Origin of the sequence: Listeria rocourtiae FSL F6-920 (assembly GCF_000525975.1) — a bacterium.
In the GTDB taxonomy this organism is placed as follows: Bacteria; Bacillota; Bacilli; order Lactobacillales; family Listeriaceae; genus Listeria_A; species Listeria_A rocourtiae.
This window is the reverse complement of record NZ_AODK01000033.1, coordinates 1-100,559: the sequence shown is the minus strand read 5'-3', so window position 1 is coordinate 100,559 and position 100,559 is coordinate 1. Positions and strand designations below refer to the sequence as shown.

Here is a 100,559-nt window from a genome sequence, read left to right as displayed (position 1 = left end):
TTTTAGTTTATATATATAATGTTTTGATTTTTTGAAATTCAAATAATTAAGGGAGTTGACAGAATGTTTGAAAAAGGGACGAAAAAATCATCATTTATTATCTCTTTATTTGGTTTTATACTTTGTGTAGCAATGCTAGAGATGATTGGTTTTTGGAGAACGGGTAATATTTCAACATCGTTTAGTATCTATGGTTGGGGTATGGTTATTTATCTAATTATTAAAATGACGTTATCTATGTTCTATAAGCCGAAAGAAAATGACCCACCGAATTTGAAAGTAACAGTTGTTATCCCAGCTTATAATGAATCTAGTGAAGCGATTATTCGTTTAATGGAGACAATTCAGAAACAGACTTATCCAATACATGAAATCTTTTTTGTGGACGATGGTAGTAAGTCGAAAGAGGCTGTAATTGCTTTAAGAAAATATATAGCAGAAGCCAAATTGCCAAATACAACGAATATCATTATTCACGAGATGGAGAAGAACCAAGGGAAGCGACATGCGCAGGCATACGCCTTTGAGCACTCCACGGGGGACATATTTTTTACGATGGATTCAGATGGGGAGATTTTCCCGAACACATTATATGAGTTAATGCGACCGTTTGCTGATGAAAAAGTGATGGCTGCAACAGGCCATATTAATGCTCGGAATCGTGATACCAATTTGTTAACACGCCTTTTAGATATGCGTTATGATAATGCTTTTCGTGTGGAGCGTGCCTCGCAGTCAGTCACTGGACATATTCTTGTTTGTTCGGGACCGATTAGTTGCTATCGACGTGAGGTTGTTATGGATAATCTACAGCGATATCTAAACCAACAAGTACTTGGAGTGCCGGCATCTGTTGGGGATGACCGTTGCTTAACAAACTATGCGATTGAGAAAGGTACTACGATTTATCAGTCAACAGCGGAATGTATTACGGATGTTCCAGATTCGATGCGTGTATTTTTAAAGCAACAAACACGATGGAGTAAATCCTTTTTTAGAGAGACGTTTATATCGATGCGCATGATTTTTACGCATCCAATTGTATTTTTATGGTCGTTCGTTGAGATTGTGTTATGGATTATTTTCCTAGCAGCTGTTGGATATAATATTATTTGGCATTTTTGGGATTTGACATGGATCGATTGGGTATTTTACTTGATTTTGGCTTGTCTATCTGCCTATGCGAGGAATGTACACTATATATTTAAGTATCCACTCTGCTATTTAATGGCACCAATTTATGGTCTCATTCATTTTTTCACTATTCATATTGTGCGTTTAACAGCGTTGGCAACATTACGTGTAGATAAATGGGGAACACGTTAAGGCATATAAAAAGGAGTAATGAGATGAATAATTTCGAGAAGATAAAGAATAGATTGAATAAAAAGGAAGCGGTTATCGCGGTTATGGGGCTTGGCTATGTTGGTTTACCACTAGCCATCTCCTTTGCTGAAGCTGGTTTTCAAGTTATTGGATTTGATCCAAGCGAGCCAAAAGTAATGCTTGTTAATCAAGGTAAATCTGATATTATGGACATCACATCGGAACGTTTAGCAAAATTGGTTGGAAACAAACAGCTTATTGCGACTACAGACTCTGAAAATCTAGCAAAGGCAGACGCAATCATTATATGCGTACCAACACCTCTAACTAAATCATATGAACCAGATATTTCATATATCGTAAGTGCGGTGGATATGATTCGTGAGAATATGACACCTAATACGGCTGTAGTGTTGGAAAGTACAACATATCCAGGTACCTCTAAGGAATTGCTTTATTTGCCAATTGAAAAAGATGGTTGGAAATTAGATGAAGATTTCTATGTATGCTATTCGCCAGAGCGAGTTGATCCAGGTAATAAAACATACCAAACAGAAAATACACCAAAAGTATTGGGAGGTATGACACCGATTTCGATGCAGGTGGGAACAGCTCTATACGAACAGGTAATCAACCATGTAGTACCTGTGGCATCGACGGAAGTGGCAGAGATGAGTAAGCTCCTTGAAAATACGTTTCGAAGCATTAATATAGCGTTTATTAATGAAATGTCATTATTGTGCGAAAAATTAGACATTGATGTTTGGGAAACGATTGAAGCATCCAGTACAAAACCATTTGGGTTTATGCGATTTAACCCAGGACCAGGAATTGGCGGGCATTGTATTCCGTTAGATCCGATTTATTTATCTTGGAAAGCGAAGGAGGTTAATTTTTTCAGCCGTTTTATTGAGTTGGCGCAGGAGACTAATCATCAAATGCCAGAGCATGTTGTTCATAAAGCGATGAAGACGTTGAATAGCAAACAAAAGGCGTTGAGTGGTTCGCGTGTTTTACTACTTGGTATGGCGTATAAAGAGAATATTGACGATCTTCGAGAGTCACCAAGTATTTCTGTTTATGAAAACCTTATAAAATCGGGAGCTAGTGTGGATTTCTGTGATCCATTAGCAACAAAATATAGAGATTATAATGGCGTGACTCAGGAAACGATTCCGCTTGATTACAATCGTTTTGCAACCTATGATTTGGTTATTATGATGACATGCCATGACATTTTTGATAAGGAGCAGATATTTGCAAACAGTGCTTTAATTTTAGATACAAAAAATGTAATGTCTTCATTTGCTTCGAATAAGGTTACTCGTTTCGGTGGTGGTCCAGTTGTGCATACTGAAAAGACGATAATGGCGTAGTAAAACATTGGTGTTACAAAGGTAGGTGTGGAAGAATATTCTGCTCTTACTATAATAAATGGTGCCTTCAAGGGCATGCTTTTCAATTGTATTGTCTTAACCGAAGTATCTGTCCTGGCTTTATAAATGGTAGTATAGCAATGGATTCTGGGGTGAGGTGACCGATAGTATTTGACTTTGGTTCGTCAGGTAAGTCGCGAGTAGCAATCGTAATTTCGCCTTGGTAACGTCCAAATAATTGGTTATCGATGAGAATGCTACCGATTGGACGGACATTTGTAGGTAAAGGTGCAATATCGATTTTCCCTAAAGCTGGGCGTGATTTTTCTAAACGAATAAGATCGCGCGCTGGGTCCATGCGGTTGTTATCTGGTTGTAAAAGGTGTTGCTGGATACGAGAGTCTAGTTCCTTTGACAGCTCACAATCAAGTAGAATTGTTTGTTCTTTTGCAAACGCGGAAAATTGTTCTATTGTTTGTGTTTGTAATGATGGATCGCCAATATAAACGTGATCGATACCAAGTGTTTCTAATTCAAGTGCTGCGACAAATGGGTGTGTGTGTCGATGTTTTTCTAGAGTTGGTAGTCCCTCGAACAATGGCTGGCGTTTTTCTTCATCACCTGGGACAAAAGCGGCGACTTTTAGACCATAGCTGTGTAGAAATTCATTTGTTTGTTTAAAAAAAGGAACGTCAAGGCCTGTATGTGGTTTTGGATAATAGTTGTGAAATGCTTCTACTTGTGAGATATCAATGCCAGCCTGTAAAAGCGATTTTAAAAAATGGCTCATCAATCGTGCTAGCATTAAGATAGACTTTGATTTTCGTAGCGAGTTTTGCGATTTCGTCTATTGTTAAACCATAATCCACGCGTAAGCCGGTGACGCCAAGTTCAGTTAGTCGCTCTGCATTGTCGATAGTGAGATCAATATGTGCGAGTGATTCAGTGGAAATATCAAGAATTAACTGCATATTATCTTCTTTGGCAGCAGCGCCAAGCCTTGTTAGTAGCTGGTGATAGTTTGCTGGATTTTCTTCGGGTATGTGTAACGAACTAAAAATAAGGGAAAAACCGTTTTTGGATGCTTGCTGGATTGTTGTTTCAAAGTCATTGTCGTTTGATAGATAAATGGAGATACCGAACATGAAGAATCACCGTGCTTTCTTATTGTTTTAGTTTAATTATATATTTAGTGAAATTTTATTTCAAATAAAAACCAGCTTCCACATCATTTTGCGGAAACTGGTTTTATTTTGCGTTTTTCAATAGCGATGACGAAAGGGGGATTGCTACGTTGATTGATGAAACGATATTCTAACACATGAAACTGCTCTTGAGGAAGGGACTTGGCATAGTTTAGTACTGCTGATTTTTCTATTTGACCTTCAGGATGGCCGTGGTAAATAACTAGAATCGTAATGCCACCGATTTCAAGTAGGGATAGTGCGGCATCGATTGCTTGGATGGTTGAATCAGCCAGTGTTGTAATCGTTTTATTGCCACCAGGTAAATAACCAAGGTTGAAAATAGCGGCTTTGATTGTTTGCTCAGAAAGAAGCTCAGTCATTTTTGCATGACTCTCATGTAAGAGTGTAACTTGGGTGTTCAATCGCTTTTCTGTGAGCAGCTGTGTGGTTGCATCGATAGCTTCTTGCTGGATATCAAAGCCGAATACACGGCCGTTCACACCAACTAAATTCGCTAAGAAAGCTGTGTCATGACCGTTTCCAATTGTGGCATCAACGACTGTATCGCCAGGTAAAATGATTCGGTTGAGTAGATCGTGGCTAAAAGGGAGAATGCTTTTTAAATTCATGCGCTATCACCGACTTTCAAAGGTTTGTAAAACTTCCCTTGCCAGCTATCGCGTCTAACAAGTTCGGCATCAATCGAATTGAGAACTTCCCACTTGTTCAAACTCCAAATCGGACCAATTAAGTCCTCAATGGCACCATCACCTGTAATGCGATGAATGACCATTTCCGGAGGTAGGATTTCTAGCTGATCACATACAAGGTTCACATAATCGTCCTTTGTTAAGAAGTGTAACTCACCATTTTTATACTGCTGGACCATTGGTGTTCCTTTGAGCAAGTGTAATAAGTGGATTTTAATACCTGCAACGCCACTTTCTACCACTTTTTGTACAGTTTGCATCATCATTTCTGGCGTTTCGCGCGGGAGCCCATTGATAATATGCGTACAAACACGAATACCACGAGCGTGTAGTTTTTCAACGCCTTCCACATAACAGTCGTAATCATGTGCCCGGTTTATTAGCACGCCAGTATCGTTATGAGCGCTTTGTAGGCCAAGTTCGACCCATAGGTAAATTCGGTCATTTAATTCAGCTAGATAGTCCACAACGTCGTCAGGAAGGCAGTCAGGGCGCGTTGCAATGGAAAGTCCCACAACACCAGTCTCATTTAGCACTGACTCGTATTTTTCGCGTAGTTCCGCAACAGGAGCATGCGTATTCGTAAACGCCTGGAAATAGGCCATATATTTACCATCTTTCCATTTCGTGTGCATCCGTTCCTTAATTGCATGAAACTGGGTTTGTAAATCATCGACTCGATCTCCAGCGAAATCTCCAGATCCCGCCACACTACAAAAAGTACAACCGCCATGTGCCACCGTACCATCACGATTCGGGCAATCGAAACCACCATCTAATGCTACTTTAAAAACTTTATAACCAAAATGTTCACGCAAACAGTAATTCCACGTGTGGTACCGTTTATTATCATTCGTGTATGGAAATGGATTCATCATGTGTCAAACTCCTTCAAATTTGAATTAATCATCTCTGCTATTTTATCATATTTCCAAGGGGTTGCGGAGAGGTTATCATGTGTGATATTATATAAAAATACTTTAACTTGGTAATGTGTTAAAATGATTTGGGGGAAGAAACATGAACAAAACAAACAAGAAAATGGGTTATCTCGTATTGACATCGTTAGTAGTAGGGAACATGATTGGATCAGGAATCTTTATGTTACCACGGCAAATGGCTTCAGTAGCAAGCCCGCTCGGTATTATGCTGGCGTGGGTTTTGACAGGGACAGGTGTTTTAATGATTGCCCTTGTATTCGGAAATTTAGCTGTGCGACGACCAGACTTAACCAGTGGTGCGCAAAGCCACGCATTCGAATTATTCGGTAATCCAAAATTAAAAAGACTTGCCGGTTTCATTGCTGTCTGGAGTTATTGGGTCGCTAACTGGGCGGGGAATGTGTCTATCATCACCTCTTTTGCCGGTTACTTATCTGTGTTTTTCCCAATACTTAACAGCAAAGAAATTGTTTTGACAATAGGATCCTATCAGTTGGGGCTCGGCCAATTGCTCACATTTATCATTTGCTCGCTACTTTTATGGGGTGTTTGCCTGATTATTATTCAAGGTGTTAGTGGTGCTGGCCGGATTAATTTCATCGCTACTGCTGCAAAAATCATTGGCTTTTTCTTGTTCATCGTTGTTGGTTTATTCGCCTTCCAATCTTCAGTAATGGGTGAGTGGTATCATCCAGTTGTCGATACGAGTGGACTAGAGCATGGTTTGTTATCACAAGTGAACAGTGCTGCGATTGTGACTTTATGGGCCTTCATTGGTATCGAATCAGCGATGATGTTTGCTGGACGCGCTAAATCTGGAAAAACTGTGCGCGCTGCAACGATTTCGGGTCTGGTAATCTCTGTTTGCCTCTATACAACAATCACAATCTTAGCATTAGGTCTCATCCCGAAATCTAAATTGCTCCACTCTGCAAGTCCATTGGCAGATGCACTGAATGTAGTCACAGGGAATGGTGGCTCAGCAGTTATGGCATTGCTTGCGCTAGTTTGCTTGTTCGGCTCGGCAATCGGTTGGATTATGATGAGCTCCGAAGCACCATATCAAGCTGCTAAAAATGGGCTCTTCCTTCCATTTTTAGCAAAAACAAATAAAAACGGTACACCAGTTCTTGTCCTTATTTTGACATGTTTTGCATCCCAATTATTCATTTTTTCAACGCTTTCAGGGAATATCGCAGCAGCCTATGATTTTGTGGTTAAAGTATCAACGCTTGCATTTCTTGTCCAATATTTCATCTCGCCATTATTCCAGCTGAAATTGACGCTGACTGGCGCGACATATGAATCAAACTCATTAGGAAAACGTTGCTTTGATGGCTTTATTGCATCACTTGCGTTAACATATGCCTGTTGGATTATCAAAAGTGGAACAGAAGATTGGCGCGTGTTTGTTCTTAGTATTGGCCTATTTCTCCTAGGTTTCCTATTATATCCATTAATGAAATATAAGGGGCTGACAAAATAACAATCATTGCTTTATCCGTGTTTTTATGCTATTTTTAAGACATATTTAGGTGAAATTGGGAAAGCGAAAGAAGTGGGGAAATGATAATTGTATATCTCGTGTTGGCGATTATTTGTTTGATGGTCATCACAGCCTTTTACGGGAAAATAAACATTCGAAAACATTGGATTGGTATCGCAGCTCTCGTACTGCTAGCTGCAATGATGGCGATTTTTTTTCAGGCAAACGTTTTTTGTAACGGGCAGTCCGTATCATGAAATCCATAAACAAGTTGCCTCAACAGATCTTTCGGCGGAATCGGTAAATGGAATTAAGATTAATCAAGTGTTGTCTCCAGAGATAGAGAAAAATGATTTTAAATCGAAACCAGTATCCGATAAAAGCTTGCAAAAAGAGATTAAAGTGCTCGTTCCGAAGAAAAAAGAGAAAGCAACTTATTGGATCTCTATCGAAAACGCGGATAAAAATCGGGCGATACATATCGAATATGCAAGCGATAAATTAACAACTAGTCGTGGTATCAAGTTTGGTGATTCTGTCGATAAGGTAATAAGCACGTATGGTTCGGCCTATCGTGATTTATCAAAGTCTGATCGCTACGAACAAGAGCTTGTATATGAAGATAAAGATAATAATATCGAATTACGCTTTGGTTTTTGGGACGATAAAGTTGAGATGGTTTGGTTAACATCGCTCGATAAAGCCCCAATTTAAAGGGTTGTCAAAGTACGTTGGATAGGCTACAATAGAGCTATTGATGAAGTAGTAGAAGAGGAGTAGTAGTGTAAATCTTGGCGTTTAGAGAGGTGACGGTTGGTGCGAGTCACACGTAAAAGATGCATGAACTTGCCTCGGCACGCATAGATGTGGTGAAAGCCACCGTATTCTTCCGCGTTAAGGAATTGTTGAGTTGAGTGGAAACACTAATTTGGGTGGTACCGCGGGGGTTTTTGTACCCTCGTCCCATGGCATTTTTTTGCTGTGGGATTTTTTGTTTTGTAGCAAGTATTAGAGAGGGAGTTATTGGATTATGACATTTAATCACAAAGAAATGGAGCCAAAATGGCAAAAGAAATGGGAAGACGAGAAGATTTTTAAAACGACGGAGGATGCGGATAAGCCGAATTTTTATGCACTTGATATGTTTCCTTATCCGTCTGGCTCAGGCCTCCATGTCGGGCATCCAGAAGGATATACAGCGACGGATATTATTTCACGCATGAAGCGAATGCAAGGGTTTAATGTACTTCATCCGATTGGTTGGGATGCGTTTGGGTTGCCAGCAGAGCAGTACGCGATTGACACTGGGAATGATCCTGCTGCATTTACGGCGCATAACATTGAAAATTTTACGCGTCAAATCAAGTCGCTTGGCTTTTCTTATGACTGGGATCGTGAAATCAATACGACTGATCCGAATTATTATAAATGGACGCAATGGATTTTCACGAAGCTGTACGAAAAAGGATTGGCATATGAGGCGGAAGTTGCTGTAAACTGGTGTCCAGCGCTCGGTACGGTACTTGCGAATGAGGAAGTTATCGACGGTAAAAGTGAGCGTGGTGGACATCCGGTTTTCCGCAAACCGATGCGTCAATGGATGCTTAAAATTACGGCATATGCGGATCGTTTACTAGATGATCTAGATTTGGTTGATTGGCCGGAGAATATTAAAGATATGCAACGTAATTGGATCGGACGCTCGGAAGGGGCGGAAGTTGCGTTTCAAGTGAAGGGTAGCGATGCAAACTTTACAGTGTTTACGACGCGTCCTGATACGCTTTTTGGAGCAACGTATGCCGTTCTAGCGCCAGAGCATGACTTGGTTGATAGAATTGTGACAGCGGATCAAAAAGAGGCGGTAACGGCGTATCAAAAACAGGTTGAGCTAAAAAGTGAGTTGGAACGCACGGATCTTGCTAAGGATAAGACGGGTGTTTTTACCGGAGCGTTTGCGATTAATCCGGTGAATGGCGAAGAAATGCCAATTTGGATTGCTGATTACGTCTTGATTCAATACGGAACTGGTGCGATTATGGCGGTTCCAGCACACGATGAGCGTGATTATGCGTTTGCCAAACAATTCCAATTGACTATAAAACCTGTCCTTGCAGGTGGAAATGTGGCAGAAGAAGCTTATACAGGTGACGGCGATCATATCAATTCGGAGTTTCTCGATGGCCTGAATAAAGATGATGCCATTGCAAAAATAATTGATTGGCTCGAAGAAAACAAAGCAGGCACGCGTAAAATTAGTTTCCGTCTGCGTGATTGGTTGTTTAGTCGGCAGCGCTATTGGGGTGAACCGATTCCTGTGATTCATTGGGAAGATGGCGAAACAACGACGATTCCAGAACAAGAATTGCCACTACTTCTTCCAAAGGCAACAGAGATTAAGCCATCAGGAACGGGTGAATCACCGCTTGCTAACTTGACAGATTGGGTAAATGTTGTCGATGTGAATGGGCGTAAAGGGCTACGCGAAACGAATACGATGCCACAATGGGCTGGCTCTAGCTGGTATTTCTTGCGCTATATTGACCCTACAAATAACGATGTTTTAGCTGATAAAGAAAAACTTGAAAAATGGCTTCCAGTAGACGTTTATATTGGTGGTGCTGAGCACGCCGTTTTGCATTTGCTATACGCACGATTCTGGCATAAATTCTTGTACGATATCGGTGTAGTGCCAACGAAAGAACCATTCCAAAAGCTGTTTAATCAAGGCATGATTTTAGGGGATAATAATGAGAAGATGAGTAAATCTCGTGGCAATGTTGTTAACCCAGATGATGTAGTGGAGCAATATGGTGCTGACACACTACGCCTTTACGAAATGTTTATGGGACCACTTGAAGCATCGATTCCATGGAACGCAAATGGTCTAGAGGGAGCACGTAAGTTCCTAGACCGCGTTTGGCGCTTGTTTATTGAGGAAGCGACTGGTGAAATAAATGCTAAAATTACACCGGATGCTAATCTTAATCTTGAGAAATCTTATCATCAAATGGTGAAAATGGTCACAGAGCATTACGAAAATATGCGTTTTAATACTGGTATTTCGCAATTGATGATCTTCATCAATGATGCTTACAAAGCGACAACGATTCCGAAAAACTATATAGAAGGCTTCGTTCAACTACTTTCACCGATTGCGCCACATGTAGCAGAGGAATTATGGAGCCGTCTCGGTCATGCTGAAACAATTGCTTATGAGCCATGGCCAACATTTGACGCTTCAAAATTGGTAGAAGATGAAGTGGAAATCGTGTTGCAAGTTAATGGTAAGGTGAGAGCAAAAGTCACGGTAGCTAAAGACTTAAGCCGTGAAGAGCTAGAGCAAATCGCTCGGGCTAACGACAAAATCAACGAAGAAATTACTGGGAAAACTGTCCGTAAAGTTATCGCGGTACCAGGTAAATTAGTAAACATTGTAGCAAATTAAACGATATATGTTGTCCTCCTAACTGGAAATTTGGTTGGGAGGACTTTTTTGTTTTTAAAGAAATTCTAAAGGTTTGTTTTTTGTCAATTTTGTGTCATAAATCTATGGTATGATGGAAAAAAAGAACTACTAGGATGATGAACAATGAATGTATTAATTGCAGATGATCAAAAAGATATGTTAAAAATTTTGTGTGCTTATTTTGAAAAAGAGGGCTTTACTGTTTTTCAAGCGGAAAACGGAGAGGAAGCTTTAGAGATTTTTTATCGTGAAAAGTTAGATTTAGCGGTATTAGATTGGATGATGCCGGGTATGAATGGTGTGGAAGTATGCAAGGAAATGAAGGCATCGGGTTCAGTGAAAGTGATGATGTTGACGGCAAAAAGTGAGGGCGAAGACGAATGTCACGCACTAGAAGCTGGAGCAGATGATTACGTGAAGAAACCATTTTTCCCGAAAGCATTACTTGTTCGCGCGAAGAATTTAACTGGTTTTCAGAACTGTTTTGAGGTGGCAGATATCACGATTGATACATACGCCAAGAAATTATTTAAAGCAGGTACGGATATTAATGCCACGAAAAAGGAATATGAATTGATGCGTGTTTTGTATCAAAATAAAGGCGCAATTTTGAATCGGAATCAGCTGTTAGACATTGTTTGGGGCATTGATTACGAAGGAGAAGAGCGCACAGTAGATACGCATATTAGACGACTTCGCGAAAAGATTGGTGACGGGCTGATAAAAACACATCGCGGGATGGGCTACAGTATTGAGGTTGGAAATGAGTAAACTTGGCAGAAAACTAACATGGCGTATTTCAGCAGTCGTGATTGGTGTTTTTGCGTTATCCATGCTCGTGAATCAATTTTTCCTACCTAAATATTATCATTATGAGATGAAACAGAAAGTGACACAAGCAATGAAAGAGGTCGATCGGTGGGATAAGTTACAGATCGAGAGTGACTTAGGAATACTGGAAGCGAAATATGACGTAACAATTGTTTCAGAGCGAATGAGTAATAATGTGGATGATCTTAATGAAATGCTGCGATTGGACCTAGCGCAGAAACGTATTGCTCTAAATCGTTTTTGGATAACTGGCGAGACGCTGGAGGAACTCAAAAAAGGCGCGATCATTACTAAGTTGTATGACCAAGGGAAGCAAAAATCAAGTTTTCTAGTAAGCATGAATGAGAAGGATGGCTTGTTAATTATGGCAGGAGTTTCGATTGCATATTATGATGAAACGGCAAAAGTCATTAATGAATTTAACTTGATGCTGATGTTGTTCGGATCCATCTTAGTTGTTGCCTTAACTGGCTTTTTGTCCCGAAAAATCACGAAGCCGCTTGAAGAGTTAAAAATTGTGGCGAACCAGATTTCAAAATTGGAGTTTGAGAAAGTGACGGTTGAAACAAAGGATGAATTAGAGGATTTGGCTACGAGTATTAATGTGATGAGTGATGACCTAAAGAAAGCCCATCATGCCTTACTTCGTAGAAACAAAGATTTGAAATATTTTATGGCTGATTTAACGCATGAATTGAAAACACCGCTCGCTCTAATCAAAGCCTACAGTATGGGTATCCAAGATGGTTTGGACGACGGAACTTACATGGCAACAATTGTGAAGCAAACCAACCATATTTCGGCGATTATTGAAGAATTATTGCGTTTTTCAAAAATGGAAGTTGATCCACTTCGTTTGGAAAAAATCCAAGTTCGGAAGCTATTCGATGAGTTACTCACAAATTATCAAGAAACAACGGGTATGGATATTCGCATAAAATCAGAAATCAGCCCAGAAGTGAGTATTTTGGCGGATAAAGCTAAATTGGAAATGGTGTTCAATAATTTAATTACGAATGCGGTGAAATACGCGACGACGAAACAAATCAAAATCGAATGGGCAGAGCGAGATAATAAAGTTTATTTTGCAATTAAAAATGAAACGACGATTGTGAGTCAAGAAACGTTAGGTCATATTTGGAAGCCATTTTATGTAAGAGAAGCCTCACGAAATAAGAATTATTCAGGAACTGGGCTAGGGCTTGCGATTGTGCAAACGGTGATGGAGCAACATGAATTTAAATATGGTGCTATGATTGATGAAGGTTGGATTACGTTCTATCTTATTTTTGATCGATTGGAGTAAGTGAGAGGAGGACAAGCATGAAAACAAAAAATATTATAGCAAGTATCGTGCTTGTTTTCGTTCTTGTAATCTTGCTTATCTTAAAAATATGGCAGACCGACCAAACGATACAAATACAAACAGTAACTAAAATACAGATAATGAGAGGTTAAGGCGATGAAAAGAGAGACATTTATTTTTATATTAGGCGTACTAGCGGCATGTGCATTGGTTTTTCATTTCTATGATCAGCACCAGCAGCGTGTTGCTATGATGGATATGATTAAAGAAACAGCAAAAAAACATGATATACCAGCTTGGATTCCGCTCTCAATTGCTGAAACAGAAAGTGGCTTTGATCCTAAAACGATTGGGGATGCTGGAACTTCTTATGGTTTATTCCAGCTTCATCGCGGTGGCTTGGCTCCAGAAGAAATGACGGATGATGAATTACTGAAGCCCGAAGAGAACATCGAAATCGCGATTACAAACATGACAAGAGCCTATGATCGCGCTCAGGTGAAAGGTCTTGAAGGGATTCAGATGCTAACTTATATTGCGAACACTTCTGGCTGGCCAACTCAGCGTGGAACAGACTGGACGGATCAGAATACGAATTATAATAAAAAAACTGGCGAAAAATTTCAAGAAACATGTTAAAGTAACAGAGCTAGCAGTAGTAGAGTAATAATGAAAAGCGTCTTAGCGTAACGGTTAAGGCGTTTTTTACTTTTATTTTTGAAATTTTATTTCATTATTTTAAAATAATTATTGAAATTTAATTCCGTATGAGTTACAATAAACACATGAAAGAGGTGTTCTTATGTTAGAGAATTTATCCACGGAAAAAAGAAATGAAAAAAACGACATCTTTAGATACACTTACGGTGAAAGAAGCATTGCAGATTATGAATGAAGAAGATGCAAAAGTACCAGTGGCCATCGCGTCAAGTTTGGTATCGATTGAAACCGTTATCAATGGTGTGATTGAGAGCTTTAAAAAAGGTGGACGCCTGATTTACCTAGGGGCTGGAACAAGTGGCCGACTTGGTGTTCTTGATGCTGCGGAATGTGTGCCGACATTTGGAGTGCCCGCAACAATGGTTGTAGGCTTGATTGCAGGTGGTGAGAAAGCGTTTCTACAAGCGGTTGAAGGTGCGGAAGATTCAGCGCTTTTGGGTAAGGAAGATTTACAGAGCATTTCTTTGACGGCGAATGATTTTGTCTTAGGAATCGCTGCGAGTGGCCGTACGCCTTATGTAATTGGTGCACTTGATTATGCCAAGGAAGTTGGCGCGCAAACAGGAGCTTTATCTTGTAACACGAACGCCGCGATTTCAAAACACGCGGATACGGCGATTGAAGTAGATTGTGGTCCAGAAATTTTGACAGGATCGACACGTTTGAAAGCGGGAACAGCACAAAAAATTAGTTTTAAATATGATTTCGACGGTTTCGATGATTGGAATTGGGAAAGTATATAAGAACTTGATGGTTGACGTGATGCCGACGAATGAAAAACTGGTAGAACGCTCAAAGCGCATCATCATGGAAGCGACAGAATGTGATTATGAAACAGCAGAGAAACATTTTGAATTAGCAGGACAACACGTAAAAACAGCAATTGTCATGATTTTAACGAATTCAGACCTTGCGACAGCCACGGAGAAATTAGCATCAGCGGATGGTTTTATCAGACGCACATTAGACTAAAGGGAGGCATTAGAAATGAGTAAAGAGCAAGATTTAGGTCAAAAGATTTTTGAGGAAGTCGGAGGAATCGGTAACGTTTCTAAAATCGCGCATTGTATGACTCGCGTGCGCTTAGGTATTAAAGATACAGATAAAGTCAACGTAGAAGGATTGAAAAAGGCACCAGGTGTTCTCGGTGTTGTAGAAGATGATACGCTCCAAATCATCGTTGGACCTGGTTTCGTGAATAAAGTGGCAGGTGCAATGTGTGAAATGGCAGGTGTGAAACTAGGTGAAACACTACCGGAAAATCTTGATGGGAATTTGTCGCAATCAACGGCTAAAACCGGTAAAGAGTTAGTGGAAGAAAAGGCCGCAGCAACAAAGGCTGAGTTGAAAAAGAAACAAAATAATACATCTGGATTCAAGCGTTTACTGAAATCCATCGCGAACATTTTTGTGCCGCTAATTCCAGGTTTCGTTGGTGCGGGTTTAATCGCTGGTATTGCAGCAATAATGTTTAATAATATTCAAGCAGGCAATTTAGATGCTGGGACATGGATGCAATATATTACAGTTTTAAACGCTATTAAAAATGGTATTTTCTATTTCCTTGTGATTTATGTAGGTATTAACACAGCTCAAGAATTTGGTGGGACGCCAGTACTTGGTGGTGCCGTTGGTGGAATAACATTACTCATAGGCGTTACACCAGAACTACCAATTAAAAACATCTTCAACGGTAGCGATATGGCTCCAGGACAGGGTGGTATTATCGGTGTGCTTTTAGCCGCGTACTTGCTATGTGTTGTCGAGAAATTTTTACGTAAATGGATTCCAAATTCACTAGATATTATCTTGACTCCGATGCTAGCGTTACTAATTATTGGTTTGTTCACGATTTTCATCATCATGCCATTTGCTGGCGTTATTTCAACAAGTTTAGTAGGGAGCATCAACTGGATTATCGCAAAAGGTGGATTGTTCGCTGGATTTGTTCTAGGGACGCTATTCCTACCAATGGTAATGCTTGGATTGCACCAAGTTTTGACTCCGATTCATGTTGAAATGATTGCCCAAGATGGTTATACAATCTTACTACCAATGCTTGCTATGGCAGGCGGGGGACAAGTCGGCGCGTCAATTGCAATCTGGATGCGTTGTCGTAAAAATAAGCCTTTAGTTACGATGATTAAAGGTGGTTTGCCAGTAGGTATTTTAGGTATTGGTGAACCGTTAATCTACGGTGTTACTGTTCCGCTTGGTCGTCCATTTATCACGGCATGTCTTGGTGGTGGTATCGGGGGAGCAATTATCGGATTCTTCGGTAATGTTGGTGCCATCGCAATCGGTCCATCTGGTGTAGCGCTAATCCCGCTTATCGCTAATAACACATGGTTTGAATATATAATTGGTTTACTAGCGGCATATCTTGGTGGCTTCGTCTTAACATATCTATGGGGTGTTCCAAAAGATGCAATGGAAGTAGTAGAAGAATAAAAAAAATGAGAGTGATTTACCAACCAAATCGGAAATAAATGCAGAACTATAAATCCCCCCTAGGGTTAAACCTTAGGGGGGGGGCATATTAGCATTGCGAAATTTAATTAGTTTTATATTTTTCTTCCTATACAGTACCTATGACTCTTATAATATTGACAATAATGATCGCAGGAACTCCAAAATATAAGAAGAAGTCATTTGAAGTAAGTATAAAGTACAATGACATACCTATAAAGGGTGCAAAAATCATAGATAGTCTTGTCGCACTCATTTTTGCTACTCCTTTTTACTTTATGACGTATTTTGCATTAGACATATAGCTATCGGTAGTGTAGTTACTAAAGTGAGAGATATAAGTAACTTGAACTCCCTTATTCTTATTTGCGGCACTCACAAATACTTGATTAGCATCAACAGCTGAACCGAAAGCAAGTGATGCAACTCCTGCTGTAAAACCACTTAATCCAATAAAATTTGTTATAGATGCAATTGTATTCAGCTTTTTAGTTTGTGCTTTTACCTTTTTTGCCTGTGCTGGACTTATATAATATGACATTTTGTAGCAAGTATAGCCAACGTGATTATGAGTGTATTTTGTACCGGCTGATGCTGCGTTTGTCGCAAGAGGTATAGCTGAGATACTGATAGTAGTAGCTAAAACCAATGCAATAAGTAAATTTAATTATTTTTTTTCATGTGTGTTAACTCCTTAAAAATATATTCATAGAATATCTATTTACTTATAATTATACCTTATTTTGTATTTATAATCAAATAAAATGCATATATATGAACTATTAGTCTTAAATGGAAGGATATTTTGGTTAAGTTAGATGTTAGAGGAAATGATAATAGAATGGAGTAGATTATTTCTTAACTTAATAATCTGCTCATTAAGCCTTTATCCAGGCACCTCTCACTTTTTTGTTATATAGCTTACTCTCATGTTATAATTGAAGCATGGAATCTATTCGAAGGAGGCGGCAACGAACATAATGGGAAGCGTAATTAATCGAATTCAAGGTATTCTGGAAGAACTGCCGAAATCAGAGGCAAAAGTAGGACGCGCGATATTAGCTGATCCTAGCAAGATTGTAAAAATGTCGATTCACGAATTAGCTGAAAATTCTGGTGCAAGTGGCGCTGCGGTGATTCGTTTTTGCCATTCGATGGGGTTAGAAGGTTTTCCCGAGTTAAAAATGAAGTTGTCTGTTGAACTTGTAAAACCAGAGAAGACTGGCTATTATGATATTGAGCCGAACGAAGAGTTTGAAGAAATTACGCGAAAACTAGTTTCAAATACGGTGCAGACACTAAATGATACAGTGGGGCAGTTGGAGAAAGAGAAGATAATGCAAGCATGCGAGATTTTATACAAAGCTGATACGATTTATGCGTACGGCGTTGGTGCATCGTGGCTGATTGCTGAGGATATTGCACAAAAATGGATGCGTGCTGGGAAACATGCGATTGCGATTGCCGACCCTCACATTTTAGCGATGGCTTTTGCTGCGGGATCTAAAAATGCGGTTTTCTTTGCGATTTCGAATAGCGGTGAAACGAGCGAAGTGCTGCAATTGGCTGATGAGGCGTTGAATAATGGTCTAGAATTACTTAGTTTGACACGTTTCGGACAAAATAAATTGAAACAGCGAGCGGCGATTTCACTTGAGACATCACGCGCACCTGAAACAGAGCTTAGAAGTGCGGCAACGAGTTCAAGACAAGCACAGTTTTTGGTGATTGATATTTTATTCTATTTCTACGCCTCGCATCACTATGAAGAGATGATTGAGCAGATTAGAACATCACGAGAAGCAACGAATCGTTTTAGGGAATCGTGAGTCTATTACTACATAAAAGCAAACATAGAAAAAGACTTGACTTTGTATCTGATATCCGCTAATATAGGTTTTATATTAATGAATGCGTAGATGAAGAGTAAGTAGCATGATGGATGTTTAAAGAGAGCTGATGGTTGGTGTGAATCAGTAGCAGAAGTAATGTGAATGGACTTCGGAGCAACTAAACTGAACGGGAATTTCCTCAGTAGGAGTTAGCGATTAGGCCTTATCGTTACACAAGGCACCCCATACTTCATGTGGGACTAAGTGAATCGTTTTTTCGATTAATAAAGGTGGCACCACGGGTCTCCCGTCCTTATCTAATTTTATTAGGTATGGATGGGGGCCCTTTTTTGTTGGGGTTCTTACGAAGCGAGCGTGTCATCCGCTAGAGGTTCTTTTCTGTCAATCACGAGATATGCGTTAAATAAACAGAACGCGCGGCAAACAAGAGAGAACTGTAATAAAATATACTAACAAGAACATAGAAAATCAAATATATGATAAAACATCAAGCAAGAAGAGTAAGCAGAATCAATTTTCCCAGAGAGTCAGTGGTCGGTGTGAACTGATAGAATTATTTTGCCGAAGTGGTCCTTGCGCGTGTGGCTTTGAACAATGAAAGTAGGAGCTACCGGGTTCTCCCGTTACAGAGATGGGGTTTAAATTCTAAACCCCGATGAGATAAAATATGAGGTGGTACCGCGATTTCGCCCTCTAAGGAAAGCAGCTTTTTAGCTGCAATCTTTAGGGTTTTTTTTGTATTCTGGCTATTTGGAGGAATGAGAGATGAAATTAACGAGAAAAATGAATGCTGATACGATTACGGCAATTCTGGCATATGAGCGATTGGATGGAGAGAATAAAGCGTTATTAGAGGGGGCAGCTAGAGATGCAGATGCTGGGAGATATTCCATTATTGCGATGGACCCGGTGCATGAGATTAAGGTTCATGGACAACAATTTGTGTTTGACGGGGTGGAGAGCGTAGTGGCTGATCCTTTAGCAGAACTTGATAAAATGATTCGCAAAGCACCGAGAACGGAGGAAAGGCTTCCTTTTGAGGCTGGTGCGATTGGATATGTTGGGTATGATGTCATTGCTTTATATGAAGATTTGGGCGAGGTGCCTAAGGAGACACGAGAAGGACTGGCAGATATTCATTTTATGTTATATGAATCATTTTTGATTATGGATCATCAAGCAGAGGAAATAACGCTGGTTCAAGATAATTGTTACTCAAATCGGACAGAAAGTGAGATGCAGATGGCGCTTAATCGAATGCATGAGCAGTTGGTGACGGCGGGGGCACGTGAGTCACGGAATATTGTGGTGAAGCCGATGGATTATTCGAGTAATGTCACAAAAGCGGAATATATGATGCAAGTTGAAAAAGCGAAAAGGTACATCAAAGAAGGTGACTTTTTCCAAATTGTGTTGTCGCAGCGCTTGGAGGCCCCTTTTTTGGGTGATGCATTTGATTATTATCGAAAATTGCGACTTTTGAATCCTTCGCCGTACTTGTTTTTTGTAGATTTTGGTGAGACAAAATTGATTGGATCATCACCAGAGAGTTTGGTGAGTGTGACTGGTGATGTGGTCATAACGAATCCAATTGCTGGGACGCGAAAACGTGGGGTGACGAAGCAAGAGGACGAGCGCTTAGCAGATGAATTGTTACACGATGAGAAGGAACTTTCGGAGCATCGGATGTTGGTTGATTTGGGACGGAATGACATTGGAAAGGTTGCGGTGATGGGGAGCGTTTTTGTTCCGGTTTACTTGACGATTGAGCGATATCGCTTTTTAATGCATTTAGTTTCAGTTGTGGAAGGGACGCTAAAACCAGAGCTGACTGCAATGGACGCACTGAAATCGGTTTTGCCAGCTGGAACGGTAAGTGGTGCTCCGAAGATTCGAGCGATGGAACGTATCTATGAATGGGAAAATGTAAAGCGTGGGCCTTATGCAGGGGCAGTTGGCTACTTAACGCATCAAGGAGATTGTGATTTTGCTCTGGCAATTCGGACTATGGTATTGCATCAAGGGACGGCTTACGTGCAGGCTGGTGCTGGTATTGTGTATGATTCGGATCCGGAGAGTGAATATTTAGAAACGTTGCAAAAAGCGAAGGCGTTACTGGAGGTTGGAAAATGATTTTATTGGTCGATAATTATGATTCGTTTACGTATAATTTAGAACAGTATTTGGCAGAATTCGCAGGTGAAATTATGATTCGTCGGAATGATGCAGCCGATTTGATGGAGATGGCGGAAGTTGCTTCAGGAATTGTGTTGTCGCCGGGTCCTGGGAAACCGAATGAGGCTGGACTCTTAGAAGAGGTTGTACGACGATTTGCGAAGGTAAAGCCAATGTTAGGTATTTGCTTGGGACATCAGGCAATTGGCGAGGTATTTGGCGGGACGGTGAGTCAGGCTAAGGTAATTAGGCATGGGAAGGTTTCGGTGATGCATCAGACGGCGGGTGCGATTTTTGACGGACTGGATGTGTCGTTAGAAATCATGAGATACCACTCACTAATTGTGGAGAAGGTTGCATTTCCTGAAAAATTAGAAATTTTAGCGAAATCATTGGATGACGATGAAATTATGGCAATACAGTTACGTGGATTCCCGGTTTATGGATTGCAGTTTCATCCAGAGTCCATTGGAACATTAGACGGCAAACGAATGATGGCGAATTTTGTAGCAATTGTAGAGAAGGAGAGTGAACGCGATGGAAGCGTATTTGCAGAAAGTGTATGATCAGCAGAATTTGATGCGAGTGGAGATGGAAGAGGTAGCTGCGGCCATTTTTGCTGGTGAATTGAGTCAGGCGCAAATCGCGGCTTTCTTGATGGCTTTAAAAATTAAAGGAGAAACAATTGAAGAGATGCAGGCGATTGCAGAAACGATGCAAGATGTGGCGATTCCATTACCGATTGCATCTACGAATACGATGGATAATTGCGGTACTGGCGGAGATAAATCGCTAAGTTTCAACGTGAGTACAACCTCAGCTTTTGTTTTGGCAGCAGCTGGTATAAAGGTGGCGAAACATGGGAATCGTAGTATTTCGAGTAAGTCGGGAAGTGCGGATGTTTGTCAGGAGCTAGGCATTGATATTTCGCTTGGCGCAGAGGACATGGTATATTTACTGGAGAATGTTGGGATTGCCTTCTTGTTCGCACCACATGTGCATCCGAAAATGAAATATGTGATGGAAGTTCGCCGAGAGTTGAATACACCAACGATTTTCAATTTGATTGGACCGCTTACGAATCCGGTGAAGTTGGAAACGCAATTGATGGGAATTTATCGTCGTGATTTATTGGAGCAAACGGCGCAAGTACTTGGGAAATTAGGTAGAAAGCGCGCGATTGTAGTGAACGGTGGTGGTTTCATGGATGAGGCTTCACTTGCGGGTGAGAATCACTATGCGTTACTAGAAAATGGTGAAGTGTCACTCTATACTTTTTTGCCGGAGGATGTCGGTTTAGAAAGGCGTGATTTAGCGGCGATTCGAGGCGGCGATGCGAAACGAAATGCGGAAATTTTGCTGTCAGTTTTAAAAGCAGAGCCGAGTGCGTTTTATGATACGGTGATTTTGAATGCAGGCCTTGGTTTGCTGGCACATGGGAAAGTGGGAACGTTGGAATTAGGAATTGAAATGGCACGAGACTTATTGGATAGTGGCGCGGCTTATGCCAAATTAACACAATTATTGGCTTGTCAGAAGGAGCGATTAGTAGGATGACATTTTTAGAAGAGATTTTAGCAAAAAAAGCGCAAGAAGTGGCGGAAATGCCGTTAGAAAAAGCTAAATTACCGCGTGAAAAACCATATTTTTATGATTTTCTAAGAGAGAATACTACAGTAGTTCAGTTGATTGCAGAAGTAAAACGGGCATCTCCGTCGAAAGGAGCAATTAATTTAGATGTTGATCCAGTTGCTCAAGCGAAAAGTTATGAAGCTACTGGTGCTGGGGCGATTTCGGTGTTGACAGATCAGCAATTTTTTAAAGGAGATATTGAGGATTTGCGAGCTGTAGCGCAAGCAGTTGGCATTCCTGTTTTATGCAAGGACTTTATCATTAGTGAAAAGCAATTAATTCGCGCGAAAAATGCAGGGGCATCTATTGTGTTGCTTATTGTTGCGGCCTTATCAGAGCAAGCGTTGACGACATTATTTAAGCAAGCATCAGCACTCGATTTAGAGGTGCTTGTAGAAGTGCATAATGAGGTGGAACTTAAGATTGCTGAGCAGCTAGGTGCAAAACTGATTGGCGTGAATAACCGTGACTTACATAGTTTTGTGGTGGACATTGCGGTGAGTGAACGTGTGGCAAGAGAATTCTCGCGGTCGGATGCGTTTTATATTAGCGAAAGTGGTATTCGTGAGCCTGAGGACGTGGCGCGAGTAGCCAAATCTTTCAGTGTGGTTCTTGTCGGTGAAGCATTGATGCGAGCAAATCAAGTGGAACAAGCAGCAAGTGCGTTGAAGGTGAGCAGACTATGACGCAGGTCAAAATTTGTGGACTAAAATATCAATCTGATATCGAGGTTGCTATAGCGCATGGAGCCGAAATGATTGGTTTTGTCTTTGCCCCGAGTAAACGCCAAGTAAAACCAGACGAGGCGCGAATATTGGCTGGAAATGTCCCGAGTTATATCAAAAAAGTAGGTGTTTTTGTCAATGAAACCCCTGCGGAAATCAACAGAATTGCAGCACTAGTACCATTAGATATCGTGCAGTGTCACGGACAGGAGACAGCGGCAGACTTAGCCAACATTAATTATCCAACAATTAAGGCGTTTCAAGTAAAGAATGGGAAGATTAATGGTGACGTAGCAATGTATCCGAACAGCTTGATTTTGCTTGATGCCCCAATTGCAGGACACGGCGAAACGTTTGATTGGCAGGCGGTTGTGAAGCAATGTTTGCCTAAGGAGCGGCTAATGATTGCGGGTGGCTTGGATGTGACGAATGTTACCACGGCTATCCAGCAATTCCAACCGTTTGCTGTGGACGTATCTTCCGGTGTCGAAACGGACGGGACAAAAGATCCGGAAAAAATAATAAAATTCATTCAAAAAGCGAAGGAGTCCTGAAAATGAGTTATAATGTACCGAATAAAGCCGGTTTCTATGGGAATTACGGTGGAAAATTTGTTCCAGAAACATTGATGAAAGCTGTCACAGAGTTACAAGAAGCTTATGAAATTTCAAAAACAGATGAGGCATTTCAAAAAGAATTGAGCTATTATTTACGCGATTATGTTGGGCGCGAGTCTCCGCTTTATTTTGCGGAACAATTAACGGCGCATGCAGGTGGCGCTAAAATTTACTTAAAGCGAGAAGATTTGAATCATACTGGCGCGCATAAAATCAATAATTGCATCGGGCAAGCTCTGTTGACGCGTCAAATGGGGAAAAAGAAAGTAGTAGCGGAAACTGGCGCTGGACAACATGGCGTGGCGACAGCAACTGTGGCCGCTTTGTTTAACCTCGACTGCACGATTTTTATGGGAGAAGAAGATATTCGACGCCAGCAGTTGAATGTTTTCCGTATGGAGTTGCTTGGTGCGAAAGTAGTTAGCGTGTCAGGCGGAAATGGCACGTTAAAAGATGCCGTGAATGAGGCATTGCGCTATTGGGTGGCTAATGTGGAAGATACGCATTATATAATGGGCTCGGTTTTAGGCCCCCATCCATTTCCACAGATTGTTCGTGATTTCCAAAGCGTGATTGGCTTAGAAGCGCGTGCGCAACATTTAGAAAAGGAAAATCGCTTGCCAGACGCAATAGTAGCTTGTATTGGTGGTGGCAGTAACTCGATGGGGCTTTTTTATCCATTTGTAAATGATATGTCGGTTAAAATGTATGGCGTTGAGGCCGCTGGTTCTGGTCTAGACACTGCATTTCATGCCGCATCACTTTCCAAAGGCGAAGTTGGTGTTTTGCACGGTGCGATGATGCATATTTTACAAGATGATGCGGGTCAGATTCAAGAGGCTTATTCCATTTCCGCAGGTCTAGATTATCCAGGAATTGGTCCGGAGCACAGTTTTTTACGAGATGAAGGGCGTGCCACCTATGCTTCTGTAACAGATAACGAGGCCGTAGAAGCTTTCCAATTACTTTGCCGTACCGAAGGAATCATTCCAGCGTTAGAAAGCTCACATGCAATCTCTTTTGCAGTAGAACTAGCTGGCAAAATGAATCCAGAAGAGAGCATCGTTGTTTGCTTGTCTGGCCGTGGCGATAAAGATGTGGATCAAATACGTGCCCGTTTGAAAGGGGAAGGTGACAAATGAAATTACAAAACGCGATTGAACAAGCTAATTTAGCCGTAGTTCCATATATGATGGCGGGTGATGGTGGACTTGACCAGTTAGAAAAACAAATGCAACTTCTAAGTGATGCAGGAGCAACAGCAATCGAGCTCGGCATACCCTTCTCTGATCCAGTAGCGGACGGCCCAGTGATTCAAAAAGCTGGTGCACGTGCTTTGGCGGATAATATAAGCCTTGAGCAGATTCTAGATGTTCTGACAATGAGTAAAATCGAGATTCCGCTAGTCGTGATGAGTTATTTTAATCCAATTTATCACCTTGGTGTAGAAAAATTCATTGAACTTGCAAAAAAAACACCAATCAAAGGATTGATTATTCCTGATTTACCGTATGAGCACCGTGATTTTATCCTGCCACATTTGGAAAATACAGATATAGCCCTGATTCCATTAATTTCGCTGACGAGCCCTAAAGAACGGATGAAAATGATTGCGAAGCAAGCACAAGGCTTCATTTATGCCGTGACAGTAAACGGAACGACTGGCGAGCGCGCGGTGTTTGGCGATAAGATTGATGAAAATTTGATATACTTAAAAACAATTAGTTCAGTACCAGTTTTGGCCGGCTTTGGAATTTCGAATTTGGAGCATGTCGCAAGATTTTCAGCTGTTTGTGATGGCGTGATTGTAGGTAGCAAGGTTGTGCAACTACTGCATGAGGGGAAACATGCAGAACTTAGTAAATTTATTAATGAAGCAAGCAAAACTAGATAGTAGTAGAAAAAAGCGGATATTTTTCCGTTTTTTTTTATTTATTTTCAACTAATCATTGCAAGGTTGTGCAAGAAGGAGTAAACTAAAATTTAGTTGAGTTTTAAACAAATCAGCATTTCATGAAAAAGCGAGTGTTATTCATCGGCTCAAGAAAAGAGCACTTTACAATAAAGGACGAGGTCTATGTCTTCATCAAAACTACTTCGAGGAACTTTCATTTTAACGTTAGGAACGTTTATTTCTAAATTCTTAGGTCTGTTTTATGTCATTCCGTTTTATTGGATTATGGGTGGCGCTGGACCAATGACTTTGTATAATTTTGGGTATGTCCCATATCAAATTTTTCTAGGAATTGCAACGGCGGGTGTTCCGCTTGCGGTAGCAAAATATGTCGCGAAATATAATGCAATCGGTGAGTATGAAATTGGGCGGCGTTTATTTCGAACGGGCGTTTATTTAATGCTTGCAACAGGTGTTGTTAGCTTTATCGCGATGTATGCTTTGGCACCTGTACTTGCAGGGCTACAATCGATTGAGGGTAGCGGCTATACAGTGGAGGATGTGACGGGCGTTATTCGTGCGGTCAGCTTCGCGCTTATCGTTATTCCTGTTATGAGTCTGATTCGTGGCTTTTTTCAAGGTTATCAATCAATGGGACCTTCTGCGGTTTCTCAAGTCATTGAGCAAATTGTTCGTATTGCCTTTTTACTTGTTGGTTCTGCAACGGTTCTATATATCTTGCAAGGTACAGTTGTTAGTGCAATTAGTATTGCGACATTTGCCGCATTTATCGGTGCTTTGGCGAGCATTGTTTGCCTGCTCTGGTACTTTTTCAAGCGAAAAAAAGGACTCGATGCATTGCAACGGACTAGTAAAGGCGAAGTTAAGGTTTCATTACCATCGATGTATAAAGATATCTTCATTACTGCTATTCCGTTCGTTGTTGTCGGTATTGCAAGTTCGCTATATCAACAAATTGATCAGTTCACTTTTGGTCGTATTTTAACATGGATTGGCTATAGCGGGCACGAAGCTGAGAATTTACTAGGTATCGTTAACTTTAGTGCGCAAAAACTAGTCATCATTCCTGTCAGCTTGGCGACTGCGTTTTCGATGACGATTGTACCACTTGTGACAGCTGCCTATGCGCGCGGCGAACAAGAAAATGTGAAAAAGCAATTAAATGATGTTTTTCAAGTATTATTGTTCATCACATTACCAGCTTGTATCGGGATGGCTTTACTTGCAGAACCGCTCTACACGGTGTTTTATGAGCATGATCCGGCGGGAATTCAAATCTTGGCATTCTATGCGCCAGTAGCGATTCTATTGTCTCTATTCAGCGTAACAGCCGCAATTTTACAAGGGATTGACGAACAACGATTCACTATTTTGAGTTTACTCATCGGTTTGTTGACGAAATCAATTTTTCAAATGCCGCTAATGATGTGGATGGGTGCGCGTGGTTCTGTTGCTGCAACTGGTCTTGGCTATACTGTTTCCGTGATTTTTGCGATGATTATTATCAGGAAATATGCGAACTATAATTTCAGCGTTATCTTAAGAAGAACGGTTTTGATGTTGATTCTTAACTTAGTAATGGCGATTGCTGTATTGCTTGCATACCAAGGTTTCACGTTGTTTATTAACCCAGAGTCAAAATTTAGTTCAATGCTTTTACTCATCCTTTGCGGTGGAGTGGGTGCATTGGTTTATGGTTATCTCAGCTTAAGATTACGACTATTTGATAAAGTATTTGGTCCAAGAGCCGCAACAATTCGCCGGAAACTACGAATAAAAGCATAAAAGGGAGGCACAACAGCATGGAAAAACGAACAAGAAAAAGGTCAACAGAAGCAAGGAGAGCTCGCGTCTGTTTACTATTCGGTGTTATCTGCGTCCTTACAGGGCTCGCGGCGATTTATCTGAACTATACAACTTGGTTTGCAATGCCATTTATCATTTTAGGCGCCTTATTATTTGGAATGACAATTGGACTAAAACTACCAAGAACAAAAGAATAAAATCGAAGCTTGCAGATTATGAATAGACTCTGCAGGCTTTTTGAGTAAGAAAATTCTACATCTAATAAGCTTCAAAATAGCCAAAAAGCCTGCAAACCGTCCACATTGGATAAGTTTGTAGGCTTTACTTGATTTTATTAATAGGGGTTATCATCTGTTTCGCTAAATTTCTTCAAATAATAGGGAATCTGTTCGGCGACTTCGGTTGGTAAGACAACATACTTCTTTTTCGCAAGTGTTTCTCCGATATAACTATGCAAAAATACAGCTGTGAGGACGGCGTGTTTTGACTTTTCTAATTGGCCGAGTAATCCCGCAACCATACCGGCAAGCGTATCGCCCATGCCACCAGTTGCCATTGCAGGCGTTCCGTATATATTCTGCCAAATATCATCCTCGATATAAACACGTGTACGATGATCTTTCAAAACAACAATCGCATCCAAGTTAGTCGCGAAATCTTGGTTTTTCATATCATCCAAATCTTCGGTATCCATATGCGTTAATCTTTCCCACTCTTTACGATGTGGCGTGAAAATAAGTGTCGTCTCCGGTTTTTTGAAATTTTGTGAGGCGTATAAAGTGATTGCATCACCATCCATTACAATCCGTTGACCCACATGGGCATGTTCACAAACAAGTGATAGAAGTCGCTGCGCGGTATCACCTAAACCAAGTCCAGGTCCTATTAAAATTGTATCAAATTGTGGCAGTACTTCTAACAAGTACTCTGTGTCATTGAAATCAAGACACATGGCCTCAGGAAGTCTTGCATGAAGTGCCGAACGGTTTACGGGATGCGTTGCCACTGTTACAAGGCCAGCGCCACTATAAATTGTTCCTTGTGCTGCCATAATAATCGCGCCACCGAGTCGTTCATTTCCACCGATTAATAGAGCACGACCATAATCACCTTTATTCGACTCATCTTCCCGTTGTTTAATCCAAGCACAGATTAGCTTCGGCGTGATTTTTTTTCATTTCCTAACTTCCTTTCTCCTATTTTCGGTACGTAATCTTTAGTACTTATTATAAACCTACTTGCCAAATTGTCCAATATAGTATAACCTATCCAGAAAAGGAGTGAAAGTGAAATGAAACCAATTTTTCCAGCAGTAAAAGCAGTGATTATACATAATGGCCAATTTTTAGTTTTGAAGAAAGCGGGTGTCAAAGAGGATGTCTGGGAACTTCCAGGGGGACGGATGAACTTCGGAGAGACAAAAGGAGAAGCACTATTTCGGGAAGTACAAGAGGAAACAGGTTTACAAGTACAGCCGTTTATTCTCTATGATACGTGGGAATTTTTCCAACCAGAGTATCAAATTACAGGTGTTATTTATTTGTGTGAAAAACCAGAGGGCGAAGTACGACTGTCGAGTGAACATCAAGCGTATGACTGGTTTCCGCTAGAGGAGAGTAGCTTAGAACGAATGGATGTTGTGTTTGCATCGCGAATGGTGCGTTGGGATTTTGAAGCGATTCAAGGATTTATGTCGTGATTTGCCTCAAAATGCTTTCATGCGAGCGTAAAAGAGTATACAATGGAAGAGTAAATTAACTGTTGAAGGGATTGTTATAATATGAGTACGATCAATTGGCAAGAGGAAGTAGAGAAGCGTCGCGATGATTTCAAACGTGACTTATTTGCGATTTTGAGCATTCCAAGTGTGCGCGATGATTCCAAAGCAACGCAGGAGGCACCGTTCGGCCCAGATGTGAAAAAAGCATTGGATTTTGCTTTGGAGTTGGCTGCAAAAGACGGTTTCACAACGAAAGAAGTTGGTAATGTTGCTGGTCATGCAGAGTTTGGTCAAGGTGAAGAACTTGTGGCGGCGCTAGGACACGTGGATGTGGTACCAGTTGGTGACGATTGGTCACATGATCCGTTTGACCCGATTTTGAAAGATGGTAAAGTATTCGCACGAGGCTCAGCGGATGACAAAGGCCCAGCGATGGCTGCTTATTACGCGATGAAAATCATTAAAGAACTGGATTTACCACTGTCTCGCCGAGTTCGAATGATTTACGGATCGGATGAAGAGAGTGGCATGTCTTGCGTGGAGCGCTATTTTGAAACGGAAGAGCAACCAACAATGGGCTTTGTTCCCGATGCAGAATTCCCGATTATTCACGCTGAAAAAGGAATTTCAGAGCTTGATATTTCTTTTAAAGATGGTGAGAAAGATGGAGACGCCGATTTCCGTCTCATTAGTTTTGAGTCAGGCGCTCGTTACAATATGGTTCCGGACCATGCGAAAGCTGTTTTAGAAAACGTGAAGGATTTTGATGTTGTTTCTAAAAAATTCGAAGCTTATCAAAAAGAAACAAAATTAGCTGGTGAATTAGTAGAGTCAGGAAACAAGGTGACGATTTCTTTAGTTGGTAAAGCGGCGCACGCAATGGAGCCGAATAACGGTATTAATGCGGGACTTCATTTAGTGGCATTCCTTGGTAAGTTTACGCAAACAGGTGCGGCAAGCGATTTCGTTACCTTTGGTAAAGATTACTTGTATGGTGATTCCCGTGCGATGAAGCTTGGCATTCGCTATGAAGATGACGAGAGTGGCGAGTTGACAATGAATGTCGGTGTTCTCCGTTACAGCGTTGAAGAAGGCGGGCGCTATGGCCTGAACTTCCGCTATCCAGTAACAGCGAATATGGAACAATTGAAGCTGAAAATGGAAACCGTTGTTAATGAGTATAACGGTCAATATACGCATTATGAGGATTCTAAACCATTATTCGTGCCAAAAGACCACCCATTAATTCAAACATTACAAGAAGTATACACAAACCAGACTGGCGAAGAAGCAACATTACTAGCTATCGGTGGTGGAACATATGCACGTCACATGGAAACAGGTGTTGCTTTTGGAGCGCTGTTCCCAGGTCGTGAAGATACGATGCATCAAAAAGATGAGTTCGCGTATTTCGATGATTTAATTAAAACAATTGCGATTTACGCCGAAGCCCTTTACAAACTGGCAAAGTAAAGTATATAATTGAAAAAAATTAAGATTCAGACTGATGAAGCAGAGGACCAAAACGCTGATTTTGCCTTCTGCTCTAGTCTTGATTGGAATTTTTAGATAGTTGCAAAAACATTCGCAAAGGAGTGCTGATTGATGAAAGTATTAGTGAAAGACCAATTAATAGAACGTGACGAAGCAAAAGTTGATGTTGAAGATAGAGGCTACCAGTTCGGAGATGGAGTTTACGAGGTTATTCGTATGTACAACGGGCAGTTTTTTACATATGATGAGCATATTGAGCGTTTGTATGCCAGCGCGGCTAAAATCGATCTTGATATCCCATACAGCAAGCCAGAATTGCGCAAGCTCGTAGATGGTTTGATGAAGGCGAATAATATTGGGACTGGTAATGTGTATCTGCAGATCACGCGTGGAGAGCAGTCGCCTCGTAATCACGTTATTCCAAGCACGCCGCCAGAAGCTGTACTTACTGCATCAGCGAGTGAAGTGCCACGTGATAAGACATTGTTTGAGAATGGACGTAAAGCTATTCTGGAAGAGGACGTTCGCTGGTTGCGATGCGATATTAAGAGCCTTAACCTATTAGGGAATTCAATTGCTAAAAATAAAGCGCATCAAGCTGGTGCATTTGAAGCTATCCTGCATCGTGGGGAGAGCGTGACAGAAGGTTCAGCAGCAAATGCCTATATTGTTAAAGATGGTAAACTGATTACGCATGCTTCTAACAACCTTATTTTAGAAGGTATTACACGCCAAGTTATTTTGCGAGTAGCTCGTGAAAATGGAATTCCAGTTGTTGAATCTGGCTTTACTCTGACGGATTTGGCTGCAGCAGATGAAGTGTTTATATCCAGTACAACGATTGAAGTAACACCGATTATCGAAATTGATGGTAAACTTGTTGGTGATGGTAAGCGTGGCCCTGTGACGAAGATATTGCATGATGCATTCACTAAAGAAATTTTGAAACAGTGTGGTGAATTAGCAGTAAATTAAATAATAAGGAGGCCGAATGGATTCATGACGATATGAATTCATTCGGTTTCTTAGAAGGGGAAAGAAACCGAATGGATGAAAAGTTAAAAACGCAATTGCAAAATTTGGAGGAGCAACTATTGACGCCAAAGGTTCGGCTATCACGGCAAGCATTACGTGAAATTTTAGCGGAAGAATTTTTTGAAATTGGTAGCTCTGGGCGTATTCTGTATAGAGAAGAACCAATTAGTGAGAACGGTATTGGGAGGTACAGATGGAGCTGAGTGACTTTAATATTCAGGAGTTATCAGAAGATGTTGTTTTGGCAACGTATCGTATCTTCAACGTACCCGAGAATCAATACTCCCTTCGAAGTTCTATCTGGAGATATAAGGATGATAAGTGGAAACTCGTGTTTCATCAAGGGACGAAATGTATATAAAAAATTACATATAAAAAAATAAATATCAACTATACGCTTATTGTGTTCGCTTTCAAGAAAAAAGAGGCTTGACTTCAGCATAAATCGGCGTATAATAAGCTTTGTTGATAGTTCGTATACGAATATTTCGTTTATGAACATTTAGGGAGGAACATAATTTGGATGAAAAGTTAATACGTGAAGTCGTTCTTTCATTTCGAACAATGCAGCGAAAAAATTCATCATTATTTGCAAGAAGAGGCGACAAAACGTGATATTACAACGGTACAATTGTTTGCGCTAGGGACGCTGAAAAGGGAGCCGCATTTAACGCTTGGGGAATTGGCTGAGCGCCTGCAAGTTAATAAAAGCACCATGAGCGGTATTGTAGACCGGTTAGTCAAGGCCAATTTTTTAACACGAGGGCGTGATGAAGGAAATCGTCGGGCGCTTAATTTACAGTTAACCTCAGAAGGGCTTGCCAAAGTAGATGATACGTACGATGTCTTTTTTGACCGACTAGAGGCGGTTTTGGAAATTGATTCAGAGGAACTAAGAGCAATGCTGACGACACACGAAAAAATGATTGCGTTACTAGAACGAAAAGGAGAAACAGAATAATGAATATGAAAGCAGCAAGTGAGGGAATTAAAACAAACGGTATCTTAATTGTGATGCTGATGGGAGCATTTGTCACGATATTGAACCAAACGTTGATGAATGTGGCGCTACCAAGTATCATGACCGATTTCAATATTACAGCGAGTCAAGGCCAATGGCTAACGACAGGATTTATGCTGGTCAATGGTGTCATGATTCCGATGACAGCGTTTTTGATTGAGCGGTTTACAACGAGGCAACTATACTTATTTGCGATGATTACATTTGCCATCGGTACAACGATTTCTGGTTTTGCCGGGGGTTATACAGTACTTATTATTGGACGAATGGTGCAAGCAGTTGGAGCTGGTATTGTAATGCCACTTTTAACAGTCGTTGTATTGAATCTTTTCCCGATGGAACGACGTGGCCGAGCGATGGGGCTGATTGGACTGGCAATGAACTTTGCACCAGCGATTGGACCAACATTATCAGGTTGGATTGTACAAGAATATGATTGGCGCAATCTTTTTTATATTATTATTCCTTTCGCGATTCTTGATGTGATTGTAGCCTTTTTCCTATTAAAAAATGTTGGGAAGCGTACTTTTCCAAAATTGGATGTTCTCGGCGTTATTATGTCGACGATTGGGTTTGGTAGCTTGTTATTGGGATTCAGTAACGCAGGAGATCATGATTTTCTATCCGCGAAGGTGCTAGGCTTTGTTGTATTAGGATTTATTGTTTTAGCAGTATTTATTTGGTATCAAGGACGCGCAAAAGCCCCTTTGCTTAATTTCAATGTTTTTAAACATAGAACGTTTACTTTAACAACAACAATTAGTTTCTTTGTTATGATGGGATTATATGGTGGTATGCTGTTATTTCCGATTTTCTTGCAAAGTGTGCGGCATTTTACACCACTAGAATCTGGGCTTGTGCTCTTGCCAGGAGCAGTTATGACGGCAGCTCTTTCACCAGTTACGGGTATTATGTTTGACCGCTTTGGCGCGAAATACTTATCTTTGATTGGACTCGTTATCATGGCTGTAACAACATTTTTATTCACGAACTTGGATGAAAGTACGTCATTGACATACATTGTTGTTGTGCAAACGATTCGGGCGAGTGGAATGGCAATGGTGATGATGCCGTTGCAAACTGCAGCACTCAACTCTTTACCACTTTCAATGGCAGCCCATGGCTCGGCGATGTTTAATACAGTCCGGCAAATTGCGGGCTCGCTAGGAACAGCGCTACTTATCACAACGATGTCAAAAAGCGCGAAAAACTTTGGCCAAAATTTGACTGCTTCAGATGTTGCGGGGAAAACAAAAGAACAAATCGCGAATCATGTGCTGATTCACGGTATTGAGACAGCATTTTTGGTGTCCTCGATTCTTTCAGTGATTGCGGTAATTTTAGCTATATTTATTAAGAAGAAAAAGCAGTCATTGGCACCTATTGTGAATAAAGCAGAAGTTATCGAACATTGATATGAATCAGGTCTGGGACAAACTCCCAGTCAGCTTCCGCTGACACCAATCATCATGAAAAAAGCTATCGACCTACAACTGTTTTTCTATCATACTAGAGATAGAGGAATAAGTTGTAGGTCGATGGCTTATTGAGGTTCTCCAAAACCTCGCGGGACAAACTGAACCGTTATGCTCATTTGCATCATTGGGGCTGTTTGAAATGAAGTGAGTTACAGTCCAAATATGCCTATGAATATCGTGAATAGGCGCTCATTTCTACTCTACGGTTCTTCTACGCTGCGCTTTGCATAACTTCTTATATGGTTGGGGATAAGACTCCCTCCTTGTTTTCAGTCATCACATACATCAGTATGTTCAGCTCTCTGGCTTCCACCAAATTCCCTGAATACACACGCTTTCGCTCGATTTGTGTGAAGCAAGATTCACGTCTTACCCAAAAAAAGGATTCGTGCTATCTTGCTTATTTTGGGCAGAAATATGTTTTGTCTCGACCTGTTTTTTTGTTAGTGCATTTTGAAGTGGTGGAAGGATTAGATGCGAATAGGGCTCTCGTAGGTATATTGGGGCTTAGGCTGTTGTATTCGAAGAGCCAGGAAGGATTACATGTGAGCAGAGCTCACATGTATATTGGGGCTCAGGCTGTTGTATTCGAAGAGCCAGGAAGGATTACATGTGAGCAGAGCTCACATGTATATTGGGGCTCTAACTCATTGTATTCGAAGAGCCCCAACAATACGAACGTATGTTGACTTGACGGGAGGGGCGAAGAGAAGTAAAATTCAAAGGGTAGCTATTAATGATTAGGATAACTTTTTTATTCGGCTTTCTAAAGTACATAATTTTGCGCTGAAATTTTATTATATCTCGAAACTTTGACGTACCAATAAGTGTTGCGTAAAAGCTAGATTCGTCGTTAATAATATACATAAAGATAACGACACGTAAGTGAAGGTGAATGTGGAATGGAAGATAATTTGTTTGGTCAAGATTGGGAAATAGAGCCAGCAGGCGGAGAAACGGGAAAGGCCTTCGTTGCGATTCATGAAGACGAAAAATTCTTTTTAAAAAAGAATTCCTCGCCTTTTTTAGCTGCGCTTTCTGTTGAAAAAATTGTGCCTAAACTAATCTGGACGAGACGAGTCGAAAATGGAGATGTTATCACAGCTCAGAAATGGGTGGATAATGGACAAACGCTTACGGTTAGAGAGATGAGAGAGTCGCGTGTGGCTAAGTTACTCGGTAAAATTCATCAATCGGAGGCTTTGCGTGATATGTTGCAGCGCATTGAAAAAAAAGATTATTCGCGTTTTCATTTACTAGACTCGGTAACGGAGAATATCGGTCGTTTGAACCGAGTGGATACGAAAGTTGCGGAAGCCTATCGATATTTACTAGCGAATGTGGAGGGCTTGAAGGAAGAGCGTCATGTTGTTTGTCACGGAGATGTTAACCATAATAATTGGTTAGTTTCTGAGGGTGATGAGCTTTATCTTGTCGATTGGGATGGCGCGATGCTTGCTGATCCGGCGAACGATCTCGGTGTTTTGCTTTATCAATATATTCCTTATTCTGAGTGGGAAACATGGCTTGAGAAGTACGGTCAGGCCTTAACGCGAGAATTTTATACACGAATAAAATGGTTTTCTATTTGTCAGGTTTTGAGGGCGATGAATTGGCAGTTTGAGCATAATAGGGAGGCGGAACTTGCTCGCTTAGATTTACTTTTGAAGAAAATAATTGAGGATGATGAGGTGTACGTGAAGTTATGCGAGTAAAACATAAGCCGTGGGCGCGTGAGAAAATTCTGGCTCACCCAGAAGTGTGTGTGGGGAATCCTGGAGAATTAAAAGGGAAGTGGCACCATCTATTTGGAAATAAGAACCCGATTCATATTGAAATTGGGACGGGCAAAGGGCAATTTGTTACTGGGATGGCTCAGGCGAATCCAGAAGTTAATTATATTGGTATTGAAGTTGTAGAAAGTGTTTTAATAACAGCACTTGATAAGGCACTCGCTGCGGGAATTCCCAATTTGCGTTTACTTTCTGTAGATGGTTCGGATTTACTGGATTATTTTGAAGTTGGGGAAGTCGCGAGGATTTATTTGAACTTTTCCGATCCATGGCCGAAGAAGCGACATGCGAAACGTCGTTTGACACATCCGAGTTTCTTGGATATTTATAAAGCAGTTTTGCCGGTAGATGGGGAGATTCATTTTAAAACGGATAATCGCAGTTTGTTTGAATATTCGTTGGTGGCGTTTTCGGAATATGGTGTTCTGCTAACTCACCTGTCGCTAGATTTGCATAATAGCGAGTTTGAAGGCAATATCATGACAGAGTATGAAGAGAAGTTTTCGGCAAAAGGTTTTCCAATTTATCGTTTGGAAGCAGTGTTCAAATCGTGAACAAAGGCTAGAGTTCCCATAAAGTATGGTTGCTCTAGCTTTTTTATTAGGAAGGAGGAGGCAAAATGGATACTTTGCGAGTAGGGGAGATAAAAATTCATTGGTTACGTGGTGGCGTGACTCATTTTGATGGCGGCGCAATGTTTGGTGTTGTTCCAAAAGCACTATGGAGCAAAAAATATCAGCCGAATGAAAAAAATCAGATTAGGTGCGTCACAGATCCGATGTACTTTGAATATCAAGGTAAGCATTATTTAATTGATGCAGGCATTGGTATTGGCCGTCTGACAGAGAAGCAAAAACGGAATTTTGGTGTTGTGGAAGAGTCATTTATTTTGGAAGATTTAGCATTGCTCGGTGTACAACCTAAGGATATTGATGGGGTTTTGATGACACATTTGCACTTTGATCATATCGTTGGTTTAACGAATACGGATGGACAAAGTATTTTTGAGAATGCGACGATTTATACAACCGAAACGGAATGGCAAGAAATTTGTCGACCTAACATTCGTTCTAAGGCGACATATTGGGCTGACAATTGGCAGGGGATTGCAAGCCAGATTCAGACGTATTCGAATAGTTTACGATTAAATGATGCTATTCAGTTGGAGAAAACTGGGGGGCATAGTAACGGACATGCGATAATTCGAATGGAGAGTCAGGGGGAATCAGCCATTCATATGGCGGATATCTTCCCAACGCATGCGCACCAAAATGTATTATGGGTGACGGCATATGATGATTATCCAATGGATTCGATTTTTGCAAAAGAAAGGCTTCGAGGTGAGTTAGAGGGGACGGGGATGTGGTTGCTTTTTTTATCATGATTGTTTCTATCGCGCCTTGCAGTTTGATGAGGATGGTAATGTAGCAGGTAAAGTGATAGTAAGACGTTAATTAACAATACCCCTATAAGGTATTTAATTTTATATCCCTGGTAGGGGGTTCGTGAAAGTTATTTTTATCAGTCGTTATTAAGGGGGATTCAACGACTGTTTAAATTAAATCAAAGGGGGTATATCGATGACGGAAATAAGAAAATCTATTTCTAATCGTTTTGCAAAAATTGAAGGTCACGTAAAATCTATAAAAAAAAATGACTGATGAGGAACGCTCTTACGAAGATATTATGTTGCAAGTTGCTGCTGTAAAAAAGGCGTTACAAAGTGCCGAAAAAGTTATTTTCAGTGAGCAGATGAGAGAAATGGTTGAAAAGGGAGAATATGACCAGAAGCGTGTGGATCGTTTTATCAAATAAGTTAACTCTGAAACGGAGGAAAAATACAGATTAATAGAAAAAACTGCAAGCGCATATGGCTTACAGTTTTGCATAGTATTAGGTTAAATAAACATCAATTACGGTTCCAGTAGTAGCATCTGCAATAAATTCGAATTGTTTCTTCTCACCATCACGAATCGCTGTGATACCGCCATGATATACAAATGTATCCATTGCGAATTTTTTTGTAATGTTGCTTTTTCAATTGAATCCACGAGCCCTCTACTGGCCCCTCTGCTTTGAATGCTTCTTTGACGTTCTCAAGAATGACGTCACCCGAAATGGTTCTTGGTTCTAGTAGATAGTGGTTGATAAGATGGCCTGCTACGGCCCCTGTCGCAACACCTGCGATAAATACTTTCCAGCTCATTATTTGCCTCCCTAATCTTACTTGTTTTCTCTTTTGTAGCTCTACTGTTTTTTATTATACCCTCTAAACTAAAAATATAAAAGCCTTTATACCGAAGTGCCCCGATTTGTTTGGTCGCATTTTTAGACGTAACGTTTCTAAAAGTGGTATAATGCTAGAGATATCACCGAAAAGGACTGATTAGTAGTGAAAAAAGAAACATTAGAGTTATTTAAAACATTAACGGAGTTGCCGGGTACTTCTGGGAATGAGCAGTTTATCAGGGCTTTTGTCAGGCAAGAAATTACGCCGGTTTCGGATGAAGTTATTCAAGATGGACTAGGCGGTAATTTTTGGTGTGCGGCATGGTGTGGAAGGTGGACCTAGAATCCTTGTGGCGGGTCATTTAGATGAGGTTGGCTTCATGGTTACAAGAATCACGGAAAGGGGCATGATTGCCTTTCAAACACTTGGTGGTTGGAATCCGCAAGTTCTGCAAGCGCAACGTGTACAACTGATAACAGCGAACGGCCCGGTTATTGGTGTTGTCGCTTCTGTTCCGCCACATTTGCTAACAGAAGCTGAGCGGAGCAAACCGACAGATCCCAAAAATCTTTTGATTGATATTGGGGCAGATGATCGAGAAGATGCGATTGCACTTGGTGTGAAGCCGGGGCAGCAAATCGTTCCAGTTACTGAATTTACGCCACTTGCTAATCCGAAAAAGATTATGGCGAAAGCTTGGGATAATCGTTACGGAGTAGGTCTTGCTATCGAACTTTTAAAAGCAGTGAAAGATGATAAATTGCCAAATACATTATTTGCGGGAGCAAATGTACAAGAAGAAGTCGGTCTACGTGGTGCTGGTGTTAGTGCGCACATGATTCAACCAGACATTTTCTTTGCGCTTGATGCAAGTCCAGCGAACGATACGACGGGAGATAAGTCGCAATTTGGCCGAATTGGGGAAGGGTTTTTGATGCGAATTTTTGATCATACGATGATTATGCATCGTGGCATGCGCGAATTTTTGCTAGATACAGCTGAATCGAACCAGATCCCGTATCAATACTTCATTTCGCCAGGTGGGACAGATGCTGGGAAAGTGCATACGTCTAACAGTGGAATTCCGAGTGCTGTAATCGGTGTTCCTGCGCGTTATATCCATTCATCTAACTCAATTCTGCATGTGGATGATTATGCGGCGGCAAAAGAGATGATTACAACAATCGTCCGCAATCTCGACAAAACAACATGGGAAACGATTCGTAATAATGCTTAAAAAAAATATGGCGTCACCCGGTTATTTTGATGGGGAGTATTATGTTTGTGTCTGCACTGTTGTTTCTATTCGGCTATTTACTGCATATTCCATATTTAAAAGAGACCGAGCTAGGCTGGATTTTTACAACGCTTATTGGTGGCGTTCTTGTTTTAATATTTGGCTTTGTGTGGCGCTGGAAAGATCGAGTAAACGCGAAAAAGCGCCTCCGTGATTGAGGTGCTTTTTCATGAAAGGATTACGCAAAAATGTAGTCAATAATTTGTGCGGCTTGTTCGATAGTGTCCACAGTGACATTTGCTTTTTCGGATAGTTCTTTTAACGGATGGTGTAACGATTCTGGTCGAATGATTATCGTTGGTTTGCCAAGTGTGATTGCTGTAGCGGCATCTGTGGCAGTGTTCCATTGTTTGAACTTTTCGCCGAATAAAGCAATCACTAAATCGGCTTTTTTTAAATGCAGTTCTGTGCGCAGGTTGTTGATTTTCGAAGCTTGTAAATCTTTATAAATCGCGCTTGGTTGTTTTCCAAGAACTTGCTCGCCGATTGCATCTGATAAATCGTGGTTTTCTTGTGGCCCCCAAAAGTGAAAATTAACACCTCGTTGTTCATTCACATTTGCTCGCAGTTGATCGCGCCAATCTGAATGAATCTCGCCGGCTAAATAAATATGATAGTCCATCAAAAACGCCTCCTTGCTTGCTATGATAGAAGAAAATGCATCTGATAGCAACTTTTATGAGCGAAATTCTTTACTAATGTTGATGGGGGCTTTAGGATTGTGAATAGGAATAAGAAGGAGTCGATTAATGATGAAACATTTAGAAACAGTAGAAGAATTTAATACATTAAAAGATACAGGGAAAACAATATTTATGTTTAGTGCGGATTGGTGTGGTGATTGTAAATTTATCGAGCCGGTGATGCCTGAAATTGAGGCGGAGTATGCAGATTTTACTTTCTCGCATGTGGATAGAGATCAATTTATCGATCTTTGTGCTGACTTGGCGGTTTTCGGAATCCCGAGTTTCTTAGCTTTTGAAGACGGTGAAGAAATTGGGCGATTTGTGAGTAAAGATCGCAAAACAAAAGAGGAAATTACAGGTTTTATGGACTCTTTATAAGGAAGATGGGAGGGCGTCGTGATGAAGATGACAACAATGAAAATGAAGGAGCGACTCGAAAAAAAAACTTGCCAGTGCGAACCGAACATTTGATTACAATCGCGAGAAAGATACGCTGAAAGTGATGGAAGCTGGCAATTCGATTACGCTATCTATCCCGCAAATTATTGCAAATTGGGAAGAACAAGCGGACGTGGCGGTTGAAAAAATCGTTTATTATGTAGAAGAAGGTCTGAGGGCGTCGCAACAAACGATTGATATTTCTGCAAGCTTGCCGAATGTTTATCCTGTTATTCGAGCAACATCTTTCCCTCAGAAAACCAAAGATGGCAAAAGGCTTTTGATGGAAAAACACACGGCAGAAACGGCTATTTTTTACGTGGTGGATGTTGGTTCATCCTATCGATTTATTGAGGAGGTTAGTTTGGAAGGTACGGATGTGACGATAGATGATGTTCGACTAGCAGCATTCGCTAACCTGCGCAAACGAGCAACGACGATGAAGAAAGACTCTGTCGGCGGTAATGACTATTATTTTGTGCGAACAAATGATGGATATGATGCAAGTCGGATTTTAAATGAGTCATTTTTAGCAGAAATGCGGGAACAGATAGAGGGTGAAATGGTGCTTGCGGTACCGCATCAAGACGTATTGATTATTGCGGACATCAGAAATAATACGGGTTATGACGTATTGGCACATATGACGATGCAATTTTTTGCAGATGGTCTTGCCCCAATTACCTCTTTACCTCTCGTGTATAATGATGGTAAACTAGAACCGATCTTTATTATGGCAAAAAACAGACCAAAGGAGTAGTTAACGTGATTGTAAATGCATTTTATAATGAACAAGGAGTAGGGGACACACTTTTAGTCAACTTCAACGATGTAGAAAAGACTGATTTTGAATCAAAAGGCAATGTAACGCGGATTTTTGATGTGGAAACTGGCGAAACCGTTGCAATCAATATTTTTGATGTGTCGAAAAAGCGTGCATTTGATGCGAACGGTAAAGTAGATTTGACGCTGGAAGATGTGGATTTTATTAATAAGGAATTGGCGGATAACGGTTTTGATTTTGTTATAGAAGCAGATCTTTCGCCAAAATTCGTTGTTGGCTATGTAACATCAAAGGAAAAACATCCAAATGCGGATAAGTTGAATGTTTGTCAAGTGGATTTGGGAGATAAAACAGTTCAAATCGTATGTGGTGCGCCAAATGTTGAAACGGGTCAAAAAGTAGTAGTTGCTAAAATTGGTGCTGTAATGCCAAGTGGATTAATTATAAAACCGTCTAACCTTCGTGGGGAAGATTCATTTGGAATGATTTGCGCCGCGCGTGAATTGGCAATTCCGAATGCTCCTGAAGAAAAAGGAATAATGGTACTCGATGATAGCTATGAAATCGGAGCTGAATTTCCAGTTACTTTCTAAATCATCGAAATAAGAATATCGGGCAAACTCTGATGTAAGCGAAATCTGACATGGAGTTTGTCCTAAATTCTGAGCTTTTTTTGGTTAATCGTATACAATGTGTATTTATATTGTTCTTTTTTGATGGATAAAAGACGCATAAGTTTAAGTTATATACGATGAAATGCTTGGACATAGCCTTTTTAAGCTGTTTTTTGAACATGTATTATTTTTACAGTACATTCATCGTAGCTTTATCTGATTTTCTCTGTTAGAATCAGTTTAAGAAACGGATAAAAAATAAATTAGGTAGTGATAAATAATGGGATGGTTCAAAGATTTTTTCTTCGCTGATCGCGATGCGGAGTATGAGGAAATAGAAGTAGCTAAGCCGAAAGAAAAGGCACAATCAGCGCCAACACCCCAATTAACGGCAGTGAATAAAGTCGAAAGAAAAGTAGATAATTTTCGTGAAAATACGCAATCAATGAAGCAAAAACGCGAAGTTCAAGCAAAAGTGATGTATCAATATCCAAAAGGTGAGTTCCGCTTTCCGCTTATTCCTGATGGACAGAAAATAGACAGTAAACCGGTTTTACATAAGATACCGATGCCGAATCAAACACCTCGTTCTAAAACAAACAATGAAATACCGAAGTTCGAGAAGAAAAGGCCATTTAGACCAACCGATGTCCCTTCGCCAGTCTTTGCTTTTCAAAAACGACCAAGCCGTTTTGAGTTTGATATTACACAAGAGGCAGAGGCAAGTGAGGCAACTCCTGATGTAGTGGAGCAGCTTGTTGTGGAGGCTGAACCGGTTGTGGAAGCGTTTGTTAGTGAAGAAGTAGCTATTTTAGAAGATGTAACAGAGCAGGAAGCTGTTTCGCCAGTTATAGAGGAACCTGAAATAAAAGCTATACAGGAAGAGGTTATGGCACCGCAACGTATCGATCTTATCCATGAAGCACCAAAACCGAAAAAGGATAAGCAAGCACCGCCTAAAACTAGAATTCCTTTTAACGTTATGATGGTGAATCAAGACAAACAACATGTTGAGCAGAAAAAAGAAGTCATTAAAAAAGAACCTGATATGATCGTGGAGACAGAAAAATCAGCGATAGCTCCAGACCCTATCTTTCCTGTGGAGCAACATCTAGGAGAAGATGCAAGTGGCTATTATTTTCCATCACTTGATTTACTAAAACCGCCAGTCTTTGAAAGTGCAGATGAGGAATGGTTAGCTTTTCAAGAAGAACTTTTAAACGAGACGCTTGAGAATTTTAATGTGTCTGCAAAAGTTGTGAATGTGACACAAGGTCCAGCTGTAACCCGGTTTGAAGTGCAGCCGGAAAAAGGCGTGAAAGTTAGTAAAATCACGAATTTGACGGATGACATTAAATTGAATTTAGCTGCAAAGGATATTCGAATAGAGGCGCCGATTCCAGGTAAAAGTACGATTGGTATTGAAATTCCAAATGAAACAAGCCGTCCTGTGATGCTATCAGAAATTATGAATAGTCAGGCGTTTCAAGCGAGTAAATCCCCTTTAACGGCGGCGTTAGGACTTGATATTTCAGGTATGCCGATTGTGACTGATTTGCAAACGATGCCTCATGGATTAATTGCTGGTGCGACGGGTTCAGGTAAAAGTGTGTGCATCAATTCATTACTTATTAGCTTGCTTTATAAAGCAACGCCGGACGAGTTGAAGCTATTGCTTATCGATCCTAAGATGGTTGAGCTTGCTCCTTATAATCGCATCCCGCATCTTGTGAGTCCGGTTATTACAGATGCCAAAGCTGCAACAGCCGCTCTCAAATGGGCAGTGGAAGAGATGGAGCGTAGGTATCAGCTATTTTCACACGCAGGTGTTCGTAATATGGAGAAATTTAACGAATATTCTTCTCATCCAGAACATTCTGGTGAGAAATTACCGTACATTTTGATTATTATCGATGAATTGGCTGATTTAATGATGGTAGCGCCAAATGATGTAGAAGAAGCAATTAGTCGCATTGCTCAAAAAGCAAGGGCTTGTGGGATTCATATGATTGTCGCGACGCAACGACCTTCTGTAGATGTTATAACAGGGTTGATTAAAGCGAATATCCCGACTCGTGTTTCGTTCTCTGTATCCTCTCAAATTGACTCGAGAACGATTATCGATACGGGGGGCGCCGAGAAACTGCTTGGAAAAGGGGACATGCTCTTTTTGCCAAGCGGATCGTCTAAACCAGTTCGTTTGCAGGGCACATATGTTGGTGATCAGGAAATTGATACTGTCATCGCTCACGTACGCAATCAAGCAGAACCGAATTACCTGTTCAAACAAGAAGAACTTTTAGAACGCGAAATTGCCAAAGAGGAAGAGGATGACTTGTTTGATGAGGCGTGTGATTTTGTATTGGCGCAAAATGGTGCCTCTACATCGCTTTTACAACGTCACTTTCGCATTGGCTACAATCGCGCGGCGCGATTGATGGAGGCGCTTGAAAAGCATAGCATTGTTTCAGAAACTAATGGCTCCAAACCGCGTGATGTTATTATCACTCGAGAACAATTAGAAAAAATACGTGATAATTAATACATCACTAGTTCTATTAGCGTATAAATAAATACTTTATTTCGTTTAAAACAGCAAAAATATAAGTCCTTAGATATAAATTTTCTGCAAGGATTTCTTAATGGAGAATAAAGTGCTATAATTACCTAGTGAGATTTTTCAGTTAGCAACGTAGATGAACATCAAACACACGTTTAAACTGTAACACAAGAAGATGTCTAGAAATGATAAAAATAATGAAAATGCTTTTTTTTACGGGCACCACACTATTTTTTAGGCTACCTCTTCAAAGATTAAAATTCTGGGGGTTCAATTAATGACGACGTATCATTTTGTTGGGATTAAAGGGTCAGGTATGAGTGCACTGGCTCAAATTATGTTTGATAAAGGTTTCACCGTGCAAGGAAGCGATGTTGAGAAATATTTCTTTACACAAAAGGTATTAGAGGAAGATGGTATTGAGATTTTACCGTTTTCTGAGGACAACATTCATGAAGGTTTAACAATCATTGCTGGAAATGCGTTTAAAGACGAGCATCCGGAAATAAAAAAAGCGATGGACATGAACTTGCCAGTGATTCGTTACCACAAGTTTTTAGGACAATTAATTGAAGGTTATACGAGCATTGCTATTACTGGGTCGCATGGGAAAACATCGACGACAGGTCTTCTTTCGCATGTCTTGGAAGAGCTACGCCCGACATCTTATTTAATTGGCGATGGAACTGGAAAAGGAAACCCTGATGCTAAGTATTTTGCTTTAGAGGCGTGCGAATATCAACGTCATTTCTTGGCTTATTCCCCAACATACGCGATTATGACGAATATTGATTGGGATCATCCTGATTATTTCAAGAGTGAGGACGACGTTTTTAGTGCGTTCGAATCTTTTGGAAAACAGGTGAAGAAAGCTGTTTTTGCCTTAGGTGATGACAAGCAATTGCGTCGTTTGAAATTGGATATACCAGTCATTTATTTCGGCTTTGGAGAGGATAACGAATTCCAAGCTAAAAATATTGTGAAAGAAACAACGGGATCAACATTTGATGTGTATCGCAATGGCGAAATGTATGGTAATTTCGTAATCCCGACTTATGGTGATCATAATGTGCTCAATGCGCTTAGTGTGATAGCAGTTAGCGCCTTTGAGAATATTTTAGCGGCTGATGTAGCGAGAGAATTACGAACTTTTGAAGGCGTGAAGCGCCGTTTCAGCATTACGGAGAAAAAGAATCAAGTGTTAGTGGACGACTACGCGCACCATCCTTCTGAAATTCGTGCAACAGTAAACGCGGCGCGCCAAAAATATCCAAATCGCAAAGTAGTTGCTGTATTCCAACCACATACCTTTACCCGTACACAAGCATTCTTACAAGGTTTTGCCGATAGCTTAAATTTAGCAGATGAAGTATATTTATGTGATATTTTCGGTTCCGCCCGCGAAAATCGCGGTACATTAACAATTCAAGATTTAGCAGCGAAAACTAAAGGTAATCACGTAATTCAAGAACAACATACAGAAGGGTTGCTAGCGTTTCCAGATGCAGTGATTCTATTCATGGGAGCAGGAGATGTTCAGAAATTCCAAGCAGCATATGAACGCGTTCTTGATACCGGCGTGGAATTGGTGGAAGAGAAGCGAGCGATAAATTAATAGGTATTAAAACTAAAAAGGAGTCCCTAGATGATGGGATTCCTTTTTTGTGGTTATATTAAGTTTTCTGGATTCAATTTTTCAAGTTCGGGAATAACGAAACGACCATCTTTGCGAATTAGAATATCATCAAAGTAAATTTCGCCACCACCGTATTCTGGGCGTTGGATGTTCACAAGATCCCAGTGAATTGCTGAGTTATTGCCATTTGGTGCTTCATCGTAACATTGACCAGGCGTGAAATGGAAACTCCCTTCAATTTTTTCATCGAATAGAATATCTTGCATTGGCTCATGGATAAAAGGATTGACACCGATTGCGAATTCGCCAATAAAACGAGCACCTTCATCTGTATCCAATATTTTGTTAATACGTTCGGTATCATTTGCAGTTGCTTTTACAATTTTCCCATTCTCAAATGTGAAGGAAACATTTTCAAAGACAAAGCCTTGATAAGGAGATGGTGTATTGTATGTGATAGTGCCGTTAATCGAATCACGCACAGGAGCCGTATAAACCTCGCCATCAGGAATATTTAGCTGACCAGCACATTTGATAGCAGGGATATCTTTTATTGAAAAATGCAAGTCTGTGCCTTCTCCAACGAGTCGGACGCGGTCTGTTTGATTCATCAACGTCACGAGACTTTCCATCGCTTCACCCATTTTGCTGTAATCAAGCGTGCAAACTTGGAAATAAAAGTCTTCAAAACCAACTGTGCTCATTTTAGAAAGTTGTGCCATAGAAGAGCTTGGATAACGCAAGACAACCCATTTCGTTTGCTTCACACGAATATTTGTATGCATTTTTCCGACCGTTTCACCATTTATTTTCAATTTCTCAGCAGGAACATCTGATAATTCATTGATGTTATCCCCAGCGCGTAGGCCGATGTAAGCGTCCATTTCTTTCATCACATTGCCTTCAAACTCAGCAATCTTCGCATACTGTTCTGGATTTGCTCCAAGCATCATTTCGCGATCGATTTGTGGCTCTTTCAAGGATACAAACGGGAATCCTCCAGCTTTGTAGGCTTCGGCAATGAGTGAGGTCACTAATTCTTTTTGCACACCGAAATTTTTCAATAAGTACTTTTTCACCTGGTTGTAGGCTTACAGAATAGTTGATCAAGTTATACGCTAGTTTTTCAATACGCGGATCTTTCAAGAAAATCACTCCATTTCATTTTTTCCACCGTTTTGTGGCATTCTTATAGTTTACTCCAAATTGAATAAATATGCTTCCAAAAAGAATATATCTATTGACCAATGCTATTTTGCTTTCCTTTTTCGCGTAATCTTGCTAAAATGAAGACAACCCACTTTTCAAAATGGCCGTTTTACATAGAGGCATTAGGGGTACAGTAGTTAGATATATGGTGGAGGTGTGGAAAAGGTGGAAATAATTTTGTACATTGCGGCTTTGATTGCTGCAATCGCGCTACTTGTCATTGCTGTTTATCTAGGTATGACGCTTAAATCAACCTCGAAAACAATGGATGAAGTAGCCAAATCGCTTGAGGAAATGACTGGTGAAGTAAAGGGGATTACTGACCAGGCCGAGAAATTAATGAGCAAAACGAATGATCTTCTTGAAGATATTAACGGTAAAGTGGCAAAAGTTGACCCAGTATTCGATGCAGTTGGAGATATCGGTGTATCCCTTTTAGGGCTAAGCCAATCCGTTCGTGAACTAGCAACGCTTGCAACGAATAAAGTCCACACAAATGAGGCGAAAATCGTACAAGCCGTATCTTTTAGTAACTCTATTTTGTCATTCCGTGATAAAATGAAGGCAAATAAAGTTGCTAAACAAGCTGCAGCAGAGGCAAAAGAAGAAACGATAAATTTATAAAAGAAGATGGAGGGAAAATATATGTCTGGAAAAGATGGTATTAACGTAAAAGATTTTCTAATTGGTGGCTTAATTGGTGGTATCGTAGGTTCAGTAACGGCACTTCTTTTAGCGCCAAAATCAGGTAAAGAACTACGCGGGGATTTACATGAACAAGTAGATGTGATGAAAGAAAAAGGTGCACAATGGAAAGATGTTGCCTATGAAAAAGGTATTGAAATTGGCAATGTAGCTAAAGATAAGAAAGCGGCTCTTGTTGACTCGGCTTCTGAATTTGTTGGAGTAGTAAAAGATAAATCAGGTCAGCTTTACGAAACGGTTTCAAAGCAAACAAAATCAGTGAAAGAGACAGCATCTGCAGGTTTTGAAGCAACGAAACAAGTTGCGCAAAAAGCTGGTGAAACGTTCAAATCTGAAGCTAAAGATGCTCGCGATGACGTGAAACAAGCTGCTGATAAATCAAAAGAAGAAGTGAAAGAAGCTTCTGAAACAGCAAAAAATAAAACAGAAAAAAATTGTACATGACGCGAAAAAAGAATTAAAAAAAATAGAATCTAGGTTATAGGTGAGGTGTAATGGCACTTTGTTTATAACCTTTTTTTCTTACCTATCGTTATTTTATGAAAAATTAACTTGCAATTATAAGTACAGGATGTTAGTATTAATCTATATTGTTCGCTTTAACACTTAAAAGCGCTTAAGTAGGAAAGCGATATGGTGACAAATGAATCATTTTCATCTATAATGATAAAATATACTGTAAAAAGATGTACAGGGAAATTGGAGAGGTGGCAAAATCATGGGAAATCCAAATTTGGAAGAGTTGCGTGCACAAGTAGATAGCTTAAACATAGAGGTTTTGGAGGCTATCAACAAGCGAGCGAATTTAGTACAAGAAATTGGTAAAATTAAAGGGATGCAAGGTGTTATTCGATTTGATCCCGTTCGCGAACGCCAGATGCTAAATGCAATTACAGACGCAAATAAAGGTCCTTTTGAAGATAGCACGATTGAGAAGCTATTTAAAGAAATTTTCAAGGCTGGTTTAGAGTTACAAGAAGACGATAATTCCAAAGCATTGCTTGTTTCGCGTAAAAATAAAAAAGAAGATACAATTGTCAATGTGAATGGCGTACCAATTGGGAATGGCACGCCGACCTTCGTATTTGGTCCTTGTTCGGTTGAGTCTTATGAACAAGTAGCGACTGTAGCTGGAGCCGTTCGTGATAAAGGACTGAAATTGCTTAGAGGTGGTGCGTTTAAGCCGCGTACAAGTCCGTATGATTTCCAAGGACTTGGTTTGGAAGGGTTACAAATCTTAAAACGTGTAGCTGATGAGTTTGGTCTTGGGGTTATTAGTGAGATTGTGACACCGCGTGATATTGACGCGGCGTTAGATCATATTGACGTGATTCAAATCGGTGCTCGGAACATGCAAAACTTTGAACTCCTAAAAGCAGTGGGGCAAGTAGACAAACCAGTTCTACTAAAACGCGGTCTGTCTGCAACGATTGAAGAATTTGTTGGTGCTGCCGAGTATATTATGGCGCAGGGTAACGATCAAATTATCCTTTGTGAACGTGGTATTCGTACGTACGAAAAAGCAACACGGAATACATTAGACATTTCTGCTGTTCCGATTTTGAAGCAAGAAACGCATTTACCGGTGATGGTCGATGTAACGCATTCCACTGGGCGTAAAGATTTATTACTTCCATGTGCCAAAGCAGCTCTTGCGATTGGAGCAGATGGTGTGATGGCAGAAGTGCATCCAGATCCAGCAGTCGCGCTATCTGATTCAGCACAACAAATGGACTTGAAAGAATTCGACGCATTTTGGGAAGAGATTTTAAAATCGAAGTTAGTCCCTTCCAACATCCAGTAAGTCTCTCAGCGAGCCGACAAATAATCATCTCCGTCGTTAAAAGCTGTGCTCCGATGCTCACATACACTAGTATGCTCCGCTTCGGTACTCGCTTTTGCCTAGGATCTAATCATTTGTCGGCTCGCTGAGGTTTGGTGGGAAATTCGTTTTTTAAAGTAAATGAAGTAGTTAGGAAATGATTTCCTGATTGCTTTTTTTGTGTTTAAAATTAAGAGAGTCCGATATATTGGAAAATATGTAAGGGAATACATTTGCTATGAGAAGGGATTTTCTTGATTTATAGCGAAGTGATTAAATAAAACGCTTTCTTCTGAATTTTTAGTAATGTAAATAATAAGTGAAAACAATTGCATAACGAAAAAAACTATCGTATTATTAAGTGTAGGCAAGGTTGTTTACGTTTACAATGGTTACATATGGCTAACTGTTAAAATAAATGAATGTGGAGAGTGAAATGAATGAATATAACAATTTACGATGTGGCGCGTGAGGCAAATGTTTCGATGGCAACAGTTTCTCGTGTTGTTAATGGGAACCCTAATGTGAAGCCGGTGACTAGAAAGAAAGTTTTGGACGTTATTAAACAGTTGGGATACCGCCCGAATGCTGTTGCTAGAGGCTTAGCAAGTAAGAAGACAACAACGGTTGGTGTGATGATTCCTGATATTTCGAATGTATTTTATGCGGAGTTGGCGCGTGGGATTGAAGATATCGCAACGATGTATAAATATAATATTATTCTTAGTAATTCTGATGAAAATGAAGATAAGGAATTGCAAGTGTTGAATACGTTACTTGGCAAGCAAGTGGATGGTATTATTTATATGGGAGAGCGTATATCGGAGCAATTACAAGAAGAATTTGATCGGTCACCTGCGCCTGTTGTTTTGGCAGGTTCTGTGGACGCAGCGAATAAAATTGCATCGGTTAATATTGATTACAAACAAGCGAGCTATGAGGCTGTGTCCCGCTTTACAAAGAATGGTCATAAAAAAGTAGCGTTCATTAGTGGCTCTTTGGATGAGCCGGTAAATAGTGAGTTAAAATTGGGCGGTTATCGTGAAGCGCTGAAAGAGGCTAAAATTAAATTTAATGAAGATTATGTGCTAGAGGCGGCTTATAATTATGAAGCTGGTGTGAAAGCTTGGGCACAATTAAGTAGCTTGAAAGCAACTCCTGACGCGATTTATGTGGCGGATGACGAATTGGCGATGGGTGTTTTGAACGCGGCGCTTGACGCTGGTGTGAAAGTACCAGAAGAACTTGAAATCGTGACATCAAATAATACAAAATTGACATTGATGGCGCGCCCGCAGTTATCCACAGTAGTTCAACCACTCTATGATATTGGTGCCGTTGCTATGCGCTTATTGACGAAGTTGATGGCCAATGAAGAGGTAGAAGAAAAAACAGTTATTTTACCTCATAGCGAAAAAATGCGCGGAACAACACGTTAAAATTCACGAAAAAGTCGAGTAGATCAGTAATGGATTTGCTCGGCTTTTTCAACTGTACATCTTGACATCTGTTTCGGGCTATGTTAAAAATAGAAGTACAATATTATATCGAAAAGCTATGAACGGACGAAGTAGTCGCTGATCCCTGTTAAAAGAGAGCTGGTGGTCGCTGTAAACCAGTACAAATGAGTTGGACGAATTACATCCCGGAGCATATTTGCATTTGCAAACGGTTTTTGCCGTTATCTTAATGAAGTGAGGAAAATTTTTTCCTAAGTTGGGTGGTACCACGTATATTTTGCGTCCCTTCGTCAATTGACGGAAGGGGCTTTTTTGTTTTAATCATGAGAAGGAGTGAGTTTGAGATGAATATTATTGATGAACTAGAGTGGCGCGGTGCTATTTACCAGCAAACAGATGAAGAGGGACTTCGCGAATTAACGGAAAAGGAATCCATTTCTTTGTACTGTGGTATTGATCCAACCGGCGATTCGATGCATATCGGGCATTTAATTCCATTCATGATTTTGCGTCGTTTCCAAAACAAGGGGCATCGACCAATTATTTTAGTTGGTGGTGCGACAGGATCGATTGGTGACCCAAGTGGTAAGAAAGAAGAGCGTCAATTACAATCGATTGAACAAGTAAATAAAAACGTGGAGAGCCTGCGTAGTCAGCTTGAAACGATTTTTGATTTTTCTGGTGACAATGGTGCGATTATGGTGAATAACTATGACTGGACAAAAGATTTGACAGTACTAGACTTTTTGCGGGATTTCGGTAAAAATTTCAACGTAAACACGATGTTAGCGAAAGATATTGTAGCTAATCGTTTAGAGGTAGGGATTTCGTTCACGGAATTTTCGTACCAAATTTTACAGGCAATGGATTACAATGAACTGTATGAAAATCACAATTGTCGCTTGCAAATTGGTGGTAGCGACCAATGGGGAAATATTACAGCTGGACTTGATTTAATTCGTAAAAAACAGGGTGAGGGCTCAAAGGCATTTGGTTTGACGATTCCGTTGCTAACGAAAGCAGACGGCACGAAATTTGGTAAGACAGAGGGTGGTGCGATTTGGCTGAACCCAGAAAAAACAACACCATACGAGTTTTATCAGTTCTGGATTAATACAGATGATCGTGATGTTGTGAAATACTTGAAATACTTCACGTTCTTAGATCAAGGAGAAATTAGCGATTTAGAATCAGCTGTAAAATTAGAGCCACATCGCCGTGCTGCGCAACGCTCTTTAGCAGCTGAAATGACACGCTTTATTCATGGGCAAGCTGCGCTAGATCAGGCTATTAAAATTTCAGAAGCGTTATTTAGTGGGGATGTAAAAGTGTTAACGGCTGATGAGATTGAGCAAGGGTTTAAGGACGTCCCAACATTTGAAGCGGGGCAAGAGGAGAAACTGCTTGTTGATTGGTTAGTGGAGCTAGGTATTGAACCTTCAAAGCGCCAATCACGCGAAGATATTGGAAACGGCGCAATCTATATTAATGGTGAACGCGTACAAGAACTTGAGAAAGTTGTGACGAAAGCAGATCGTGTGGAAAATCGCTTTACTATTGTTCGTCGTGGTAAGAAAAAATATTTCTTGGTGCGTTATGTCTGAGAAGTTACACTTAACTCCTATGGCAAAAGAGCATTTTGCGGATTTTGCTGAGTCACTTAGTGTTGGTTATGCGAAAGATCAAGCGGATGCTGGGATATGGGCGCGCGAAGAAGCTTTATTTAAAGCGAGAATGACAACGATGGAGCTACTTCCAGACGGTGTTCGGACTAAGAATCATTTTCTATGGAAAGTCATGCGAGGAGAGGAATGTATCGGGACGCTATGGGTTTTTCAAGAGGAAAAAACTTATTTTATTTACGATATCCTAATTTTTGAAGCATTTCAGAACAAAGGTCTTGGAAGTGCGTTGCTGGAGTTGTTAGAAGAGCAGGCAAGAGAACGAGGTATTACCGAGATTTCGTTGCATGCCTTTGCACATAATAAGCGGGCAGTCCATGTGTATAAGAAAATGGGGTTTGAAATAGTCGATATTACGATGAGAAAATATATATAGAAGAGGGAACTCTGGCATAATTTTATGTCGGGGTTTTTGTTACAAAAAAACATCTGATGTCTGTTGCATCAGATGTTTTTGAGTGATTAACGTGAATAGAATTCTACGATAAATGCTTCGTTGATTTCAGCATGTAATTCTGAGCGTTCTGGCAGGCGGCTTAATGTACCTGTCAATTTCTCAGCGTCGAAAGTTAGGTATTCAGGCACGAATGCCGCCACATCTAAGCTCTCAGCGATTGCTGACAATTTAAGAGATTTTTCGCGAACACTGATTACTTGACCAGGTGAAACTTGGTAAGATGGGATGTCTACGCGTTTTGAATCTACTAAAATGTGACCGTGGTTTACTAATTGACGTGCTGCACGACGAGTGCGAGCAAGACCTAAACGATATACTACGTTGTCAAGGCGTTGTTCAAGTAAGATCATGAAGTTCTCACCGTGCTTACCTTGTAATTTGCCAGCTTTTACGAACGTGTTTTTGAATTGACGTTCTGTTAAACCGTACATGTGACGTAATTTTTGTTTCTCTGCTTGTTGTAAACCGTACTCAGAGATTTTTTTTACGTTGTGTCGGACCGTGTTGCCCTGGAGCATACGGACGACGTTCTAATTCTTTACCTGTTCCTGAAAGTGATAATCCCAAACGACGGGAAATCTTCCAGCTTGGACCTGTATAACGAGCCATTGATTGACTCCTCCTTTAAATTTGTTTTAGCATAAAACAAACAAGTGTGACCAACCAAATACGTGCAGTTTATCTTCATGTATCTTCGCCCTTGCAGCAGCAGGTTACAGGATACACCACGAAAAAATCGGGGATAAACAACGGTCATATTCATCATCACTCAAGCTGCATTTTACACGCTTTCTAGTATAGTACATTTTGCATATGCTTGTCAAACTTTATTGTATAGATGCTTTTAAAATGTTGACTATTTGCTCTAAGTATTGCTGATCGGTTTCGTCAAATCGATTTAAAGAGGGGCTATCGACATCTAAAACACCGAGCAATTTTCCATCGTGGACAATGGGGATGACAATCTCCGAGTTGGATGCGGCATCACAGGCGATATGTCCTGGAAAGTCATGAACGTTTTGCACCATATAGGTTTTTTGCTCCAAGGCAGCACTTCCGCAAACGCCACGACCTAGCGGGATACGGATACACGCAGGTAGACCCTGAAATGGTCCGAGAACGAGCTGATTGCTTACTTCTTCATATAAATAGAAGCCCACCCAGTTAATGTTGGTTAATGCTTGGTTTAAGAGCGCCGACACGTTGCTGATATTGGCAATGAAATTAGGTTCTCCAGCTATCATTGCTTCGACTTGTTTGACGCATAATTGATAATTTTCTGCTTTAGTTCCAGTGAATTTTGGAATTTCAATCATTTTTTTCACCACTTTTTCATTATTTTTGGTTTTAAATAAGGCAAATACAGCGGAATCGTGTTAGAATAGTGTATGTGTATAATGAATCAGTATAGCATGGATTTGTTATTTGTACTTAATGAATCGATTTAAAAAATAGAGATAATGGGATAATAGGAGGAAAAAACATGTTTGTTTGGTATTTAGTCGGCTTTGTAGTTATTGTGGCCGTTGTTTTTGCAGTTGGATACATAATGAAGAAAAAGCATTATCAACGAATCAATGAGCTTGAAGCGCAAAAAATAGAATTGATGGAGCGTCCTGTGATCGATGAACTTACGAAGGTGAAGAAGTTGAGACTTACTGGACAGACGGAGGACTTGTTTGAGTCTTGGCGTGACTCGTGGGATGACATTGCGACGAAGTTATTTCCCAACTTAGAGGAGTATATTCTTAGCGCGGAGCAACATACGGATCGTTATCAGTTCCGCCAAGCAACGCAGATGGAAAACCAGGTGGAACAGGTAATTCATGAAATTGATACGCAAATGAAGCAAATTTTGCGAGGTTTGAAGGAATTGCTAGCTAGTGAAGAACGCAATGCGCAGGATATTCGGATGGCAAAAGATAAGTTTACGACGTTGCGACGCGAAGTTTTGAGTAATGGTTATAAACTGGGTGATGCGCTACATGGTGTGGAAGGCGAGTTAGATACGATTGCGGAGAACTTGAACCGATTCGATATGTTGACAGATCAAGGGGACTATTTGGAAGCGCGCGAAACGGTGCTCAATGTGCAGCATGATCTCGAGAAGTTAGCGATAAGGTTGGAGAAAATCCCTGTATTGCTTCGTGAGAGCGATGTTATTTTGCCAGAGGAGATGGACAAATTACAAGCTGGTTATGACGAAATGGTTCATCAAGGCTATTTTTTGGAGCAGTTACAATTAGCCGCGGAATTAGGGCGAATGAGCGACCGTGTGTCTGATTTGAAAGAAAAAATTGTGGCAGGAGAGCTTGAAGCCGTGGAGGCCGGTGTGGCTGAATTGCATACAGAAATCAATTTGTTTTATGATACGCTTGAGCATGAAGTTGAGGCGCGCCATTTTGTGAAGGAAAACCGTATTGTTGTGGAAGCGAAGTTGGAGAAGCAGCTAGACGTTTCGGACGCGTTGGCAGAACAGATTAAAGAAGTGAAGCAGACTTATCATGTGACCGAAGAGGATTTAGCAAGCTATTTAAAAATTGCCAGCCAGCTAGAGTCACAAAAAGAGCAATTGGCAGCTGTTACGGAGCGACTTTCGGAGGTGAAAATCGCATACTCGGCAGCAGAAGATGCTTTAAAGGAAATCGATGCGGTTGTATCAAGTGTTTCTTTGGGGCAAGATGCATTTTCAGAAGAACTGCGCTCATTGCGAAAAGATGAGTTGGAGGCGCGAGAAGATGCTGATAGAATGCGTCGGGCGATTTTGAATTTGAATCGTAAGTTAGATCGTGAGCGACTTCCTGGTAAGCCAGAGGATTATTTAGCGTTATGCGAGCACATGGAACAGTCGATTTCTAAGTTGGAAGAGAAACTGGAAGAGAAGCCGTTAAATATGAAATCAGTAAACCATGAGTGGCAAGTTGCGCGAGAAGATTTAGTTCACTTGACTGAAAAAGCGGATGAAATGATAGAGAATGCGCACATCGTGGAACATGTCATTCAGTATGCGAACCGATATCGTTTGCAAACACCCGAACTTGCGGTTGCATTACGTCAAGCTGAAGACCATTTTTACGATGATTATCAATATAAGAAAGCACTGGAGCTTGCGGTGACAGCATTGGAGAAAGTAGAACCGAGTGCTTTTAAGAAAATTGAGAAAGCGTATGAAATGAAGATAAATGTGGATGAAGTAGAGGAAATCGAGTAGTGAGAATTTACGTCTTAATCCGTGGAAGAAGGATAGGGCGTTTTTCTTTTGGGAATTCGTATGATAAAATAATGAATGAGTATTAATGCATGGAGGCTTTTTGGATGATTTATTTTGATAATAGCGCGACAACGAAGCCACTTGACGCTTGTGTGGAGACCTATACAAAAGTAGCGACGAACTATTTTGGGAATCCGTCTTCGTTACATGGCTATGGAGCGAAGGTTAGTGAGTTGCATGAACAGGCGCGGATTCTTGTGGCGGGAATGCTTGGGGTATTGCCTGAAGAAATTATTTTTACTTCTGGTGGAACAGAAAGCAACAATATGGCGCTAAAAGGGGTTGCGGATTTTTATCGTGGTCGTGGGAAACATATTATTACGACTACTATTGAGCATCCGTCGATTCAAAATACGATGCAACATTTAGAGACGCAAGGCTTTGAAATAACGCGATTACCTGTAAATGCTACTGGAATTATATCGGTAGAGGATCTGAAAACGGCGCTTCGTGAGGATACGATTTTAGTTTCGGTGATGCATGTGAACAATGAAGTTGGTTCTCTACAACCGATTCAAGCGATTGCAGACCTTTTGAAGACACGCGAGCAGACTTTTTTCCACGTAGATCATGTGCAGGGATTAACGAAGGTGGCGCTAGATGTTGCTGGAATAGATTTAGTAAGTATTTCTGGGCATAAGATACATGGTTTGAATGGTACTGGTGTCTTAATAAAGAAGAAACGCGTTTCGTTGTTGCCGCTTTTAGATGGTGGTGGGCAGGAATTTGGCTTGCGTAATGGGACGGAAAATACAGCTGGGGTGGTCGCTTTTGCAAAGGCTCTGCGGATTGGACTGGAAAACCAGGAGGCACATGTAGCAGATTTGGAAACGATTAGAGATTATTTGTTGGATTCGCTTGCTGAAATTCCAGAAGTATCGATTCATACGGATAAGAAACAAGCGGCACCGCATATTTGTTGTTTTTCAGTTGTCGGGCATCGAGGGGAAGTTCTTGTTCATGCGTTGGAGGAATATGAGGTGTATGTTTCGACAACGAGTGCGTGTTCATCGCGTGCCAAACTTGCTAGTAGTACATTGAAGGCAATGCGGGTGACAGATGAAGAGGCTGTTGGTGCTGTTCGTGTGAGTTTATCTTACCAAAATACGATGGCTGAGGCAGAGCGTTTTATAGTAGTAATACAAACAATTATCAAAAATTTAAACGAAGTGGTGAAATGATGAAGTATGATCGTATAGTTGTTCGGTACGGCGAATTGTCAACAAAAGGCCGAAATCGGAAGCAGTTTATTAAAAAATTAGCGCATAATGTGAAGCGAGCGATTGCAGATTTTCCAGAAGTGAAAGTCTTTGGTGAGCGCGACCGGATGTATTTATTATTGAATGGTGCAGACGATCAAGTTGTTTTGGAGCGGTTACGACCGATTTTTGGAATTCAGTCTTTTAGTCCAGCGGTTCGAGTAGCTCAAGATTTAGAGGAGATGAAGCAAGCTGGATTGTCACTTGTTCGTGCGATGCATCAGATGGGTGGAACTTTCAAAGTCAATACGCGGCGTGCAGATCGTTCGTTTGAGCTGGATACGAATGAGATTAATCATGAGCTTGGCGGATTTATTTTGCAGCATATCGATGATTTGCGCGTCGATGTGAGAAATCCAGATGTGAAGTTACTTGTGGACGTCCGAAGTGAGGGGGTTTTCTTGTCGTGTCAGACGATTCAGGGGGCTGGTGGTTTACCAGTGAGTTCTTCAGGTCGCGCGATGTTAATGCTTTCTGGTGGAATCGATAGTCCTGTTGCTGGTTACCTGGCCATGAAACGTGGTGTGGAATTGGAGGCGGTGCATTTTCATAGCCCACCGTATACGAGTGAGCGCGCGAAGCAAAAAGCCATTGATTTGGCTGGGAAATTAGCGCAGTACAGCGGCCAGGTGCAGATGCATGTTGTACCATTTACTGCGATTCAAGAAATGATTAAAAAGCAGATTCCAGAAGGCTATACGATGACGGTGACTCGGCGCATGATGCTTAGGATTACGGATGCATTACGTCAACGCCGTGAAGGTTTAGCGATTGTAAATGGTGAGAGTTTGGGACAGGTCGCGAGTCAGACACTTGAGAGCATGTTAGCGATTAATGATGTGACGACAACCCCGATTATTCGCCCAGTTGTATCAATGGATAAGAATGAAATTATTACTATTGCTCAAGCTATTGATACGTATGATATTTCGGTACAACCGTTTGAAGATTGTTGTACGATTTTTACGCCGCCTTCTCCAAAAACACGTCCGAAATTAGAGAAAGTAGAGCGTTATGAGAGTTTTATTGATTTTGAGGCTCTGATTCAAGAAGCCGTAGCTGCAGCAGAAACTTTTTCGGTGGAAGTTGCGAATTTAAATAAAGTGCAGGATGAATTTTCGGATCTGTTTTAAAAAAGAAGCGATGCCAAGTGTGGCATTGCTTTTATTATGTTTTATATGTAACTAATAGGGTAAGGTTTACATAGAGGTGAGGAAACGTTTTTGCTAATGCCTCACTGGTTTGAATATACAAGGAGGTTAGAAAATGGTGGATGATAAAGGCAAGAAAGATCAGCTAACAGGTAAAGTCAAAGAAGAGACTGGGAAAGTAACTGGTGACAAAGATAAGCAGGCAGAAGGGCTTTTGGATAAAGCGAAGGGGAAAGTAAAAGAAGCAGCTTCTGATGTCAAAAAAGCAACAGAAAATTTGAAGGATGCTGCTAAAAAGAAATCGGATAAATAAAAATAATGTGTGAGGCCGTTCTTAGGAGCGGCCCAGCGTGTCGACAAACACTCATTTTCGTCGTTAAAAGCTCCGTTCCATTGCTCACGTACCCAAGTACGCTCCGCGCTGGTACTCGCTTTTGCCTAGAAACTAAGCATTTGTCGACACGCTGAGGTTTGGCGAGAAATCATGTAAAGCAGTTTTTCTACAATCTGAGGCCGTTCTTAGGAGCGGCTTTTTCAATGTATTTTGATACGTATGTGTGAATATGATTTTGCATATAAAACAATGAAAATATGCATCATTCATGCATAAAATAGTTTTATAATTTATAAAAAACCGTTTGACATTATAAATATACAAGTTTATAATAAGTTTTATCATAAAAAATAAGAAGGGTGGGAAAATCATGAAAGTTTCGATTATTGGAGCAACAGGTTACGGAGGGCTTGAATTACTTCGATTGTTGTATCAACATCCGCATGTGGAGATTGTATCCTTGCATAGTTTCTCCACTCAAACGGAAGATATTTCAAGTTTTTATCCGCATTTACATACGGTGTACCATCACGAGTTAGCTGAAATTGATGCAGCCAAAATTGCAGAGGAGAGTGAGGCTGTTTTTCTTGCTACGCCTAGCGGGGTTGCGAAGGATGCGGCACAACCATTTATCGATGCTGGGATGAAGGTTATTGATTTATCTGGGGATTTTAGATTATCAAAGGAGAAATATGAGAAGTGGTATAACAAGGATGCTGCGCCGATTGCTTACTTGAATCAAGCAGAATACGGTTTGGCGGAATGGCGGGAAAACGTGGAGACGACGTTTATTTCGAATCCGGGGTGCTACGCGACAGCAACTTTACTCGGTTTAGCCCCGCTTGTGATGCACGGCAAGGTGGAGGCGGATTCAATTATTGTTGATGCGAAATCGGGTATTTCTGGGGCTGGTAAGACGCCGAGTGCGAACACGCATTTTCCAGAGACAAATGAGAACATGACACTGTATCGGATGAATCAACATCAGCATATCCCAGAAATTATTAGGCAACTGCGAGTATGGGACGCGGGGATTGACGCGATTACGTTCTCAACTTCGCTTATTCCGGTGACGCGAGGCATTTTTGCAACAATTTATGTGCGAGCAAAAGGAGTAACGTCGACAGATGAGCTATTGGCGTTATACCGAGAAAGTTATGAAGGAAAGCCATTTGTACGTATTCAGGACCGGGATATTTATCCAACGCTTAAGCAAGTGACGGCTTCTAATTTCTGTGATATTGGGCTTTGTTATAATGAGCGAACGAATATGATTACGATTGTTGTGGTGATTGACAATTTGGTTAAAGGGGCTGCGGGACAAGCGATTCAGAATTTGAATTTGATGGCTGGTTTTGATGAGACAGCGGGACTTGATTTTATACCGGTTTATCCTTGATTTAGGGGGAAATGTGATGGAGAAATTATTGGAAAAAGAGGATTGGATAACGGTGGAAAATGGTACAATCGCAACTCCACTAGGGTTTTATGCAGACGGCAAGCATTGTGGGCTAAAGCGGAAAAAGAAAGATATTGGCATTATTTTTTCGGAAACACCAGCAGAGTCAGCAGCGGTCTATACGATGAACCAAATGCAAGCAGCACCGATTTTTATAACAAAGGATAGCTTGGAGGTTAATCAAACATTGCAGGCAATTGTGGTGAATAGCGGTGTTGCGAACGCATGTACAGGGAAACGAGGTTTGGAAGATGGTTTTGCAATGCGAGCGATGGCAGCAAAACACCTAGGAGTTGCTGAAACGAGCGTTGCGGTAGCCTCAACTGGCGTAATCGGTGACTATTTACCAATGGAAAAATTGGCAACGGGAATCGCGGCATTAGATTTGAAATCAGGCATTAGCAGTGATTTTCACGAAGCAATATTAACAACGGATACGGTACAAAAAGAACTTACACTACAATCAGAAATCGGTGGTAAGGTCATTACGATATCGGGGGTGGCAAAAGGGTCTGGAATGATTCATCCGAATATGGCAACGATGCTTTCGTTCATCACGACAGATGCAGCTGTACCCGCTGAATTATTGCAAAAATTACTCAAACAAAAAGTAGACCAAACGTTCAATCAAATAACGGTGGATGGTGATACGTCGACGAATGATATGGTCATCGTGATGGCTAATGGCTGTGCTGGAAATGCAATCTTTTCTGATGGCACACCAGAATTTACTGCGTTTGCAAAAATGTTTTATGCAGTTTGCCAGCATTTAGCAAAAAGTATTGCAAGAGATGGAGAAGGTGCTACGAAACTTATTGAAGCAAAAGTCAAAGGGGCAACGTCAAAAGAAGATGCTCGGATGATTGCGAAACAGATTGTATCTTCTAGCCTTGTGAAAACCGCAATGTTTGGTGAGGATGCCAATTGGGGGCGGATTATTTGCGCAATTGGCTACAGTGGTGGGCGTTTTTCACCAGATAATATTACGATTAAAATTGGTAATACAGTGATTCTGGAAAAAAGTGAGACGACGAATTATGCGCCAGATGTACTTGCAAGTTATTTGAAAATGGAAAATATTTCAATCGAGGTCAATCTGCATAGCGGTTTGGAGGACGGGGTAGCTTGGGGATGCGACTTGAGCTATGACTATGTCAAAATAAATGCGTGTTATCGGACATGATATAAGGAGTGAATGGGATGAGCGGTATTATTGTTGTGAAAATTGGTGGCGTCGCGGGAAGTCACCTACATGCCAGTTTTTTTCAATCAGATTAAAACGTGGCAAAAGAATGGTAAACAGGTTGTTCTTGTTCATGGGGGCGGTGTGCAGATTAATAAAATGATGGAGGCGCTACAGATTCCAGTTGAAACGAAAGCGGGATTGCGGGTTACGACGAAAGAGACGCTCGCAGTAACGAAAATGGTCTTGATTGGACAAGTGCAACCGGAAATTGTAACGGCACTTTTAGAGCAACATATCTCGGCGATTGGTTTACATGCAGGTGATACAGGCTTGATGCAAGCAGAACAATTATTAGATGGTGACCTTGGATTTGTTGGTGAAATCACACATGTAGAGACGGATTTAATTCAAAGCTTAACTGCGAAACAAATTGTTCCGGTCATTGCTCCTCTTGGCTTAGCGACGGCAACACAATGGCTAAATGTCAACGCGGATTTAGCTGCATGTGCGGTGGCAGTAGCTCTTCAAGCAGAAAAATTAATTTTACTGACAGATGTTGCTGGTGTTCTTGATGCAGGAGAAATGATGGCGCATATTGATGTTACGGACTTGGATGATTTATTCGCAACAGAGGTTATCACAGGCGGGATGATTCCAAAGCTTAAAAGCGCGAAAAAGGCGGTCATACAAGGCGTTAGGGAGGTAGCTATTACGAATGAAATCACGAAAAAAGGGACAATAATAAGCGAAGGAGTGAAGATAGGATGAGTAGTTTATTTCCAACGTACGCTAAATTTCCTATCGAAATTGTAGAGGGAAAAGGAGCTATGGTGAAGGACGCGAATGGGAAGACATATCTGGACTTTACGTCAGGTATTGCTGTGTGTAATTTGGGGCATTGCCACGAAAGGGTTCTAGATTCTGTGCAAAAACAGCTTAGCAAAATTTGGCATACTTCGAATCTATTTGAAAGTAACATTCAAGAGCAAGTAGCGACAAAGCTAACAGCAGATAGTGAGCGCGTCGTGTTTTTCTGTAATAGTGGTGCTGAGGCTAATGAAGCTGCGTTAAAATTAGCTAAAAAACATACAGGTCGCGATGAAATTATCACATTTCAGCAGTCGTTTCACGGTCGAACAATTGCGACGATGACAGCAACGGGGCAAGGGAAGATACACGATGGTTTTGGCGCGCTTCTTCCAGGTTTTACATACTTACCGTACAATGATTTAGATGCGCTAAAGAATACGATTTCGACAAAAACAGCGGCGGTTATGCTAGAAGTTATTCAAGGCGAAGGTGGTGTTCTTCCAGCAACGCCAGAATTTCTAGTTGGAGCATCCGAACTGTGTCAAAAATATGGTGCGCTACTCATTATTGACGAAGTCCAAACAGGAATGGGCCGTACTGGAAAACGTTTTGCATTCGAACATGCAGGTATTGAGCCAGACATTTTTACACTGGCAAAAGGGCTTGGTAATGGTTTGCCTGTAGGCGCAATGGTTGGAGCATCCAAGCTGGCTGAAACATTTGGACCTGGCGTTCACGGCTCGACTTTTGGCGGGAATAAAATCGCTATGGCAGCAGCAGATGTGGTGATTGATATTATTTTTGATGAAGCATTTCTGGCTGATGTGACCGAAAAGGGAGTTTTCTTTCAACAGCTTCTTGCTGAAAAACTGGACGCCCATGTCATTGGAATTCGTGGAAATGGACTGATGATTGGGATTGAATTAGAAACAGAGGCAGGATCTGCTGTTAAGGTGCTACAAGAACAAGGATTACTGACATTAACGGCTGGGTTGAATGTATTGCGAATTTTACCACCATTAACAGTGACAAAAGAAGAACTATTACATGCGGCGAATTTGATAGAATCCGTTCTAATAAAACAGGAAGTAGGGATGAAATAATGGTATATCCTAAAGAAGCAACTAAAGGAAAAGATATGTTGAGCTTGTTGGAATGGAGCAATGAAGAGATTGAAGAATTGGTGCAGTTAGCGCTGACGATTAAGACGAATCCGGCGCATTATAGCCATACGTTGAGTGGTCAGATTTTAGGAATGATTTTTGATAAGTCATCGACGCGAACGAGAGTTTCTTTTGAAGCGGGGATGTTGCAATTAGGTGGACAGGCGATTGTAATGTCCTCAAAGGAATTGCAAATCGGGCGTGGTGAGCCGATTAAAGATACGGCGCACGTGTTGAGCGAGTATATCAATGCCGTAATGATTCGTACGTTTAGCCATGAAGGTGTAGAGGAACTTGCTGAGCACGCATCGATTCCAATCATTAACGGGCTGACAGATTTGCACCATCCATGTCAAGCACTTGCTGACTTGTTAACAATTTTAGAAGTGAAACATACATTTGATGGGGTAAAGCTTGCATATATTGGAGATGGAAATAACGTTTGCCATTCCTTACTGCTTGCCGCCGCCATGGTTGGATTAGATATTTCGTGTGCAATGCCTGCAGGTTATGAGCCCAATCCGCAAGTTCTAGATCAAGCGCTACAGATTGCTACTAAAACAGGTGCAAAGATACAAATCACAACCGATCCAGTTGTTGCGGTTACAGATGCTGACTTTGTATACACAGACGTCTGGACGAGTATGGGACAAGAACAAGAAAATGTAAAACGTTTGGCTGATTTTGAAGGTTATGCTGTGACAAAAGGACTAGTAGCGCATGCAAAAGCAGATTATCACTTTCTCCACTGCTTACCGGCACATCGTGAGGAAGAAGTTTCTTCTGCGGTTATCGATGGGAAACATTCTCTTGTCTACCAACAAGCTGGAAATAGACTTCATGCGCAAAAAGCTTTATTGGTGATGATTTTAGGATAGATTGAGAAAGTTCTAAACAAACTCGTTGTATTTTATTTGACAGTTCTTATACAGAACGATAGAATGGAAATGTTTAAAATATTAATGGGAGGATGGTTAGAGATGGAGCGTGTGATATCGGTTTTCAAACGCTTCCAAATAAACACAAACTATTTTACTATTCTGAATGAAATTGGAAGTATCAAACTCAAAGTACAAGATGACAAGATACCTAGATTTATTCATACTATAAATACAGAAACAGATTTTCGAGCGGTTCTCAGTCCATCAGCGGATTATGTGGAGATAACAAGAGCCTAAAATGATAGTTAAAGATAACCTTGGAGATTTCCTGAGGTTATTTTTTTATGTGAAAGGTGCTTTTCTTAAGTGGTGGATGTATGGTAGGATAGACGAATAATAGAATGAAAGTAGTGGAGTGATGAAATTGGAAATCAAAGTGAAATATGCACAAAATCAAGAAGCAAGGTTAAATAAAATAGAACAAGGAGATTGGATTGATTTATACGCGAATGAGGAGGTGCATCTAGCTGTTGGTGATTATAAATTAATTGATCTTGGTGTTGCGATGGAGTTACCAGAAGGGCATGAAGCGCATGTTGTACCACGCTCTAGTACGTATAAGCATTTTGGCATTATTCAAACAAATAGCATGGGAATTATTGATGAAAGCTACTGCGGTGAGAATGATTTCTGGAAATTTCCAGCAATCGCAATGCGCGACACCGTTATCGAAAAAGGTGACCGAATTTGTCAGTTTAGAATTATGGCTAAGATGCCAGAAGTTCGCATCACTGAAGTTACAACACTTGGAAATGCGGATCGTGGCGGTATTGGATCAACTGGGAAAAAATAAACGAATAGAAGAACTTTAGGGTGATATACCGATTTTATTTGTTATAGGTGTCGCATTTCATGGGTACTTCGCATCTTTATTCTGGCTATTTAGGGGAGTAATCAGGTCCATGCAAAAAATAGAAATCAGTTATTACTGCTTGTGCGATGACGAGAATATTGAGCTTGAAATTTTTAAATATTTCCATCAAAACAGGCTTAAAAATGAGTATCTCGATTATAATGATGTGGAAGTTGAGACTCAGTTGTACATAAAATCAGACTCGGAAATACCATTTTTAGAAAATAAGCTTGTGCATGCGGAACTTGAAGCAAAAGGATTAAAGGTTTTGCCTATCATTATTGTTAATGGTATGATTAGGAGACGTGGAGGATTGCTCAGCCCAGATGAGTTATCAGCTATTCTTAATGTAGGCATAAGTATCCAGATAGATGCGTTTTGAAGCAGAGGATTTTGGCGAAAAATCTAGAATTATACTAACGAATGCGACATAAAGTGAAATATTTTGATATCGAGAGGTTGATTAAATTGGCGGCAAAAAGATATACGGATGAATATTTGATAGAAGAAGTAAATCGGATTACAAAAGTACTTGGCAGGCCACCAATCGGGGCAGCATCAGAATTTCCAGGCGTTGGAGCAGCGACAAAAAGCTTCGGTTCATGGGAAGAATTTTTGAATGCAGCAGGTTTATCGTTAGTAGCTCCTGAAGGCGAAGGACAGGAGATTAAAGAGCGTTACATTAAAGAGGCAAAAGAAATTATCAGAATCCTAGGTAGAACACCAAAAATGACGGATTTTGACGATTATCGTATAGTTAAGTATTATTTTGGTAGTTGGCAAGATTTTAAAGATTCGTGGGAAAAATAAACAGACGAGCGCGATTTCACGTATTTGGCATCGCACTTTTTGACAAAAATATAAGCTTGTTTGCCATTGTATGAATCGGCGAACAAGCTTATATTTTTAGATGTTTACAGGAAGTTACGCTTTACTTTATCCCAGAATGAATTATTGTGCAATTTGATAATATTTACAAAGCGATCGCCAACTTCTAGCTTAATTTCCTCTACATGTTGAATGCTAAGCGCTTCGGAATCCATTCCCATAATCGGGAAGTCATTCACGCCATTCGCTCGCATATCAAGGCGCAATTTACGTTTTGGGCTCAAAATAAATGAAGAGCCAAGAGTACGGAAGCGGTTATTATTAATGGAAGCGAGCTCACTAACTTGCATCGATGGCAGTAATGGATCGACAATCGAGCCGTTAATTGACTTGTTATAAGCCGTGCTTCCAGTTGGTGTTGAAATGACCATGCCATCGCCGCGGAACGTTTCAAACAGGCTATCATTAATATATACATCGATTTGTAGCGTACGAATAATCGATGAGCGGATATTGAACTCATTTAGGACATAAAATGCTTTTGAATTGTTCACCGTTCCGTAAATGGTTGGATAACGCCGAACAAGCCAGCGATCTTCTGCCGCGGCTTTAATAATTTCATCGATTTGGTGTACGTGAAAATCGCAATATTGTCCAAGTTGTTCGGTCAAGGCGATACCTGCATATAAACAATCAGAACGAAAACCAGTTTCGCGCACAGATTTCAAGAAGGCTCCATCGCCACCGATGCTAATAATCGCCGTTGCTACTTCGAAATCATCAGTCACTTCAAAACCATATTCTGTGGTTACTTTTTTTTAGTTCATCAGCATGTTTCTGTAATTCTTCTGTTTTACGATAAGAAAAGTAAAAAATTGTTTCAGCCATACTAAAAACCTCCAGAGTTCTTAATTAATTCGATATCCATCTCATTATAACACGAATGCTCATTACTAATCTTGTAAAAAATAAGAATTTTTCAAGTTTCGCTGTAAAAAGTGTTCATTTTCCGTTATGATAGTGCTATGGTAATAAAAAAGGGGGAAAAATTGTGAATGCAAAAAGATGGATTGCGATTGGTATTGTCGCAGCTTTATTAGTAGTAAGCGGGATTACAAAGATTACGAGCACGCTTTTAGCAAGCGATGACGAGTATACAATGTCGTGGGCAGAATCATTAGCGGCGATGGACTCGGAAATGACTGAGTTGGTACTTGAGGATGGTAATACAGATAAGCGGATTGCGGTGCTTCATATTGACGGTGCTATTCAAGACACTGGCTCGAGTGATTCGCTTTTTGGAGGTAGTGAAGGTTATAATCATTCAGATTTCATGGATCAATTGGAGCAAATTCGTGAAGATGATACAGTTGCCGGCGTTGTTTTAAACGTGAATTCACCAGGTGGTGGCGTTGTGGAATCGGCGCAAATTCGCGATAAAATTTTACAGATAAAAAAAGAGAAGAAGTTGCCAGTTTATGTTTCATTTGGTAGCATGGCGGCCTCAGGCGGTTATTACGTTTCTGCGCCAGCCGACAAGATTTTTGCGAGCCCAGAAACGCTAACAGGCTCCATTGGTGTTATTATGCAAGGGTATGATTTCAGTGAGTTGATGAAAAAAGTTGGCATTTCCGATAATACGATTAAAAGTGGCGAATTCAAAGATATTATGAGTTCCTCACGACCAATGACGGCGGAAGAAAAAGCAATTATGCAGTCGATGATTGATGATTCTTACGGTGAATTTGTGAAAGTCGTGGCGCAAGGTCGTGGCATGACAGAAGCCGAAGTCCGTAAAATTGCAGATGGTCGGATTTATGATGGCCGCCAAGCAAAGGCAAATGGTTTGATTGATGCGTTCGGCTATGAAGAACAAACGCTGGATGCACTGAAAAAAGAGCAAGATTTAAAAGGTGCGGAAGTATTTGAATATGATTCAAGTGGCGGAGGATTCGCCTCGTTATTTTCCACCTCTGTTAGTCAAATTGTTGGTCAAAAAAGTGAGGCACATCAAGCGTTACAATTGATGAATATGATGGAAGCACCACGCTTGATGTATTTATATGGTAAATAAAGGAGGGGTTCAAATGGAACAGGAAACGTTGCAACATACGGAGCGTCCAGTTTTTAAATATGAGCCTCCAAAAGATGAAAAAATTGGCTTCCCATCGCAATATTACGCAGGATTTTGGATTCGTTTTATGGCTTATTTGGTTGATTTGCTCGCAACAACAGCAGTTACTGCAATCTTAATTAGCCCCGTTTTTCGTCTAGCAGATTGGAAAATGGATGGCTCGTTTTTCGCGATTTACGGTGCACTCGTGACAGTCGCTTTTCTTGCCTACTTTATCGTGATGACAAAAATTTGGGGGCAGACGCTTGGAAAAATGATTTTTGGCATTCGTGTTATTTCACTGAAAACAGAGAAGTTGACTTGGGGAACGGTATTATTTCGTGAGGGTGCTCTGCGATTCGTCACCTCAGTTGTTTGGGGACTATACATCATTTGTGCATTTACGCCCAAAAAGCAAGGTATTGCAGATTTGTTAGAAGGAACGGCAGTTGTACATGAAGGGTATTTGAAATTGGATAAAGAGTGGAAATAGCATTCGAAAAGGGACTTACGGGCTTGGCTTGTGAGTTCTTTTTGAAAGGAGTAGGCATCATGGATATGGAATCGATTGTTGATGAATTATTGCGAAAGGATACGCTTGGTTCAGATATTATCGCATGGGATTATTTGAGTGGCGGGACATCAAGTGTTGTTGCTAAAATACAATGTAAGAATGGCCAATCCTATGTTGTGAAAAGAAATTCTCCGAACCTTATTTACTGGGAATCGGTATTTCTACAATTTTATGAAGATAGCACACTTTTGCCGAGGTTAGTGTACGCTGCAAAAGAGTATGTCGTATATGCTTTTTTGAGAGGGGATACATTGAGCGCACGACCGGAAAAAAGGAAGATGTTACAGGATTTGACGCTAGGATTAATCAATGACTATAAACCGATTTTGCAAGGGTGGCAAGAGCAGTTTAGTTGGAAGAAGTTTTTGCAACAGGAAGTAATGGAGGCAGAGGCGATTATTGGGTCCTATTTATCAGATGAAGATGTGGCACTCATTATGCAAGTGGTTCGGAGTCAGCCACGTGAGCATCTATACTTACTTCATGGTGATTGTGGCGTACATAACTTTCTGTTTCAGGAAGGGGCGCTTTGCGGCGTTATTGATCCGCTTCATCTGTTTGGACCCCCGATGTATGATTTTATTTTTGCGTTTTGCTCGTCACCGGATAGTTTAGATGAGGAAACACTACAGTATGGTCTTTCATTTTTTGATAAAAGTTTTGCGGGTGAGCTGTATGGCTCTGTTTTGATAGGACTTTACATTCGACTTGCACGTTGTCTTTTACATCATCCAGAAGATTTAAAACGGTATTTAGAGGCTTGGGAATATTGGAAATTGCTCTACTATAAGCAAAAAAAATAGTACAACACCAAACAGTTCGGTAAAATAGAAGGCGTAGATATAAATCAAAGGAGGCAATTCGAAAATGGCAGAAGTTACATTTAAGGGCAATCCAATGACGTTGATTGGTAAAGAAGTAAAAGTTGGTGATACGGCGCCGGATTTCACAGTTTTAAATCAAGGCTTAGAACCAGTAACATTAGGTGATTATGATGGCAAAGTGAAGATAATTAGTGTGATTCCGTCTATTGATACAGGCGTGTGCTCTCAACAAACACGTAAGTTCAATGAAGAAGCTTCAGGCCTTGAGAATACGGCGATACTTACAATTTCCGTCGATTTACCATTCGCGCAAAAGAAATGGTGTGCAGCAGAAGGACTTCCGAATGTGATTACACTTTCTGATCATCGCGATCTTTCATTTGGTGAGGCATACGGTGTTGTGATGAAGGAATTACGCTTGTTAGCCCGTTCTGTATTCGTGCTTGATAGTAACAATAAAGTGGTTCATGCAGAATACGTAGGTGAAGGAACTAATCATCCGGATTACGAAATAGCTATTTCAAAGGCAAAAGAAGCGAAATAATGACTAAAAACTAGTGAATCCATATTGGAATCGCTAGTTTTTTCTGTTATAGTCATAATTGAACTCGATACTATAACAACAAGTTTTTTAGTAAGAAAATCGACAAAAATAAAGCGCTTGCTCATTTTATTACAAATCTTGTTTTTTGATAGTATAAAATGCTATCATCTTGACTAGAAATACTGTATAATGTTTAATTGGTGTTAGAAATGAAGGAATTCGAGGTGTTCACTTTTGACAAATGCAACAGTTGAGGAATTATTCCGTGTTCTTGATGATACAGCAATCATTATTCAGAATGAGCTTGAAATGAGTTATCTGGAAGCTGTTTATGAGACAGGAGAGAATTTATTTCAGAAAGAGGTACTTCAAAAGGATGAACTTTCTGCTGAGGCGACACTGAATCTGGAAGAGCGGTATAGTTCTGTTCAGTTGGAGGAGTTTGCAAAAGAAGATATCCGTAAGAGTTATCAACTTGCACTCTTAAAAGGTATGAAGCACGGCATTCAAGTGAACCATCAAATGACGCCGGACTCCATTGGGTTCATTATGGGCTATTTAGTGGACAAGGCTTTTGCTGGCAAAAAACAAATTCGCTTGCTTGATCCTGCGTGTGGGACGGGTAACTTAATTGCAACGATTGTCAATCAATTGGAAGGCAAATTAGAACTCGATGCTACTGGTGTTGATGTTGATGATTTGCTCATTTCGCTTGCTTACGTCGGTGCTGATTTGGAGCGCCAACCGATTCAACTTTTACATCAAGATGGTCTGGGTAATTTGCTTGTTGATCCGGTTGATGTTGTTGTCAGTGACTTGCCGGTAGGGTATTATCCGGATGATACGCGTGCTAAAGATTTTGAACTTAGCCGTGATGATGGTCATTCTTTTGCCCATTTCTTATTTATTGAACAAGGTATGCGGTACACGAAAGCGGGAGGGTATTTATTTTTCCTCGTGCCAAGTGCAATGTTTGGAACGGCAGATTTCGCGAAAGTGGACAGGTTTATCAAAAAACATGGACATATTCAAGGGATTCTACAACTGCCTGAGACGCTTTTTGCATCTGAGAAAGCCCGGAAAAGTATTCTTATACTGCAAAAAGGGGCAGATGATATAGAACCACCAAAAGAGGTATTGCTCGCTAACCTGCCGAGTTTGACCGATCCAAAAGCGACGGCAAACATATTAGCTAAAATTGAAAACTGGTTTAACGAAAACAAGTAGTTGAAGGGAATGGATCAAATAAACATGGAAAAAACAATTGCAATTAATGCTGGAAGCTCGTCACTAAAATTCCAACTATATGATATGCCATCAGAAACTGTTATTACGGCGGGAATCGTCGAGCGTATTGGTTTGAAAGATTCGATTTTTACAATTTCAGTTGGCGATGAAAAAATAAAAGAAGTAACGGACATTCCAGATCATGAAGTCGCGGTTCAAATGCTGTTAGACAAACTAATTTCGCATAATATTATTAGTTCATATGACGAAATCACAGGCGTTGGTCACCGTGTCGTCCATGGCGGCGAAAAATTTACAGAGTCGGTTTACATCACCGATCAAGTTATTGCAGACATCGAAGCGCTATCTGAGCTTGCGCCACTTCATAACCCAGCGAATGTCACTGGAATACGAGCTTTCCGTAAAGTCTTACCTAATATTGTGGCAGTAGCCGTTTTTGATACAGCCTTCCATCAAACAATGCCACCATCAAGCTACCTTTACAGCTTGCCGTACAATTACTACGAAGATTATGGCATTCGTAAATATGGCTTCCATGGGACAAGCCATAAATACGTAACAGAACGCGCGTCTGATTTACTTGGCCGTCCGCAAGAGGAATTACGTCTAATCACGTGTCACTTAGGGAATGGTGCAAGTATTGCTGCTATCGAAGGCGGGAAGTCGATGGATACATCAATGGGCTTCACACCACTTGCTGGTGTTTCGATGGGAACTCGTTCTGGTAACATTGATCCTGCGCTTGTGCCATTTATTATGGAAAAGACAGGTAAGTCGGCTGAACAAGTGCTTGATGTTTTGAATAAAGAATCAGGTATGCTTGGTGTATCAGGTATTTCAAGTGATCTTCGTGATCTTGAAAGTGAAGCTGCAAAAGGAAATGATCGTGCAGAACTAGCGCTTGATGTGTTTGTTGATGGTATCCATAAATATATCGGCTCGTATGCAGCGCGTATGAACGGTGTCGATGCGATTATCTTCACAGCTGGAATTGGTGAGAACAGTTCATACATTCGTGAACGTGTACTTCGTGGCCTTGAATTCATGGGTGTTTACTGGGATCCAGCGCTTAATCAAGTTCGTGGTGTAGAAGCATTCCTTAACTATCCGCATTCACCAGTCAAGGTCATCATTATTCCAACAAATGAAGAACTAATGATTGCACGCGACGTGGAAGTTATTCGTGCACAACGCTAAAGTTAAAGAAAGTAGCTACCTCTGACGGCAGTTGCTTTCTTTTTTATGGCGTAATTGTGAACTTGAAAATGAGAATATGGAAGAGTTAGTGCTATGATTCGATATCGACCTAGTGTTATGTTACGATGCATTAAGTAAATATAAAAATTGTAAAGGCGGCAATGAAATGAACAGTGCTCTTTTAGAAGATTTTAAAGTATGGATGGGTAATGACCCTAAATTGAATGAAGGTATGCAACATTTGGACGAGTTCAGAAGTCTAATGACGTGTTACCAATCTGTTATTCGTGAGGTCAGAACAAAACTGGATATTTTAAATGATGAGATGGCTCTGAAGGAGGACCGAAATCCGATTCAATTTATTACGTCTAGAACTAAGAAGCCAGCTAGTATCGGTGCAAAATTGCTGAAAAAAAGAAAAAAGAAATTACAGTGGATAATATTCGAGATACGCTAAATGATGTAGCAGGAATTCGCGTTATCTGTTCGTACACGGATGACATATATTGGTTAGCTGAAATGCTGACAAAGCAAGATGATGTCTATCTGATTGAGACAAAAGATTATATCAAAACCCCGAAGGGAAATGGATATCGTAGCTTGCATTTAATCTTGGAAGTGCCTATCTTCTTGTCGGATCGTAAGGAAGCTTACCGCATTGAAGTTCAAATCCGTACCATCGCAATGGATTATTGGGCGAGTCTAGAACATTCCTTGCGATATAAAAAAGAATTCGGCGATACCGAGCTTGGTAGCGAGCTTGAAAACTGTGCACATGAACTAGCCACGCTTGAAGATAGAATGTTGGCGATACGTGAAAAAATTAATCAATAAAATAAGCGATTTCCCGAAATTTGATGGGAAATCGCTTATTTATAATTTTTAATCTTTGTATACAGGGTCTTCATTTCTTACGACAAGTACGTCGCAAGGGGAGTGGCGGATAATGTATTCGGAAACACTACCGATAAGTAAACGTTCTACCGCATTTAGACCAGTCGCACCACACATGATAAGGTCCGCTTTAAAGGCTTTAGCAGCTTCTTTTGTGATGGCCGTTTTTGGTGAGCCATATTCGATATATGTTTCGACATTGGTAACACCTTGTTTTAGCGCATCATCTTTATAGCCATTTAATAATTCGTCTGCATATTCTGTAGCTTTGTCAGCCATTGAAGTATCGTAATTCGCAACGGATGAGAATGCACGCGTATCAATAACGTGGACAAGTCCAAGCGATCCTTCATTTCTTTTTGCAACTTGAATTGCTTTTTGGAATGCGCTTTCTGCTTCTTTTGATCCGTCAACTGCAACTAAAACTCTACTGTACTGTTGTAACATTCTAAATCCCTCCTGCCCAGCGTGTCGACAAACACTTATCTTCGTCGTTAAAGTCTGTGCGCCGGTGCTCATGTACAGGTCGTACATTCCGCTCCAGTGCTCGACTTTGCCTAGAATCTAAGCATTTGTCGACACGCTGGGGTTTGGCGGGACTTTCACGGGAGATAGTTTTTTTTCGACACTTTGGAAAATCTTTTTATACTTTTATTGTACCCTTTTTTTGTGAAAACAACCATTAAAAGCATTGAAAAAATTCTTAACCCGTATTTTTTTACAATTTGGGTCATATGTGTTAACCTTGTTTTGTAAACGCATACTTGCAGGCTAATATACTTAAAAAGGGGAGATTATTATGTTGATTGGTGTTCCAAAAGAAATTAAGAATAATGAAAACCGGGTAGCAATGACGCCAGCTAGTGTTTTATCTTATGTGCAGTCAGGTCATAAAGTATTAGTGGAGACAAATGCAGGTATAGGTTCAGCTTTTCACGATGAGGATTACGTTGCGGCAGGCGCAACGATTGTGGAAACTGCAGCGGAAGCTTGGAAAGCAGATATGGTTGTGAAGGTGAAGGAACCAATTGCATCTGAATATGGCTATTTCCGCGAAGGATTGCTGTTATTCACATACTTACATTTGGCAAACGAACCAGAGCTTGCAAAGGCGCTTACAGAGAATAAGGTAAATAGTGTCGCTTATGAAACGGTAGAACTAGATGACCGCACATTACCATTACTTAGTCCAATGAGTGAAGTTGCTGGTCGTATGGCTGCGCAAATCGGGACGCAATTTTTGCAAAGGAATAATGGCGGCCGCGGGATTTTACTTAGCGGGGTTCCAGGAGTGGAGCGAGGTGAAGTAGTTATTATTGGTGGTGGAATGGCAGGAACAAACGCGGCAAAAGTGGCGATTGGGCTTGGTGCTAATGTGACGATTCTTGATTTGAATTTGCACCGTTTACGTGAATTGGATGACATTTTTGGAAATCAAATTACAACGTTGATGAGTAATGCGTTTAATATCGAAACAGCTGTGAAGAAAGCTGATTTAGTCGTTGGCGCAGTGCTAATTCCTGGCGCACGTGCTCCGAAATTAGTGAAAGAAGATCTTGTGAAACAGATGAAACCAGGCGCTGTTATTGTTGATATCGCGATTGATCAAGGCGGTATTTTTGAAACGACAGACCGCGTGACGACGCATGATGACCCAACTTACGAAAAACATGGTGTAGTGCATTATGCGGTAGCAAATATGCCGGGTGCTGTGCCACGTACCTCAACAATTGCGCTGACCAATGCGACGCTACAATTCGGATTAACACTAGCAAACAAAGGGCTTGCTGATGCAGTTCTTGGGAATTTATCGTTGTATAAAGGCGTGAATACAGTTGGTGGTTATGTGACATATAAGGCAGTTGCGGATGATTTAGGGTACGAGTATAAGGCAGTAGAAGAAGCGCTTGCTTAAGTAAAATGAAAACGAGCAGAATTTCTCTTAATGAGACTACTGCTCGTTTTTTGGTGTGTAAATATAGTTATTGTTCGCATCCATGAGTAGGAGGTTGCGGTTGTAGAATTGACTATCACTTTTTAGAATGAGGGCGTTAGATTTGGCATTGTAGTCGATTTTTAGTTGTTCTTCTAGGAAAACAGCTGTCCAGCGTGCGATTAGGATTGGGCCGAGGTTGGATGAGAATTCAATATCTTCGGTTGTTGCTTCTGTAGCTAGCTTTAATGTGAAAATACCACTATTTTCGCAACCACAGCCTTCTGTTAAATAATAGAGATATAGTTTGCCAGGCAGGTTGCCGCGCAGGGCATCAATGCATGAAATCGCCGTCTCTGTGAACGTTAGGTTCATTTGGAATCATCTCGTTTTTATTTTATTGTACGGCGATTATGCGGGATTGGGAAGTTAGTTGCTCAACGTAGATACGCTTTTTAGTATGGAGAAGGAGGCGATAGTCATGGAAGGTTTGAGTCATATGACGTTTATTGTCAAAGATTTGGAAAAAGCGAGCGAGTTTTTCGAAAAGATTTTTGACGCGGAGGAGATCTATTCAAGTGGTGATGATACATACTCTGTGTCACGAGAAAAATTTTTCTTAATAGGGGATTTATGGAGGGAGATAGTTTGCTAAGTAGGACGTATAATCGTATTGCTTTTAAGATTGAGGAAGCGGAGTATGAAGATTATTTAGAGCGGATTGTGGCGTTAGGTTTGGAGATGAAAGCTGGACGGACAAGAGTCGTTGGTGAGGCGAATTCGATTTATTTTTACGATGTTGATAATCATTTGTTTGAGTTGCATACGGGGACTCTTGTGGAGAGATTGCGCGAATATAAAAAGAAGTAGTTCGGATGGGGATAGAACTACTTCTTTGCTTTATTTTACATACATCAATTCTTTCGGAAACTCAGTCAAAATTTCATACCCATCTTTTGTCACTACAATATCGTCTTCAATTCGCACACCTGCAACGCCTGGGACGTAAATACCTGGTTCGATGGTGAAGACCATGTTTTCTTGTAGTGCCATTTCGTTTGTTTCTGTGATGGATGGGAATTCGTGAACGCTTGCGCCTAATCCATGGCCAAGTCGGTGTGGGAAATAGTCGCCGTAACCTGCATCTTTGATGATATTGCGAGCGGTCAGGTCAATTTCTTTTGCGGGAATACCTGCTTTTACTTTTTCGATGGCTGCGAGTTGGGCTTTTAGCACAGTGTTATAGATTTTTTTCTTGTTCGGCGCTAATTTCACCATATGCAATGGTACGCGTAATGTCGGAGCAGTAGCCTTTATGGACAACACCTAAATCAAATAAAACGAGGTCGCCTTTTTTGATTCTCGTATCGCCAGGTGTGCCGTGTGGTAGGGCACCCTTTGTACCAGTGAGGACCATCGTTGAGAAGGACATCGCGGTAACTCCTTTTTTCTTCATTTCGTATTCGATTTTTGCTACGATTTCGGCTTCGGTTTTGCCTTCTGCGATTTCGTCAACGCCTACTTGGATGGCATAATCGGCAAGGAGCGCGGCTTCCTTTAGAATTGTGAGTTCTTCTGGTGTCTTGATGAGTCGAATCATCTGGATTTTTTCTTCAATCGAGATGAATGTCGCGTCGGTTAAGTATTTGGCTAAAATTTCGAAACGGTCCACACTCATATGTGACTTTTCAATGGCAAATTTTTTCACGGTTGGTACGCGCTTTGTAATCTCTGTTACGATGATTTCCCATGGATTCTCGATGTCGCTGTAGCCATACGTATCATGTGACCAGTCGCTTTTTTTCACATCTTCTATTTCAAGACCTGGGGTGAACAGAAATGGCGCTACTTCGGGAAACACAGCGAGACCTAGTACACGTTCGTGTGGATCGCTATGGTAACCGGTAAAATAGGCAATGTTTTCAGGGTCGGTGATGAACGCAACCTCAGCTCCTTGTTCTTTTAGCCAGTTTTGCAAAATATCGATATTTTTTTCCATGATTCATCCTTCTTTCCTTGTTTCGTCCGACTTATCATAACACGAAAGCGCGCAGAAATTAAATGATTACTATTCATAGATAATGAACGATAGGAGCAGATTCTGTGTGTGCAGCTAGCGGACTTAACTGTACACTTCAATTAGGTAAAAGGCATGTTTTCTGAACTAATATAGGTATATTTCAGCTATATGTAAATAATCATTAAACATTGTTATTGCAACACTTTACAATCAATTTATGGTATAGTCTATGTATTAAATACAATTGGTAACACAGAAGGGAAGTCAGAATATGCAAATTTCATTTCATGGGCAATCTTGTATTAAAGTAGTAACGGAGGATGCGACGATTTTAGTTGATCCATTTATTTCAGGGAATCCGCAGTGTGATTTAGTGATGGCAGAGGAGAAGCCGGATTACATTATTGTGACACATGGGCATGACGATCATGTTGGCGATACAGTTGCAATTGCTGAACATTCGGGCGCGACTGTCATTGCAAATGTGGAGTTGGCAACTTTTTTGAGTATGGAAGGCGTGAAGAATTTGGCTCCGCTACATATCGGTGGGAAACGGGCGTTTGATTTTGGAAAGGTGAAGTTAACACAAGCATTTCATGGTTCTTCGACAGTGAAAGATGGAAAAATTATCAATTTAGGTTTGCCGACGGGATTTGTGTTGACGATTGGCGATAAATCGATTTATCATGCGGGTGATACTGGTCTATTTTCGGATATGGAATTGATTGGACAGCTGAACGAGCTAGATGTGGCATTTTTACCGATTGGTGATAATTTTACAATGGGGCCAGAAGATGCGGCGATTGCAGCGGAATTTTTACAAGCGAAAGTAGTTGTGCCAATGCATTATAACACGTTCCCGCTGATTGCACAGGACCCTCACGCGTTTGTTGCTAGTTTGAACGTGGAGTTGCGCGGGAAAGTGTTGGAGATTGGCGAGTCGATGACAATTTAGAGGGAATGGGTGAGTGGCTTGGCGACAAAGCATGAGCAGATTTTGAAATATATTGAAGAGCTTGCGGTTGGTGAGAAAATTTCAGTGCGAAAAATCGCGAAAAACTTGCAGGTTAGTGAGGGAACAGCTTACAGGGCGATTAAGGATGCGGAGATTGTGGGCTTTGTTAGTACGATTAAGCGTGTCGGAACAATTCGGATTGAGCGGAAGCAAAAAGATAGTATTGAGAAGCTGACATATGCTGAGATTGTGAATATGATTGATGGTCAAGTCTTAGGCGGCCGTGCAGGGCTCCATAAATCATTGAATAAGTTTGTGATTGGTGCAATGACTGTTGAGGCGATGGAGCGCTATACGGATGCGGGCAATTTGGTGATTGTTGGAAATCGAGTTGACGCACAGGAGTTAGCTCTGGAACGTGGTGCTGCGGTGCTGATTACGGGCGGGTTTGATACGATGGATTTAGTGAAGAAATTGGCAGATGATAAGGAACTGCCAATTTTATCGACGACGTACGATACGTTTACGGTGGCAACGATGATTAATAGGGCGATTTTTGACCAACTAATTAAGAAGGAAGTCGTGTTTGTAGAGGACATTTTGACGCCACTTGAGAAGACGGCTTATTTGAATACGTCAGATCGGGTGGAAGATTGGTATAAGAAGGAAACAGTGACGGGGCACAGCCGTTTTCCAGTGGTGAACAAGGCAATGCGACTATCAGGAATGATTACGAGCAAAGACGTGATTGATAAAAATTTATCGATTTCGATTGAGCGCGTGATGACGAAAAATCCGTTGACGGTTGGTCCGAAAATGAGCGTAGCTTCGGTTTCGCACATGATGATTTGGGAAGGTATTGAGGTTATTCCGGTTGTGAAGGAAGATTTGACGTTGATTGGAATTGTGAGTCGTCAGGATATTTTGAAGTCATTACAAATGATTCAGCGTCAACCTCAGATTGGTGAGACGATTGATGATACGATTACGAATCAGTTGATTGAGAAACCTAATGATGAGACATCGGAACTTGATTTTCAGTTCACGGTGACACCGCAGATGACGAACAATATTGGAACGCTTTCTTACGGGGTTTTTACACAAATTGTATGTGATGTAGTACAGCAAAAACTGTTTTCTTTGAAGAAACGAAATGTGGCGATTGAAAATATCTCCATTTATTTTTTAAAACCGATACAAATGGATGCAACAATTGTGATTAAACCGCGGATTTTGGAAATTGGGCGTAAAGCAGGGAAAATTGATATCGAATTGTATTTGGAAGGCATCTTAGTTGGTAAAGCACTTGTTGCTTGCCAAATGATGGAACGTTAAGGAGTGATGAAGCGAGGATGAAAAAGGCAATTTTAGACGTTATTAAGAAATATGAAACAATTATTATTCATCGACATGTGCGGCCTGATCCAGATGCATACGGCTCACAAATGGGATTGGCGGCAGTTTTAGAAGCGAGTTTTCCTGATAAGTTGATTTATTGTGTGGGAGAAGGCGAGCCGTCGCTTCATTTCCTTGGAGAAGTGGATGTCATTGCTGATTCGGTTTACGAAAATGCGCTTGTGATTGTTTGTGATACGGCGAACACGGAACGGATTGATGATACGCGCTTTTCGGCTGGTAAAGAGCTTGTGAAGATTGATCATCACCCGAATGATGATGCGTATGGGGATTATAGTTGGGTCGACACAACCGCTTCTTCTTGTAGTGAGATGATTACTGCGTTTGTGGAAACATTTCCCGACAATTTGACGTTAAACGAGAAGGCAGCACGATTGTTATATGCAGGTATAGTTGGCGATACAGGGCGATTCTTGTTCCCTAATACGACACCAGAAACGTTGCGTTATGCGGCAGACCTCGTTACATTCCCGTTTAATCGAACGGAAATATTTACGAAAATGTACGAAACGCCAATGAATGCTGTTAAGCTGTCAGGTTATATTTTGCAAAATTTTCAGATGTCGGCAAATGGCGCGGCACATATTTATATTAATCGCGATCTATTGGAGCAATTCGATGTCACGGCGCGTGATGCAGCGCAATTGGTAAATCGGATTGATAGCGTGATTGGGATTAAGGCATGGATTTTATTTATAGAAGACGGCCCTATTATCCGAGCCCGACTGCGTTCAAAAGGGCCAGTTATCAATGGTTTGGCAAAACAATATCGTGGTGGCGGACATCCATTGGCATCCGGGGCGACGCTTGAATCAGAGTTAGAAATTCCAGAAATGGTTGCGAAATTAGAAGCATTATGCAATTGAGAAAAGGAGCAGTACATCTGATTTTTCTGGATGTACCGCTCCTTTTCTATGCGTTCAGACCAATATAAATTTGAATCGTGCCATTTGGTAAATACATTTCATAGTCAAAAAGGTAACTTCGATTGAGTGGGGTATTCCAAATTTGCTGCCACGTCGCGAAAACATCCGTTTCAACGTTGAACACTTGATATCCTTGATCAGGAATCATGATTTCCTTAGAGGTTTCAAAAGGGCGGATGCTAGTGGCTACACTCACTGTGTAATCGCCCCGATAATCATTTTCATACTCCTCATAAATACCATAAAAAGTGGCATTTGTTTGTTGCAAATTCTGAACTTCCGTCCACAGCTTCCTAATTTTGTTAGCCACATCGGGATCATTGAAATTGTTCGTCCGCGTTTTCTTTATTACATAAATAGTTTGCATTGTTTAAACCTCCTTGTCTTCTATAATAATCGATTCGATTGACATCATATTGTCATATTATATGTTACGATAAAAATAAAAGAGGTGAGCTGTCATGAAAATTGATCGTTTATTAGAAATTTTAATTTTATTAATGAATCGAAAACAAGTACAGGCTAAAGAATTAGCAGCCTATTTTGAGGTATCTGTCCGAACGATCTATCGGGATATCGAAACGCTCTCAATTGCGGGGATTCCGATTGAAATGACACGAGGTAGAGCTGGCGGTATTAGTCTGATGAAAGAGTTTAGTTTGTCTAAAATCCCTATTACGGCGAAGGAAAAAGATGTTTTGCAAGTGGCACTGCAAAATCTTTCTACAACTAACTTTCCTGAATTAGCAACATTGACCGAGAAACTCCAAGCACTGTGGCATACATCTCAGAAAGAGTGGATTGCCATTGATTCTGCTGAATACGGCTCTCCACCAGAACGTAATGAGATTTTTGAGACGATGAAACGTTGTATTTTGGAGAATCACAAAATTTCTTTTATCTATTATAATAGTAGTCGGCAAAAAACGAGGAGAGAAGTAGCGCCACTTAAGCTCTGGTACCGTGGAAGTGCGTGGTATTTATGGGGCTATTGTTATTTGCGAGAGGCGTATCGTTTATTTCATATTCATCGCATGGTCGATATGGCTGAGATAGGTTATTTCCGGCCTGACTACGATGAATCTGCATTTGAAATATTTCGTGAGACAGCGGTGACGCCAGCACCTAGATTAGTGGTGCATCTAGTGTTTGAAGTAGCTGTATATTATCGCTTGTTAGCTATTTTTCCAACTGAAATAATGCAACTATCCGATAACCGAATTGTAGTGAAGACAGAGATGCCGAAAACAGATTGGCTTTACTCTTTCTTGCTTTCTTTTGGATCAGATGTACAAATTATCGCGCCTGAATCGTTGCGTCTTGAAATAAAAGCGAATTTACAAAAAGCAATGCAACATCATGGCTAATCTTGCGTAAATAAAAAGCGAACATATGGTTTCTTTTTTGGGGGATAACCGATATAATATAGAAGAGACTGTGGGTAGAGAGGAGATGTGGCTAATGGGATTCGTCCATTTACAAGTAGCCAGTGCGTACGATTTGTTATCAAGCACGGCGGCTATTGATGGGATTATTGAAAAAGCGCAACAATTTCATTATCCTGCTGTTGCTATAACCGACCATAATGTCATGTATGGCGTTATTGAATTTTATCAAAAATGTCGTGCTGCAGGAATTAAGCCTCTAGTCGGGATGACGATTTCCGTGGAAGGCGTTATGCAATCGCTTGAGACTCATGAACTACTCCTGCTCGCTAAAACGACGCAAGGTTACAGAAACCTTCTCAAAATTTCGAGCGCGATTGAAACGCGTGAGGAGCAGAAATTACCCTTAAAATGGCTTGAATCTTATTGTGAGGGTTTGCTGTTATTTTCGCCAGGGGAGGCTGGTGAAATCGAGCGGCTCATTCGCCAAGGGATGCATGAAGACGCGCAGTTAGTTGTTGCGAAATGGCGAGAAATTGCAGGTGAGTCTGAGTTTTATATGACATTACAAAAGGAGAATCCTCATTACGAAGCGATTCTTAATTTTTGTGAAGGAAATCAGATTCCAGCTGTAGCAACAAAAAATGTCCAGTATTTGGAGCCTAATGGTGTCAGGAGCACGGAAATTTTACGCGCGATTCGTGATAATGAAACGGTAGCATGGCATAACTTGCCGCTCACAGGTGGGGCTTATTTCGCAACACCCGAGGAGATGGAAAACTTATTTACGACACCTTTTGAGAAGGAAGCGTTGAAGCTAACGACTAAAATCGCAGATATGTGTCATGTTGAAATCGCGATGGATCAGCATTTATTGCCTAAATTCCCATTAGCAAACGGTTTTGAAGCAGGGCCGGTTTTGAAAGATTTATGTTTTGAAGCGTTAAAAAAACGTGTCATGAATCCTGATAAGATTTACTGGGAACGCTTGGATTATGAGCTGAAAGTCATTCAGGAGATGGGTTTTTCGGATTACTTTCTAATCGTATGGGATGTTATGAAATATTCCCGAGAAAATGGTATTTTAACAGGCCCTGGTAGGGGTTCGGCGGCTGGTTCACTTGTGTCTTACGTGCTACAAATTACAGATGTGGATCCCATTCAATATCATTTATTATTTGAACGATTTCTAAACCCAGAACGAATCAGTATGCCAGATATCGATTTGGATTTCCCAGATAATCGGCGTGATGAAGTCATTTCTTACGTCGTTGCGAAGTATGGCATGCAACATGTGGCTCAAATCGGAACGTTTGGAACATTAGCCGCAAAAGCAGCGGTGCGAGATACAGCACGAACTTTCGGCCTGAATTCTGTCCAATTATCCGATTGGTCAAAGCTTATTTCACGCGAACTTGGCATGACACTCACAAAAGCTTACGAACAATCAACTGCACTCCAACGCCATATCATCAGTTCTGAACAAAACCAGCTCATCTGGCAAATTGCAACTGAAATCGAAGGGCTCCCACGTCATATTTCCACACATGCTGCCGGAGTTGTTATTAGCGACGAACCGCTTGTTGACCAAATTGCTTTACAAAAAGGAAGTGGAGACGCGCTTTTGACGCAATTTGCAATGGGGGATCTTGAAAAAATCGGATTATTAAAAATGGATTTCCTGGGCCTTCGAAATTTAACATTACTGGATAGGACATTAAAAAATGTTAATCATATTCGCGATACAGCATTGACCCTACAGGATATTCCGCTGGACGATGCGAAAACGCTCCAAATTTTCCAAAAAGGCGATACGACGGGAATTTTTCAGTTTGAATCGGATGGTATTCGCCGTGTTCTGAAGCATCTGCGTCCGACGTCTTTTGAGGATATTGTCGCGACGAATGCGCTTTATCGCCCAGGTCCAATGGAACAAATCGACACCTTTATCGCGCGGAAGCATGGTAAACAAGATATCATCTATCCGCATCCAGATTTAGAGCCAATTTTGGGTGTTACTTATGGGATTATAGTATATCAAGAGCAAATTATCCAAGTGGCTTCTTCAATGGCTGGCTTCTCGCTTGGAGAGGCAGATTTACTACGCCGTGCGGTTAGTAAGAAGAAAGCTAATGTTTTAGAGGAAGAAAGGATTCACTTCATTTCAGGTGCGGTTAAAAAAGGCTATACGCAAGCAAGCGCTAATGAGGTATACGATCTAATTGTCCGTTTTGCTAATTATGGTTTCAATAGAAGTCATGCAGTCGCGTACTCCAAAATCGCATTTCAACTAGCTTACCTAAAAGCTAACTATCCTGCAGCATTTATGGCTTCACTTCTTAGTGCAGTTATTGGAAACGATGATAAAATCAGCCAGTATATCGCCGAAGCCAAAAATTATGGTATCAAAATGAGTGGTCCATCCATCAATCGCAGTTACTATCATTTTCAAGTAGAGAACGATGCGATTAGGTATAGTTTGCGCATGGTTCGCAAAGTTCCTAGTAAGTTCGTATTAGCTATTGTGAACGAACGAAAAGGTGCACCGTTTAAAGATTTCTTTGATTTTTGCGAACGGATGCCTCAAAAGCAATTAACGAAACAAGTCTTAGAAGCATTGATTTACGCAGGCTGCTTTGATGAGTTCGGCAAAGATCGCGCCACGTATATTGCCTCTATGGATGCCGCATTACAATATGTAAGCCTGCTCGGTGACGACGAAAAAGGAATTAATCTTTTCACAACCGATGACGAATTGTTCCGCAAAATGAAACCGAAATACAGAGAAGCAAGTCCACTTCCAATCGATGAAAAACTAGAAAAAGAGAAAGAATACGTTGGGCAATATGTCTCAGCGCATCCTGTTACGTTTTATCACGATAAATTAAAATTGCTCGACATAACATCTTTATCACAAATCCAAGTTGGTAAAATTTATAAAATTGCAGCTTATATTCATGATATCAAAACAATCCGCACTAAAAAAGGAGAGTCTATGTGCTTCCTAACAATCAGTGATGATAGTCGCGAAATCAGCGCTGTCATGTTTCCTGAAACCTACCGGAAATATACAGAACTAGCTGAAAAAGGGATTATTGTACTCCTCCAAGCAAAAGTGGATCAGCGAAATGGCGAACTACAACTTGTCGTTAACAAGGCGGAAAACGTGAAGGATATTGAAGTTCCAAAACGTGCCTTTTTACGGATTAAAGATATGAATCAGTTGGAACAGCTAAAACCAATTTTGCTAGCTAATCGCGGAGATATAAGCGTTATTTTACACGATGAAACAACAAAGATAACTACCCAACTGCAACCGAAATTCAGTATTAATGGGAGCCCTGAAACGGCTAGAGCGATTATAGAACTCATTGGCGAAGGTAATTTTATCATTCGTTAGCCTTTTTAAAAAATAAAAAAAATTATGGTATAGTAGTAAGACTGAATATTAGATAAGACAAATGCGCTGAAAAATGCTACTATGGAAAGTGGACGAAAATTAAACGCTAAACTAGAAAAGAGATTGTTTCAAAAAGGGGGTCATCCTTTGTTAGGAGATTTATTTACAAAACCAAAGAAAAGAAAATATGCGACGATTCCTTCAGACGGCTCAAAGCCTGATGTGCCAGAAGGGATTATGACGAAATGTCCTTCATGTAAGAAAATTATGTACTCTAAAGAATTACAGAAGAACTTGAAGGTTTGTAATTATTGTGGGTACCATCATTCCCTAGGAGCACAGGAGCGAATTTCGTATCTGGTTGATGAAGACTCATTTGTGGAGCTAGACGGTAATTTAACAACTGCAAATCCGCTAGGGTTTGAAGACTATATGGATAGAATTGTAAAAGATAAGAAGAAAACCGACTTAAACGAAGCCATTTTAACGGGGACGGCAACGATTGCAGGATTGCCATTTGTGGTGGCGGTGATGGATTCTAGATTCCGGATGGCCAGTATGGGCTCGGTTGTCGGAGAAAAAATATTGCGAGGCGTAGAAAAAGCAGACGAGTTAGGCGTACCTTTTGTAATCTTTACGGCGTCAGGTGGTGCCAGAATGCAAGAAGGAATGGTGTCATTGATGCAAATGGCGAAAACATCCGCTGCCTTTAAGCGTTTTAGCAATCATGGGGGGCTTGCGATTTCGATCATGACTCACCCAACGACAGGTGGTGTTTCTGCAAGCTTTGCCTCACTTGGAGATTACAATTTTGCAGAACCGGGAGCGATGATTGGTTTTGCCGGACGTCGTGTTATTGAACAGACAGTTCGCGAAGAATTACCAGAGGATTTCCAAACAGCGGAGTTTTTATTGAAGCATGGTCAGCTTGATGAGGTTATTTCGCGCCTTGATATGCGTGAAACATTACGATTTCTCTTAGATATCCATACGAAAAAGGAGGATTCGGCAAATGGCAAATGAACTAGAATTTGAAAAACCAATTTTAGAACTACAAACAAAAATTGCCGATCTCAAAGAATATAATGAAAAATCCGATGTTGATTTGACAAAAGAAATCGTGAAATTGGAGATTCGTCTTGGTAAACTAGAAGATGCGATTTATGGCAACATGTCTGCATGGGATAAATTCCAAGTGGCACGCCATCCCGAACGGCCAACGACGCTAGACTATATTCCATTCATATTTGACCAGTTTATGGAGCTACATGGTGATCGTTACTTTGGTGATGATGCGGCAATTGTAGCTGGAGTTGCAACGTTTAATGGCACACCAGTAACGGTTATTGGACACCAACGCGGAAAAGATACGAAAGATAATCTACATCGTAATTTTGGAATGCCGCATCCAGAAGGTTTCCGTAAAGCTTTGAGATTAATGAAACAAGCCAATAAATTTGGACGCCCAATTATTTGTTTCATTGATACGAAAGGCGCCTATCCTGGTCGTGCAGCAGAAGAACGAGGACAAAGCGAAGCAATTGCCCGTAACCTTTACGAAATGAGCGATATGACCGTTCCAATTATTTCGATTGTTATTGGAGAAGGTGGCAGTGGTGGGGCCTTAGCTCTTGGCGTTGGAAACCAAATTTACATGCTAGAAAATGCAGTATTCTCCGTTATTTCGCCAGAGGGTGCAGCAGCGATACTCTGGAAAGATGCGGGGCTTGCTAAACAAGCAGCAGAATCTATGAAAATAACGGCTACTGATTTATTTGAGCTAGGTATTACAGACGGCATCATCCCAGAAATACGTGGTGGAGCTCATCGTAATGTAGAAGAACAAGCCGCACTTATCTCGGCAGTAATCCGCAAAAGCTTGAATTCCTTATCAGCTCTTGGCGGTGAACAACTAGCAAATCAGCGGTATGAGAAATTTAAGAAAATCGGTGTTTATGAAGAGTTATAAGTACCAAAAGCCATTAAAGTACAAGCCAACAACATTTGGTTCGTACTTTAATGGCTTTTTAGTCGGTTGAAAAATGGTGTTTTGTTACATACTGTACTATGTTTGGCCCACTATAGCAAAGGGTAATAAACTTATACCAATTCTTATATAGAAAGCAATTGGTATACACCATGCGCGGGTGGAATTAATGAAAGGTTTCACAAAATATGAAAAAAGAACTAGATTCATGCTTTCATTTTTAAGAAAAGTGATGTAGAATGTAAACATGTGATGAAAAATAATATTCATTGTTTGAGGTGGGATTTTGATGAAACGTATTGCAGTTTTAACAAGTGGTGGAGATGCACCAGGAATGAACGCTGCGGCTCGTGCCGTCGTTCGTAAAGGTATTTATGAAGGTCTGGAAGTTTATGGAATAGATTATGGCTTTTTAGGTCTTGTGAATGGAGATATTCATAAGTTGGATTTAGGTTCTGTTGGAGACCTTCTACATCGCGGAGGAACGTTCCTTTACTCGGCCCGTTATCCTGAATTCGCGACAGAGGAAGGCCAACTAAAAGGTATCGAGCAATTGAAGAAATTCGGTATTGAAGGCCTTGTTGTTATCGGTGGAGACGGTTCTTATCACGGAGCCGAAGCTTTAACAAAACGTGGTTTCCCAACAGTTGGTATTCCAGGAACAATCGATAATGATATTTCTGGTACTGATTTTACAATCGGCTTTGATACGGCATTGAACACAGTGCTCGATGCATTGGATAAAATTCGTGATACAGCAACAAGTCATGAACGTACTTTTATCATTGAGGTAATGGGTCGTGATGCTGGTGATATCGCACTTTGGTCTGGGCTAGCAGGAGGGGCTGAAGCTATTATCGTTCCTGAGCACGATTTTGTGATGGAAGATGTTGTAGAGCGCCTGAATAAAGGACTTGCTCGTGGTAAAAAACATAGTATTATCGTTGTTGCAGAGGGTGTTATTTCTGGTAACGAATTCGCGAATCAATTAGCTGAATTTGGTGATTACCATGCTCGCGTAACGGTTTTAGGACATGTACAACGCGGTGGTAGTCCAACTGCTTTTGACCGTGTATTAGCGAGCCGTTTAGGTGCGCGTGCTGTCGACTTATTGATGGAGAATCGTGGCGGACTTGCTGTTGGTATCAAAAATAATAAAATCGTCGAAAATAGTATCACAGAGGTTTTGAAAGAAAAACATGTGATCGATAAAGAAATGTTCGATTTGGCAACAATCCTATCTATTTAATATTATCGGTTGAGGTTTCTAGTTTTTCCATAGCTTAGAAGCCTTTTCCTGCGGATTAAAATGAAAAAGTATGAAAACAGGTTACATAAAATAGTGCCTAAAAAGAACTAAAAATTTTGGGCAACATTCACATAGATTCACAAAGCACTTGAGCACTAGTGAAGTTACTGGTAAAATGAAGCCGATGCGTTTATAATAAGGAATGAATGAATAGGTATTCTTAGGAGGAGTATAAAAGATGAAAAAAACTAAAATTGTTTGTACGATAGGTCCTGCAAGTGAAACGGTGGAAACATTAGTACAATTAATCGAATCAGGTATGAACGTATGTCGTCTTAATTTTTCACATGGTGATTATGAAGAGCATGGCGCACGTATCCAAAATATCCGTGAAGCCGTTAAGATTACGGGAACAGAAGTAGCAATTTTACTCGATACAAAAGGTCCTGAAATCCGTACAAACGATATGGAAAATGGTAAATTAGAATTTTCAAAAGGAGACACTGTTCGCGTTGCAATGGAAGAAGTCCTTGGAACGAAAGAAAAATTCTCTGTAACATATACAGAACTGTTTGATGATGTGGAAGTCGGTTCTACAATTCTTTTAGATGATGGACTAATCGGCCTGGAAGTTATCGAAAAAGATGCTGCTAACCGTGAGCTCGTAACAACAGTTCAAAATCCAGGCGTACTTAAAAATAAAAAAAGGCGTAAATGTGCCAAACGTATCGATTAACTTACCTGGTATCACAGAAAAAGATGCAAATGACATCCGTTTTGGTCTAGAGCAAGGCATTGACTTTATCGCGGCATCATTTGTCCGTCGCGCAACAGACGTTCTTGAAATCACAAAAATTCTAGAAGAGCATAACGCAACACACGTGCAAATCATTCCTAAAATCGAGAATCAAGAGGGTGTTGACAATATTGACGAAATCCTCCAAGTGTCTCAAGGCCTAATGGTTGCTCGTGGTGATCTAGGCGTCGAAATTCCTGCTGAAGAAGTTCCGATTGTTCAAAAACAATTGATTAAAAAATGTAATAAACTTGCAAAACCAGTTATTACAGCAACGCAAATGTTAGACTCTATGCAACGTAACCCACGCCCAACTCGCGCAGAAGCAAGTGACGTAGCTAATGCCATTTTCGATGGTACAGATGCAATTATGCTTTCCGGTGAAACAGCAGCTGGGGACTATCCAGTAGAGTCCGTACAAATGATGACTAAAATTGCGCTACGTGCAGAAGAAGCGTTAGTTGCACAAGATAAATTTGCTCTAAAAGCACACCAAAATTCAGATATGACAGAAGCGATTGGTCAAGCAGTTGGTCACACAGCGCGTAACCTAGGTGTACACACAATTGTTGCGACAACACAAAGCGGTCATACAGCTCGCATGATTTCGAAATACCGTCCAAAATCACACATTTTAGCGGTTACTTTTAACGAGCGTGTATGTCGCGGATTATCTTTAGTATGGGGTGTGTATCCTCGCCTAGCAGCACCAATTGCCAACACAGATGACATGTTCGATCTTGCAGTAAAAGAATCCTTAGCATCAGGACTTGCAAAACAAGGCGATTTAATCATCATCACTGCAGGTGTTCCAGTTACAGAATCCGGTACAACCAACCTAATGAAAATCCAATTAATTGGTGACAAAGCAGTATCTGGTCATGGAATTGGCTCTACTTCTGTTATTGGTCAAGCAGTCGTTGCTAAATCTAATAAAGAAGCACTAGAAAAGGCAGTAGAAGGTGGCATACTTGTCGTTAAAACAACAGATAAAGAAATGTTACCAGCATTCGAGAAGAGTGCAGCAGTCGTTGTAGAAGAAGGCGGCCTAACTAGTCATGCGGCAGTTGTTGGAATTACACTAGGAATTCCAGTGATTGTCGGTGCAACAAATGCAACAGATCTTGTCAAAGACGGCGAAACAGTAACAGTCGACGCACGTCAAGGCAATGTTTATAATGGGAAAACAGCGACACATTAATTGAAAAGCTGAACACGCCCGTTAGGCCCGAAAAAATTGTTAGGGGACGCAGTAAAAGTCCTCCTTTGACTTTTATGGAGGGCACGAAATTTTCGAGGGACTGAGTAAAGGAAGGCAGTTTCATTGCATTCAACTGCATATTGAGGTTCTAAAAAAGCACACTTCGCTTTTCAAGAACCACAACAAAGCTGGATCCGGAGGTGCATCACGTGATGCAGTACATGGATTACATGCTCACTGTGTTCGCATGTGTATTGAGGTTCTTCTTGTTACCTGCTTCTTCTCGGTTTCTTGTTACTTCTTGCTAGGTGCATAAGAGCCGCTGGTGGATTACATGCTCACTTCGCTCTCATGCATATTGAGGCTCTAATTCAGCAGAAGACGCTTCATAAGAGCCTCAACAAACTTAAAACCAGATTACATCCAAAACGAGGGTGCTAATCTGGTTTTTTAATCTTTGGAAGGGTATGTCACCTTTCTCATTTAACCAAAACTACGCTATAATAAAAATAAATAGTAAAAGGAGGTACCGAGATTATGAAAAAAATAATCTATTACTGGGCTATATATGGCATAATCGAATTACTGACCTATATCCTCCTATTTCGGTGGATTGGCTTTTGGCCGCTGCTACTTTTCCAAATTGCCTCCACAGCATTTGGCATTTTTATCATCAAACGCTTATGGCGAGCCATTACCCAAAATATGCGTGAAGGAAAAATTATTTCTCCATATTTACTCGACACAGTTTGCTTCATCCTAGCAGGGATCCTACTCGTCATTCCAGGTATTATCACATCCCTATGCGGTCTTCTTCTATTCCTGCCATTTATCCGATCGTGGATGAAACCACGCATCAATCGCTGGCTAGAACAGCGTATGAATCAAGGCAACTTTACCTATTTTGATATGAGATAGAAGGTGATTGACTTTTCTTATCTATTTTCAGATATACGATAAGTATCGCTTTACATCAAGGGGTACAGGTGTGTTATAATACAATTAATCTGACATTTTCTCAGAAGGAAAGGTTTGTTCTTCTTGTTTACAGAAAGCATGTTATTTTTACTTTTATTTCTAGGACTTGGGCTATTAGCAAAAAATAATTCACTGATTATTGCGGTTGCTGTGGTGATTCTATTGAAACTTTTTCATGTGGATGGAAGAGTTATGGAAATGATTCAATCGCGAGGAATAAATTGGGGTGTGACGATAATTACAATTGCCATCCTAATTCCGATTGCAACAGGACAAATTGGTTTTAAGGATTTAGTAGATTCCTTTAAATCAGCAGCGGGCTGGATTGGCCTGTTGGCAGGGATTGCCGTATCCATTTTGGCGAAAAAAGGTGTCGGTTATATGGCTGTTGATCCACAAGTGACGGTTTCACTTGTTTTTGGTACGATTTTAGCGGTGGTGCTATTTCGTGGTATTGCAGCTGGGCCAGTCATCGCGGCTGGGATTGCGTATGTCCTGATGCAAGGTGTCGCCTTATTCAAGTAAATTATTATTCAAGACAATTACATAGCATACAACGCTAAGATTGATATTGTTAGGGGGAAAAATAATGACGGTTTCAAAAGGTTTGGAGAATGTATATGTGGCGGAAACGTCAATTAGCTCGATTATAGATGACATGTTAACTTATGTTGGATATGGCATTGATAATCTGATGGAAAGTAATGCAACATTTGAAGAGGTTATTTATTTGTTGTGGCATTTACGTTTGCCGAATGAAGAAGACCTGGCAAAGTTTAAGGGCGAAATACATGAGAATATGGCAGTTTCTGAATCTATTATTACGAGCTTGCGTTTGCAACACCACCAAAACTTGCATCCGATGAGTGTTCTGCGTACAACAGTTTCAATGCTTGGTGTGTTTGATATGGAAGCGGAGATGGATGATGGCGAAGCTGTATACCGAAAAGGAATTCGTCTGCAAGCGAAGATGCCTACGATTGTTGCCGCATTTTCACGGATTCGTCGTGGTCTGGATCCAATTCCACCACGCAGTGATTTGAGTATGGCAGCAAACTTTTTATACATGCTAACCGGCGAAGATCCTAGTTATTTGGAAGTGGATGCAATGAATAAGGCGCTAGTGTTACATGCGGATCATGAATTTAATGCTTCCACGTTTACTGCGCGTGTTTGTGTTGCGACATTGTCCGATGTTTACTCTGGCGTTACGGCAGCAATTGGGGCGCTCAAAGGACCACTTCATGGTGGTGCGAATGAACGCGTTATCGACATGATTGAGGAAATGAAAGAAAAAGGCCATGTGCGCGAATACATTCAAACTAAAATTGATAACAAAGAGAAAATTATGGGCTTTGGTCATCGTGTTTATCAAGGTGGCGATCCACGTGCGTATCATTTGAAAGAAATGGCTCGGAAGCTTACTGAGAAAAAAGGCGAGCCAGAATACTACGATATTTCAGCTGAGGTTGAAGAGGCAGTTTGGGAATTTAAGCATTTGAAACCGAATGTCGATTTCTATTCTGCATCTGTGTATCACGCACTAAACATCGATCATGACTTATTTACGCTTGTTTTTGCGATGAGCCGTGTATCAGGATGGTTGGCGCATATTTTTGAACAATACCGAGATAACCGCTTGATTCGACCGCGTGCGATTTACGTAGGACCAGAGTCAAGAGCATATATTCCTGTCAATGAACGGGACTAATAATTACAAGGGGGAATTAATTTGACACAAGGTGAAAAGATCCAAGTAGTAGACGGTGTTTTAAAAACGCCAAATAATCCAGTGATTCCATTTATTGAAGGCGATGGTACAGGCCCAGATATTTGGCGCGCCTCTAAACGTGTGCTCGATGCAGCTGTTGAAAAAGCATATAATGGTGAAAAGAAAATCGATTGGCGTGAAGTTTTAGCAGGTGAAAAAGCGTTTAACCAAACAGGTGAATGGTTACCGCAAGCGACGTTAGATACAATTGATGAGTATTTAATTGCGATTAAAGGACCTCTTACAACGCCGATTGGTGGCGGTATCCGCTCGCTAAATGTAGCGCTACGTCAAGAGTTGGATTTATATGTGTGCTTACGTCCAGTTCGTTACTTCACAGGGGTTCCTTCTCCTGTAAAGCGGCCTGAAGATACTGATATGGTCATTTTCCGTGAGAATACGGAAGATATTTATGCAGGCATTGAATTCAAAGAGGGAAGCAATGAAGCGAAGAAGTTAATTGATTTCCTGCGTGATGAATTCGGTGTAAATAAAATTAGGTTCCCTGAAACATCGGGAATCGGCGTGAAACCTGTTTCTAAAGAAGGAACAGAGCGCTTGGTACGTGCGGCGATTGAGTACGCGATTAAAGAAAAACGCAAATCATTGACGCTTGTGCATAAAGGAAATATCATGAAATTCACAGAAGGAGCCTTCAAAACATGGGGGTATGACCTTGCAGAGCGTGAATTTGGCGATAAAGTTTTCACATGGTCCGAATATGACCGGATTGTGGAAGCAGAAGGTGTCGACGCGGCTAATGCAAAACAAGATGCGGCGCTTGCAGCAGGCAAGATTTTAGTTAAAGACTCCATTGCAGATATTTTCTTACAGCAAATTTTGACACGTCCAGCAGAATTTGATGTCGTGGCGACGATGAATTTGAATGGGGATTATATTTCTGATGCGCTTGCGGCTCAAGTTGGCGGAATTGGTATTGCTCCGGGTGCAAACATTAACTATTTGACAGGACATGCGATTTTTGAGGCGACACATGGCACTGCTCCAAAATATGCCGACCTTGATAAAGTGAATCCATCATCCGTGATTCTTTCTGGAACATTATTGCTTGAACATATTGGCTGGAGTGAGGCAGCGAACTTGATTATTAAATCGATGGAAAAAACAATCGCTGCCAAAACGGTTACTTACGACTTTGCACGTTTAATGGACGGTGCGACAGAAGTAAAATGTTCCGAGTTTGCAGATGCATTGATTCGCAATTTTTAATTTAAAACAAGACCGTGTTTTGAAATAGGAGTGAGCCCTTGACCCCTGTTTTGAAACATGGTTTTTTATACGTGCGAATAAAGGCGTAATAAGTGTTTCTATGGTAAAATAGACATAATCAGCGTTAAATTTTGAGGAGGAATCCCTGTGAATAAAATCGTACTAATTGATGGAAATAGTATTGCGAATCGTGCTTTCTATGCATTGCCACTTTTGAGTAATGACAAAGGTGTCTATACGAATGCAGTGTACGGCTTTGCAATGATGATAATGAATGTGTTGGAAAAGGAGCAGCCAAATCATGTATTGGTGGCTTTTGATGCGGGAAAAACGACCTTCAGACATAGCCAGTTTAAAGAGTATAAGGGTGGGCGTCAAAAAACGCCTAGTGAATTATCTGAGCAGTTTCCATTCATTCGGGAGCTATTGGATGCTTATTCGATTCCACGCTATGAACTACCGAACTATGAGGCGGATGATATCATTGGCACAATAACAAAGCACGCCGAAAAAGATGGTTTAGAGGTCATTGTTATAACGGGAGATCGCGATTTAACACAACTTGTAAGCGACAAAACAACGGTGTACATTACCAAAAAAGGCATCACGGATATGGAGCAAAATACGCCAACTAGTTTGAAAGAAAAATATAATCTCACACCTGAGCAAATTATTGATATGAAAGGCTTGATGGGCGATGCTTCCGATAATATTCCAGGAATTCCTGGCGTTGGCGAAAAGACTGCGCTGAAACTACTACATCAATTTGGGACAGTAGAGGAAGTATTAGCTAACGCTAATCAAATTTCTGGTAAGAAGCTACAGGAAAAAGTGATAGATAATAAGGAATCGGCAATTATGAGTAAAGAATTGGCGACAATTAACACGGATTCGCCACTAGAAATCAAAGTTTCTGATTTGAAATATAACGGGTATGATACAGAAAAAGTTGTGCCGTTGCTAAAAGAATTAGGTTTTGCAACGCTTTTGAAAAATATTCAAGGGGAGTCTAGTGAACCGGAAAAAGAAATGGAAGCCATTACTTTTGAAATGGTAGACGAGATTACGACTGCGCATTTAAGCGATAAAGCTGCAGTTTATGTCGAGTTGGATAACGATAACTACCATACGGCTTCCTTTATTGGGATTACTTTTCATTCGGAAGCTGGGACATTCTTTGCCAATGCAGATGCATTAACAAAGTCACCAGAGCTGAAATCGTGGCTAGAAAACCCGAAGAAAGAAAAAGTCGTATATGATGCAAAGAAAACGATTGTTGGGCTTTCCAAATTTGATATAGCAGTTGATGGCATCGAATTTGACATTATGCTAGCGTCTTATCTGCTCAATCCATCTGATACAATTGACGATTTTGCGAGTGTGGCAGTCAGTCACGATTTCGATGCGGTGAAAACCGATGAGCTTGTTTACGGAAAAGGGGCTAAACGAGTGATTCCAGAAGAAGCTATTGTGGCAGAACATTTAGCACGAAAAGTAGTTGCAGTTTCTGAATTAGAAAGAAAGATGCATACAGAACTCGAAAATAATGAGCAGTTAGGCTTATTTGAAGACCTTGAGTTGCCTCTTTCTAAAGTGCTTGCTAAAATGGAAATGTATGGCGTTAAAGTTGATACCGCACGTTTAGAAGATATGAAAGTGGAGCTTGCAGGTCGGCTAAGTGAGTTGGAGAAAACGATTCACGAATATGCAGGTTCTGAGTTTAACATTAATTCACCGAAACAATTAGGTGTTGTTTTATTTGAAAATCTAGGATTACCGGCTGAGAAGAAGACTAAAACGGGCTATTCCACATCCGCGGATGTCCTTGAAAAACTCGCAGGTTCACATCCAATCATTGAAAGTATCTTAATGTATCGTCAACTTGGTAAACTCCAATCAACTTATATCGAAGGCTTGCTAAAAGTGACACATCAAGATACGCAAAAAGTGTACACGCGCTTCAATCAAACATTGGCGCAAACGGGGCGTCTTAGTTCTGTTGATCCAAACCTGCAAAACATCCCAATTCGCCTTGAAGAAGGACGTAGAATCCGCCAAGTTTTTGTTCCATCAGAGCCAGGTTGGAAGATTTTTTCAGCCGATTACTCACAAGTTGAATTACGTGTTTTAGCTCATATTTCGGAGGATGAGAACTTGCAATACGCGTTCAATCACGACTATGATATCCACACAAAAACAGCGATGGACGTTTTTCATGTGGAGCAGGATGAAGTGGATTCGCTGATGCGCCGCCAAGCCAAAGCTGTCAATTTTGGTATCGTGTACGGCATTAGTGACTATGGTCTATCTCAAAATCTGGGTATTACGCGAAAAGAAGCACGCGATTTTATCGATCGTTATTTCGTGAGTTATCCTGCAGTAAAGGAATATATGGAGAACATTGTGCGCTCTGCAAAAGAAAAAGGCTATGTGGAGACCATTTTACATCGCCGTCGTTACATTCCAGAAATCACAAGTCGAAATTTCAATGTTCGCGGGTTTGCTGAGAGAACAGCGATGAATACACCAATTCAAGGAAGTGCCGCCGATATCATCAAAAAAGCGATGATCCTCATGAATGACCGTTTGATTTCAGAAAAACTAGAAGCGCGTCTTCTGCTCCAAGTGCACGATGAGCTTATTTTTGAAGCACCTGAAAGCGAAATCGCGAAACTCGAGGAAATCGTTCCGGATGTAATGGAAAATGCGGTTGAACTTTCCGTGCCACTCAAAGTTGATAGTTCTTTTGGCGACACATGGTACGATGCTAAATAACATAAGTAAGGGGTTAAAATCATGCCAGAATTACCAGAAGTAGAAAATGTTCGAGCAACACTCGCCGAACTTGTGATAGGTAAAGAAATAGATCAAGTGATTATCGGTGTTCCAAAAATGATTGTTGGAATGCCTGCTCAGCAATTCGTAGGAAATATGATTGGGCAAAAGATTGAAGCTGTTCGCCGTCGCGGTAAATTTTTGCTTATCGATACGACAGATGGAACGCTTTTATCACATCTACGAATGGAAGGGAAATATCGTCTCCATAATGCGACAGATCCAGTAGACAAACATACACATGTGACGTTTCATTTCACGGACGATACCGAATTGCGCTATCTTGATGTTCGTAAATTTGGCACGATGGAACTTGTCTTAAAAGGCCAAGAAGAGCTTACAAAATCGATTCAAAAGTTGGGCCCTGAACCGCTTTCTCCATCGTTCGAAAAAAGTACCTTTGCAACTAAACTAAAAAAATCAGGACGCGCTGTCAAAACTGTATTACTAGATCAAAGTCTTGTTGCAGGTATTGGTAACATTTATGCAGACGAAATTTGTTTCCAGGCAAAAGTACTTCCGGAACGCCCAGCAAATACGCTTAGGTCAGCAGAAATTACAAGGCTTTATGAAAGTACAAAAACAATCATGGCAGAAGCGGTTGCACTTGGTGGCTCCACTATCCGCACATATGTGAACTCGCAAGGAAAGATTGGCGGTTACCAAGATAAACTTCAAGTGTACGGAGAAAAAGGAAATCCATGTCCTGTGTGCGGTACGCCGATTGTAAAAATCAAACTGAACGGCAGGGGTACGCATTTTTGCCCGAAATGCCAGAAGTAGGTGGCCAAAATGGCTTATATTATCGGTTTAACAGGTGGAATTGCGAGCGGGAAAAGTACAGTTAGTAAGATGTTTCATGAGGCTGGTTTTCCGATTGTTGATGCAGATATTGCGGCAAGAAAAGTTGTTGAAAAAGACACAGAAGGAGCGCGCCAACTCCGAGCTATTTTTGGTGCAGAAGTTTTTCAAGAGGACGGGGAACTCAATCGGCAGAAATTAGGAGGAATTATCTTTCATGATTCTGAAAAGCGTGAGGCTCTGAATGCTGTTGTGCACCCACTTGTAAGGCAATGGATGTTGAGCGAGCGTGACCGGCTGATAGCTAGTGGGCATGCAGTAATCGTTTTCGACATCCCACTTTTGATAGAAAGTAAACTGCAAGGAATGGTAGACACAATCATCGTAGTTTATGTGGATGAAAAAACGCAATTGGACCGGTTGATGGAACGAAACGATTTTTCAAAAAGTGAAGCCAAAGCCAGAATTGCGAGTCAAATGCCTTTAACGGAGAAAATTAGCTATGCGGATATCGTGATTGATAATTCGCATACGTTAGACGAAACGAAACAACAAGTAAACGAATTAATCCAGACCTTTTTAAAGTAGAAGCATAGGTGTCAGTCATGGTATACTAGGAAAAAGTAATAACATAAAATAGGAGTGGATGACAATGAAATGTCCATCTTGTAAAGGTAATAGCTCGCGCGTTGTGGATTCAAGACCTGCGGATGATGGAAATTCCATTCGGCGCCGCAGAGAATGTGAATCGTGTGGTTTTCGCTTCACAACGTTCGAAAAAGTCGAGGAAAGTCCGCTAATTGTCGTCAAAAAAGATGGCGTGCGTGAAGAATTTGCTAGAGAGAAAATATTGCGCGGACTCATTCGAGCTTGTGAAAAGCGACCAGTTTCCGTAGAACAGTTAGAAGATGTGGTAAATGCGGTTGAGCGTGAGCTTCGCAGTATTGGCGAAAGTGAAGTATCCTCCCATTTGATTGGTGAGAAATTAATGGATAAATTGGCTGTCTTAGACGAGGTTGCTTACGTGCGTTTTGCCTCCGTATATCGCCAATTCAAAGATATTAGCGTTTTTGTAGAAGAGCTCAAAGATTTAATGAATAAGACAAAACAGGAGTAAGAAAGGTGAAGTAGAGTGGCAGAATTTTGGATGGAGTTACAGCCAGTCGATAGCTACGAAGTGAAGGCGAATGGCGTGTTATCAGAAAAGGACCGCAAGATTATGACTTTTTTATATCAGCCATTAATGGGTGCGGAATGTTTGGCTCTCTACGACACGCTTGTCACAGAGGTAGAAGAAAATCGTCTTTGGTCGGAGAATCATAGTCATACGCAACTATTAAATTTACTTGGCATTAGTTTATCTAGTCTTTTCCAAGCGCGGTTGAAGCTCGAAGGACTTGGTTTGTTGCGTAGTTTTGTACGAACGACAGGTGAATCCCGACATTACATATATGAAATGGCAGCACCACTTTCTCCAGAACAATTTTTTTCCGACGGGCTTCTAAATATTTATTTATATAGTAAAATCGGCAATGCGCAGTATCAGCGATTGCGCCGTTTTTTTTCTGATGAGTCAATGCCAGAGAACGGTTTTGATGAAGTGACGCGCTCGTTTCAAGACGTATTTGAGACGTTTAGCGGGAGTGAGTTGCCAATTAGTACAATTGAAAATGGCGAACCGATGGGGCGGGCGACATCTCGAGGTGTGATACTGGACGATAAGGGATTTGATTTTGCGGTGATGTTGCAAAGTTTATCGCCAACCATGTTATCGCGGAATGCAGTTACAGAAGAAGTCCGTGCGTGTATTCTGAAATTACACGCGATTTATGCTGTGGAAGAACTCGACATGGTGCATTATTTATACCGCTCGGTGCAAGCAGATGGTTCGCTAGATTTGGATTATTTACGAAAAATTGTGCGAGATGGTTACCAGTTACAAAACAATCGCTTGCCGGAACTGAGGGCGAAGACGGAAAAAAAAAACTGCATCACAGGCACCGCAAGAAGGAGCATCAGACATAGAAGCATTAGCGTACTATCTAGAGAATGTGACGCCGTATCAGCTGATGGTTGATATTAGTGAAGGAGCGGTTCCAGCAGAAACAGATCTAAAAGTTATCGATGAAGTTTTAGCGCAACAGAACTTACCAATCCCAGTGATGAATGTGCTAATTGAATATGTTTTACTGCGATTAGACGGGAAAATTTCTAAAAACTATATGATGACTATCGCAGCGCACTGGAAACGAAAAAAAAGTCCAGACTGCCAAAGAAGCGATGGAAATGGCATGGGCAGAACATGAGAAGTATAAGAAGCTACAAGAAGAAGGTAAGCAAAAGGCACCGACTAGCTATCAAAATA

Annotated in this window: 85 protein-coding genes, 16 pseudogenes and 4 other annotated features; of the genes and pseudogenes, 85 read left to right on the top strand and 16 right to left on the bottom strand. The window is 40.8% G+C overall.

Translation table 11 applies throughout. The features are described 5' to 3' along the window. The first annotated feature begins 63 nt into the window (after nt 1-63). Nucleotides 64-1,326 (top strand): glycosyltransferase family 2 protein, encoded by a 1,263-nt coding sequence (locus tag PROCOU_RS11490; RefSeq protein ID WP_036072551.1) that lies wholly within the window; start codon nt 64-66, stop codon nt 1,324-1,326. Between the two features lie 23 nt (nt 1,327-1,349). Continuing rightward, the gene (locus PROCOU_RS11485) at nt 1,350-2,702 is read left to right on the top strand and encodes a nucleotide sugar dehydrogenase (protein ID WP_036072549.1); all 1,353 of its coding nucleotides are present in this window, start codon (nt 1,350-1,352) and stop codon (nt 2,700-2,702) included. A gap of 82 nt (nt 2,703-2,784) precedes the next feature. Here the strand turns inward: PROCOU_RS11485 and PROCOU_RS18930 are convergent, their stop codons facing one another. From PROCOU_RS18930 to mnmL, 4 genes are all read right to left on the bottom strand, one after another. After that, nucleotides 2,785-3,492, bottom strand: coding sequence for a MupG family TIM beta-alpha barrel fold protein (locus PROCOU_RS18930; RefSeq protein WP_159101217.1), 708 nt, complete (start codon nt 3,490-3,492; stop codon nt 2,785-2,787). Next, the gene (locus PROCOU_RS18925; RefSeq protein ID WP_149023664.1) at nt 3,452-3,847 is read right to left on the bottom strand and encodes a MupG family TIM beta-alpha barrel fold protein; all 396 of its coding nucleotides are present in this window, start codon (nt 3,845-3,847) and stop codon (nt 3,452-3,454) included. Before PROCOU_RS18925 ends, PROCOU_RS18930 begins: the two co-directional genes overlap by 41 nt. An 83-nt stretch (nt 3,848-3,930) precedes the next feature. Further along, entirely contained in the window at nt 3,931-4,518 is a 588-nt protein-coding gene (gene mnmM, locus PROCOU_RS11475) for a tRNA 5-(aminomethyl)-2-thiouridylate-methyltransferase MnmM (RefSeq protein ID WP_036072547.1), read from the bottom strand. Further along, a complete protein-coding gene (gene mnmL, locus PROCOU_RS11470; protein WP_036072545.1) occupies nt 4,515-5,477 on the bottom strand; it encodes a tRNA modification radical SAM protein MnmL/YtqA in 963 nt (320 codons plus the stop codon). The genes mnmM and mnmL overlap by 4 nt, the downstream gene beginning before the upstream one ends. A gap of 142 nt (nt 5,478-5,619) precedes the next feature. Between mnmL and PROCOU_RS11465 the strand changes: the two genes are divergently transcribed. From PROCOU_RS11465 to PROCOU_RS11430, 9 genes and pseudogenes are all read left to right on the top strand, one after another. After that, nucleotides 5,620-7,026 (top strand): amino acid permease, encoded by a 1,407-nt coding sequence (locus PROCOU_RS11465; RefSeq protein ID WP_036072543.1) that lies wholly within the window; start codon nt 5,620-5,622, stop codon nt 7,024-7,026. Between the two features lie 80 nt (nt 7,027-7,106). Continuing rightward, entirely contained in the window at nt 7,107-7,283 is a 177-nt protein-coding gene (locus PROCOU_RS17790) for a hypothetical protein (RefSeq protein WP_159101216.1), read from the top strand. A 70-nt stretch (nt 7,284-7,353) separates the two neighbouring features. Further along, complete coding sequence (locus tag PROCOU_RS11460; protein WP_149023663.1) at nt 7,354-7,740, top strand: hypothetical protein; 387 nt, start codon at nt 7,354-7,356, stop codon at nt 7,738-7,740. 42 nt (nt 7,741-7,782) lie between these two features. Further along, nucleotides 7,783-7,995: a binding site (T-box leader), on the top strand. Nucleotides 7,996-8,056: 61 nt separating this feature from the next. Further along, a complete protein-coding gene (gene leuS / locus PROCOU_RS11455; RefSeq protein WP_036072539.1) occupies nt 8,057-10,471 on the top strand; it encodes a leucine--tRNA ligase in 2,415 nt (804 codons plus the stop codon). A 144-nt stretch (nt 10,472-10,615) separates the two neighbouring features. Then, a complete protein-coding gene (locus PROCOU_RS11450) occupies nt 10,616-11,263 on the top strand; it encodes a response regulator transcription factor (RefSeq protein ID WP_036072537.1) in 648 nt (215 codons plus the stop codon). After that, entirely contained in the window at nt 11,256-12,629 is a 1,374-nt protein-coding gene (locus tag PROCOU_RS11445) for a sensor histidine kinase (RefSeq protein ID WP_036072535.1), read from the top strand. Before PROCOU_RS11450 ends, PROCOU_RS11445 begins: the two co-directional genes overlap by 8 nt. A 156-nt stretch (nt 12,630-12,785) precedes the next feature. Further along, the gene (locus tag PROCOU_RS11440; protein WP_036072534.1) at nt 12,786-13,268 is read left to right on the top strand and encodes a transglycosylase SLT domain-containing protein; all 483 of its coding nucleotides are present in this window, start codon (nt 12,786-12,788) and stop codon (nt 13,266-13,268) included. Nucleotides 13,269-13,431: 163 nt separating this feature from the next. Continuing rightward, a pseudogene (gene murQ / locus PROCOU_RS11435) lies at nt 13,432-14,321 on the top strand (N-acetylmuramic acid 6-phosphate etherase). A 15-nt stretch (nt 14,322-14,336) separates the two neighbouring features. Beyond that, nucleotides 14,337-15,800: a PTS transporter subunit EIIC gene (locus tag PROCOU_RS11430; RefSeq protein WP_036072533.1), complete on the top strand. Its 1,464-nt coding sequence runs from the start codon at nt 14,337-14,339 to the stop codon at nt 15,798-15,800. A gap of 289 nt (nt 15,801-16,089) precedes the next feature. Here the strand turns inward: PROCOU_RS11430 and bacA are convergent, their stop codons facing one another. Then, complete coding sequence (gene bacA / locus PROCOU_RS11425) at nt 16,090-16,467, bottom strand: bacteriocin 51 precursor BacA (RefSeq protein ID WP_279625189.1); 378 nt, start codon at nt 16,465-16,467, stop codon at nt 16,090-16,092. A 331-nt stretch (nt 16,468-16,798) separates the two neighbouring features. On the opposite strand from bacA, the gene PROCOU_RS11420 reads away from it, so the two are divergent. From PROCOU_RS11420 to PROCOU_RS11375, 10 genes are all read left to right on the top strand, one after another. Next, nucleotides 16,799-17,647, top strand: coding sequence for a MurR/RpiR family transcriptional regulator (locus PROCOU_RS11420; protein ID WP_036072529.1), 849 nt, complete (start codon nt 16,799-16,801; stop codon nt 17,645-17,647). A gap of 78 nt (nt 17,648-17,725) precedes the next feature. Then, nucleotides 17,726-17,968, top strand: a binding site (T-box leader). Nucleotides 17,969-18,149: 181 nt separating this feature from the next. Further along, nucleotides 18,150-18,368 (top strand) — a binding site (T-box leader). A 68-nt stretch (nt 18,369-18,436) separates the two neighbouring features. After that, entirely contained in the window at nt 18,437-19,804 is a 1,368-nt protein-coding gene (gene trpE / locus PROCOU_RS11415; protein ID WP_036072527.1) for an anthranilate synthase component I, read from the top strand. After that, nucleotides 19,801-20,412 (top strand): anthranilate synthase component II, encoded by a 612-nt coding sequence (locus PROCOU_RS11410; protein WP_036072525.1) that lies wholly within the window; start codon nt 19,801-19,803, stop codon nt 20,410-20,412. The genes trpE and PROCOU_RS11410 overlap by 4 nt, the downstream gene beginning before the upstream one ends. Continuing rightward, nucleotides 20,384-21,403 carry an anthranilate phosphoribosyltransferase gene (trpD, locus tag PROCOU_RS11405; protein ID WP_036072523.1) on the top strand — a complete coding sequence of 340 codons (1,020 nt, stop codon included), beginning with the start codon at nt 20,384-20,386 and terminating at the stop codon, nt 21,401-21,403. The genes PROCOU_RS11410 and trpD overlap by 29 nt, the downstream gene beginning before the upstream one ends. After that, nucleotides 21,400-22,164, top strand: a complete 765-nt coding sequence (gene trpC / locus PROCOU_RS11400; RefSeq protein WP_036072520.1) for an indole-3-glycerol phosphate synthase TrpC — start codon at nt 21,400-21,402, stop codon at nt 22,162-22,164. The genes trpD and trpC overlap by 4 nt, the downstream gene beginning before the upstream one ends. Further along, nucleotides 22,161-22,757: a phosphoribosylanthranilate isomerase gene (locus tag PROCOU_RS11395; RefSeq protein ID WP_036072518.1), complete on the top strand. Its 597-nt coding sequence runs from the start codon at nt 22,161-22,163 to the stop codon at nt 22,755-22,757. The genes trpC and PROCOU_RS11395 overlap by 4 nt, the downstream gene beginning before the upstream one ends. A gap of 2 nt (nt 22,758-22,759) precedes the next feature. Continuing rightward, nucleotides 22,760-23,962 carry a tryptophan synthase subunit beta gene (gene trpB, locus PROCOU_RS11390; RefSeq protein WP_036072516.1) on the top strand — a complete coding sequence of 401 codons (1,203 nt, stop codon included), beginning with the start codon at nt 22,760-22,762 and terminating at the stop codon, nt 23,960-23,962. Then, on the top strand, nt 23,959-24,714 hold the full coding sequence (gene trpA, locus PROCOU_RS11385) for a tryptophan synthase subunit alpha (RefSeq protein WP_036072514.1): 756 nt from the start codon (nt 23,959-23,961) through the stop codon (nt 24,712-24,714). Before trpB ends, trpA begins: the two co-directional genes overlap by 4 nt. A gap of 183 nt (nt 24,715-24,897) precedes the next feature. Then, on the top strand, nt 24,898-26,520 hold the full coding sequence (locus PROCOU_RS11380; protein WP_036072512.1) for a putative polysaccharide biosynthesis protein: 1,623 nt from the start codon (nt 24,898-24,900) through the stop codon (nt 26,518-26,520). A 17-nt stretch (nt 26,521-26,537) separates the two neighbouring features. Then, nucleotides 26,538-26,738, top strand: a complete 201-nt coding sequence (locus PROCOU_RS11375; protein WP_036072510.1) for a hypothetical protein — start codon at nt 26,538-26,540, stop codon at nt 26,736-26,738. Nucleotides 26,739-26,875: 137 nt separating this feature from the next. Here PROCOU_RS11375 and PROCOU_RS11370 read toward each other — a convergent pair whose 3' ends face one another. After that, on the bottom strand, nt 26,876-27,709 hold the full coding sequence (locus PROCOU_RS11370) for an NAD(P)H-hydrate dehydratase (RefSeq protein WP_051994365.1): 834 nt from the start codon (nt 27,707-27,709) through the stop codon (nt 26,876-26,878). A gap of 123 nt (nt 27,710-27,832) precedes the next feature. On the opposite strand from PROCOU_RS11370, the gene PROCOU_RS11365 reads away from it, so the two are divergent. The 10 genes and pseudogenes from PROCOU_RS11365 (at nt 27,833) to PROCOU_RS11320 (ending at nt 36,897) form a co-directional block, all read left to right on the top strand. After that, nucleotides 27,833-28,240 carry an NUDIX hydrolase gene (locus PROCOU_RS11365; RefSeq protein ID WP_036072506.1) on the top strand — a complete coding sequence of 136 codons (408 nt, stop codon included), beginning with the start codon at nt 27,833-27,835 and terminating at the stop codon, nt 28,238-28,240. A gap of 81 nt (nt 28,241-28,321) precedes the next feature. Next, nucleotides 28,322-29,734: a dipeptidase PepV gene (pepV, locus tag PROCOU_RS11360; RefSeq protein ID WP_036072504.1), complete on the top strand. Its 1,413-nt coding sequence runs from the start codon at nt 28,322-28,324 to the stop codon at nt 29,732-29,734. A 132-nt stretch (nt 29,735-29,866) separates the two neighbouring features. Beyond that, a complete protein-coding gene (gene dat / locus PROCOU_RS11355) occupies nt 29,867-30,730 on the top strand; it encodes a D-amino-acid transaminase (RefSeq protein WP_036072502.1) in 864 nt (287 codons plus the stop codon). 71 nt (nt 30,731-30,801) lie between these two features. Further along, a pseudogene (locus tag PROCOU_RS11350) lies at nt 30,802-31,151 on the top strand (nuclear transport factor 2 family protein). A 158-nt stretch (nt 31,152-31,309) separates the two neighbouring features. Continuing rightward, a pseudogene (locus PROCOU_RS11345) lies at nt 31,310-31,751 on the top strand (MarR family winged helix-turn-helix transcriptional regulator). Beyond that, nucleotides 31,751-33,226 carry a multidrug efflux MFS transporter MdrM gene (gene mdrM, locus PROCOU_RS11340; RefSeq protein ID WP_036072500.1) on the top strand — a complete coding sequence of 492 codons (1,476 nt, stop codon included), beginning with the start codon at nt 31,751-31,753 and terminating at the stop codon, nt 33,224-33,226. The pseudogene PROCOU_RS11345 and the gene mdrM overlap by 1 nt, the downstream one beginning before the upstream one ends. Nucleotides 33,227-34,191: 965 nt before the next feature. Further along, a complete protein-coding gene (locus PROCOU_RS11335) occupies nt 34,192-35,004 on the top strand; it encodes a phosphotransferase family protein (protein WP_036072498.1) in 813 nt (270 codons plus the stop codon). Continuing rightward, a complete protein-coding gene (gene trmB / locus PROCOU_RS11330; protein WP_036072496.1) occupies nt 34,995-35,636 on the top strand; it encodes a tRNA (guanosine(46)-N7)-methyltransferase TrmB in 642 nt (213 codons plus the stop codon). Before PROCOU_RS11335 ends, trmB begins: the two co-directional genes overlap by 10 nt. A 65-nt stretch (nt 35,637-35,701) precedes the next feature. Continuing rightward, nucleotides 35,702-36,536 (top strand): annotated as a pseudogene (locus PROCOU_RS11325) (MBL fold metallo-hydrolase). 126 nt (nt 36,537-36,662) lie between these two features. Further along, a pseudogene (locus tag PROCOU_RS11320) lies at nt 36,663-36,897 on the top strand (metal-sensing transcriptional repressor). Nucleotides 36,898-36,975: 78 nt separating this feature from the next. On the opposite strand, the pseudogene PROCOU_RS11315 reads toward PROCOU_RS11320, so the two are convergent. Next, nucleotides 36,976-37,288 (bottom strand): annotated as a pseudogene (locus PROCOU_RS11315) (PepSY domain-containing protein). A 186-nt stretch (nt 37,289-37,474) separates the two neighbouring features. On the opposite strand from PROCOU_RS11315, the pseudogene PROCOU_RS11310 reads away from it, so the two are divergent. Together PROCOU_RS11310 and PROCOU_RS17785 are read left to right on the top strand one after the other, a co-directional pair. Further along, a pseudogene (locus tag PROCOU_RS11310) lies at nt 37,475-38,549 on the top strand (M42 family metallopeptidase). 47 nt (nt 38,550-38,596) lie between these two features. After that, complete coding sequence (locus PROCOU_RS17785; RefSeq protein WP_159101215.1) at nt 38,597-38,767, top strand: hypothetical protein; 171 nt, start codon at nt 38,597-38,599, stop codon at nt 38,765-38,767. Nucleotides 38,768-38,787: 20 nt separating this feature from the next. Here PROCOU_RS17785 and PROCOU_RS11300 read toward each other — a convergent pair whose 3' ends face one another. Then, entirely contained in the window at nt 38,788-39,231 is a 444-nt protein-coding gene (locus PROCOU_RS11300) for a YtoQ family protein (protein ID WP_036072493.1), read from the bottom strand. Nucleotides 39,232-39,361: 130 nt separating this feature from the next. Here PROCOU_RS11300 and PROCOU_RS11295 point away from each other — a divergent pair, with 130 nt between their 5' ends. The 5 genes and pseudogenes from PROCOU_RS11295 (at nt 39,362) to murC (ending at nt 45,306) form a co-directional block, all read left to right on the top strand. Further along, the gene (locus tag PROCOU_RS11295) at nt 39,362-39,673 is read left to right on the top strand and encodes a thioredoxin family protein (RefSeq protein ID WP_036072566.1); all 312 of its coding nucleotides are present in this window, start codon (nt 39,362-39,364) and stop codon (nt 39,671-39,673) included. A gap of 18 nt (nt 39,674-39,691) precedes the next feature. Next, nucleotides 39,692-40,493, top strand: a pseudogene (locus PROCOU_RS11290) (DUF1444 domain-containing protein). A 5-nt stretch (nt 40,494-40,498) separates the two neighbouring features. Next, nucleotides 40,499-41,110, top strand: coding sequence for a YtpR family tRNA-binding protein (ytpR, locus tag PROCOU_RS11285; RefSeq protein WP_036072491.1), 612 nt, complete (start codon nt 40,499-40,501; stop codon nt 41,108-41,110). 301 nt (nt 41,111-41,411) lie between these two features. Next, entirely contained in the window at nt 41,412-43,673 is a 2,262-nt protein-coding gene (locus tag PROCOU_RS11280) for a DNA translocase FtsK (protein WP_036072489.1), read from the top strand. A 295-nt stretch (nt 43,674-43,968) separates the two neighbouring features. Then, complete coding sequence (murC, locus tag PROCOU_RS11275) at nt 43,969-45,306, top strand: UDP-N-acetylmuramate--L-alanine ligase (protein ID WP_036072487.1); 1,338 nt, start codon at nt 43,969-43,971, stop codon at nt 45,304-45,306. A 53-nt stretch (nt 45,307-45,359) separates the two neighbouring features. Here murC and PROCOU_RS11270 read toward each other — a convergent pair. Further along, a pseudogene (locus tag PROCOU_RS11270) lies at nt 45,360-46,473 on the bottom strand (aminopeptidase). 228 nt (nt 46,474-46,701) lie between these two features. On the opposite strand from PROCOU_RS11270, the gene PROCOU_RS11265 reads away from it, so the two are divergent. From PROCOU_RS11265 to PROCOU_RS11240, 6 genes are all read left to right on the top strand, one after another. Beyond that, nucleotides 46,702-47,160 carry a DUF948 domain-containing protein gene (locus tag PROCOU_RS11265; RefSeq protein ID WP_036072485.1) on the top strand — a complete coding sequence of 153 codons (459 nt, stop codon included), beginning with the start codon at nt 46,702-46,704 and terminating at the stop codon, nt 47,158-47,160. Between the two features lie 21 nt (nt 47,161-47,181). Further along, nucleotides 47,182-47,685 (top strand): YtxH domain-containing protein, encoded by a 504-nt coding sequence (locus PROCOU_RS11260; RefSeq protein WP_036072483.1) that lies wholly within the window; start codon nt 47,182-47,184, stop codon nt 47,683-47,685. Between the two features lie 274 nt (nt 47,686-47,959). Beyond that, nucleotides 47,960-49,045 carry a bifunctional 3-deoxy-7-phosphoheptulonate synthase/chorismate mutase gene (locus tag PROCOU_RS11255; protein ID WP_036072482.1) on the top strand — a complete coding sequence of 362 codons (1,086 nt, stop codon included), beginning with the start codon at nt 47,960-47,962 and terminating at the stop codon, nt 49,043-49,045. Nucleotides 49,046-49,503: 458 nt separating this feature from the next. Further along, nucleotides 49,504-50,502 (top strand): catabolite control protein A, encoded by a 999-nt coding sequence (ccpA, locus tag PROCOU_RS11250; RefSeq protein WP_036072480.1) that lies wholly within the window; start codon nt 49,504-49,506, stop codon nt 50,500-50,502. A gap of 109 nt (nt 50,503-50,611) precedes the next feature. After that, nucleotides 50,612-50,813, top strand: a binding site (T-box leader). Nucleotides 50,814-50,867: 54 nt separating this feature from the next. Beyond that, nucleotides 50,868-52,127, top strand: coding sequence for a tyrosine--tRNA ligase (tyrS, locus tag PROCOU_RS11245; protein WP_036072478.1), 1,260 nt, complete (start codon nt 50,868-50,870; stop codon nt 52,125-52,127). Further along, the gene (locus PROCOU_RS11240) at nt 52,120-52,581 is read left to right on the top strand and encodes a GNAT family N-acetyltransferase (RefSeq protein ID WP_036072476.1); all 462 of its coding nucleotides are present in this window, start codon (nt 52,120-52,122) and stop codon (nt 52,579-52,581) included. The genes tyrS and PROCOU_RS11240 overlap by 8 nt, the downstream gene beginning before the upstream one ends. Nucleotides 52,582-52,667: 86 nt before the next feature. On the opposite strand, the pseudogene rpsD reads toward PROCOU_RS11240, so the two are convergent. Continuing rightward, nucleotides 52,668-53,271: pseudogene (gene rpsD / locus PROCOU_RS11235) on the bottom strand (30S ribosomal protein S4). A gap of 218 nt (nt 53,272-53,489) precedes the next feature. Further along, nucleotides 53,490-53,978 carry a GAF domain-containing protein gene (locus PROCOU_RS11230; RefSeq protein WP_036072473.1) on the bottom strand — a complete coding sequence of 163 codons (489 nt, stop codon included), beginning with the start codon at nt 53,976-53,978 and terminating at the stop codon, nt 53,490-53,492. 167 nt (nt 53,979-54,145) lie between these two features. Here PROCOU_RS11230 and PROCOU_RS11225 point away from each other — a divergent pair, with 167 nt between their 5' ends. The 13 genes and pseudogenes from PROCOU_RS11225 to PROCOU_RS11165 all read left to right on the top strand — a co-directional run bounded on the left by PROCOU_RS11225 (nt 54,146) and on the right by PROCOU_RS11165 (nt 65,899). Beyond that, nucleotides 54,146-55,873, top strand: a complete 1,728-nt coding sequence (locus PROCOU_RS11225) for a septation ring formation regulator EzrA (protein ID WP_036072471.1) — start codon at nt 54,146-54,148, stop codon at nt 55,871-55,873. Between the two features lie 104 nt (nt 55,874-55,977). Continuing rightward, nucleotides 55,978-57,114, top strand: coding sequence for a cysteine desulfurase family protein (locus tag PROCOU_RS11220; protein WP_036072469.1), 1,137 nt, complete (start codon nt 55,978-55,980; stop codon nt 57,112-57,114). Next, nucleotides 57,114-58,325: a tRNA uracil 4-sulfurtransferase ThiI gene (thiI, locus tag PROCOU_RS11215; RefSeq protein ID WP_036072467.1), complete on the top strand. Its 1,212-nt coding sequence runs from the start codon at nt 57,114-57,116 to the stop codon at nt 58,323-58,325. Before PROCOU_RS11220 ends, thiI begins: the two co-directional genes overlap by 1 nt. A 133-nt stretch (nt 58,326-58,458) precedes the next feature. Then, nucleotides 58,459-58,656: a CsbD family protein gene (locus PROCOU_RS11210; protein WP_208293612.1), complete on the top strand. Its 198-nt coding sequence runs from the start codon at nt 58,459-58,461 to the stop codon at nt 58,654-58,656. Between the two features lie 391 nt (nt 58,657-59,047). Further along, nucleotides 59,048-60,076, top strand: coding sequence for an N-acetyl-gamma-glutamyl-phosphate reductase (gene argC, locus PROCOU_RS11205; RefSeq protein ID WP_036072465.1), 1,029 nt, complete (start codon nt 59,048-59,050; stop codon nt 60,074-60,076). 46 nt (nt 60,077-60,122) lie between these two features. Beyond that, nucleotides 60,123-61,319, top strand: a complete 1,197-nt coding sequence (gene argJ, locus PROCOU_RS11200) for a bifunctional glutamate N-acetyltransferase/amino-acid acetyltransferase ArgJ (protein ID WP_036072562.1) — start codon at nt 60,123-60,125, stop codon at nt 61,317-61,319. Nucleotides 61,320-61,336: 17 nt separating this feature from the next. Beyond that, nucleotides 61,337-62,090: pseudogene (gene argB / locus PROCOU_RS11195) on the top strand (acetylglutamate kinase). Next, entirely contained in the window at nt 62,087-63,235 is a 1,149-nt protein-coding gene (locus tag PROCOU_RS11190) for an acetylornithine transaminase (RefSeq protein WP_036072463.1), read from the top strand. Before argB ends, PROCOU_RS11190 begins: the two are co-directional and overlap by 4 nt. Beyond that, nucleotides 63,232-64,173 carry an ornithine carbamoyltransferase gene (argF, locus tag PROCOU_RS11185; protein WP_077913425.1) on the top strand — a complete coding sequence of 314 codons (942 nt, stop codon included), beginning with the start codon at nt 63,232-63,234 and terminating at the stop codon, nt 64,171-64,173. Before PROCOU_RS11190 ends, argF begins: the two co-directional genes overlap by 4 nt. Before the next feature lie 102 nt (nt 64,174-64,275). Further along, nucleotides 64,276-64,473, top strand: coding sequence for a hypothetical protein (locus PROCOU_RS11180; protein WP_036072459.1), 198 nt, complete (start codon nt 64,276-64,278; stop codon nt 64,471-64,473). A gap of 121 nt (nt 64,474-64,594) precedes the next feature. Then, the gene (locus tag PROCOU_RS11175) at nt 64,595-65,029 is read left to right on the top strand and encodes a dUTP diphosphatase (protein WP_036072457.1); all 435 of its coding nucleotides are present in this window, start codon (nt 64,595-64,597) and stop codon (nt 65,027-65,029) included. A gap of 109 nt (nt 65,030-65,138) precedes the next feature. Next, nucleotides 65,139-65,471 (top strand): arsenic metallochaperone ArsD family protein, encoded by a 333-nt coding sequence (locus PROCOU_RS11170; protein WP_051994361.1) that lies wholly within the window; start codon nt 65,139-65,141, stop codon nt 65,469-65,471. 86 nt (nt 65,472-65,557) lie between these two features. Then, the gene (locus PROCOU_RS11165) at nt 65,558-65,899 is read left to right on the top strand and encodes a homing endonuclease associated repeat-containing protein (protein WP_149023662.1); all 342 of its coding nucleotides are present in this window, start codon (nt 65,558-65,560) and stop codon (nt 65,897-65,899) included. 104 nt (nt 65,900-66,003) lie between these two features. Here PROCOU_RS11165 and PROCOU_RS11160 read toward each other — a convergent pair. Beyond that, a pseudogene (locus PROCOU_RS11160) lies at nt 66,004-66,805 on the bottom strand (NAD kinase). Between the two features lie 163 nt (nt 66,806-66,968). Between PROCOU_RS11160 and sppA the strand changes: the two are divergent. The 8 genes from sppA to PROCOU_RS18090 all read left to right on the top strand — a co-directional run bounded on the left by sppA (nt 66,969) and on the right by PROCOU_RS18090 (nt 73,251). After that, the gene (gene sppA / locus PROCOU_RS11155; RefSeq protein ID WP_036072451.1) at nt 66,969-67,991 is read left to right on the top strand and encodes a signal peptide peptidase SppA; all 1,023 of its coding nucleotides are present in this window, start codon (nt 66,969-66,971) and stop codon (nt 67,989-67,991) included. 13 nt (nt 67,992-68,004) lie between these two features. Beyond that, nucleotides 68,005-68,523 (top strand): RDD family protein, encoded by a 519-nt coding sequence (locus tag PROCOU_RS11150; RefSeq protein WP_036072449.1) that lies wholly within the window; start codon nt 68,005-68,007, stop codon nt 68,521-68,523. 59 nt (nt 68,524-68,582) lie between these two features. Continuing rightward, complete coding sequence (locus PROCOU_RS11145) at nt 68,583-69,407, top strand: phosphotransferase (RefSeq protein ID WP_036072447.1); 825 nt, start codon at nt 68,583-68,585, stop codon at nt 69,405-69,407. 64 nt (nt 69,408-69,471) lie between these two features. Then, entirely contained in the window at nt 69,472-69,972 is a 501-nt protein-coding gene (tpx, locus tag PROCOU_RS11140) for a thiol peroxidase (protein ID WP_036072445.1), read from the top strand. Between the two features lie 234 nt (nt 69,973-70,206). Continuing rightward, a complete protein-coding gene (locus tag PROCOU_RS11135) occupies nt 70,207-71,199 on the top strand; it encodes a class I SAM-dependent methyltransferase (protein WP_036072443.1) in 993 nt (330 codons plus the stop codon). A gap of 24 nt (nt 71,200-71,223) precedes the next feature. Further along, entirely contained in the window at nt 71,224-72,417 is a 1,194-nt protein-coding gene (locus PROCOU_RS11130; protein ID WP_036072441.1) for an acetate kinase, read from the top strand. Between the two features lie 166 nt (nt 72,418-72,583). Next, entirely contained in the window at nt 72,584-72,874 is a 291-nt protein-coding gene (locus PROCOU_RS18095) for a hypothetical protein (RefSeq protein ID WP_208855814.1), read from the top strand. Further along, nucleotides 72,850-73,251 (top strand): GTP pyrophosphokinase, encoded by a 402-nt coding sequence (locus PROCOU_RS18090; protein ID WP_208855813.1) that lies wholly within the window; start codon nt 72,850-72,852, stop codon nt 73,249-73,251. The genes PROCOU_RS18095 and PROCOU_RS18090 overlap by 25 nt, the downstream gene beginning before the upstream one ends. A 48-nt stretch (nt 73,252-73,299) precedes the next feature. On the opposite strand, the gene PROCOU_RS11120 is transcribed toward PROCOU_RS18090, so the two are convergent. Next, nucleotides 73,300-73,758 carry a universal stress protein gene (locus PROCOU_RS11120; protein ID WP_036066705.1) on the bottom strand — a complete coding sequence of 153 codons (459 nt, stop codon included), beginning with the start codon at nt 73,756-73,758 and terminating at the stop codon, nt 73,300-73,302. Nucleotides 73,759-74,110: 352 nt separating this feature from the next. On the opposite strand from PROCOU_RS11120, the gene ald reads away from it, so the two are divergent. Continuing rightward, entirely contained in the window at nt 74,111-75,226 is a 1,116-nt protein-coding gene (ald, locus tag PROCOU_RS11115; RefSeq protein WP_036072439.1) for an alanine dehydrogenase, read from the top strand. 36 nt (nt 75,227-75,262) lie between these two features. Here the strand turns inward: ald and PROCOU_RS11110 are convergent, their stop codons facing one another. Further along, the gene (locus PROCOU_RS11110; protein ID WP_051994360.1) at nt 75,263-75,619 is read right to left on the bottom strand and encodes an iron-sulfur cluster biosynthesis family protein; all 357 of its coding nucleotides are present in this window, start codon (nt 75,617-75,619) and stop codon (nt 75,263-75,265) included. Between the two features lie 85 nt (nt 75,620-75,704). Here PROCOU_RS11110 and fosX point away from each other — a divergent pair. Further along, nucleotides 75,705-76,114 (top strand): annotated as a pseudogene (fosX, locus tag PROCOU_RS19095) (FosX/FosE/FosI family fosfomycin resistance hydrolase). 30 nt (nt 76,115-76,144) lie between these two features. Here the strand turns inward: fosX and PROCOU_RS11100 are convergent. Beyond that, nucleotides 76,145-77,243, bottom strand: a pseudogene (locus PROCOU_RS11100) (M24 family metallopeptidase). A gap of 292 nt (nt 77,244-77,535) precedes the next feature. On the opposite strand from PROCOU_RS11100, the gene PROCOU_RS11095 reads away from it, so the two are divergent. The 3 genes from PROCOU_RS11095 to PROCOU_RS11085 are packed head-to-tail and all read left to right on the top strand — an operon-like array spanning nt 77,536 to nt 80,501. Next, nucleotides 77,536-78,219: a metal-dependent hydrolase gene (locus PROCOU_RS11095; protein WP_036072437.1), complete on the top strand. Its 684-nt coding sequence runs from the start codon at nt 77,536-77,538 to the stop codon at nt 78,217-78,219. Between the two features lie 18 nt (nt 78,220-78,237). Then, on the top strand, nt 78,238-79,554 hold the full coding sequence (ytoI, locus tag PROCOU_RS11090) for a CBS-HotDog domain-containing transcription factor YtoI (RefSeq protein ID WP_036072555.1): 1,317 nt from the start codon (nt 78,238-78,240) through the stop codon (nt 79,552-79,554). A 17-nt stretch (nt 79,555-79,571) separates the two neighbouring features. Beyond that, on the top strand, nt 79,572-80,501 hold the full coding sequence (locus PROCOU_RS11085; protein ID WP_036072435.1) for a DHH family phosphoesterase: 930 nt from the start codon (nt 79,572-79,574) through the stop codon (nt 80,499-80,501). A 46-nt stretch (nt 80,502-80,547) separates the two neighbouring features. On the opposite strand, the gene PROCOU_RS11080 is transcribed toward PROCOU_RS11085, so the two are convergent. Continuing rightward, on the bottom strand, nt 80,548-80,928 hold the full coding sequence (locus PROCOU_RS11080) for an effector binding domain-containing protein (RefSeq protein WP_036072433.1): 381 nt from the start codon (nt 80,926-80,928) through the stop codon (nt 80,548-80,550). A gap of 94 nt (nt 80,929-81,022) precedes the next feature. Here PROCOU_RS11080 and PROCOU_RS11075 point away from each other — a divergent pair, with 94 nt between their 5' ends. From PROCOU_RS11075 to PROCOU_RS11005, 15 genes and pseudogenes are all read left to right on the top strand, one after another. Continuing rightward, on the top strand, nt 81,023-81,928 hold the full coding sequence (locus PROCOU_RS11075; RefSeq protein WP_036072431.1) for a helix-turn-helix transcriptional regulator: 906 nt from the start codon (nt 81,023-81,025) through the stop codon (nt 81,926-81,928). A gap of 94 nt (nt 81,929-82,022) precedes the next feature. Beyond that, on the top strand, nt 82,023-85,346 hold the full coding sequence (gene dnaE, locus PROCOU_RS11070; RefSeq protein WP_036072429.1) for a DNA polymerase III subunit alpha: 3,324 nt from the start codon (nt 82,023-82,025) through the stop codon (nt 85,344-85,346). An 81-nt stretch (nt 85,347-85,427) separates the two neighbouring features. Further along, on the top strand, nt 85,428-86,369 hold the full coding sequence (accD, locus tag PROCOU_RS11065; RefSeq protein ID WP_459076629.1) for an acetyl-CoA carboxylase, carboxyltransferase subunit beta: 942 nt from the start codon (nt 85,428-85,430) through the stop codon (nt 86,367-86,369). Beyond that, nucleotides 86,359-87,315: an acetyl-CoA carboxylase carboxyltransferase subunit alpha gene (locus tag PROCOU_RS11060; RefSeq protein WP_036072425.1), complete on the top strand. Its 957-nt coding sequence runs from the start codon at nt 86,359-86,361 to the stop codon at nt 87,313-87,315. Before accD ends, PROCOU_RS11060 begins: the two co-directional genes overlap by 11 nt. A 307-nt stretch (nt 87,316-87,622) precedes the next feature. Continuing rightward, nucleotides 87,623-88,582, top strand: a complete 960-nt coding sequence (gene pfkA, locus PROCOU_RS11055) for a 6-phosphofructokinase (protein ID WP_036072423.1) — start codon at nt 87,623-87,625, stop codon at nt 88,580-88,582. 238 nt (nt 88,583-88,820) lie between these two features. Further along, a pseudogene (pyk, locus tag PROCOU_RS11050) lies at nt 88,821-90,579 on the top strand (pyruvate kinase). Between the two features lie 537 nt (nt 90,580-91,116). Next, nucleotides 91,117-91,497, top strand: a complete 381-nt coding sequence (locus PROCOU_RS11045) for an FxsA family protein (RefSeq protein WP_036072421.1) — start codon at nt 91,117-91,119, stop codon at nt 91,495-91,497. A gap of 123 nt (nt 91,498-91,620) precedes the next feature. Next, on the top strand, nt 91,621-92,082 hold the full coding sequence (locus PROCOU_RS11040) for a DUF441 domain-containing protein (protein ID WP_036072553.1): 462 nt from the start codon (nt 91,621-91,623) through the stop codon (nt 92,080-92,082). Nucleotides 92,083-92,146: 64 nt separating this feature from the next. Next, a complete protein-coding gene (citZ, locus tag PROCOU_RS11035) occupies nt 92,147-93,268 on the top strand; it encodes a citrate synthase (protein WP_036072419.1) in 1,122 nt (373 codons plus the stop codon). Nucleotides 93,269-93,289: 21 nt separating this feature from the next. Then, entirely contained in the window at nt 93,290-94,558 is a 1,269-nt protein-coding gene (gene icd / locus PROCOU_RS11030; protein ID WP_036072417.1) for an NADP-dependent isocitrate dehydrogenase, read from the top strand. Nucleotides 94,559-94,705: 147 nt separating this feature from the next. Continuing rightward, nucleotides 94,706-97,333: a DNA polymerase I gene (gene polA, locus PROCOU_RS11025; RefSeq protein WP_036072415.1), complete on the top strand. Its 2,628-nt coding sequence runs from the start codon at nt 94,706-94,708 to the stop codon at nt 97,331-97,333. 21 nt (nt 97,334-97,354) lie between these two features. Beyond that, entirely contained in the window at nt 97,355-98,176 is an 822-nt protein-coding gene (mutM, locus tag PROCOU_RS11020; RefSeq protein ID WP_036072413.1) for a DNA-formamidopyrimidine glycosylase, read from the top strand. A 9-nt stretch (nt 98,177-98,185) separates the two neighbouring features. Further along, nucleotides 98,186-98,782 (top strand): dephospho-CoA kinase, encoded by a 597-nt coding sequence (gene coaE, locus PROCOU_RS11015; RefSeq protein WP_036072411.1) that lies wholly within the window; start codon nt 98,186-98,188, stop codon nt 98,780-98,782. A gap of 64 nt (nt 98,783-98,846) precedes the next feature. Continuing rightward, entirely contained in the window at nt 98,847-99,311 is a 465-nt protein-coding gene (nrdR, locus tag PROCOU_RS11010) for a transcriptional regulator NrdR (RefSeq protein ID WP_036072409.1), read from the top strand. Between the two features lie 15 nt (nt 99,312-99,326). Then, nucleotides 99,327-100,559 (top strand): annotated as a pseudogene (locus PROCOU_RS11005) (replication initiation and membrane attachment family protein); the annotation flags it as partial.

Coding starts and splice junctions, on each gene's coding strand:
- PROCOU_RS11490 (WP_036072551.1), top strand. CDS start 64: ATGTTTGAAAAAGGGACGAAAAAATCATCATTTATTATCTCTTTATTT.
- PROCOU_RS11485 (WP_036072549.1), top strand. CDS start 1,350: ATGAATAATTTCGAGAAGATAAAGAATAGATTGAATAAAAAGGAAGCG.
- PROCOU_RS18930 (WP_159101217.1), bottom strand. CDS start 3,492: ATGAGCCATTTTTTAAAATCGCTTTTACAGGCTGGCATTGATATCTCA.
- PROCOU_RS18925 (WP_149023664.1), bottom strand. CDS start 3,847: ATGTTCGGTATCTCCATTTATCTATCAAACGACAATGACTTTGAAACA.
- mnmM (WP_036072547.1), bottom strand. CDS start 4,518: ATGAATTTAAAAAGCATTCTCCCTTTTAGCCACGATCTACTCAACCGA.
- mnmL (WP_036072545.1), bottom strand. CDS start 5,477: ATGATGAATCCATTTCCATACACGAATGATAATAAACGGTACCACACG.
- PROCOU_RS11465 (WP_036072543.1), top strand. CDS start 5,620: ATGAACAAAACAAACAAGAAAATGGGTTATCTCGTATTGACATCGTTA.
- PROCOU_RS17790 (WP_159101216.1), top strand. CDS start 7,107: ATGATAATTGTATATCTCGTGTTGGCGATTATTTGTTTGATGGTCATC.
- leuS (WP_036072539.1), top strand. CDS start 8,057: ATGACATTTAATCACAAAGAAATGGAGCCAAAATGGCAAAAGAAATGG.
- PROCOU_RS11450 (WP_036072537.1), top strand. CDS start 10,616: ATGAATGTATTAATTGCAGATGATCAAAAAGATATGTTAAAAATTTTG.
- PROCOU_RS11445 (WP_036072535.1), top strand. CDS start 11,256: ATGAGTAAACTTGGCAGAAAACTAACATGGCGTATTTCAGCAGTCGTG.
- PROCOU_RS11440 (WP_036072534.1), top strand. CDS start 12,786: ATGAAAAGAGAGACATTTATTTTTATATTAGGCGTACTAGCGGCATGT.
- PROCOU_RS11430 (WP_036072533.1), top strand. CDS start 14,337: ATGAGTAAAGAGCAAGATTTAGGTCAAAAGATTTTTGAGGAAGTCGGA.
- PROCOU_RS11420 (WP_036072529.1), top strand. CDS start 16,799: ATGGGAAGCGTAATTAATCGAATTCAAGGTATTCTGGAAGAACTGCCG.
- trpE (WP_036072527.1), top strand. CDS start 18,437: ATGAAATTAACGAGAAAAATGAATGCTGATACGATTACGGCAATTCTG.
- PROCOU_RS11410 (WP_036072525.1), top strand. CDS start 19,801: ATGATTTTATTGGTCGATAATTATGATTCGTTTACGTATAATTTAGAA.
- trpD (WP_036072523.1), top strand. CDS start 20,384: ATGGAAGCGTATTTGCAGAAAGTGTATGATCAGCAGAATTTGATGCGA.
- trpC (WP_036072520.1), top strand. CDS start 21,400: ATGACATTTTTAGAAGAGATTTTAGCAAAAAAAGCGCAAGAAGTGGCG.
- PROCOU_RS11395 (WP_036072518.1), top strand. CDS start 22,161: ATGACGCAGGTCAAAATTTGTGGACTAAAATATCAATCTGATATCGAG.
- trpB (WP_036072516.1), top strand. CDS start 22,760: ATGAGTTATAATGTACCGAATAAAGCCGGTTTCTATGGGAATTACGGT.
- trpA (WP_036072514.1), top strand. CDS start 23,959: ATGAAATTACAAAACGCGATTGAACAAGCTAATTTAGCCGTAGTTCCA.
- PROCOU_RS11380 (WP_036072512.1), top strand. CDS start 24,898: ATGTCTTCATCAAAACTACTTCGAGGAACTTTCATTTTAACGTTAGGA.
- PROCOU_RS11375 (WP_036072510.1), top strand. CDS start 26,538: ATGGAAAAACGAACAAGAAAAAGGTCAACAGAAGCAAGGAGAGCTCGC.
- PROCOU_RS11365 (WP_036072506.1), top strand. CDS start 27,833: ATGAAACCAATTTTTCCAGCAGTAAAAGCAGTGATTATACATAATGGC.
- pepV (WP_036072504.1), top strand. CDS start 28,322: ATGAGTACGATCAATTGGCAAGAGGAAGTAGAGAAGCGTCGCGATGAT.
- dat (WP_036072502.1), top strand. CDS start 29,867: ATGAAAGTATTAGTGAAAGACCAATTAATAGAACGTGACGAAGCAAAA.
- mdrM (WP_036072500.1), top strand. CDS start 31,751: ATGAATATGAAAGCAGCAAGTGAGGGAATTAAAACAAACGGTATCTTA.
- PROCOU_RS11335 (WP_036072498.1), top strand. CDS start 34,192: ATGGAAGATAATTTGTTTGGTCAAGATTGGGAAATAGAGCCAGCAGGC.
- trmB (WP_036072496.1), top strand. CDS start 34,995: ATGCGAGTAAAACATAAGCCGTGGGCGCGTGAGAAAATTCTGGCTCAC.
- PROCOU_RS11300 (WP_036072493.1), bottom strand. CDS start 39,231: ATGGACTATCATATTTATTTAGCCGGCGAGATTCATTCAGATTGGCGC.
- PROCOU_RS11295 (WP_036072566.1), top strand. CDS start 39,362: ATGAAACATTTAGAAACAGTAGAAGAATTTAATACATTAAAAGATACA.
- PROCOU_RS11280 (WP_036072489.1), top strand. CDS start 41,412: ATGGGATGGTTCAAAGATTTTTTCTTCGCTGATCGCGATGCGGAGTAT.
- murC (WP_036072487.1), top strand. CDS start 43,969: ATGACGACGTATCATTTTGTTGGGATTAAAGGGTCAGGTATGAGTGCA.
- PROCOU_RS11260 (WP_036072483.1), top strand. CDS start 47,182: ATGTCTGGAAAAGATGGTATTAACGTAAAAGATTTTCTAATTGGTGGC.
- PROCOU_RS11255 (WP_036072482.1), top strand. CDS start 47,960: ATGGGAAATCCAAATTTGGAAGAGTTGCGTGCACAAGTAGATAGCTTA.
- ccpA (WP_036072480.1), top strand. CDS start 49,504: ATGAATATAACAATTTACGATGTGGCGCGTGAGGCAAATGTTTCGATG.
- tyrS (WP_036072478.1), top strand. CDS start 50,868: ATGAATATTATTGATGAACTAGAGTGGCGCGGTGCTATTTACCAGCAA.
- PROCOU_RS11240 (WP_036072476.1), top strand. CDS start 52,120: ATGTCTGAGAAGTTACACTTAACTCCTATGGCAAAAGAGCATTTTGCG.
- PROCOU_RS11230 (WP_036072473.1), bottom strand. CDS start 53,978: ATGATTGAAATTCCAAAATTCACTGGAACTAAAGCAGAAAATTATCAA.
- PROCOU_RS11225 (WP_036072471.1), top strand. CDS start 54,146: ATGTTTGTTTGGTATTTAGTCGGCTTTGTAGTTATTGTGGCCGTTGTT.
- PROCOU_RS11220 (WP_036072469.1), top strand. CDS start 55,978: ATGATTTATTTTGATAATAGCGCGACAACGAAGCCACTTGACGCTTGT.
- thiI (WP_036072467.1), top strand. CDS start 57,114: ATGAAGTATGATCGTATAGTTGTTCGGTACGGCGAATTGTCAACAAAA.
- PROCOU_RS11210 (WP_208293612.1), top strand. CDS start 58,459: ATGGTGGATGATAAAGGCAAGAAAGATCAGCTAACAGGTAAAGTCAAA.
- argC (WP_036072465.1), top strand. CDS start 59,048: ATGAAAGTTTCGATTATTGGAGCAACAGGTTACGGAGGGCTTGAATTA.
- PROCOU_RS11190 (WP_036072463.1), top strand. CDS start 62,087: ATGAGTAGTTTATTTCCAACGTACGCTAAATTTCCTATCGAAATTGTA.
- PROCOU_RS11180 (WP_036072459.1), top strand. CDS start 64,276: ATGGAGCGTGTGATATCGGTTTTCAAACGCTTCCAAATAAACACAAAC.
- PROCOU_RS11175 (WP_036072457.1), top strand. CDS start 64,595: ATGAAATTGGAAATCAAAGTGAAATATGCACAAAATCAAGAAGCAAGG.
- PROCOU_RS11170 (WP_051994361.1), top strand. CDS start 65,139: ATGCAAAAAATAGAAATCAGTTATTACTGCTTGTGCGATGACGAGAAT.
- PROCOU_RS11150 (WP_036072449.1), top strand. CDS start 68,005: ATGGAACAGGAAACGTTGCAACATACGGAGCGTCCAGTTTTTAAATAT.
- PROCOU_RS11145 (WP_036072447.1), top strand. CDS start 68,583: ATGGATATGGAATCGATTGTTGATGAATTATTGCGAAAGGATACGCTT.
- tpx (WP_036072445.1), top strand. CDS start 69,472: ATGGCAGAAGTTACATTTAAGGGCAATCCAATGACGTTGATTGGTAAA.
- PROCOU_RS11130 (WP_036072441.1), top strand. CDS start 71,224: ATGGAAAAAACAATTGCAATTAATGCTGGAAGCTCGTCACTAAAATTC.
- PROCOU_RS18095 (WP_208855814.1), top strand. CDS start 72,584: ATGAACAGTGCTCTTTTAGAAGATTTTAAAGTATGGATGGGTAATGAC.
- PROCOU_RS11120 (WP_036066705.1), bottom strand. CDS start 73,758: ATGTTACAACAGTACAGTAGAGTTTTAGTTGCAGTTGACGGATCAAAA.
- ald (WP_036072439.1), top strand. CDS start 74,111: ATGTTGATTGGTGTTCCAAAAGAAATTAAGAATAATGAAAACCGGGTA.
- PROCOU_RS11110 (WP_051994360.1), bottom strand. CDS start 75,619: ATGAACCTAACGTTCACAGAGACGGCGATTTCATGCATTGATGCCCTG.
- PROCOU_RS11095 (WP_036072437.1), top strand. CDS start 77,536: ATGCAAATTTCATTTCATGGGCAATCTTGTATTAAAGTAGTAACGGAG.
- PROCOU_RS11085 (WP_036072435.1), top strand. CDS start 79,572: ATGAAAAAGGCAATTTTAGACGTTATTAAGAAATATGAAACAATTATT.
- PROCOU_RS11080 (WP_036072433.1), bottom strand. CDS start 80,928: ATGCAAACTATTTATGTAATAAAGAAAACGCGGACGAACAATTTCAAT.
- PROCOU_RS11075 (WP_036072431.1), top strand. CDS start 81,023: ATGAAAATTGATCGTTTATTAGAAATTTTAATTTTATTAATGAATCGA.
- dnaE (WP_036072429.1), top strand. CDS start 82,023: ATGGGATTCGTCCATTTACAAGTAGCCAGTGCGTACGATTTGTTATCA.
- accD (WP_459076629.1), top strand. CDS start 85,428: ATGGAAAGTGGACGAAAATTAAACGCTAAACTAGAAAAGAGATTGTTT.
- PROCOU_RS11060 (WP_036072425.1), top strand. CDS start 86,359: ATGGCAAATGAACTAGAATTTGAAAAACCAATTTTAGAACTACAAACA.
- pfkA (WP_036072423.1), top strand. CDS start 87,623: ATGAAACGTATTGCAGTTTTAACAAGTGGTGGAGATGCACCAGGAATG.
- PROCOU_RS11045 (WP_036072421.1), top strand. CDS start 91,117: ATGAAAAAAATAATCTATTACTGGGCTATATATGGCATAATCGAATTA.
- citZ (WP_036072419.1), top strand. CDS start 92,147: ATGACGGTTTCAAAAGGTTTGGAGAATGTATATGTGGCGGAAACGTCA.
- mutM (WP_036072413.1), top strand. CDS start 97,355: ATGCCAGAATTACCAGAAGTAGAAAATGTTCGAGCAACACTCGCCGAA.
- coaE (WP_036072411.1), top strand. CDS start 98,186: ATGGCTTATATTATCGGTTTAACAGGTGGAATTGCGAGCGGGAAAAGT.
- nrdR (WP_036072409.1), top strand. CDS start 98,847: ATGAAATGTCCATCTTGTAAAGGTAATAGCTCGCGCGTTGTGGATTCA.